The 115,343-nt window shown below is 37.7% G+C and carries 115 protein-coding genes and 1 pseudogene (2 of these 116 cut by a window edge); 41 read left to right on the top strand and 75 right to left on the bottom strand.

Annotated elements, in window-relative coordinates; genetic code table 11:
- Positions 1 to 985: the 3' portion of a DegT/DnrJ/EryC1/StrS family aminotransferase gene (locus AA0017_RS03895; RefSeq protein WP_413379726.1), read on the top strand. Its footprint begins 92 nt before the window's first position; only the last 985 of its 1,077 coding nucleotides appear in the window; its start codon lies off the left edge, out of view; its stop codon occupies positions 983 to 985.
- 333 nt (positions 986 to 1,318) lie between these two features.
- Here AA0017_RS03895 and AA0017_RS03890 read toward each other — a convergent pair whose 3' ends face one another.
- The 7 genes from AA0017_RS03890 to AA0017_RS03860 all read right to left on the bottom strand — a co-directional run bounded on the left by AA0017_RS03890 (position 1,319) and on the right by AA0017_RS03860 (position 12,363).
- On the bottom strand, positions 1,319 to 5,986 hold the full coding sequence (locus tag AA0017_RS03890) for a beta strand repeat-containing protein (RefSeq protein WP_413379724.1): 4,668 nt from the start codon (positions 5,984 to 5,986) through the stop codon (positions 1,319 to 1,321).
- A 341-nt stretch (positions 5,987 to 6,327) separates the two neighbouring features.
- On the bottom strand, positions 6,328 to 7,422 hold the full coding sequence (locus AA0017_RS03885; RefSeq protein ID WP_413379722.1) for a DegT/DnrJ/EryC1/StrS family aminotransferase: 1,095 nt from the start codon (positions 7,420 to 7,422) through the stop codon (positions 6,328 to 6,330).
- Positions 7,423 to 7,466: 44 nt separating this feature from the next.
- Entirely contained in the window at positions 7,467 to 8,645 is a 1,179-nt protein-coding gene (locus AA0017_RS03880; protein WP_413379720.1) for a glycosyltransferase, read from the bottom strand.
- Between the two features lie 12 nt (positions 8,646 to 8,657).
- The gene (locus tag AA0017_RS03875) at positions 8,658 to 9,356 is read right to left on the bottom strand and encodes a DapH/DapD/GlmU-related protein (protein WP_413379719.1); all 699 of its coding nucleotides are present in this window, start codon (positions 9,354 to 9,356) and stop codon (positions 8,658 to 8,660) included.
- 4 nt (positions 9,357 to 9,360) lie between these two features.
- A complete protein-coding gene (locus AA0017_RS03870; RefSeq protein ID WP_413379717.1) occupies positions 9,361 to 10,428 on the bottom strand; it encodes a Gfo/Idh/MocA family protein in 1,068 nt (355 codons plus the stop codon).
- A 190-nt stretch (positions 10,429 to 10,618) separates the two neighbouring features.
- Positions 10,619 to 10,813, bottom strand: coding sequence for a hypothetical protein (locus AA0017_RS03865; protein WP_413379716.1), 195 nt, complete (start codon positions 10,811 to 10,813; stop codon positions 10,619 to 10,621).
- 284 nt (positions 10,814 to 11,097) lie between these two features.
- Entirely contained in the window at positions 11,098 to 12,363 is a 1,266-nt protein-coding gene (locus AA0017_RS03860) for an exosporium glycoprotein BclB-related protein (protein ID WP_413379714.1), read from the bottom strand.
- Positions 12,364 to 12,527: 164 nt separating this feature from the next.
- Here AA0017_RS03860 and AA0017_RS03855 point away from each other — a divergent pair, with 164 nt between their 5' ends.
- Positions 12,528 to 13,046, top strand: coding sequence for a hypothetical protein (locus AA0017_RS03855; RefSeq protein ID WP_413379712.1), 519 nt, complete (start codon positions 12,528 to 12,530; stop codon positions 13,044 to 13,046).
- Positions 13,047 to 13,086: 40 nt separating this feature from the next.
- Here AA0017_RS03855 and AA0017_RS03850 read toward each other — a convergent pair whose 3' ends face one another.
- Both AA0017_RS03850 and AA0017_RS03845 read right to left on the bottom strand, forming a co-directional pair.
- Positions 13,087 to 13,623, bottom strand: a complete 537-nt coding sequence (locus AA0017_RS03850) for a hypothetical protein (protein ID WP_413379710.1) — start codon at positions 13,621 to 13,623, stop codon at positions 13,087 to 13,089.
- A 194-nt stretch (positions 13,624 to 13,817) separates the two neighbouring features.
- A complete protein-coding gene (locus tag AA0017_RS03845; RefSeq protein WP_413379708.1) occupies positions 13,818 to 13,979 on the bottom strand; it encodes a hypothetical protein in 162 nt (53 codons plus the stop codon).
- A gap of 204 nt (positions 13,980 to 14,183) precedes the next feature.
- On the opposite strand from AA0017_RS03845, the gene AA0017_RS03840 reads away from it, so the two are divergent.
- A complete protein-coding gene (locus AA0017_RS03840) occupies positions 14,184 to 14,861 on the top strand; it encodes a hypothetical protein (RefSeq protein ID WP_413379706.1) in 678 nt (225 codons plus the stop codon).
- Positions 14,862 to 14,970: 109 nt separating this feature from the next.
- Complete coding sequence (locus AA0017_RS03835) at positions 14,971 to 15,663, top strand: hypothetical protein (protein ID WP_413379704.1); 693 nt, start codon at positions 14,971 to 14,973, stop codon at positions 15,661 to 15,663.
- A 45-nt stretch (positions 15,664 to 15,708) separates the two neighbouring features.
- Here AA0017_RS03835 and AA0017_RS03830 read toward each other — a convergent pair whose 3' ends face one another.
- The 3 genes from AA0017_RS03830 to AA0017_RS03820 all read right to left on the bottom strand — a co-directional run bounded on the left by AA0017_RS03830 (position 15,709) and on the right by AA0017_RS03820 (position 19,334).
- Positions 15,709 to 16,053 carry a DUF1360 domain-containing protein gene (locus AA0017_RS03830; RefSeq protein ID WP_413379702.1) on the bottom strand — a complete coding sequence of 115 codons (345 nt, stop codon included), beginning with the start codon at positions 16,051 to 16,053 and terminating at the stop codon, positions 15,709 to 15,711.
- A gap of 186 nt (positions 16,054 to 16,239) precedes the next feature.
- Positions 16,240 to 17,016, bottom strand: coding sequence for an enoyl-ACP reductase FabI (gene fabI, locus AA0017_RS03825; RefSeq protein WP_168771615.1), 777 nt, complete (start codon positions 17,014 to 17,016; stop codon positions 16,240 to 16,242).
- A gap of 260 nt (positions 17,017 to 17,276) precedes the next feature.
- Complete coding sequence (locus tag AA0017_RS03820) at positions 17,277 to 19,334, bottom strand: cation:proton antiporter (RefSeq protein ID WP_413379700.1); 2,058 nt, start codon at positions 19,332 to 19,334, stop codon at positions 17,277 to 17,279.
- 1,174 nt (positions 19,335 to 20,508) lie between these two features.
- Between AA0017_RS03820 and AA0017_RS03815 the strand changes: the two genes are divergently transcribed.
- Both AA0017_RS03815 and AA0017_RS03810 read left to right on the top strand, forming a co-directional pair.
- Positions 20,509 to 20,856: a DUF5665 domain-containing protein gene (locus AA0017_RS03815; protein ID WP_413379698.1), complete on the top strand. Its 348-nt coding sequence runs from the start codon at positions 20,509 to 20,511 to the stop codon at positions 20,854 to 20,856.
- 30 nt (positions 20,857 to 20,886) lie between these two features.
- The gene (locus AA0017_RS03810; protein WP_413379696.1) at positions 20,887 to 21,348 is read left to right on the top strand and encodes a DUF948 domain-containing protein; all 462 of its coding nucleotides are present in this window, start codon (positions 20,887 to 20,889) and stop codon (positions 21,346 to 21,348) included.
- 523 nt (positions 21,349 to 21,871) lie between these two features.
- On the opposite strand, the gene AA0017_RS03805 is transcribed toward AA0017_RS03810, so the two are convergent.
- The 4 genes from AA0017_RS03805 to AA0017_RS03790 are packed head-to-tail and all read right to left on the bottom strand — an operon-like array spanning position 21,872 to position 24,630.
- The gene (locus AA0017_RS03805; RefSeq protein ID WP_413379694.1) at positions 21,872 to 22,783 is read right to left on the bottom strand and encodes an RluA family pseudouridine synthase; all 912 of its coding nucleotides are present in this window, start codon (positions 22,781 to 22,783) and stop codon (positions 21,872 to 21,874) included.
- Entirely contained in the window at positions 22,776 to 23,567 is a 792-nt protein-coding gene (locus tag AA0017_RS03800) for an NAD kinase (protein ID WP_413379693.1), read from the bottom strand. The genes AA0017_RS03805 and AA0017_RS03800 overlap by 8 nt, the downstream gene beginning before the upstream one ends.
- Before the next feature lie 22 nt (positions 23,568 to 23,589).
- A complete protein-coding gene (locus tag AA0017_RS03795) occupies positions 23,590 to 24,222 on the bottom strand; it encodes a GTP pyrophosphokinase family protein (protein WP_413379691.1) in 633 nt (210 codons plus the stop codon).
- Between the two features lie 27 nt (positions 24,223 to 24,249).
- On the bottom strand, positions 24,250 to 24,630 hold the full coding sequence (locus AA0017_RS03790; protein WP_413379689.1) for a hypothetical protein: 381 nt from the start codon (positions 24,628 to 24,630) through the stop codon (positions 24,250 to 24,252).
- 136 nt (positions 24,631 to 24,766) lie between these two features.
- Between AA0017_RS03790 and AA0017_RS03785 the strand changes: the two are divergent.
- From AA0017_RS03785 to AA0017_RS03765, 5 genes and pseudogenes are all read left to right on the top strand, one after another.
- Positions 24,767 to 24,910, top strand: a pseudogene (locus AA0017_RS03785) (hypothetical protein); the annotation flags it as partial.
- Positions 24,911 to 25,010: 100 nt separating this feature from the next.
- Positions 25,011 to 25,397, top strand: coding sequence for a CYTH domain-containing protein (locus AA0017_RS03780; RefSeq protein WP_413382374.1), 387 nt, complete (start codon positions 25,011 to 25,013; stop codon positions 25,395 to 25,397).
- Positions 25,398 to 25,486: 89 nt separating this feature from the next.
- Entirely contained in the window at positions 25,487 to 26,185 is a 699-nt protein-coding gene (locus AA0017_RS03775; RefSeq protein WP_413379687.1) for a lytic transglycosylase domain-containing protein, read from the top strand.
- A 356-nt stretch (positions 26,186 to 26,541) separates the two neighbouring features.
- Positions 26,542 to 26,925: a globin gene (locus tag AA0017_RS03770; protein WP_413379685.1), complete on the top strand. Its 384-nt coding sequence runs from the start codon at positions 26,542 to 26,544 to the stop codon at positions 26,923 to 26,925.
- Positions 26,926 to 26,950: 25 nt separating this feature from the next.
- Complete coding sequence (locus AA0017_RS03765; RefSeq protein ID WP_413379683.1) at positions 26,951 to 27,868, top strand: ClpXP adapter SpxH family protein; 918 nt, start codon at positions 26,951 to 26,953, stop codon at positions 27,866 to 27,868.
- A gap of 1,336 nt (positions 27,869 to 29,204) precedes the next feature.
- Here the strand turns inward: AA0017_RS03765 and pepF are convergent.
- The 3 genes from pepF to mecA all read right to left on the bottom strand — a co-directional run bounded on the left by pepF (position 29,205) and on the right by mecA (position 33,061).
- Positions 29,205 to 31,013 carry an oligoendopeptidase F gene (pepF, locus tag AA0017_RS03760; protein WP_413379681.1) on the bottom strand — a complete coding sequence of 603 codons (1,809 nt, stop codon included), beginning with the start codon at positions 31,011 to 31,013 and terminating at the stop codon, positions 29,205 to 29,207.
- A gap of 102 nt (positions 31,014 to 31,115) precedes the next feature.
- The gene (locus tag AA0017_RS03755) at positions 31,116 to 32,333 is read right to left on the bottom strand and encodes a competence protein CoiA (protein ID WP_413382371.1); all 1,218 of its coding nucleotides are present in this window, start codon (positions 32,331 to 32,333) and stop codon (positions 31,116 to 31,118) included.
- Between the two features lie 89 nt (positions 32,334 to 32,422).
- Positions 32,423 to 33,061, bottom strand: coding sequence for an adaptor protein MecA (mecA, locus tag AA0017_RS03750; protein ID WP_413379679.1), 639 nt, complete (start codon positions 33,059 to 33,061; stop codon positions 32,423 to 32,425).
- 402 nt (positions 33,062 to 33,463) lie between these two features.
- Between mecA and AA0017_RS03745 the strand changes: the two genes are divergently transcribed.
- Complete coding sequence (locus AA0017_RS03745; protein ID WP_413379677.1) at positions 33,464 to 34,132, top strand: TerC family protein; 669 nt, start codon at positions 33,464 to 33,466, stop codon at positions 34,130 to 34,132.
- Between the two features lie 207 nt (positions 34,133 to 34,339).
- Here the strand turns inward: AA0017_RS03745 and spxA are convergent, their stop codons facing one another.
- The 6 genes from spxA to trhA form a co-directional block, all read right to left on the bottom strand.
- The gene (gene spxA, locus AA0017_RS03740) at positions 34,340 to 34,735 is read right to left on the bottom strand and encodes a transcriptional regulator SpxA (protein ID WP_413379675.1); all 396 of its coding nucleotides are present in this window, start codon (positions 34,733 to 34,735) and stop codon (positions 34,340 to 34,342) included.
- Positions 34,736 to 35,270: 535 nt separating this feature from the next.
- Positions 35,271 to 35,414 (bottom strand): hypothetical protein, encoded by a 144-nt coding sequence (locus tag AA0017_RS03735; protein WP_413379673.1) that lies wholly within the window; start codon positions 35,412 to 35,414, stop codon positions 35,271 to 35,273.
- A gap of 28 nt (positions 35,415 to 35,442) precedes the next feature.
- Complete coding sequence (locus tag AA0017_RS03730; protein WP_413379671.1) at positions 35,443 to 36,027, bottom strand: GNAT family N-acetyltransferase; 585 nt, start codon at positions 36,025 to 36,027, stop codon at positions 35,443 to 35,445.
- Between the two features lie 269 nt (positions 36,028 to 36,296).
- Positions 36,297 to 37,514, bottom strand: a complete 1,218-nt coding sequence (locus tag AA0017_RS03725; protein ID WP_413382368.1) for a putative glycoside hydrolase — start codon at positions 37,512 to 37,514, stop codon at positions 36,297 to 36,299.
- Positions 37,515 to 37,562: 48 nt separating this feature from the next.
- Entirely contained in the window at positions 37,563 to 37,793 is a 231-nt protein-coding gene (locus AA0017_RS03720; protein ID WP_413379669.1) for an excisionase family DNA-binding protein, read from the bottom strand.
- Between the two features lie 134 nt (positions 37,794 to 37,927).
- The gene (trhA, locus tag AA0017_RS03715) at positions 37,928 to 38,572 is read right to left on the bottom strand and encodes a PAQR family membrane homeostasis protein TrhA (protein ID WP_413379667.1); all 645 of its coding nucleotides are present in this window, start codon (positions 38,570 to 38,572) and stop codon (positions 37,928 to 37,930) included.
- 205 nt (positions 38,573 to 38,777) lie between these two features.
- Between trhA and AA0017_RS03710 the strand changes: the two genes are divergently transcribed.
- Positions 38,778 to 39,314: an HD domain-containing protein gene (locus AA0017_RS03710; protein ID WP_413379665.1), complete on the top strand. Its 537-nt coding sequence runs from the start codon at positions 38,778 to 38,780 to the stop codon at positions 39,312 to 39,314.
- A 197-nt stretch (positions 39,315 to 39,511) separates the two neighbouring features.
- Here the strand turns inward: AA0017_RS03710 and AA0017_RS03705 are convergent, their stop codons facing one another.
- Both AA0017_RS03705 and AA0017_RS03700 read right to left on the bottom strand, forming a co-directional pair.
- A complete protein-coding gene (locus AA0017_RS03705) occupies positions 39,512 to 40,069 on the bottom strand; it encodes a TlpA disulfide reductase family protein (protein ID WP_413379664.1) in 558 nt (185 codons plus the stop codon).
- A gap of 219 nt (positions 40,070 to 40,288) precedes the next feature.
- Positions 40,289 to 41,461: an MGDG synthase family glycosyltransferase gene (locus tag AA0017_RS03700; protein WP_413379662.1), complete on the bottom strand. Its 1,173-nt coding sequence runs from the start codon at positions 41,459 to 41,461 to the stop codon at positions 40,289 to 40,291.
- A 201-nt stretch (positions 41,462 to 41,662) separates the two neighbouring features.
- Between AA0017_RS03700 and trpS the strand changes: the two genes are divergently transcribed.
- A complete protein-coding gene (gene trpS, locus AA0017_RS03695; protein WP_413382365.1) occupies positions 41,663 to 42,655 on the top strand; it encodes a tryptophan--tRNA ligase in 993 nt (330 codons plus the stop codon).
- A gap of 176 nt (positions 42,656 to 42,831) precedes the next feature.
- Here the strand turns inward: trpS and AA0017_RS03690 are convergent, their stop codons facing one another.
- From AA0017_RS03690 to AA0017_RS03665, 6 genes are all read right to left on the bottom strand, one after another.
- Positions 42,832 to 42,954, bottom strand: coding sequence for a hypothetical protein (locus tag AA0017_RS03690; protein ID WP_413379660.1), 123 nt, complete (start codon positions 42,952 to 42,954; stop codon positions 42,832 to 42,834).
- A gap of 162 nt (positions 42,955 to 43,116) precedes the next feature.
- Positions 43,117 to 43,863 carry a DUF3603 family protein gene (locus AA0017_RS03685; protein ID WP_413379658.1) on the bottom strand — a complete coding sequence of 249 codons (747 nt, stop codon included), beginning with the start codon at positions 43,861 to 43,863 and terminating at the stop codon, positions 43,117 to 43,119.
- A gap of 117 nt (positions 43,864 to 43,980) precedes the next feature.
- Positions 43,981 to 44,823, bottom strand: a complete 843-nt coding sequence (locus tag AA0017_RS03680; protein WP_413379656.1) for a DUF2268 domain-containing protein — start codon at positions 44,821 to 44,823, stop codon at positions 43,981 to 43,983.
- A gap of 752 nt (positions 44,824 to 45,575) precedes the next feature.
- Positions 45,576 to 45,911 carry a hypothetical protein gene (locus AA0017_RS03675; protein WP_413379654.1) on the bottom strand — a complete coding sequence of 112 codons (336 nt, stop codon included), beginning with the start codon at positions 45,909 to 45,911 and terminating at the stop codon, positions 45,576 to 45,578.
- 40 nt (positions 45,912 to 45,951) lie between these two features.
- A complete protein-coding gene (locus AA0017_RS03670; protein WP_413379652.1) occupies positions 45,952 to 46,236 on the bottom strand; it encodes a hypothetical protein in 285 nt (94 codons plus the stop codon).
- 182 nt (positions 46,237 to 46,418) lie between these two features.
- Positions 46,419 to 46,709, bottom strand: coding sequence for a hypothetical protein (locus tag AA0017_RS03665; protein WP_413379650.1), 291 nt, complete (start codon positions 46,707 to 46,709; stop codon positions 46,419 to 46,421).
- Positions 46,710 to 46,942: 233 nt separating this feature from the next.
- Between AA0017_RS03665 and AA0017_RS03660 the strand changes: the two genes are divergently transcribed.
- Positions 46,943 to 47,074: a hypothetical protein gene (locus AA0017_RS03660; RefSeq protein ID WP_413379648.1), complete on the top strand. Its 132-nt coding sequence runs from the start codon at positions 46,943 to 46,945 to the stop codon at positions 47,072 to 47,074.
- Positions 47,075 to 47,091: 17 nt separating this feature from the next.
- Positions 47,092 to 47,382, top strand: coding sequence for a hypothetical protein (locus tag AA0017_RS03655; RefSeq protein ID WP_413379646.1), 291 nt, complete (start codon positions 47,092 to 47,094; stop codon positions 47,380 to 47,382).
- 44 nt (positions 47,383 to 47,426) lie between these two features.
- Here the strand turns inward: AA0017_RS03655 and AA0017_RS03650 are convergent, their stop codons facing one another.
- Positions 47,427 to 49,571, bottom strand: coding sequence for a DNA topoisomerase (locus tag AA0017_RS03650; RefSeq protein WP_413379644.1), 2,145 nt, complete (start codon positions 49,569 to 49,571; stop codon positions 47,427 to 47,429).
- 648 nt (positions 49,572 to 50,219) lie between these two features.
- On the opposite strand from AA0017_RS03650, the gene coaA reads away from it, so the two are divergent.
- On the top strand, positions 50,220 to 51,173 hold the full coding sequence (gene coaA, locus AA0017_RS03645) for a type I pantothenate kinase (RefSeq protein WP_413379642.1): 954 nt from the start codon (positions 50,220 to 50,222) through the stop codon (positions 51,171 to 51,173).
- A gap of 133 nt (positions 51,174 to 51,306) precedes the next feature.
- Here coaA and tnpA read toward each other — a convergent pair whose 3' ends face one another.
- Complete coding sequence (gene tnpA, locus AA0017_RS03640; protein ID WP_413382362.1) at positions 51,307 to 51,768, bottom strand: IS200/IS605 family transposase; 462 nt, start codon at positions 51,766 to 51,768, stop codon at positions 51,307 to 51,309.
- A gap of 700 nt (positions 51,769 to 52,468) precedes the next feature.
- Here tnpA and AA0017_RS03635 point away from each other — a divergent pair.
- The gene (locus tag AA0017_RS03635) at positions 52,469 to 52,789 is read left to right on the top strand and encodes a hypothetical protein (protein WP_413379640.1); all 321 of its coding nucleotides are present in this window, start codon (positions 52,469 to 52,471) and stop codon (positions 52,787 to 52,789) included.
- A 288-nt stretch (positions 52,790 to 53,077) separates the two neighbouring features.
- Here the strand turns inward: AA0017_RS03635 and AA0017_RS03630 are convergent, their stop codons facing one another.
- On the bottom strand, positions 53,078 to 54,202 hold the full coding sequence (locus AA0017_RS03630) for a D-alanyl-D-alanine carboxypeptidase family protein (RefSeq protein ID WP_413379638.1): 1,125 nt from the start codon (positions 54,200 to 54,202) through the stop codon (positions 53,078 to 53,080).
- Positions 54,203 to 54,654: 452 nt separating this feature from the next.
- Here AA0017_RS03630 and AA0017_RS03625 point away from each other — a divergent pair, with 452 nt between their 5' ends.
- On the top strand, positions 54,655 to 55,134 hold the full coding sequence (locus tag AA0017_RS03625) for an SRPBCC domain-containing protein (RefSeq protein ID WP_413379636.1): 480 nt from the start codon (positions 54,655 to 54,657) through the stop codon (positions 55,132 to 55,134).
- Positions 55,135 to 55,336: 202 nt separating this feature from the next.
- Here the strand turns inward: AA0017_RS03625 and AA0017_RS03620 are convergent, their stop codons facing one another.
- Positions 55,337 to 56,263 carry a CAP domain-containing protein gene (locus AA0017_RS03620; RefSeq protein ID WP_413379634.1) on the bottom strand — a complete coding sequence of 309 codons (927 nt, stop codon included), beginning with the start codon at positions 56,261 to 56,263 and terminating at the stop codon, positions 55,337 to 55,339.
- A 425-nt stretch (positions 56,264 to 56,688) separates the two neighbouring features.
- Here AA0017_RS03620 and AA0017_RS03615 point away from each other — a divergent pair, with 425 nt between their 5' ends.
- A complete protein-coding gene (locus AA0017_RS03615) occupies positions 56,689 to 57,276 on the top strand; it encodes a cell wall hydrolase (protein ID WP_413379632.1) in 588 nt (195 codons plus the stop codon).
- 33 nt (positions 57,277 to 57,309) lie between these two features.
- Here AA0017_RS03615 and AA0017_RS03610 read toward each other — a convergent pair whose 3' ends face one another.
- Positions 57,310 to 57,816, bottom strand: a complete 507-nt coding sequence (locus AA0017_RS03610; RefSeq protein WP_413379631.1) for an N-acetyltransferase family protein — start codon at positions 57,814 to 57,816, stop codon at positions 57,310 to 57,312.
- Positions 57,817 to 57,922: 106 nt separating this feature from the next.
- Here AA0017_RS03610 and AA0017_RS03605 point away from each other — a divergent pair, with 106 nt between their 5' ends.
- Both AA0017_RS03605 and AA0017_RS03600 read left to right on the top strand, forming a co-directional pair.
- Positions 57,923 to 58,534 (top strand): hypothetical protein, encoded by a 612-nt coding sequence (locus AA0017_RS03605; RefSeq protein WP_413379629.1) that lies wholly within the window; start codon positions 57,923 to 57,925, stop codon positions 58,532 to 58,534.
- Positions 58,535 to 58,915: 381 nt separating this feature from the next.
- A complete protein-coding gene (locus AA0017_RS03600) occupies positions 58,916 to 61,453 on the top strand; it encodes a CBS domain-containing protein (protein WP_413379627.1) in 2,538 nt (845 codons plus the stop codon).
- A gap of 247 nt (positions 61,454 to 61,700) precedes the next feature.
- Here the strand turns inward: AA0017_RS03600 and fabF are convergent, their stop codons facing one another.
- Both fabF and AA0017_RS03590 read right to left on the bottom strand, forming a co-directional pair.
- Positions 61,701 to 62,942, bottom strand: coding sequence for a beta-ketoacyl-ACP synthase II (gene fabF, locus AA0017_RS03595; RefSeq protein WP_413379625.1), 1,242 nt, complete (start codon positions 62,940 to 62,942; stop codon positions 61,701 to 61,703).
- Between the two features lie 33 nt (positions 62,943 to 62,975).
- A complete protein-coding gene (locus tag AA0017_RS03590) occupies positions 62,976 to 63,914 on the bottom strand; it encodes a beta-ketoacyl-ACP synthase III (protein WP_413379623.1) in 939 nt (312 codons plus the stop codon).
- 251 nt (positions 63,915 to 64,165) lie between these two features.
- Here AA0017_RS03590 and AA0017_RS03585 point away from each other — a divergent pair, with 251 nt between their 5' ends.
- Positions 64,166 to 64,405, top strand: coding sequence for a hypothetical protein (locus tag AA0017_RS03585; protein ID WP_413379621.1), 240 nt, complete (start codon positions 64,166 to 64,168; stop codon positions 64,403 to 64,405).
- Positions 64,406 to 64,575: 170 nt separating this feature from the next.
- Here AA0017_RS03585 and AA0017_RS03580 read toward each other — a convergent pair whose 3' ends face one another.
- The 3 genes from AA0017_RS03580 to AA0017_RS03570 form a co-directional block, all read right to left on the bottom strand.
- Positions 64,576 to 64,857 (bottom strand): penicillin-binding protein, encoded by a 282-nt coding sequence (locus tag AA0017_RS03580; RefSeq protein ID WP_413379619.1) that lies wholly within the window; start codon positions 64,855 to 64,857, stop codon positions 64,576 to 64,578.
- Between the two features lie 84 nt (positions 64,858 to 64,941).
- Complete coding sequence (locus AA0017_RS03575; RefSeq protein ID WP_413379617.1) at positions 64,942 to 65,262, bottom strand: hypothetical protein; 321 nt, start codon at positions 65,260 to 65,262, stop codon at positions 64,942 to 64,944.
- A 307-nt stretch (positions 65,263 to 65,569) separates the two neighbouring features.
- Positions 65,570 to 66,547, bottom strand: a complete 978-nt coding sequence (locus AA0017_RS03570; protein WP_413379615.1) for a BMP family ABC transporter substrate-binding protein — start codon at positions 66,545 to 66,547, stop codon at positions 65,570 to 65,572.
- 223 nt (positions 66,548 to 66,770) lie between these two features.
- Between AA0017_RS03570 and AA0017_RS03565 the strand changes: the two genes are divergently transcribed.
- The gene (locus tag AA0017_RS03565) at positions 66,771 to 68,366 is read left to right on the top strand and encodes a peptide chain release factor 3 (protein ID WP_413379613.1); all 1,596 of its coding nucleotides are present in this window, start codon (positions 66,771 to 66,773) and stop codon (positions 68,364 to 68,366) included.
- 121 nt (positions 68,367 to 68,487) lie between these two features.
- On the opposite strand, the gene AA0017_RS03560 is transcribed toward AA0017_RS03565, so the two are convergent.
- The 14 genes from AA0017_RS03560 to ctaG all read right to left on the bottom strand — a co-directional run bounded on the left by AA0017_RS03560 (position 68,488) and on the right by ctaG (position 86,479).
- Positions 68,488 to 68,952: an NUDIX hydrolase gene (locus tag AA0017_RS03560; protein WP_413379611.1), complete on the bottom strand. Its 465-nt coding sequence runs from the start codon at positions 68,950 to 68,952 to the stop codon at positions 68,488 to 68,490.
- 37 nt (positions 68,953 to 68,989) lie between these two features.
- A complete protein-coding gene (locus tag AA0017_RS03555) occupies positions 68,990 to 69,838 on the bottom strand; it encodes a D-alanyl-D-alanine carboxypeptidase family protein (RefSeq protein ID WP_413379609.1) in 849 nt (282 codons plus the stop codon).
- Between the two features lie 426 nt (positions 69,839 to 70,264).
- Entirely contained in the window at positions 70,265 to 71,176 is a 912-nt protein-coding gene (locus AA0017_RS03550) for an NAD-dependent epimerase/dehydratase family protein (RefSeq protein ID WP_413379607.1), read from the bottom strand.
- 875 nt (positions 71,177 to 72,051) lie between these two features.
- Positions 72,052 to 72,798 carry an alpha/beta hydrolase gene (locus AA0017_RS03545; RefSeq protein ID WP_413379604.1) on the bottom strand — a complete coding sequence of 249 codons (747 nt, stop codon included), beginning with the start codon at positions 72,796 to 72,798 and terminating at the stop codon, positions 72,052 to 72,054.
- Positions 72,799 to 73,233: 435 nt separating this feature from the next.
- Positions 73,234 to 73,413, bottom strand: a complete 180-nt coding sequence (locus AA0017_RS03540) for a YjzC family protein (RefSeq protein WP_003324862.1) — start codon at positions 73,411 to 73,413, stop codon at positions 73,234 to 73,236.
- Between the two features lie 1,082 nt (positions 73,414 to 74,495).
- The gene (gene argF / locus AA0017_RS03535; protein WP_413379602.1) at positions 74,496 to 75,449 is read right to left on the bottom strand and encodes an ornithine carbamoyltransferase; all 954 of its coding nucleotides are present in this window, start codon (positions 75,447 to 75,449) and stop codon (positions 74,496 to 74,498) included.
- A 28-nt stretch (positions 75,450 to 75,477) separates the two neighbouring features.
- Positions 75,478 to 78,636: a carbamoyl phosphate synthase large subunit gene (locus AA0017_RS03530; protein ID WP_413379600.1), complete on the bottom strand. Its 3,159-nt coding sequence runs from the start codon at positions 78,634 to 78,636 to the stop codon at positions 75,478 to 75,480.
- Positions 78,629 to 79,711: a carbamoyl phosphate synthase small subunit gene (locus AA0017_RS03525; RefSeq protein ID WP_413379598.1), complete on the bottom strand. Its 1,083-nt coding sequence runs from the start codon at positions 79,709 to 79,711 to the stop codon at positions 78,629 to 78,631. Before AA0017_RS03525 ends, AA0017_RS03530 begins: the two co-directional genes overlap by 8 nt.
- A 102-nt stretch (positions 79,712 to 79,813) precedes the next feature.
- Positions 79,814 to 80,980 carry an acetylornithine transaminase gene (locus AA0017_RS03520; RefSeq protein ID WP_413379596.1) on the bottom strand — a complete coding sequence of 389 codons (1,167 nt, stop codon included), beginning with the start codon at positions 80,978 to 80,980 and terminating at the stop codon, positions 79,814 to 79,816.
- A 16-nt stretch (positions 80,981 to 80,996) separates the two neighbouring features.
- Entirely contained in the window at positions 80,997 to 81,782 is a 786-nt protein-coding gene (gene argB / locus AA0017_RS03515) for an acetylglutamate kinase (protein WP_413379594.1), read from the bottom strand.
- Positions 81,783 to 81,800: 18 nt separating this feature from the next.
- Positions 81,801 to 83,033, bottom strand: a complete 1,233-nt coding sequence (gene argJ / locus AA0017_RS03510; RefSeq protein ID WP_413382359.1) for a bifunctional ornithine acetyltransferase/N-acetylglutamate synthase — start codon at positions 83,031 to 83,033, stop codon at positions 81,801 to 81,803.
- Between the two features lie 14 nt (positions 83,034 to 83,047).
- Complete coding sequence (gene argC / locus AA0017_RS03505) at positions 83,048 to 84,085, bottom strand: N-acetyl-gamma-glutamyl-phosphate reductase (RefSeq protein WP_413379592.1); 1,038 nt, start codon at positions 84,083 to 84,085, stop codon at positions 83,048 to 83,050.
- An 851-nt stretch (positions 84,086 to 84,936) separates the two neighbouring features.
- Complete coding sequence (locus AA0017_RS03500) at positions 84,937 to 85,542, bottom strand: SCO family protein (protein WP_413379590.1); 606 nt, start codon at positions 85,540 to 85,542, stop codon at positions 84,937 to 84,939.
- Between the two features lie 13 nt (positions 85,543 to 85,555).
- Positions 85,556 to 86,479 (bottom strand): cytochrome c oxidase assembly factor CtaG, encoded by a 924-nt coding sequence (ctaG, locus tag AA0017_RS03495; protein WP_413379588.1) that lies wholly within the window; start codon positions 86,477 to 86,479, stop codon positions 85,556 to 85,558.
- A 141-nt stretch (positions 86,480 to 86,620) separates the two neighbouring features.
- Here ctaG and AA0017_RS03490 point away from each other — a divergent pair, with 141 nt between their 5' ends.
- The 6 genes from AA0017_RS03490 to AA0017_RS03465 all read left to right on the top strand — a co-directional run bounded on the left by AA0017_RS03490 (position 86,621) and on the right by AA0017_RS03465 (position 89,935).
- Positions 86,621 to 87,433 (top strand): Cof-type HAD-IIB family hydrolase, encoded by an 813-nt coding sequence (locus AA0017_RS03490; protein WP_413379586.1) that lies wholly within the window; start codon positions 86,621 to 86,623, stop codon positions 87,431 to 87,433.
- Between the two features lie 32 nt (positions 87,434 to 87,465).
- Positions 87,466 to 87,645, top strand: a complete 180-nt coding sequence (locus AA0017_RS03485) for a hypothetical protein (protein WP_413379585.1) — start codon at positions 87,466 to 87,468, stop codon at positions 87,643 to 87,645.
- Complete coding sequence (locus AA0017_RS03480) at positions 87,638 to 87,793, top strand: hypothetical protein (protein WP_413379583.1); 156 nt, start codon at positions 87,638 to 87,640, stop codon at positions 87,791 to 87,793. The genes AA0017_RS03485 and AA0017_RS03480 overlap by 8 nt, the downstream gene beginning before the upstream one ends.
- Complete coding sequence (locus tag AA0017_RS03475) at positions 87,786 to 87,998, top strand: DUF3813 family protein (protein ID WP_413379581.1); 213 nt, start codon at positions 87,786 to 87,788, stop codon at positions 87,996 to 87,998. The genes AA0017_RS03480 and AA0017_RS03475 overlap by 8 nt, the downstream gene beginning before the upstream one ends.
- Before the next feature lie 545 nt (positions 87,999 to 88,543).
- On the top strand, positions 88,544 to 89,014 hold the full coding sequence (locus AA0017_RS03470) for a GNAT family N-acetyltransferase (RefSeq protein WP_413379579.1): 471 nt from the start codon (positions 88,544 to 88,546) through the stop codon (positions 89,012 to 89,014).
- 315 nt (positions 89,015 to 89,329) lie between these two features.
- Positions 89,330 to 89,935: a hypothetical protein gene (locus tag AA0017_RS03465; RefSeq protein ID WP_413379577.1), complete on the top strand. Its 606-nt coding sequence runs from the start codon at positions 89,330 to 89,332 to the stop codon at positions 89,933 to 89,935.
- A 137-nt stretch (positions 89,936 to 90,072) separates the two neighbouring features.
- Here AA0017_RS03465 and AA0017_RS03460 read toward each other — a convergent pair whose 3' ends face one another.
- Entirely contained in the window at positions 90,073 to 90,639 is a 567-nt protein-coding gene (locus tag AA0017_RS03460) for a helix-turn-helix domain-containing protein (protein WP_413379575.1), read from the bottom strand.
- A 378-nt stretch (positions 90,640 to 91,017) separates the two neighbouring features.
- Between AA0017_RS03460 and AA0017_RS03455 the strand changes: the two genes are divergently transcribed.
- The 7 genes from AA0017_RS03455 (at position 91,018) to AA0017_RS03425 (ending at position 99,737) form a co-directional block, all read left to right on the top strand.
- On the top strand, positions 91,018 to 92,148 hold the full coding sequence (locus tag AA0017_RS03455) for an IS110 family transposase (RefSeq protein ID WP_413374642.1): 1,131 nt from the start codon (positions 91,018 to 91,020) through the stop codon (positions 92,146 to 92,148).
- A gap of 629 nt (positions 92,149 to 92,777) precedes the next feature.
- Positions 92,778 to 93,485: an AzlC family ABC transporter permease gene (locus AA0017_RS03450; protein ID WP_413379573.1), complete on the top strand. Its 708-nt coding sequence runs from the start codon at positions 92,778 to 92,780 to the stop codon at positions 93,483 to 93,485.
- Positions 93,482 to 93,778, top strand: coding sequence for an AzlD domain-containing protein (locus AA0017_RS03445; RefSeq protein WP_413379571.1), 297 nt, complete (start codon positions 93,482 to 93,484; stop codon positions 93,776 to 93,778). Before AA0017_RS03450 ends, AA0017_RS03445 begins: the two co-directional genes overlap by 4 nt.
- A gap of 671 nt (positions 93,779 to 94,449) precedes the next feature.
- Positions 94,450 to 95,703, top strand: coding sequence for a hypothetical protein (locus AA0017_RS03440; protein WP_413379569.1), 1,254 nt, complete (start codon positions 94,450 to 94,452; stop codon positions 95,701 to 95,703).
- Complete coding sequence (locus AA0017_RS03435; protein ID WP_413379567.1) at positions 95,696 to 98,686, top strand: DEAD/DEAH box helicase; 2,991 nt, start codon at positions 95,696 to 95,698, stop codon at positions 98,684 to 98,686. Before AA0017_RS03440 ends, AA0017_RS03435 begins: the two co-directional genes overlap by 8 nt.
- Before the next feature lie 15 nt (positions 98,687 to 98,701).
- Positions 98,702 to 98,872, top strand: a complete 171-nt coding sequence (locus AA0017_RS03430) for a hypothetical protein (protein WP_413379566.1) — start codon at positions 98,702 to 98,704, stop codon at positions 98,870 to 98,872.
- Between the two features lie 538 nt (positions 98,873 to 99,410).
- Entirely contained in the window at positions 99,411 to 99,737 is a 327-nt protein-coding gene (locus tag AA0017_RS03425; protein WP_413379564.1) for a hypothetical protein, read from the top strand.
- 34 nt (positions 99,738 to 99,771) lie between these two features.
- On the opposite strand, the gene AA0017_RS03420 is transcribed toward AA0017_RS03425, so the two are convergent.
- From AA0017_RS03420 to AA0017_RS03405, 4 genes are all read right to left on the bottom strand, one after another.
- A complete protein-coding gene (locus AA0017_RS03420) occupies positions 99,772 to 100,308 on the bottom strand; it encodes a BsuPI-related putative proteinase inhibitor (RefSeq protein WP_413379562.1) in 537 nt (178 codons plus the stop codon).
- A gap of 11 nt (positions 100,309 to 100,319) precedes the next feature.
- Positions 100,320 to 101,153, bottom strand: a complete 834-nt coding sequence (locus AA0017_RS03415; RefSeq protein ID WP_413379560.1) for a YitT family protein — start codon at positions 101,151 to 101,153, stop codon at positions 100,320 to 100,322.
- A 2-nt stretch (positions 101,154 to 101,155) separates the two neighbouring features.
- Positions 101,156 to 101,950 (bottom strand): esterase, encoded by a 795-nt coding sequence (gene yjfP / locus AA0017_RS03410; protein WP_413379558.1) that lies wholly within the window; start codon positions 101,948 to 101,950, stop codon positions 101,156 to 101,158.
- 164 nt (positions 101,951 to 102,114) lie between these two features.
- On the bottom strand, positions 102,115 to 102,381 hold the full coding sequence (locus AA0017_RS03405; RefSeq protein ID WP_413379557.1) for a hypothetical protein: 267 nt from the start codon (positions 102,379 to 102,381) through the stop codon (positions 102,115 to 102,117).
- Between the two features lie 138 nt (positions 102,382 to 102,519).
- Here AA0017_RS03405 and AA0017_RS03400 point away from each other — a divergent pair, with 138 nt between their 5' ends.
- Positions 102,520 to 102,651, top strand: coding sequence for a DUF3941 domain-containing protein (locus AA0017_RS03400; protein ID WP_413379555.1), 132 nt, complete (start codon positions 102,520 to 102,522; stop codon positions 102,649 to 102,651).
- A 367-nt stretch (positions 102,652 to 103,018) separates the two neighbouring features.
- On the opposite strand, the gene AA0017_RS03395 is transcribed toward AA0017_RS03400, so the two are convergent.
- From AA0017_RS03395 to AA0017_RS03370, 6 genes are all read right to left on the bottom strand, one after another.
- Positions 103,019 to 103,387, bottom strand: coding sequence for a rhodanese-like domain-containing protein (locus AA0017_RS03395; RefSeq protein ID WP_413379553.1), 369 nt, complete (start codon positions 103,385 to 103,387; stop codon positions 103,019 to 103,021).
- A 27-nt stretch (positions 103,388 to 103,414) separates the two neighbouring features.
- A complete protein-coding gene (locus AA0017_RS03390; protein ID WP_413379551.1) occupies positions 103,415 to 104,500 on the bottom strand; it encodes an AI-2E family transporter in 1,086 nt (361 codons plus the stop codon).
- Between the two features lie 280 nt (positions 104,501 to 104,780).
- On the bottom strand, positions 104,781 to 105,809 hold the full coding sequence (locus AA0017_RS03385) for a LacI family DNA-binding transcriptional regulator (RefSeq protein ID WP_413379549.1): 1,029 nt from the start codon (positions 105,807 to 105,809) through the stop codon (positions 104,781 to 104,783).
- 144 nt (positions 105,810 to 105,953) lie between these two features.
- Positions 105,954 to 106,796: a sugar ABC transporter permease gene (locus tag AA0017_RS03380; RefSeq protein ID WP_413379547.1), complete on the bottom strand. Its 843-nt coding sequence runs from the start codon at positions 106,794 to 106,796 to the stop codon at positions 105,954 to 105,956.
- Positions 106,796 to 108,088 (bottom strand): carbohydrate ABC transporter permease, encoded by a 1,293-nt coding sequence (locus AA0017_RS03375; protein WP_413379545.1) that lies wholly within the window; start codon positions 108,086 to 108,088, stop codon positions 106,796 to 106,798. The genes AA0017_RS03380 and AA0017_RS03375 overlap by 1 nt, the downstream gene beginning before the upstream one ends.
- A 147-nt stretch (positions 108,089 to 108,235) precedes the next feature.
- Entirely contained in the window at positions 108,236 to 109,528 is a 1,293-nt protein-coding gene (locus tag AA0017_RS03370; RefSeq protein WP_413379543.1) for an extracellular solute-binding protein, read from the bottom strand.
- Between the two features lie 605 nt (positions 109,529 to 110,133).
- Between AA0017_RS03370 and AA0017_RS03365 the strand changes: the two genes are divergently transcribed.
- The gene (locus tag AA0017_RS03365; protein WP_413379541.1) at positions 110,134 to 110,880 is read left to right on the top strand and encodes a hypothetical protein; all 747 of its coding nucleotides are present in this window, start codon (positions 110,134 to 110,136) and stop codon (positions 110,878 to 110,880) included.
- Positions 110,881 to 110,960: 80 nt separating this feature from the next.
- Here AA0017_RS03365 and AA0017_RS03360 read toward each other — a convergent pair whose 3' ends face one another.
- Both AA0017_RS03360 and AA0017_RS03355 read right to left on the bottom strand, forming a co-directional pair.
- Positions 110,961 to 111,575 carry a hypothetical protein gene (locus tag AA0017_RS03360; RefSeq protein WP_413379539.1) on the bottom strand — a complete coding sequence of 205 codons (615 nt, stop codon included), beginning with the start codon at positions 111,573 to 111,575 and terminating at the stop codon, positions 110,961 to 110,963.
- Between the two features lie 191 nt (positions 111,576 to 111,766).
- Positions 111,767 to 112,600 (bottom strand): dimethylarginine dimethylaminohydrolase family protein, encoded by an 834-nt coding sequence (locus AA0017_RS03355; protein WP_413379538.1) that lies wholly within the window; start codon positions 112,598 to 112,600, stop codon positions 111,767 to 111,769.
- Between the two features lie 125 nt (positions 112,601 to 112,725).
- On the opposite strand from AA0017_RS03355, the gene AA0017_RS03350 reads away from it, so the two are divergent.
- A complete protein-coding gene (locus tag AA0017_RS03350; RefSeq protein WP_413379536.1) occupies positions 112,726 to 112,911 on the top strand; it encodes a hypothetical protein in 186 nt (61 codons plus the stop codon).
- A gap of 10 nt (positions 112,912 to 112,921) precedes the next feature.
- Here the strand turns inward: AA0017_RS03350 and AA0017_RS03345 are convergent, their stop codons facing one another.
- The 3 genes from AA0017_RS03345 to AA0017_RS03335 all read right to left on the bottom strand — a co-directional run bounded on the left by AA0017_RS03345 (position 112,922) and on the right by AA0017_RS03335 (position 114,020).
- On the bottom strand, positions 112,922 to 113,056 hold the full coding sequence (locus AA0017_RS03345; protein ID WP_413379534.1) for a lmo0937 family membrane protein: 135 nt from the start codon (positions 113,054 to 113,056) through the stop codon (positions 112,922 to 112,924).
- Between the two features lie 199 nt (positions 113,057 to 113,255).
- Positions 113,256 to 113,552 (bottom strand): IDEAL domain-containing protein, encoded by a 297-nt coding sequence (locus tag AA0017_RS03340; RefSeq protein WP_413379532.1) that lies wholly within the window; start codon positions 113,550 to 113,552, stop codon positions 113,256 to 113,258.
- Positions 113,553 to 113,801: 249 nt separating this feature from the next.
- Positions 113,802 to 114,020 carry a hypothetical protein gene (locus AA0017_RS03335; RefSeq protein WP_413379530.1) on the bottom strand — a complete coding sequence of 73 codons (219 nt, stop codon included), beginning with the start codon at positions 114,018 to 114,020 and terminating at the stop codon, positions 113,802 to 113,804.
- A gap of 149 nt (positions 114,021 to 114,169) precedes the next feature.
- On the opposite strand from AA0017_RS03335, the gene AA0017_RS03330 reads away from it, so the two are divergent.
- Complete coding sequence (locus AA0017_RS03330) at positions 114,170 to 114,547, top strand: hypothetical protein (RefSeq protein WP_413379528.1); 378 nt, start codon at positions 114,170 to 114,172, stop codon at positions 114,545 to 114,547.
- A gap of 279 nt (positions 114,548 to 114,826) precedes the next feature.
- Here AA0017_RS03330 and AA0017_RS03325 read toward each other — a convergent pair whose 3' ends face one another.
- Together AA0017_RS03325 and AA0017_RS03320 are read right to left on the bottom strand one after the other, a co-directional pair.
- A complete protein-coding gene (locus AA0017_RS03325) occupies positions 114,827 to 115,186 on the bottom strand; it encodes a response regulator (protein WP_413379526.1) in 360 nt (119 codons plus the stop codon).
- Positions 115,187 to 115,207: 21 nt separating this feature from the next.
- Positions 115,208 to 115,343: the end of a chemotaxis protein CheW gene (locus AA0017_RS03320; protein WP_413379524.1), read on the bottom strand. 320 nt of this gene lie beyond the right edge of the window; only the last 136 of its 456 coding nucleotides appear in the window; the start codon falls outside the window, past its right edge; its stop codon occupies positions 115,208 to 115,210.

Here is a 115,343-nt window from a genome sequence, read left to right as displayed (position 1 = left end):
ATTTGTTAACCAATTTTCAAATGCTTTAGCTGAATATACAAAAGTAAAATATGTTCACTTAACAACATCAGCAACAACTGCTCTTAGTACTTGTCTTGCACTAATAAACGTCAAAAAAGGGGATGAAGTCATCATTTCTGATTTTTCCTTCCCTGCGACTGCTAATGTTGTCGAAAATACCGGAGCTAAACCTGTATTTGTAGATGTTGATTTAGCCACTTATAATATGGAAGCAGCGAACTTAGAATCTGCCATTACTCCAAAGACAAAGGCCATTATTTTTGTTGATGCTCTAGGTAACCCATCTAACCTATTAGATATTAAAGCAATTTGTCAAAAACATCATATTGTGCTTATAGAAGATGCGGCTTGTTCCATAGGTAGTTCAATAAATAATACAAAAGTTGGAACTATCGCTGATCTAACTTGTTTTAGTTTTCATCCTCGTAAACTTTTAACAACAGGCGAAGGCGGAGCGATTTTAACAAATAATTCTGAATGGAACGAACAACTGAAAATCTTATTAAACCATGGAGCAACTATCACCAATAACCAGCCCTTATTCATTTCATCTGGATACAATTATAGATTACCTGACATTTCATGCGTTATTGGTATTCATCAATTAAAAAAACTTGATTCTATTATTGAAAAACGTCAAAAAATGAAAGATGAATACGTCAAAGCATTAGCACCACTAGGTTATCAAATACAAAAAGTCAACAATGATACTAAACACAATCTCCAATCCATCGTATTTACCACCCCTAAATATGTAGATAGAGATCGATTAATTCAATATTTATTCGCTAAAAAAATTGAAACAACAATTGGTACGTATAGTTTAAGCCAAACACCCTATTATCTAGAAAAGTATCAATCCCCTCAGTCTAACTCAAAACACTTACAAAACATTACCATTACTTTACCGTGTCACGATGATGTTCCTATCGACTATATAACAGAGATAATAAAAAAGTATTAAAAATAATATAGATAAACTAACAAAGAGGGTGGGACACAACTCACTTCTAACTAAAAAAAGCAAGCCGATGAGATTTTGATTAAAAATCTCATCGGCTTGCTTTATGTTAGGGATCAAAAATAAGGACCACTTCTGGAGCATTTCCTGGTCTTCTTTTAAAAGGACATCATCCACATCTAATACAATATATACTCCCGTTTTTACCGTTGACACTATCCCTTGTTGAATTGCTGTCTGCAACCACAAGAAAAAGGAACTTCTCTCATTAATCTCAATTTTATGAGATTAATAATTGAAATTCCTAAGGTTAATATATTGGATATTCGTATCTTTTTATATATCGTCAGTCAATCTGTGGACTGACCAAACATTCGCTCGTGCATTTCCTGCACCTATATTAAGGTTAAGAGTAAGTCCATCCGCCACATAAAAAATTGCGATAACATCTCCTGCATTTAAATCTAAATCTCCTCCAAGTGTCACTGTCCCTTGCCCGAGAATCGCTCTAATATTTACTAAAGCAAGGTTTATGTTTACGACAGGAAAGTATCCTAATATTAAATCTTCCGGACCTGGCGACGTTCTTCTAATTACAAACTGTGGATTTGCCGAGCTTCCTACTGTTAAAGCTACAGTCGTACTGTACGATAGAACTGCTTTAAATGAATACCTTCCACTCTCAGGAACTGTAAACGTACCCGCAGCTGCATTAAATCCAGGATCTGTATAGAAAGGAGGTGTCGTCGTCCAGTTCGTCAGTTGAATAGGAGCATTTGTAGTAGACGGTGATCTAAATGCCGAGAATCCCGTTTCTAATATATTGGGACCTGTTGCTCCCGTGGCCCCCGTTACTCCTGTTACCCCGGTTGCTCCTGTTACTCCGGTTGGACCTGTTACCCCTGTTGCTCCTGTTACCCCTGTTACTCCGGTTACTCCTGTGGCTCCTGTTACTCCTGTTGCCCCTGTTACTCCCGTTGCTCCTGTTGCCCCTGTTACTCCCGTTGCTCCTGTTACCCCGGTCGGACCTGTTACTCCCGTTACTCCTGTTGTTCCGGTGACTCCGGTTGGACCTGTTACCCCGGTTGCTCCGGTTACTCCTGTGGCCCCTGTTACTCCGGTTGCTCCTGTTACTCCCGTCGCTCCTGTTACTCCGGTTGGACCTGTTACCCCTGTTGCTCCCGTTGCCCCTGTTACTCCTGTTGCTCCGGTTACTCCTGTTGCTCCGGTTGCTCCGGTTGCTCCGGTTACTCCGGTTGGACCTGTTACTCCTGTTGCTCCCGTTGCCCCTGTTACTCCTGTTGCTCCGGTTGCTCCGGTTACTCCGGTTACTCCCGTTGCCCCTGTTACTCCTGTTGCTCCGGTTGCTCCGGTTACTCCCGTTGCTCCGGTTACTCCCGTTGCTCCGGTTGCCCCTGTTACTCCTGTTGGGCCGGTTGCCCCAGTTACTCCCGTCGCTCCGGTTACTCCGGTTGCCCCGGTTACTCCTGTGGCTCCCGTTGGGCCAGTTACTCCGGTTACTCCGGTTGCTCCTGTTACCCCGGTTGCTCCCGTTACTCCTGTTGCCCCTGTTACTCCCGTCGCTCCGGTTACTCCTGTGGCTCCGGTTACTCCTATGGCTCCAGTTACTCCCGTTGCCCCTGTTACCCCAGTTACTCCTGTTGGGCCGGTTGCCCCAGTTACTCCCGTCGCTCCGGTTACTCCTGTTGCCCCGGTTACTCCGGTTGCTCCCGTTGGGCCAGTTACTCCGGTTGCTCCTGTTACCCCGGTTGCTCCCGTTACTCCGGTTGCCCCTGTGGCTCCCGTTGGGCCAGTTACTCCGGTTACTCCCGTTGCTCCGGTTACTCCCGTTGCTCCGGTTGCTCCCGTTGCTCCTGTTACCCCTGTTACTCCCGTCGCTCCGGTTGGACCTGTTACTCCCGTTGCCCCTGTTACTCCGGTTGCTCCCGTTACTCCCGTTGCTCCTGTTACTCCTGTTACTCCTGTTACTCCGGTTGCTCCGGTTACTCCTATGGCTCCGGTTGCTCCCGTTGCCCCTGTTGCCCCGGTTGCTCCGGTTACTCCCGTTGCTCCGGTTGCCCCTGTTACTCCTGTTGGGCCGGTTGCCCCTGTTACTCCTGTTGGGCCGGTTGCCCCAGTTACTCCCGTCGCTCCGGTTACTCCTGTTGCCCCGGTTACTCCTGTGGCTCCCGTTGGGCCAGTTACTCCGGTTACTCCGGTTACTCCCGTTGCTCCTGTTACTCCTGTTACTCCTGTTACTCCGGTTGCTCCGGTTACTCCTATGGCTCCAGTTACTCCCGTTGCCCCTGTTACCCCAGTTACTCCTGTTGGGCCGGTTGCCCCAGTTACTCCCGTCGCTCCGGTTACTCCTGTTGCCCCGGTTACTCCTGTGGCTCCCGTTGGGCCAGTTACTCCGGTTACTCCGGTTGCTCCTGTTACCCCGGTTGCTCCCGTTACTCCTGTTGCCCCTGTTACTCCCGTCGCTCCTGTTACTCCCGTCGCTCCTGTTACTCCCGTCGCTCCTGTTACTCCTGTGGCTCCGGTTACTCCTATGGCTCCGGTTGCTCCCGTTGCCCCTGTTACCCCTGTTACTCCTGTTGGGCCGGTTGCTCCTGTTACCCCTGTTACTCCCGTCGCTCCGGTGACTCCGGTTGCCCCGGTGACTCCTGTGGCTCCCGTTGGGCCAGTTACTCCGGTTGCTCCGGTTACTCCCGTTGCTCCGGTTGCTCCCGTTGCTCCTGTTACCCCTGTTGCTCCTGTTGCCCCTGTTACTCCCGTTGCTCCGGTTACTCCCGTTGCTCCGGTTGCTCCCGTTGCTCCGGTTGCCCCTGTTACTCCCGTCGCTCCTGTTACTCCTGTGGCTCCGGTTACTCCTATGGCTCCAGTTACTCCAGTTGCCCCAGTTACTCCGGTGGCTCCGGTTACCCCGGTTGCTCCCGTTGCTCCCGTTACTCCTGTTGCCCCTGTTACTCCTGTTGGGCCTGTTACCCCGGTTGCTCCTGTTACCCCTGTTACTCCCGTCGCTCCGGTGACTCCGGTTGAACCTGTTACTCCTGTTGCTCCCGTTGCCCCGGTGACTCCTGTGGCTCCCGTTGGGCCAGTTACTCCGGTTGCTCCTGTTACTCCCGTTGCTCCTGTTACCCCTGTTACTCCTGTTACTCCCGTTGCCCCTGTTGCTCCGGTGGCTCCGGTTACTCCGGTCGGACCCGTTGGGCCGGTTGCTCCAGTTACCCCTGTTACTCCCGTTACCCCGGTTGGACCTGTTACTCCGGTTGCCCCAGTTACTCCCGTCGCTCCTGTTACTCCTGTTGCTCCAGTTGCTCCTGTTACCCCGGTTGCTCCCGTTACTCCTATTGCCCCAGTTACTCCGGTTACTCCGGTCGGACCTGTTGCCCCGGTTGCTCCCGTTACTCCTGTTGCCCCAGTTACTCCCGTGGCTCCCGTTGGCCCTGTTACTCCTGTCGCTCCGGTTACTCCCGTTGCCCCGGTTACTCCTGTTACTCCGGTTGCTCCTGTTGCCCCGGTTGCTCCCGTCGCTCCGGTTACTCCTGTTACCCCGGTTGCTCCTGTTACCCCGGTTGCTCCCGTTACTCCCATTACTCCCGTGGCTCCCGTTACTCCTGTTGCCCCAGTTACTCCCGTCGCTCCGGTTGCCCCGGTTGCTCCTGTTACCCCTGTTATTCCGGTTGCCCCTGTTACTCCCGTGGCTCCTGTTACCCCGGTCGGACCTGTTACTCCCGTTACTCCTGTTGTTCCGGTGACTCCGGTTAGACCTGTTACCCCGGTTGCTCCCGTTGCCCCTGTTACTCCTGTGGCTCCGGTTACTCCTGTTACTCCGGTTACTCCCGTTGCCCCTGTTACTCCTGTTGCTCCGGTTACTCCGGTTACTCCGGTTGGACCTGTTACCCCTGTTGCTCCCGTTGCCCCTGTTACTCCTGTTGCTCCGGTTACTCCGGTTGCTCCGGTTGCTCCGGTTGCTCCTGTTACTCCCGTTGCTCCTGTTACCCCTGTTACTCCTGTTACTCCCGTTGCCCCAGTTGCTCCGGTGGCTCCGGTTACTCCGGTCGGACCCGTTGGGCCGGTTGCTCCAGTTCCCCCTGTTACTCCCGCCGCTCCTGTTACTCCCGTTACCCCGGTTGCTCCTGTTACTCCTGTCGGACCAGTTACTCCGGTTGCTCCCGTTACTCCTGTCGGACCAGTTACTCCGGTTGCCCCTGTTACTCCCGTTACCCCTGTTGCTCCCGTTACTCCCATTACTCCCGTGGCTCCCGTTACTCCGGTGACTCCTGTTACCCCGGTTGCTCCGGTTACTCCCGTTGCTCCGATTGCTCCCGTTGCTCCGGTTACCCCAGTTACTCCTGTTGCCCCAGTTGCTCCGGTGACTCCTGTTACCCCGGTGGCTCCGGTTACTCCCGTGGCTCCTGTTGCCCCAGTTGCTCCGGTTACTCCCGTCGCTCCTGTTACTCCTGTTACCCCGGTTGCTCCCGTGGCTCCCATTACTCCGGTTGCCCCAGTTACTCCCGTCGCTCCTGTTACTCCGGTTACTCCTATGGCTCCAGTTACTCCCGTTGCCCCAGTTACTCCTGTGGCTCCGGTTACTCCCGTTACCCCGGTTGCTCCCGTGGCTCCTGTGGCTCCGGTTACTCCCGTTACCCCGGTTGCTCCCGTGGCTCCTGTGGCTCCGGTTACTCCTGTTGCTCCCGTGGCTCCGGTTACTCCTGTTGCTCCCGTGGCTCCCGTTACCCCAGTTACTCCCGTGGCTCCCGTTACCCCGGTCGCTCCCGTTGCCCCGGTTACTCCTGTGGCTCCGGTTGAGCCCGTTGCTCCTATTACTCCGGTGACTCCTGTCGCTCCGGTTGGACCCGTCGCTCCACTTGGCCCTCTAGGTCCAGGTGGTCCTTGTGGGCCCCTTCTAGATGGCCCAAATCCATCTGGAAAACCACTCGGAATAATAACTGGTGGTTTCGCTCCACAACAATTCCTTTTATTATTTTTAAAATACAACTTGACCACCTCTAAATGAATAATCTCCACACCATTTACTATGATAGTTATCAGTGTATTCGAATAAACAAATTATGAGTAGGCAAGTATCTAAAACTAATATCACAAAAAAAACACTCTCAGAAAATGAAGAGTGTAAAAAAAAATTAAATTATCATAAACTTATTAGAATATCTAAAATCAAAGCTTAAAAAATACCCTTATATTTACAAAAATCCACCTCCAAGTAACACCAGATTAACAGTAACTTATAGGTGATTTTATTTATCTAATTCTTTAAGAACAACCAACCCTAAACAGTTGTGACGTTCTATATCAATTTTAAATTCCATTCCCTACTATTATTTAAACTCCTGCAAAACTCTAATAACTTCATCTTGTTCGTTGTCTGTCATAAACGGATGTAATGGAATTGCTAAAATCACCTTTGCTGCTTCTTCTGCTCTAGGAAAGTCTCCAACATGATACCCTAATATACGATAAACACTCTGCAAATGTAATGGAACCGGATAATATATCCCGCAACCAATTCCTTTATCATCTAAAAATTCTTTTAACTCATTTCTTTTAGAATGTTCGATACAGTATAAATGATAACCATGTGATAAATTTGTAACACCATTCGGTATTTTGACACCTTTTAGCTCTTTCAAACATTGATAACGCTGTGCAAGTACATTTCTTCTTTGATTCCATTCATCAATCTTACCTAAACAAATACGTAAAAATGCAGCATGAATTTCGTCAAGTCTACTATTATAACCCACCTCACTATGATGGTATTTTTTCTCACTTCCATGATGGCGTAATTTCTTTATTCGCTCAGCGATCTTTTTATTTTTAGTTACAACTAATCCTCCATCACCAATTGTTGACAAGTTTTTTGTTGGAAAAAAAGAAAAGCACCCTATATCTCCAATTGTCCCAAGTTTTTTATCCCCTAATTCAATCCCAAAAGCCTGACATGCATCTTCTATAATAAATAATTGATATTCTTTTGCAATTTCTTGTATCTTCTTCATTTCACAACCTTGCCCAAACAAATGAACTGGAATAATGGCTTTCGTTTTACTTGTCACTTTTTCCTCAATTAAATTTACATTCAAATTGTAGGTTGTCGGATCTATATCAACAAAAACAGGAATCGCCCCTACCCTTGATATCGCCTCAGCTGTTGCAAAAAATGTAAAAGGAGTTGTAATGACTTCATCTCCTTCTCCTATGTTCAATGCATGTAATGCTAATATTAATGCATCCGTACCGTTCCCAACCGATACAGCATACTCAATATCCAAATAATGACAAACCTCTTCCTCAAACCTCTTCACTTCATGACCCACTATAAAATGGCCACTATCTATCACTCTTTCCATCGCCGATAAGAACTCTTTTTTTAAGCTTTGAAATTGTCTATCTAATTGGTTAATTGCAATCATCTATACCACTCCTTCATTTCAGACAATTAAAGGATTAAGGTTTATCATTCATTTACACCCTTTTCCTTATCATCAATTATCTCAACTTCCATTTCCCCCTCTTCTTCCACCACTTCAGCATCAGTCACAATCTTCTCTTCCTTTTTCCCAAAACCATAAGCTTTCTCAAAGTACTTTTTATTATGCAAAACTGAAGGGTCCTTCGGTCGATACCCTCGTGCTTTTTCATTATGTTCATATGCTTTTTGTGGTTCACCAATTCGATCATAACAAACACATAATTGGAGATGCGGATACCAAGTAGAATAGGCGAGATAACTAAAACTCCATTGATTCTCGTCAGGTTTTAATTCAATAGCCTGTTTATACCAATAAATAGCATGATTATATTCTTTTTTTGACTGAAGATTATAGCCAATCCGACTACATGCTTCAGGTCTTGGAGTTTTTGAAAAAAGAAAAGATTGAAATAAAGACTCTAATTCTTTATCTGGCTGTTCTAGATGTCTATAACAATCTCCCTTATTAATACAAGCGTAAAATTTATCTTCAATCCATCCGTCTTTCATCTCAATATTTTTATCATAAGCTTCAATTGCTTCTTTTAGATGCTCGTTTTCTCTTAATTCATTTCCATAATAAAAATAATCCCTGGCAGAAAATACATCGCCTCTCTCAATTTTCTTTTCATAGATTGAAAGATTTCTACTAACAGCATGCTTTATTTTTTTATGTGTCACTGCCACATCAGAATTAATGATTTTGCCATAGACATTTAGATAATTATGAACATCTCCACCCCATTTAAAATTTTTCTCCCTTTTTACTAAACGATTGCGCCGATACCTTAACGTAACATTTCCATAACTATCTATCCCAGCATTATAAAACATCGAGACTGAATCAACAGAAGGGTCTAATGTTTCCTTTAAAGCTTTTAACTTTTTCTGATCCTCCTCTAATAAAACATCATCAGCATCTAAATAAAGAATGTAGTCTTTTGTTGCATATTTAAATGATTCATTCCTCGCCGCCGCAAAGTTTCCTGTCCATTCGTAAAAAAACACTCTATCTGTATACTCTTTTGCAATTTCGACTGTTTTATCAGTTGAGCCTGTATCGACAATATTTATTTCATCTACAATGTCCTTAACTGTTTCTAATCCTCTTGCAAGAACAGCTTCTTCATTTTTTACGATCATACATAAACTTATCGTGACCATATCCTCACCTCATCATTGTTTAATCTTCCTGGCCGGATTACCAACAACAGTCGTTTTTGGCAGCACATCTTTCGTTACGACTGCTCCTGCTCCTACTGTAGCTCCTTCTCCAATTTCTATATTCGGTAATAATGTTGCGTGATTGCCTATTTTTGCTCCTTTTCTTATCGTAGGGCCTTTATGCTTTCCCTTTCCAGAAGCCATATATTTATCATTAGACATCGAACAGCACGGGCCGATAAAAACATCGTCTTCTATTACCGTGTCGGCCGTTACATAAGTGCCTGTTTGAATTGTAACGCCTTCTCCAATCGTCGTATTAGGTTCAATCATCGCATGACGTCCAATTATTGTATTCTTTCCAATCATTACTTGTTCTCTAATACTTACATGGTCAGCAATAAAAGCCGATTTTTCAATTTTAGTTCCTTTATACAAAGTAACATGACTTCCAATCGTAGTATGAGCCTGAATCATTAATGAACTAAGTTGCTCTTCTGGTTTACGAGCCATTTTTTTATTAGAAGATGGAGTCTTCCCTATTAGACTTAAATCCCCAATATTAACAGAATCTCCAATGATAGTCCCTGCTTTGATAACACATTGATGCCCAATATGAACATCATTTCCAATTTTTACATTTGATTCAATCACGACATTTTTTCCAACCGAAACGTTTTCTCCATATTCAATCCCCTCTAAAGCACTCAATCGATCATCTCTCCTTCTCCCAAGCTGTCATCTCTTTACTAGAAAAATTGTGTAAAGGTAATTGAACCTCTGTTTTATTTAGAGCTGATTGATAAATGGCATAGATAGCTTCTAGTGCTTTTTCAGATTCAGCCCCATCAACGATAACAGGTTCATTGCCTGTTTGAATCTCTTTCAAATAAGCTTCATACATTCGAATATGTTCAGAACGATCATTTAAAAATGTATCTAAATCAACTTTTTGTTTGCCTTGAATTTCAAATCTTTCTATATGATCCAGTTGTTTACCTCTTATTATGATGGTTCCTTTTTCCGCAAATAGTTTAATGGAATACCCTACATTGTCGGGCAAAGATACCGTATTGGCTTCTATTAGTCCTTTGGCACCATTTTTAAAGTTAAGTAAAGCAAGGGCAATATCTTCCGTTTCCTTCTGTTCATTTACTCTCATTAACTCTCCGTACACTCGTTCTAAATCACCAATAAGCCATAGGAGCAAATCAATGACATGAATCCCTTGATTAATAAGCATTCCTCCATCATTTTGCCAAGAACCTCTCCAACTAGCCTGTTGGTAATATTGCTGAGGACGAGTAATTTGAATTGAACCAACTCCATAAAAAACCTTCCCTAACAAACCTTGTTCAATACAATCTTTCACCGCCAACATTAATTTACGATAACGGAGCTGATAACAAACAAATAATTTACGATTTTGTTTATGAGCTAATTTTGTTAAATACTTTGTTTCCATTAATGAGAGCGTTAATGGTTTTTCAACTAAGACATGCTTATTTGATTTCAAAGCTTTCTCTGCCATTTCACAATGAAAACCCGAACTTGTTGCAATTAAAACGAGATCGATTTCTGAATGTGAAAGTAACTTCTCATAATCCTTATATAGTACGATTTTTTTCAATTCATCTTGCTGTAATAATCCCTTTATAATTTTCATTCTTTCATCTGACAAATCACTTAATGCCACAACTTCGATATCGTCTATCTGATTTATCGTTTGACAATGCTTTTCTGTGATCCGTCCACAACCAATAATTCCTAATTTTATTTTCAATCGCTCACCTCCACAGCAAATAAATCATTCATAGTTAGAATATGCATGAACTTAAAGCTGTTCACTACAATAATCAAATTTATCAAAAAAATATAAAGTCCATGTTTAAAATAAAAAAGCAAACCATAAACATAGTTTGCTTTTTTATATTTAGCTAATTTCAATAGTTCAGTATATCTGAAATCATTAATTATGAGATTTCCACACCTGCATTGGCATTACCAGTTACCGTAAGAATTAAATCTAAACCAACTACAGTTGCAGAAAATACCATTAGTAATTGTTGCCCTGCTACAACAGGTATATTTGATAATAAATGATTCGTTTGACAGTGTTTTTCGGTCAGGTATCCACAATCAATGTTCCTCACATTAAAGTTCTCCATACTCCTACTCTTAGACCTAACTTTTGATAATGTCAGCACATTCAGTCACTCACATTTATCACCAGTTTCCCCCTTCTTTTTTTGTAAATAACCTGTCAAGTAGGTTTGAGTTCAAACAACGCGCTCCCATAATACAAACTAAAGGTATCTTAGGATGTACTTCATCTCCTAAGATACCACTTGACTCGTCGAGTAAGATTTATGGGTTGTATAAATTTAGAAGAAATATGCTTTATCTTAACTTGACAACTGAAACCTTCTTAATCTATTCAACTAGTTTTCTTTTATTCAATCTCAATACCAGCACTCGCATATCCAGTAGCTACTCCAACAAGTGTGCCTGATGCACTAAATACGATTAAAACACGATCATCCGTTGTAACAGGTATACTAGTTGCAGCTGAATCAGAGACAGTCGCTCCAAGTATAGCTAAAGGCGGTAGCGTTCCGAGATCAAGAGCAAATTGTTCCACAAACGTATTTGAACCAGCAGGTGCTACATATATATGAGCGGATATGGTTGGTGATAATAACGGTACGGCAAGCGCTACCGCTACACTAAAGAATCCAGAAATGGATGTAATCGTACCATCTCTTGGCACCACAAATGCATGGTTAATCGCTAATCCAGCACCACCGGTAAGATCAATATTTGCACCTAAAACAGTCGTGATAAGCCCAGAATTACCAAATCCAATTGTACCTTGTGCTTGTGCAACAGGACCAATAACTGTCGCTAAAGCTACTGGCAACCCTGATGCAAATGGAATAATCGCACCTCCACCTGCTCCTGTTGGGCCCGGTGCTCCTGTTGGACCTGCTGCTCCCGTTGGACCCGCTGCTCCTGTTGGACCTGCCGCTCCTGTTGGACCCGCTGCTCCTGTTGGGCCTGCTGCTCCTGTTGGGCCTGCTGCTCCTGTTGGACCCGCTGCTCCTGTTGGACCTGCTGCTCCTGTTGGACCCGCTGCTCCTGTTGGACCCGCTGCTCCTGTTGGACCCGCTGCTCCTGTTGGACCCGCTGCTCCTGTTGGGCCTGCTGCTCCTGTTGGGCCTGCTGCTCCTGTTGGGCCTGCTGCTCCTGTTGGACCCGCTGCTCCTGTTGGACCCGCTGCTCCTGTTGGACCTGCTGCTCCTGTTGGACCTGCTGCTCCTGTTGGACCTGCTGCTCCTGTTGGACCCGCTGCTCCTGTTGGACCCGCTGCTCCTGTTGGACCCGCTGCTCCTGTTAGACCCGCTGCTCCTGTTAGACCCGCTGCTCCTGTTGGACCTGCTGCTCCTGTTGGACCTGCTGCTCCTGTTGGACCTGCTGCTCCCGTTGGACCTGCTGCTCCCGTTGGACCTGCTGCTCCTGTTGGGCCCGGCGCTCCTGTTGGGCCCGGCGCTCCTGTTGGACCAGTCGAACCACCCGCTGGACCTGTTGGACCTGTTGGACCTTGTGGGCCTTGCGGACCTGGTGGGCCTGTTGGACCACGCTCAAACGGATCACGACGACCAACAAAGTTAAGCGGTCTTTGACTACCACAACAACTTCTGTTATTTTTAAATTTCATATTTTCACTCCTTTCATTGTTTGCTTCATATTATGTGAACTGCCATTAACTGGCTTGTATTTACAACCATTTATGAATAAATGATTCAAACACCTAATAAAAAACATAAGAAATGCACTCTCTACATACTTATAAATAAAGACATCATATGTGGAGGTATACTGATGACTAATCAAATAAGTAAAGATTCTTTATCAAAGCTTACGGCCACTCAATTACAACAACGTATTATTCATTTACAATCAGAGTTAAAGAAATATAAATATTTGGTCGAGCAATATCAAAATAACTACCACTATAATTTGATAGATTCACTTAAAGAAGAAAACGAGCTAAAAAATCAAGAAATTAACGAAATAAACGAAGCACTCCAAAACGAGAAAAAAAATTCAAAAAATATCTTCAAAGAAGTATCGCGCTTAAAAGAAAATTACGAACAAGACCTTCAAACACTCAATCAATTAAATGAATCATTAAAACAAGAATTACAACAAATGAAACAAGAAGAGGACGTAACAAATGTTTCAACAGAAATAACAGACACGGTTACAAAAGATGAAGAAATTTTTCCATTTTTACAAAAAAATTATAGTGATTATCCAACTAAGAAAACTCAATCCAATGAAGAGAAAAGCAACAGCTGGTTTTATAGAAATTTTCAAAAGAAAAATGATGACGATTAAAAAAGGTGAACCACTTAAGGTCCACCTTTTTATTTTCTAATTAACTTCCTCCTAAATTTGCAATCCGATTCAAATAGAGCGAAGCATTCGTAATGTCTAAAGTGATTGGGAGTACAGCTCCAATTACAGGTGTAACTGCTAAACTATAAACTTGCCCACTAAAAACACTAACTGGGAAGTTTGGTAATGTTACACGTTGAGGTGTTGCTGCAAGTACAATTGTTTGTTCTGTTCCTACTATTGGCTCGCCATTCCTTAAAATACTTACTACTACAGACTGCCCAGCTCCCACTGCAGCTGCAATGGTCAGATCATAAGTCGCATTATAAATACCAGAATTTTGTGAAGCGAATTGGGTAAAATCTGGTGATGCAACAAAGCCTCTTAATGTAACATTTTCATCCAGAACAAGTGGAACTGGTAGCTCTGGTGTATCAAGAGTTATAGATTGAAAGGCATTGGATGCAAATAAAAAACTCGGTGTAACAATCTGACAAAAACTTTTACGCTTTCGTTTTGGACATGCTTGTAAAAAACCAGTGTCATTTATAAAATAACGTGGTGAACAACAATCCATATTAATCTCTCCTTTCATTTGTATGGTTCATTCTATTAGCCAATCAACTATCTAGCTTGTATGAATTACCTATTTATTAGAAAATTCCACAAAAGCCTTAACCCAAATAATAAGGAATGAAAGGTTTTCTATAAATGAAAAAATGACAAACCTTATTTATAGAAGATTTGTCATCTATATCATCTAATTGAGAATTATTCACCTTGGCCGCAGCAATTTTTTGTCGCTTTTAAATTGGAATCTGACGATGTCATTTTTTTTACTTCTTTTCTAATTACTTCCGTTCTCGTAATCTGATTAGAGCTCCCTCTTTTAACATTTCGAACGGATTTTCTATTTTGATAAAACTTTCTCATAAGTGCACCCCTCCTCCTTCATACATACAATATGTATAGAGCTTCCCCAACTTTTATCTTTTTCTTAAAAATGTGCATTCGCCCGTTTTTACCGAATCGCCTTATCACAATACACAATCTTGGGGAATTATCATAATATACAGTAGTCTGAATACCTACTTTCGTTCATTCGAAAAGCAGGTGAAAAAAATAGGAGGTTAAATGATGAAATCCAAAAAACATAATATTTGCATTAATGCAGAAAAAGTTTATGACTGGGTTATGCGTCCTGTTGAAGTGCAACCAATCAGCATCACAAATGCTGATTTAGCAGAATTAACAGCAGGATTATACGACGCGACTGAGTACGACAATTTCTGTCAATTCTTAACGGCTAATCATCCTTGCTACACAACAAAATGCCGCGTGTTAGAGGATACACTTTATACGCAAGAAATTACTCAATCTCACGGTCGTCAAAAGGTTGAAGTCACATTACCAAATGGCGAAACGGTTACTTTATACCGGGTTAAAATTTTAGCGAAGGGTCAAATGGAAATTGCCGTTATGGATGAGGATGATTGCTTCACTTTAAATGAGCCAGTTGAGTTCTTCACGATTCAAACGTTGTATTTATGTGCTCCAAAAGGAACATGTGTAGAAGCGTGTATCGTTGAAGGAGAATGTGACGCTGAGTTTGTTTGTACAGAAAACTTCCAGCAATTAGATATTTCTGTAAGCTTATGCTTAGATGTATTTGTAACTGATTTCGTAAAGATTGAAGTCGAAGCAGCTTACTGCCACCCTCGTAATGAATTACCGATTAATGATGTCGTATGTGGAACTAAAAAGCGTCCACCAAACTGTGATGTCATCTTCCCAGGAATGACCAAGGATTATTAGAAAGAATGGCATAACGAGGAGAGGGTAACCCCCCTCCTCGTTTTTTTCTTCTTAAATCCCTTCATCATACATAGATATATAATAACCATCGATAAATAGGAGGGAGTATATGTCTAAAACACCTTCAACTACATCATTTCACGATAAAGAAATTCAATATAAACAAAAGCTTCTCCATTATCGTTCTGAAGTGAATAAACTAACGAATGAGGGACGAAAAAAAGACCAACTACTTAAAGAACAGCAAGATACGATCCTTTCGCTTAAGGATAAAATAAAGCAGATTCCTCAAGAAATAATGGCAGTCGATCCCGATCTGTACGAAGATACCTTTATTATCCAAAGTTATTTTGCTTATTCAATGATGATCCCTAAAGAAGATGAAGCAGTTACTATTAAAGGTCATTTTATTATGAAAAATCTTGGTACAACACCATTACATGAACCGATCATTTGTTTTGTTTTCAATCAGCCTAAAATTTCTAATTTGGCAGGAAAAATAAGTCATCCAAAACAGAGAGACTTAAATATGTATTTAATGGATGATCAAAACCTCGAACAATCTTGGTCCTTCACCGAAAATCAGTCAAGGAAAGAAGCAAAAAAAACAGGTCAATATTGGCTTCGTCCTAATAATATTGAGAAGTTAGAACCAAATGAAACACTCAGTTTTTCTGATTTTGAAATTGAAATTCCAAAAGGGGTAGATAATCCATCCTTTGTCGTCGATGCTTATATATATGGAAGAGAAATTTCGGAAGGTAAAAGTGCTGATAATCAAATCATGTGCAATATATTTTAATAAGTAAAAGCTATCGACTCAATTCTCGATAGCTTTTACTTATTATTAACCTTTTAATAACGCTTCTAAAAAGGATGCCATCCCAGCAATAGCAAGTACAATAAAAATTGGCCACATAATGGTAGGTACCCACCAAAATAATACAACAAATAATATCGCCACCCATAACCCAGAGCACCAATAACAACTAATAAGTTCCCCTATAAACTTCCGAATCCCTTTCCCTCTAGGTGAAACAAACTCAAATACTTCCCCATCATTCATTTTTTCTTCACGAACAGTTTGAAATGGTTTCCGCAAAAAATCCATAATTTTATCAAACACAATTAAATGGGTAAACCGAAAAGTAGCCAAGGCAATAATAACAAATTCCATCCATGACAATTCCATTTTATCAACCCTCTTAATAAATTGAATTCACTTCCTATATATATACGTTGCTTTTTTAAGATTGATATTGTATTTGCGAAAAAGATAAGTATTTTTTACACACCACCCCTAGCCAACGCACTCTCCCCAACATAAAAAAACAGGCCAACAAAGTTAATCCTTTGCTAGACTGTTCTTCTTTCGTTACTATAGCGATAAAATATTGTAGCCACCATCTACGTGTAGCAGCTCTCCTGTAATCCCACGAGCTAAATCACTCATTAAGAATAAAGCTGTATCACCGACTTCTTCCTGAGTAGTCGTTTTACGTAAAGGAGCTCTTTCTTCAATTTCTTTTAAGACATCGTTAAATCCGCCAATTCCTTTGGCAGCTAATGTACGAATCGGACCTGCTGAAATCGCGTTAACACGAATGCCATCTTTTCCTAGGTCATTCGCTAAATATTTAACACTAGCATCAAGTGAAGCTTTAGCAACACCCATGACATTGTAGTTACGCACTACTTTTTCTCCACCTAGGTATGTCAATGTAACAACGCTTCCACCTTCTGTCATTAATGGGCGAGCTGCTTTCATAACTGCCGTTAATGAGTAAGCACTCACGTTATGAGCTAATAAAAAGCCATCTCTTGTTGTGTTTAAATATTCACCTTCAAGCTCTTCTTTATTAGCAAATGCGATACAATGAGCAATCCCGTGGATAACGCCTACTTCTGCTTTAATTTCAGCAAACGTTTTTTCAATTTCTGCATCATCTGTCACATCACATGGTAAAATTAAATGACCTTCGTTATCTAATGTTTCAGCTAAACTACGGACATTCTTTTCTAAACGTTCTCCTGCAAAAGTAAAAATTAAGCGAGCTCCTGCTTTTGATAACGATTGAGCGATTCCCCATGCAATACTTCTTTTATTAGCCACACCCATTACCACATATGTACGGCCCGTTAACGACAATTCAATCATTGAATTCCCTCCATTTGATTAATAGTAGTTATTAGTATCAAGTACTAATTTTTATTTTACCATAATTCCTTTTCACTGAATAGCCTTTCATTAAGATGCTTCCCTTTATTCACATTTGCTGCTTATTAATTAAACTTTTTTCACAAAATACAACGCAAGTTCTATCTCATCCACACTTCCACTCGACCTAATAATAACTAAAAACAACCTGAAAAAAAACATCAGATGAATCCACCCACCTGATGTTTTACTCTTTTTTAAGAATGATAAGCTTTAGGATTTAAAACACTTTTTGGTGCTTCAATCCCTTTTGTTCCTCTTGAATCAACATGCTTTTCTTCTGGAGAATAGAGGACAATAAAACTTTCGGATGCCGTTTTTGATAGGTTTCTTGGTAAATTCTCAAGTTGCGGGTCCCAACCGAGGGTCCCTTTCCTTGTACTTAAAGCGATGACGAGATCATCTTTTTTCAGCTTATCCAATCGTTCGTAAAATAGATCCCATTCTTCTAATTTTTCAAACGTTATATTTAAACTAGAACTAGAAGTGGCATAAGCTTCCTTATAATAAGCGATTTCATCGTTAATGATTATACAATGAATCGACATTCCAAGTTCAGTAGCGAAAGTTCTGATCACATCCATAGCCGCATAAAACCCAGCTTTATGAGTATAACCTGTTGGTACAACGACAACTAACCGTTTCATTGTATTTATCGGATATTCAATCTTGGTCACAAGAATCGTTTGGGTTGAACGCTCAAGCAGTTGATCCAATACACTACCAAAAATTCGTTGTGGGGTCGACAACTTCCCGTTCCAACCAATAACAGCCGTCGTAATTCGACTTTCCTCCATCGCTCGAATCATACCGGTTGCGATATTTCGATCAACACGGGTGAGCGTTTGAACAGGCACTTCTGCACCCGCTCCATAACTAACGGCTTCATTTAAGACTTTCTCTGCTTTCACTAATGTCTCGGACGAATTTTCACCACTTTGGGCAACACTCAACGCATATAATGGTTCCTTTGAATTCCCTCGAACAATAAAAGCTAAATCTAATAAGGATTGTAACGTATGCGGATTTGCCACAGGAATCATCACACGCTCTGGCGCTTGATTTGATTCATATGGCCTTTTTTCTTCAAGTAACGCAAGGACTTTTGAGTATTTCTCTACTAAGAACGGTCCAATTAAACATGTGATTAATATTTTTATGATCATGGCGTTTACGACCGCTTCACCTAATAAACCTAATTCATATCCTACCATCGTAGCTGCTAAAGTCGCTGCAGCTTGTGGAACAGATAAACCAAACATTAAAATCTGTTCCGCTTTCGAATAGTTATAAATTTTTCCGGTAATGATCGCCGCTAATAATTTTCCAAGGATAACAAACACGACGACGATTCCTGCCATTATCCATGTATCAGGATCTGTTAAGATGACCCTTAAATCAACTAACATTCCAACTGATAAGAGGAAGAACGGGATAAAAATCGAATTCCCAACAAATTTAATCCGATTCATTAATGTTCCTTGCTCAACGATAAAGCGATTAAGGGCGAGACCGGCGAGAAAGGCACCAATAATCGCTTCTATTCCTGCTAAAGTGGCTCCATAAGCCGTTACAAATAAAACAGACATAACAAAGACAAACTCTGAATTGCCTTCACTTCCTAAAGTGCGGAAGAAAAATTTAGAAACTCTAGGTATAATTAAAAAGACAGCAAGAACAAAAATAAGCAAGGAGATGACCATTGTCACCCAAAACTCAGCGTTAAGCACTCCATGCGAGGCACCAGCAACAACTGCTAAAATTAAAAAGGCGGTTGTATCCGTTATAATCGTTCCGCTAATCGTTGTCGTTACGGCTTTATTTTTGGATACACCTAACCGGCTTGCAATTGGATAGGCTAACAACGTATGTGAGCCAATAATAGAACCTATTAAAATCGCTGCGAGTAAAGAATAACCTATTAGTAATGTCGAGACAGTTCCCAAAATAAAAGGAATTAGAAAAGACAATGTTCCAAATGTTAAACTTCGATTTCGATACTTTTTAAAACCATCTAAATCAATTTCTAATCCGGCGATAAAAAAGATAAAATGAAGGCCTACTGCACCTAATAACAATATCGTCGAGTCTCTTGCTAACAAACCTAAGCCATTCGGTCCAATAATAAGACCTGCTAGAATTAAACCAATTATTCCCGTCACTTTAAATTTGGCCATAATTAGCGGAGCAATTAAGAAAATAACCATGGCAATGGCAAATATTAAGACAGGATCTGTTACAGGTTGATCAAACACTTCGTTCACACCTTCCGTTCATTCTTCTCATTCATTTATATTATTATAATTTTTCACTACTAGATTCAAATATCTTCTAATCATAAAAATGGTCCGAAGAAAAGTCAATCATTTTTTAACAGTCTATTGTATCCGTTTACTCTTAACTCAACTTTCGCATCGAGAAAATCCGTTCAACGAGTTGGCCGAGCGAAAGGGAAGCTCTTAAACAAATGCCCTTGACACGTTTGAAAAGCGAGAACGTACTATCACACCAAACGGATAAACTGCGCAGTAAGAAAATAATAATAGGCCCTCCGGCGGTCGCTCCCAAACAGACACTCCGCGTCCTTGCCGAGAACCTCATGAGCCTCCTCAGCGTTTCACGCTTGCGGGGTCTCATTGGACGGTTTATTCCTGCGGGAGTCTCCGTGTCTGTTTGTCCGCTAGATAATGGAATCGAATCTAGGTTCGGTTTTCTCCTTGAATAAAAAAAACAGTCATTACTTCAAAGGACATTAGCTTGAGAATGATTTTTCTCCTTCCATGACTCATTCCGTTACAGTCGTAAACAAATCAGTGTTGATGCTCTGTACGTTAGCTAGATGATCGAGCTGGTTTCGATTTGAATCATGTCTTTTCATGACGGCAGACTTAGGAAAAAAATAGGTGGCAACGACCTATTTAGTTCCATAACCAACAAAGTGAAGAAGAAGGTCCTTCTGCGTTAGAAATAGCTGATTGAGAATGGCCCTATCATCAAGCCTCTCCCCTACACTTAGCGGACAAAACCATACGGAGACTCCCTCAGGAATAAACCGTGGAGCGAGACCCCACAGGTGTGCCGAGGAGGCTCGCCAGGTTCTCGGCAAGGACGCGGAGTATGGTTTTGGTAGCGACAGCCGAAGTGCTTCATTTTAGTGAACAGATTCCTTCAACAGCCTACGAAGAGAGGTGTTCAGACTGTCAACGATTGAACCGTTCATGTAAAGTCAATTTGAGTCTTGTATCGCCCTTAAGTTAATCTCTATCAACGGTTAAGGGTCAATCATACGCGCCGAAAGTTGAGCTCTTAAGTGAATCTCTTTTTTAAAAGCACACATTAAACTTATCGATATTTTCGTTTCACTCTAGCAAAAATAGGGTATCGTACACTATCAAAGGTTTGCTTTTTATTTTAAAAGAGGTGATAATATTGGGGTTAAGTCCAGAACAAGAGAGGCGAAAAGTTCCTCCTACATATCGCGAAGACGAAAAAAGAAATGAACAAAATGAACGCTTTGAAAAAATCGTTGATAAGCTAGATGAAATAACGACTAAAGGTCTTTTAAAAGACATGGCCTATCATTTTTCTGATAAAAAAGAAGTGATCAAGGTTAATTTTATTGCCGGTCTTTCACGTGGAGTTGGGTTAACATTAGGAACCGCGATATTTATTGGGTTGTTCATTTTCCTTCTTATCCAAATGAGTTCATTACCAGTTATTGGTCAATGGGTAGCCGAGTTTTTAGAGATGGTGGAAAATTACAGAACACAAATTTAATGTGTCTAAATAAAATTAGAGGTGATCAAAATGGAATGGCTAGGTATTGGCGTACTCATCTTAGCAATTGCCATCGCAGTTGGTATTGGTTTCTTAATTCCTGTTTTAAATAAGCTAACAAAAACACTTGATAACACAGCTCAAGTAATCGGACAAGCCGAAAAAAGCTTAGAAGATATTACAGGAGAAGTCAAGCTTGTTCTTTATAATACAAATGAAACGTTATTAGATGTTAATCAAAAGGTTCGAAAATTGGATCCTATTTTTGATACAATCGAAGACGCAGGGAATGCTAGCCATCATCTAACCGCAACATTAGCTCAATTTACAGATGAAAAAATGAAAAATGTCAAAGAGGGTATCGACGTCACAAAGCAAAAAAACATAAAAGGGCTCGTCCGTGCAGCAGCATTCGTTTATTACTTACGAAAAAAGAAAAAAACAACTCAACAAGAGCCTGTAGTCAAAATGGCGGTCAAAGATGAAGTGTAAATAAATAGGATGAAGAAAAACAGTCTGGTAAAGGTCTAAAAAAGAGCTTTGCCAGACTGTTTTTTGTATAAATTTCAACGTTTACGACGTGAATTAACAAAGAGAGTCCAGTCATCGCGTCGTATCCTGAACTTTACGACGCTAATTATGGAATACTTCCGAGTTTTCGCGTCGTATCCCCATCTTTACGACGCTAATTATGGAACACCGCCGTGTTTTCGCGTCGTATCCCCATCTTTACGACACGAATTATGGAACACCGACAAGTTTTCGCGTCGTATCCCTATCTTTACGACGCTAATTATCGAACACCGCCGTGTTTTCGTGTCGTATCCCGCTCTTTACGACGCTAATTATGGAATACTGCCGTGTTTTCGCGTCGTATCCCTATCTTTACGACTCAAATTACGAAAAACCGCCGTGTTTTCGCGTCACAAACTATAAATTTATGCTGCCGAACCAATCATTAACTGCTCCACCACCAAAGTCCTTCTATAAACCTATGCGAAGAACCCCTTTGCCACTATGACAAATCCAACTTCTGCTTTAACTGACACATATCTTCTGGCATCTCTGCTTCAATAAGGATCTGTTCATTTGTAAAAGGATGCACGAGCTCAAGCTTATAACAATGAAGGGCTTGTCTTGTGATTAAATTTAAATGACCACCATATAAATCATCCCCACATAACGGATAACCTAGTGAAGAAAAATGAACCCGGATTTGATGAGTTCGTCCGGTTTCTAGTTCAATCCGAATATAAGAATACTGCTCATTTTGTGCCATCACTTCATAATGTGTTCGCGCCCTTTGCCCAGCTGGATGAACTTCTCTTTCGATTATGCTCTCTGGTTTCCTAGCAATTGGAGCATCAATGGTTCCTTGCCCTGGTGTTACACACCCTTCGACAATGGCTTCATAATAGCGTTTAAGCCTTTTGTTCTGCTGTAGTTTGGATAATTTGTCGTGAGCGAGTCGGTGTTTGGCCACGACTAATAAACCTGAAGTGTCCTTATCAAGACGATTCACGGCATGAAACGTTGCCGCAATTCCCTTTTGCTCATAATATCCGAGCACTGCATTTGCGAGAGTACCCGTCGGATGTTCTTTAGATGGAATCGTCAACATTTGAACGTCTTTATTAATAATTAATAAATGCTCATCTTCATAACAAATATCCAATTTTTTATTTTCAGGAGACAAATTAGTACTCGGTGTTTCACTCGGTAAGATAATCATCACTTTATCCCCTTCATATAAAACCGACCTCACCGTTTTCTCCTGCTCATTCACAACAATTTTTCCATCTTGATGCTTAATTTTTGCCAGGGTTCGACGTGATATTTGTTGTTTTTCTAATAAAAATTCTCTTAATAACTTGCCTTCATCTTCTATTGTTACGGTCCATGCTAATTGAACTTGCTCTTTATTCACCGATAAAGGACTCCTTCACCCTTTTCCAAAATGGGAATGGACGAAAACGAGCAAATCGAATTTTTTCATCCGCGACCCGACATTGAATGGAGACAATGTCTTCAAAAATAGGGTTATAATGATCGATCGAAACTTGAACATGGACTTTATTTAAAGGTTTTAATAAACATGTGTGATGCTGTGGTAAAACAAGGGGTGAACCAACCGTACGATAGACGCGGTTATTAATCGAAGCCATCTCTGCAATTTGAATAGACGCGAGCGATGGATGTAAAATCGCTCCACCTAATGCTTTATTATAAGCTGTACTTCCAGAAGGAGTCGAAATACATAAGCCATCGCCTCGGAAAATTTCAAAGGCCTCGCCTTTAATTTCAACACTGCTAACAAGCGAACCTTCTATACTTTTAACCGTACATTCATTTAAGGCCAAGTGACGTGTCTCTTTATTACCTTTAGACAAAATAATCACTTCAAGCAATGGATACTCGACAACATGATAAGGTGTTTTCGCAATATGAATGACAAGCTTTTCCACTTCTTCTGGCATCCAATCCGCATAAAAGCCTAAATGGCCCGTATGTATCCCAACGAATGCCGTATCTTCAAGACGATGACTATAATCATGGAAAGCTTGTAAGAGCGTACCATCCCCACCAACTGTAATAACTAAATCAGGCTCATCCTCATTTAAATATAAGCCAAAGTCGAGAAGATACGTTTCAATTCGTTGCTTAAGTGTATTCGAAATGTCGTCTCCTCGAGAAGTAACTGCAAATTTCATCGTTTTACCTCCATCTAAAAAGCTACAGCTTACGCCCTTGTTCTTGTTTTGTCGTAATTATTTTTTGAGCTTCCCTAACCTCTTCACGTATAATCGACATTTCTTCGTCTAAAAGAAAAGCCGCTTCAGCTGAACGTTGTAGCTTCATTTTGACATCAGCTGGAATTTCACCGCTATATTTATAGTTTAATGAATGCTCTATTGTGGCCCAAAAATTCATTGCCATCGTTCTTATTTGTAATTCAACCAATACTTTTTTCTCCCCTTCAATTGTTTGAACAGGATAATTTAAAATCATATGATAGGAACGATAACCACTCGATTTTTTCTCGCTAACATAATCAATTTCTTCGATAATTTCAAAATCTTTTCTAGAACGAATTAACTCCACAACGGTTTCAATATCCTCAACAAACTGTGTTACAATTCTCAAACCAGCTATATCATGCAACTCTACTTCTAAACGATCAAGCGGAATATTTTTTCGACTCGCTTTATCAATAATACTAGAAATCGGCTTCACACGCCCAGTAACAAATTCAATTGGTGTATGCTTGGAAGACTTTTGATATTGTTCACGTATCCCTCTAAATTTCACTTTTAATTCATCAACAGCTTGTTTATAAGGAGTTAAAAGGATTTCCCATTTTCTCATTTAACCACCGTCCGTTAACATTCTCACTTATAACTCAAATTCACTCACTACTACTTTTTCTAACTCTTCCCCGTAATTGCCATTCCCTGCTATGTTTTCTAATAAATAGCTCAACTCATGATGCAGTGCCGTTAACTCAACCGTTACTTTATCAGTTAATTTCACATCTACTCTTTGTTCTTGCCTATGTATACCCGCTAAATCCTTCCAAAGTTCCTGTTGGATTGTCGCATAATAAAATTGCGTCGAACCTTCTAAAATGTATATAAAAGCAAGTTGGTCAGAATCAACAAGCATTCGTTCCCCGTCCTTTAATTCAGCAGCTAATTGTTCGTCTATAGCCTCTTCCAAAATTAAAGTCACTGTTTCATTATTTTTTTCAAACCTTTTTGCGATTAACTTTTTCATTAAAAACAACACGACCTCTCAATACAATAATCACTTTGATCTCTATTTTAACACATTTTCCCGATTCGATATATGAAACCATCTTGTAGCCATACACTGTCGGCATTGAGCTTCCAATCTGGCTATGACATAATAAATGAAGGAATTAAAAAGGACGATTCAGAAAGGAATGAAAAGTGAAATGGCGAAAGAAATTGAAATTGAAGTAAAGTCGATGCTCAGTAAAGAAGGGTATCAAACACTTATCAAACAATTTAACCTTAGTGAAAATAAAGCTTTTGAACAAGAGAACCATTACTTTGATACAAATCATTTTCAGTTAAGGGAGAAAAGAATCAGCTTTAAGAGTACGCGAAAAAAGTCAGACATATACATTAACACTGAAACAACCTCACAAAGTCGGATTATTAGAAACACACCAATCACTGACCGAGCAACAATTCCAAACCTTTCGTTCACAAGCAAAGCTCCCTCCAGGAGATGTGGTCAACCAACTCGAGGAGCTTGACATCAAGATCGAGGACCTTCATTTCTTAGGAACTCTTCAAACGAAAAGGTTGGAAATCACTTATAACGAAGGGTCTTTGTGCCTAGACCAAAGCTTTTATTTAGGGGTAACCGATTATGAGGTGGAATTTGAAGGACAAACACTTGAACATGCAAATGAGACACTAGAGATGATTCTCCAATCAGTCCAATTACAACCATTACCCGCCAAAAATAAAGTACAACGCTTTTTTGAACGAAAACAACTACTGAAAAAATGAACGCAACAGTAAAAAAGTCGGATTCCTTTCTATAGAAATCATTGATACTATTTTACTAATAACTAAGAAAATAGGAGGGAATTAAAAAAGTGAATGTCTCTTTTTTTACTCCTTTTAACATATTACCAACTAATTCGACAACGAATCAAAGCGAGTCCCAGACCCCCAATCTTTCATCTGAGACTAACCGCTTATTTCGTGCTTACTTAAATCAAGAACTTCAAGGAAGCCCTTTTTCAGGAGCTTCTTATGGTCATAACCAAATATCACGTCTTCTGAGTATGGAACGGTTGGATAGACAGCCTCCCTTTTTCCAGACAATTAATGGAATGAGTACACCTGCTACTCAAACGACTATGCCATTCACTTCTCAAGTAAAAAATCAATCAAAGATGTATACAAATGCAAAAGAAGCTGTATACCAACCATATATAGAGGAAGCAGCCCAAAAGTATAATCTTGATCCAAAACTGCTCTACTCTGTTATTAAGCACGAATCTAATTTTAATCCACATGCGATAAGCCCAGCAGGTGCAGCCGGTTTAATGCAACTCATGCCCGCAACCGCAAGAGGTTTACAAGTAACAAATGTATTTGATCCTGAGCAAAATATTCATGGTGGTGCAAAGTATTTGCGTCAAATGCTTAACAAATACGACAACAATATGGAATTAGCCCTTGCCGCTTATAATGCCGGTCCGGGAAATGTCGATAAATACGGCGGGATCCCACCATTCAAAGAAACACAAAATTATGTTCCAAAAGTGATGAGCACATATTTAGCCTAACATAACACATCCCATTAGCCATTTTGAGGCTTGATGGGATTTTTTAGTATCATTTTATCTATGATCTCAGCTCTTGGTCATAGATGCTACCTCTTTCCTCTCCAGTTTACGTAAACTCATCAAACATCAACTCCAACCTTATAATTAAACAAACATATGCCTCCTATTTTGTTTGATATGTTTTCCAACTCTTCTAATTTTGAGTCAGATTATTTGCCCGATCGAGCTTCCCTTGCTACAATGTGTGTTAGAACAAGAGCATTTTATGGGACAGTTTAATAAAAATAAGGTAAAATGACAAATCGATAGGATTTTTGATCCACTCGCAAACATATATTGGACTAGGAGGAATGAGAATGCCTGAAAAGGGTCAAACTCCATATGAAGCACTCGGAGGTGAAGCCGTATTGACGAAACTAATTGATACGTTCTACGGCTATGTTTCTGAGCACCCTGATATTGCTCCTTTGTTTCCAAAAGATTTAACGGAAACAAAACGCAAACAAATACAATTTTTAACACAATTTCTCGGGGGACCGACTTTCTACTCCGATGAACATGGACATCCAATGCTTAGAGCCCGTCACATGCCATTTGTTATTAGAGAAACTCAAGCAAAAGCTTGGCTAGATTGTATGGAAAAAGCAATGGAACAAACAAATATTACCGGACCGATTCGAGAATATATGTTAGAACGCCTTAGGATGACCGCTTATCATATGGTTAACAGCCAGGATTAAACGATATGAGAAAGGAGAATGACCATTGAATCCTAGAAAGAAAACCGACACTTGCAACAACATAACAGGCGTTTGTGGTCTAGATCCAAAAGAATCCAATCAACCTAAAGCTGGAAAACCAATCGAAATTTATGCTTTTATTGACCCATTTAGTGCAGAGTGTTGGTCATTTGAACCGCTCATGAAGAAGCTTCTCGTTGAATACGGAGATTATTTTCGAATTAGAGTTTTATTAGCTGGTCGTTTAAAAGCATGGAATATATGCCCAGATAAACGAAGTAGTAACGAAAAAAAGTTGGATTTAGCCCATACTTGGGACCGGATTGCCACCCAAACAGGTATGTCTTGTGATGGTGATTACTGGTTAGAAAATAATCGAATTTCTCCTTATGTAGCCGCACTAGCCATTAAAGCGGCTGAGCTTCAAGGCCCTCATTTAGGCGCTCGCTTTTTAAGAAAGCTCAGAGAAAAGTTATTTTTAGAAAAACAAGATATTTCCGATCTAACCATATTAAAAGCTTGTAGTGATGAAATTGGGATGGATGTTGAAGAGTTTTTACAAGATCTTCATTCATCTGCAGCAAAACAAGCTCTTGATTGTGATATTAAAACAACAAGTGAAATGGAAGTAGAATGTGTTCCTAGCTTCGTTTTTTTCAATGATGATATTGAACAAGACGGGATTAAAGTACAAGGGGTTTATAAATACGAGGTTTATTTACAATTGATTTCTGAAATGCTTGGTTATGTTCCAAAAAAGAGAGAAAAAATATCGATTGAACAATTTTTAATGAAATTCGGATTCGTCGCTTCCATCGAAATCGCCGTTGTATTTGATTTAACGATTGAAGAAGTAGAAAAAGAATTAAAGCCACTTATCCTTCAACAAAAGATTGAGCAAGTACCTGTTAAGTACGGTACTTTTTGGAAGTATTTAGCTTGAGATCAGATTAATTAAAGAGCCAACTAAGTTCCCTTTTAACAAACGGACTTAGTTGGTTTTTTATGTTCACAAAGGGCTCAACAAGCAGTAGTTTGACCTACTACACCTAAAAATAATAAAAAAAAGAGCAAACTCAGTCTGTTCGCTCTTTATTCTCTATGGGGGAGAGAATGTGATGTGCTTCACATATTTAGAATACCATCATCGCTTTTTGCTGACAATACATCTAATGAAACGTTCAGTTTTTTGACACAAAGCAAACTTTCCATGAGGCTAATTCGAACTTTTTTAACCGGTGAATAGAAAAACAGACCACTGAAAAACGGTCTACTCGTTAAAATATAGTTACATGAGTTAGCTATACTCCGCCAGCTCCATCCCCTACGCGTTCCGCGGGTGAACCGGGAGCCTCCTCAGCAAAGCTTGCGGGGTCTCCCGTGTTTCACTTCTCCCGCAGGAGTCTCCGGGTATTGCGCTGGCTCCGTTTTGGTTCATGGAAAAACAGTTGATGCCATGATCAAACACTCTATTAAATAATCTAATTGACTAGAATTCTTTCTCGTCAAAGTTGAACACGGGACTTTTTCAGTGACTCTTTTGGACGCGGAGCGACATTTCTGGAGCGGCAGCCGAAGCTCCCTATTTAAGCCTCAACTCCATTTTACTTTTAGACAAAATTCACATCATAAAGTAAAGCACACCAACACTAAGCTTATGTTGATACAACTATACCTCCAGCGCAAGAAATGTCGCGGAGACTCCCGCGGGATTTAGGAGCAGGGCTGAGAACCCCGCAGGCCTAGCCGAGGAGGCTCAGCGCTCCCCCGCAGGACGCGGAGCGACATTTCTGGAGCGACAGCCGAAGCACCTCTATTCAAGTAGTCCCCGAGCATTCCTCTGGTTACGTTTTGTCACACCAACAACTGGAAAACACCGGAATTTAATACGAAGCTGTCCTAAAAAAACGGGATCATGCATAGAAATTAGAAATAGAACACTTTTGTTTGTAGGGGTGGTTTTGTTGACATGGTTAAAGAATTTATTAGGAGTCTGTTTTATTGTAGGGAGTTTTTATTTAATCATTCTTTCATTTATTAATATTTTTCCAAAATGGATTGCTATGCCGCTTTTGTTTTTTTCCATTTTATTTACACTCACACCAAGTTCCCCATTCAAAAAAAAATTTAGAGGGTTTTAACATAAAACACAGTATTAAGTATTCAGAAGGTTGAGGCATAAAAAAAGTGACCAGGATAATACTTCCTGGTCACTTTTCCTTTAATGTATCTTTTAGGTCATCCTACTTCATTTCTTTACCAAGATACACTAAAAGCCACTACTCAACCTTATCAATTAACTTTTCCATTTCCGTTAATGTTTCTTCAAAAACAGCTAGTGCTTGTTCGATTGGCTCAGATGAAGTCATATCGACTCCTGCTTGTTTTAAAACCTCGATAGGATAATTAGAGCTTCCTGCTTTTAAGAAGCCTAAATAACGCTCAACAGCTGGTTCTCCTTCGTCCAAAATCTGTTTGGATAAAGCCGCTGCTGCACTGTAACCTGTCGCATATTGATACACATAAAAATTGTAATAGAAATGAGGAATTCTTGACCACTCTAATCCAATCTCCTCATCGATAACGAGATCTTCTCCAAAATATTTTTTATTGAGCTCATAGTATGATTTTGTTAATAATTCAGGAGTAAGCGCCTCTCCTGCCGCTGATTTTTCATGGATCATCTGCTCAAATTCAGCAAACATCGTTTGACGGAAAACCGTCCCTCTAAACCCTTCTAAGAAGTAATTTAATAAGTAGAGCTTTTTCTTCTCATCATCTGTATTTTTTACTAAATAATCATTCAATAAGGCTTCGTTAAGAGTTGACGCTACTTCAGCGACAAATATCGTATAGTTTCCATAGACATATGGTTGATGTTTTCTTGTATAGTAGCTGTGTAAGCTATGTCCAAATTCATGTGCTAATGTAAAAAGGTTTGAGACATTATCTTGCCAGTTCATCAGAATGTAAGGCATGGTTCCGTATGCCCCAGAAGAATAGGCACCACTTCTTTTTCCTACATTTTCTTCTACATCGACCCAGCGCTTTTCAAAACCTTCTTTAAGTGTCTGAACATAATCCTCACCAAGTGGAGCAACTCCTTTTAAAACAAGCTCCTTAGCCTCTTCATAAGGGATGTCCATTTTTACGTCTTTTACTAACGGTGTATAAAGATCGTATATATGAAGCTCATCGACACCAAGTACCTTTTTACGAAGTTTAATATAACGGTGAAGCAAGTGTAAGTTCTTATTTACTGTTTCAACTAACTGATCATAGACCACTTCTGGGATATGGTTATTACTTAAAGCTGCTTGGCGAGCAGATTCATATTTGCGAACCTTCGCATAAAAAAGATTACGCTTCACTTGTCCACTAAGAGTTGAAGCAAATGTATTTTGATAAGAACCGTATGTTTGATAGACGGCTTTGAAGGCATCTTCACGCACTTGACGATTGCTGCTTTCTAAAAAGCGTATGTAGCGACCGTGCGTAATCTCTACCTCTTCCCCATCTTCATCTGTGATGGATGGAAACTTTAAGTCTGCATTGTTTAACATTCCAAATGTATTACTAGCCGTCCCCATCACTTCACTCGCTTGAGCAAGAATCGCCTCTTCCGCTTCAGAAAGAACATGCTCACGTTGTTCGTTTAATTCATTAAACATTTGGCGATATACTTGAAGCCCACTATGCTCATTAAGAAAAGCTTCTACTTTCTCTTTTTCAATCGATAATACTTCAGGGACGATATAAGACACAGCTTGTCCAAATTGAGAAGCTAAACTTTTAGCCCGATCATTTAGCCCTTGATAAAAAGAATTGGTTGTATCTTGATCGTAACGCATGTGGGCGTATGTATATAATTTGCCTAATCGCTCTGAAAGCTCATGCTCATTTTTTAATGCTTCAAATAATATATCAGCTGACTCAGAAAGTTTTCCTTGATATTGTTTTAAAGTAGGAACAAGTTGAGATACTGCCTTAAATTCTTCTTCCCATTTTTCGTCTGTTTCAAAAATCGCTGCTAAATCCCATGTTTTTTCTTCAGGAATTTCATGACGTTTCGCTAATTGTTTTGCCATTAAAAACGCACCTCCGTAGTTTTGTTACTATTGTTCACCAAAAAAAGAAAATTAATAGACTTCCACTTTTTTTACATTCGCTTTCCTATCTGCAAATCCTTTTTAAAATAGAACTTTCTTAGGATTTCTCTGTTGATAATTCGTGAAATTTTCAGTTAATTCATTATCTAAGAATAGTGCATCTTGAAGAGTCGCGAAGCTTATCGATTTATGAAGTCTAAGGAAGATTTTATCAGAACTTTCCATTTGACTCAACAAATCAAGCTCACACAACCAAAGTAAATAATGATAAAAAGCGTCTTCTGTTAATTCTAAATTCTCAAAGCGAACAGATATATGGGAAGAATGAAGAAACGTTAAAAACCATTGAAAAAGCATACGAAAATCGAGTGGTTTCATAAAAGGTTGGTATTCCAAACATTCGAGTATAAAGGAGGTTTGCCAAATAAGGGGAGAAACTTCAATCTGATAAAAATATTTTGTGGGCCAACCAGCTTCTACTGGGAAAAAAGAAGGAGGAAGTTGATTACGATATAACAACATTTGAAATTTTTTTAATGTTTTAGTAGGGTATGGTGCTGGAGGATTCATCCGCCATTGTTTGCGAATAGAACACCATTTTTGATAAGAGGAAGTCCGAAGATTTGTTTCTTTTAACAAAGTGTAAAAAGTACAATCATTAAGTGGTTGTTCCAATAGCTTGGCTTGACATAATGTCTTTGAGTATGGAAGTATTTCATTTAGAAAAGTCCACTTATTAGCTTGCGGACAATAATACAGCAACTTAAGGTTCTTTTCTCCTTGATCTTGTTGCATCATCTCCCATTCAAATGCTTGAACAGTAAAAGATGAGCTCTTTTTTCTTTTTAAACGATTGCCACCCATAATCCAAATCGGAATGACCCCCATTTGTTGATAACCTGCATTTCTTTTTCGAATATGCTCGATGGAAATCGGAGAGCATTGAAATTCAATGGCATACAGTTGCTGGGATGTTCTGACGAGAAGATCGGGACGTTGACGAATAATAGGTAAATAAACTTCTAAAGCTACATCTAGCCTTTGAGATTTCAACCATTGGAATAGTTGTTTTTTTCCTTTTAAGTGGTATTCCGTTTCCGGTTCAATGTCGAGTTTACACGCATGATTTGCTTTATGGGCAAAATGCCAAACCCGCTTCTCTCCTAGTTTTAACAAAACCTCTTTTTGACAAGCTGGACAGAGAAAAGTCGTCTTTTTTCTTAAAGCATCTAATTCCCCTTTCTTCCAAGCATCTGCCATCGATATTTGAATTCCTGTTTTTATTTTAGCATTTAGCAGAATCTCCCACCTCCAACATAAATTGAATATTCAAATAATTAAAAACTTAAAGCTAACCCCTTTTTGCAAGGGGGCTAGCTTAAAATCCCTTATTTAGATAAAAAAGCCTCTCTTAATTGCTTAAGAGCTTGCTTAGTCATAATTTCCTTCCCGTATTCTTTTACACGGTAAATAGAAATATCTGATTCATAACCAAATTCAAGCATCTGACTTAACATATCATCCTGCTCGTCTTCCGAAAAGCGTTCGTAATGAAAGATGGTGTGCAAATAATAAGTTCCTTCAAAGAAATATAGATCATTTTCAACTTCTTCATTGTTAAAGCTTTGACTTAACGAAATGACATCCTCAATATCAGAAAATCCAATCATTAATTCAATAAATTCTGGATCGTCCATTTCAAGAACTTGTTTTCCATCATCGATTAAATCATCCTCATCAAGTTCTTCTTGCGTCACAGGAATTTCTAATTTAACATGACCGTCTGAAACTTGACCACGAGTCACAACGATTTCTAAACCTTTATCTAAGGCGTGAACTTGAATCCATAAAGGGCCATCTAAAACAAATTCATCACGCTCATTAACTTCATTCATCATTTCAAAGAAGAGCTCTTCTCCACGTTCGCGATTATACCAAATTTCATCCCGATCAAAACCTCGGTCTTCCATATCGTTATAAGTAATAAAAAATTTAATCGTTGAGTCATTTACGCGTTCAATATCCATGTTCGCTCCCCCTCCTATCATTAAGGTGAACCAAAATTATCACGCTCTTTTTACTTATTAGGAATCTTTATTTAGATAAAAGGTTGTAAAAAAGATACGAGCGAAAATAATTTAATTCCATACTACATTACGGTACCTTACCCTTTTTATCGATTTTATAATCCTAACAAAATCATAACCTTTTTTTGGATGATACCAAAAGGATTGCTTCCTTCTATTTTATGATAAAACGAGAACAAAAGAAAAGCAAATTACAGAAAAAGATGACTTGAAAAAAAGATATTATTAGTATTGTTATCATATTCTAATCGATCTTTCAATATATGTTTATAATAGACAAGCTAAAAATGACCCTCAAGCTAAAAAGAAACGACAATTCTTTTGAAAAAGGATGAACAAAACATGGACATGGAATTTATCATATCGTTATTAACGATTATCGGCATCGATATTATTTTAGGCGGTGATAATGCCATTGTTGTTGCCTTGGCCTGCCGAAATTTACCACATGAACTAAGAAATCGAGCGATGATTATCGGGATCTCTTTAGCCATTTTTATGCGAATGGGCCTAACAGTCATAGCCGTACAACTTTTATCCATTCCATTTTTATTAGCGATCGGTGGAGGTCTCCTTGCTTATATCGCTTATCAATTACTTACGAATAATGACCATGATGCCTCAATTAACGGCGGTTCAACAACACTATTTGCCGCCATTAAAGCCATCTTAATCGCAGACTTTATTATGGGATTTGATAATGTCATTGCGGTTGCTGGAGCTGCACATGGCAATCAATTATTAGTTATTCTCGGTCTCATTATTTCAGTTCCGATTATTTTATGGGGTAGTAAATTAATTTTATTAGCATTTGATAAATTTCCACAAGTCATTTATATCGGTGCAGCGATTCTCGCCTACACCTCATCTAAAATGATTACACATGAGCCCATGCTTTCCCCACTTTTTGTCAATTGGCCATCATTTAAAGTAGCTTTTCAAGTTATTTTAATTGTCGGGATCTTATTCATAGGTTGGTATACAAAAAATAGAACGGTTTATACAGTGTAAAGCAAACTTATCATCCACTTCTATATTCCTTTTCTCTTCGTTCTATTGTCAAAAAAATAAAACCTTCCAATCATAACGATTGGAAGGTTCAAACTGTAGACATATGCTCTCATGCTATAAATCGTCTTCTTCATGTTCAACTTTCGTTATTCCATGACTTCACGACTGGCTTGATAAGCGTTAAAAGTCTACGGATGTATAAAATCATTAATTAACAAGCTTTTGAGCTTCTTGTAAGTGAAATGTGCGAACTTTCCTTGGTAGAAAACGACGAATTTCGGCTTCATTATAACCAACTTGTAAACGTTTTTCATCAAAAATAATGGGTCTTCTTAATAGCCCAGGGTTATCGCTAATAATCTTAAATAACGTTTGTAATGGTAACGATTCAACTTCCACATCTAAGTCTTGAAATACTTTTGAGCGGGTTGAAATAATTTCATCTGTTCCATCTTCCGTCATTCTCACTACTTGCTTAACCTCTTCAACCGTTAAAGGTGATGAGAATATATTTCTTTCTTCAAAAGGAATATCGTTTTCTTCTAACCAAGCTTTTGCTTTCCGACAAGAAGTACAACTAGGGGATGTTAATAAAGTAACCATATGGCGGACCTCTCCTTCCAAAATTTGAGATCTATATTGTGAAGCTTACTTATATTATTTGGGTTAAATATAAATAAACAGTTAATATATGTATAGGTCTCCTATCACAAATTGTCTATTCGACCTACCACTTATTTACCCAAAGTTTTTTCTCTCTAAACCTATTATACTAAAAAAAGCTTTTCTATACATATATGTTTAGAAAGTTTTTTTCTTTATGTGAGAATTTACTTATTTTAGCCACAAGTTTTTCATAATTAAACCTGTTTATTATCACATCTTATCTATATACGTAATAGCTTCAAAAAGGTTTCAGAAAGATTATGAATTTTTCTTTATTCTTATAAATGAGCTTCTTGAATGGACCAGTGGATCCCCACTAAAATATGGTTACATTAGTTAGTATCCTACGCGTTCCCTTGGTGAATCGGGAGCATCCGTAGCGAATCTGACTCAAAAATAAGCAAAGCCTATGTATTTTACACCGAGTAAAATACATAGGCTTTTCTATTTAAGGACTCTGAACTGAGCCCTTTTACGCAATGATTTTATTCGAAGATTGGGTGATCGGGCCTTGATTGCCTGCCTTTTCTTTCCAACCTTTTAAATTCTTTTTCCACAATTCTTTTAGTACTTCATTCTTTTGCTTTCTTTTTTTATCCTTTTCCTTCTTTTTCATAAATAATCACCTCCTAGTTAGGAGCTATTTACGGTTGAACAGTGTTTTCCTCATCGGGTTGATTTTCTGATTCTTTGTTATAAGTCAAGACTTCATCTGCACTTTCATAAGCCGTTCCATACAACTCTTCGTCTTTATACGTATGGATGTTTTCATACGTATGCTTCATTTGTTCATAAATCACTTCTTCAGACTCACTATTCGGAGCCCAATACAGGATTTCTAATTCATTTACTTCATTTGTAGCCAAAGATCTTCTTTTATAACCAATTGATTTTGCATGGGTAAAACCTTCACGATTATAAAAACGTTGTCGCTTTTCGGTATCTGTATCATCATAATCAATCGGTTCCACTTCAAGAATAATCGGTTTTTGTTTAGCCTTTAACTTATTTAATAATTTTTTCCCTAACCCTTGACCACGAGCATCTTTTGACACAAATAAATAATCAACAAAGACAAAATCATCTGTCTCTACATACATCATAACATGATTTGGTCCATCATCCTTATAATAAATTTCAGATTTTTCTTTCAACAATACATCTAAGTGCTCTTTTGATTTCATTTCTTCAATTGGAAAATATTTTTTTAATTTTTCATACCAATCCATTATTATATTTGCCTCCATTTATATACTTCATATTATTTATATTCCTCATGTTTGGTGAGAATAAACCTCTTTTTTGTTGGAAAATGAAAACGCATTAGAAGGGGCGGAAGGACTACAAACGCTATACTTAAGTATTACATCAAAAAAATAAGCTGTCTCAAGGTCAACAACAAATGACCTTATGAGACAACTTTTCAGTACTTTCTTTCATATAGAAAGTGACGTCTTCGTCAAATACCCACTCGATTTATAACTGCTCCCCGTTCATCTTATGGTTTATAATTGACGCCTTCTGTGTAACGGTTGCTTGCATTCCATAGTAGGAATTCATCGATTCCTGCTTCATTTAATGCCCGAATTTGAGCTTCCACTTCTTCTTTTCCATATTGGATATAATTCCCGGAACCAAGCCAACTTGCTGTAAAATCTTGAATCCAAGGTCTAGAAACAGGAGGATTATCTAATGCACCTAACACTTCGTTTTCCACTTCAGCATATGCTTTTGTTAACTCATAAGGCTGCGTATCTGGTTTATCAATCCCAAAATATGGAGTCCAATGACTTGGATAAATCATTGATGAAATGACATCGACATTTTCTGAGATTTTCGAGAAATTTTGACCAATACCAGGTGCTTCACTAATCGTTGCTGCATATCCAAAAATATCAACGGATACATCAACATCATATGAAGACAACTGTTCCCGTGCATAAGCTACAAAATCAGTCACAGCCGTAACACGTTTTTGAATGTTATCGCTATCTCCACCACTATATTTACCGACCTCATATTGTAAATCTTCATCACGTCGTTCAAAACCTTCAGGAAAACGAACATAGTCAAATTGAATTTCTTTAAACCCTAGTTTCGCTGCCTTTTCTGCAAGCTCTACATTATACTCCCACACTTCTTCTAAAAAAGGATTGACAAAAGCTTCTCCTCGACCATTTTTCCACACTTCACCATTATCCTGAAAAGACCACTCCGGCTTTTTTTCAGCTAAAACCGTATCTTTAAAAACAACAATTCGGGCAATTGGATAAACCTCTTCTTCTTCAAGACGTTCCATAAAACCCTCGATATCGTTTATGTAGCTTTGGGAAATATCATAGTATTTCGATTCAGGTTCTGGTCGGAATGTTAAATAACCATGATCGTCTTTAATATCAATGACCATCGAATTTAAATCCGTTTTATTTATAAGTTCTACTAACGAATCAAAACGTGCCCCTCCTGCTGAATGACCTGTCACATAAATCCCTCGAACCCCATCTTCAGGATATTCAAAGTTGTAATCGGGTTGGTACGAAAATCTTGCTAACGACTCTGGAACCGTAAATAATTGCTTTTCAACGACCATCAACGGATGATCATCACCTCTTGTTTCTGTTTCTCCATCTTCTGTTTGCTCATCTGCCAACATAATTGTAGGTACTGCCAATACACACAGTAGTGCAAACATAATACCAAATAACTTTTTCCCCATAATTATCACTGCCTTTTTAGAAATTAAATTCTTCTTTTTATCTTGCACTTAATCCTCATCTTTAGCATCCCAATCTTCTGGTAATTCCTCTTCCTGACCGGCGATGATTTGTTTTCTTTTTAAATCTAATTGCTCTTTATGCCACTTAAACTGCTCTTTATTTAATAAATAATGTGAACCATCAAAAATAGCGGTAATTTTCCCACTTTGAATTCTTTTAAAAAGATACTGTTCACTCACACCTAAATAATCGGCAAGTTCTGATATCGTTATGTACATATATCCGCTCCCTCCAATTAAAGTATAACCGCTCTATTTCTTTGTGCCAATTAAGTATGTCCTTTTTTACAAAAGCCTCATTTCAAAAAGAAAAACCTAAATCATCAAGCAACGATTTAGGTTTTTCTTAAAGGTTAAAGCGGTAATACAAAGAAGAAGATAAGTAAAAAATGCATAATGCTTCCAGCTAAAACGAATAGATGCCAAATGGCGTGATGAAATTTAAAGCCTCTCCACATATAAAAAACTGTACCGATTGTATAAGAGAGTCCTCCTCCAACTAATAAATAAAGCCCCATTGTCGGCAAACCTTCGATAATTGGGTTAATCGCAATAATCACTAACCAACCCATTGCAATATAGAATAACGTTGAAACAAACAGATAACGTTTCACAAAATAAGCTTTAAAAACGATACCCGTAATCGCTAAGCCCCAAACAATTCCAAATATCGTCCAACCAAGACTGCCTTGTACGACAATAAACATGAGTGGCGTATAAGTCCCCGCGATAAATAAGTAAATAGAGGCATGATCTAATATTTCAAAAACATCTTTACCCTTTCCTTTAGGTAAGCTGTGTAACATGGTTGAAGAGATATAAAGCAATAACATGGTGACTCCGTAGATCGTAAAACTGACGATATGCCAAGCCGTTCCATATAAACTTGAAAAAACGATTAATAACACAAGTGCTGCTACACTTAAGATAGCACCAATTCCATGTGTGATCGCATTAGCAATTTCCTCTGACTTAGAGAAGGTATGGGTTGTGGCCATTTTATTCACTCCTTCATTAACTTCAGTTATAGTATAACAGAAAAAAACTTTTCATTTTAAAATAAAATATGCAAAAAAGGTGTTTATCCGTTGCATCAGTAACTGTACACCTATATAATAGATAAAATATATTTTTTTATGTCAGAAAATGAAACGAATAATTTTCTGATTATTTATGGAAAATGACCGAAAAGGAGTAGAGCTTATGAGATATGTAACGTTAATGGACTTATTTAACCATAGAATTACGCAAAAATATGTTAATCGTTCAGGGATGGCACATGCAATCTCATGTGCTTACCATGCTTTTCGTCTTGCCAAACAATCTGACGTTAATCCCGATTTAGCTACAAAAGCAGCCTTTTTACACGATATCGGCCATTACACATGGTATAGGGATGGAAAATGGGATTACGAACTATATCGAACAAATGATATACATGCGATAAAAGGAGCCGAACGTGCTCATAAACTTTTGATTCGATTAGGAGAGCACCCTGTTGCTGCTAAAGAAATTGCCTTAGCGGTTTTATTACACACCGACTCTTATTTACCAACAGGCTCATTAGAGTTGACTCCTTTGCAGCGTATCGTTGCTTTAGCTGATGAACAAGACGAAGAACCAAAAGGCGGTCACCATTATCGGGGCATTTCTGATAAAAGAGCCCGTCGAATGCTAACACAATTAGACAACCTCGTAAACGAAGCATTGGAGCCCCTTCCATTACAAAAGGATTCTTAGATAAACTCATGATAGAATAGATTTTCCAACAAAGTTTAAGCTAGAGCAGTCATGACAGCTCTAGCTTAAATTTTTTCCTAAACTCATCCATACTTTTTAAGACTCTTAAATAAAATCCCCATCTTTAAGAAGTCTTGCTATTCACCTACAACTACAATTCGCTTTCCTTTACTTAGAAAAACCCCCGCCATCCATTGTCAATCTTTCCGTAACGGAATCAAGTCCTCAATAATTTCTGGAGTTAACATCCCATCAATACGTTGCACGATAAGACCATTCTGATCGATAACAAGGGTCGTTGGAATCCCGATAATTTGATAATCTTGCATGATTTTCCCATTAGAATCCAATATCGGGTCAAAACTCGCTTGATAGTTATCCAAAAATGGTTTTACATCTAACAAGCTTCGTTCTTGGCTCGTCAAATTTATGGCCACAAATTCTGAACTATTTACTTTTAACTTTCTTTCCAAATCAACAATTAACGGCATCTCTTCCTGACATGGGTGGCACCAAGAAGCAAAAAAATTAACGACAACAAGCTTCCCTTGTAATTCTTCCAATAAAAAGTCATGACCTTTTAACGTTTTCCCTTCAATCGGCAATGCTTGATTCCCAATTCTCACTCCATCTTTCACTTCTTCTGCCAATGCCTCGTCCACATGTTGAAAAATCGTTTCAAATTGATAATAGAACGCTCCTACAACTAAGACAGAACCAAGTAAAAGGAATCGTTTTATCAATAGTAATTTCATTTTGTAACCTCCTAGCTACAGCAGTTTCTGTTGAATAAAAGTCGCTAATACATCAAGTCTCCTTTATAATAAAAGTTAGATTAATTTATGAAAGGATTTATAAAATGACTAAAATACAAATCTTACAAATTATCGCTCTCATTCCATTACTTTTGTATATTTTTATCGCTTATTCAAGCGATCAAGTAAACCAAGTTATTTTTACCATTTTAGCACTCATTAACCTTGCTCTTTGGATTTGGCGACAGGTAGAACGTCGTAACTCTCGTAAGAATGCTGACTCTCAAGAGGGTATTGAATAAGTAAATGAAGAATATGTGTCGTAATCTCCTTTGCCGCTTCTGGCTTACGGTACTTTCTCGCTCGGGTTAAAAGCTCGTTTCTTGTTTCTTGATTGGCAATCACCGAATAAATGTCTTTGATGAGCTCACTCGAATCTTTGGCGAATAAAGCAGCGCCCCACTTTTCTAAAATAAGTGCGTTTTCTTCTTCATGACCGACAATCGGTTCATAGAGAACAATCGGTGTTTCACACGCCAATGCTTCACTAACTGTCAAACCGCCTGCTTTTGTAACAATTAAATCACATGACTGAATATATTCTAAAAAAAGGGAAGTAAATGGTCGAATGAGAATTCGATGTTTGCTTTTTTTTGTTTGCAGTTTCTTCATCATGGTTTGGTTATGTCCGACCATACATAATACCGTCACTTCAAGAGGCAACTCTTCTAGATTATCAATAATGGTTAAAAAATCCATTAAACCATCACTACCACTTGCTAACATAATCGCTGGTTGTTCACAATTAATTTCAAACTGTTCTCTTAATGTTTTTTGATCATAAGAGGACGGAGAGCAAGGGAAAGGAATCCCCGTTTGAAAAACACGTTGCCCGTTGAAACCTAATTGCCTTAACACCAGATCCGCGGTTTCATCAATTGTAAAATAACCATCCACTTGCTCAGAGATATACGCAGGATGAAAACGAAAATCTGTAATCACACTAAATAACGGGAATCTTTTTCTTCTTTCCTCCTTCGCCATACTTAACAACCACGTCGCAAGTGGGTGAGTGGAAATGACAAAAGGCACTTCTCTTTTTGAAATAAATTGTTCAAGCTGAGAAGCGAGCCACTTCATTGCTTTTCTTTCAAAAAAATTAAAACTATTTAACCGCGAATAAAAACGCCCCCACATTTGAGGCTTTTTCTTTAACATCCACAAGTAAGAGCTACGTATCCCAAAGTGAAGCATCGGGTGAATCCATTTAAAAATATCAATAATCTCTGGTTTATATGAACTACTTCTCATTAACTCTTTTTGCAGAGATAGAGCAGCTTGCTGATGACCTTGTCCAATTGAAGCTGAAAAAATAAGTGGCTGACTTTTCATTTGCTCCCTACTCTCTCAAAAGTCTTCTTTCTTATTAATATACAAATTTAATTTGTTTTTATTCTTAAAATCTGGATAAGTTAAGCGAAGTCGTTTACCTTTTGAGAAGATTTGGTTAAGATAAATAAGTAATGATATTAATTGGAGTCGCTTCTCCTTAAGCTAAAGAGAAGATTGTGAACTTATATTGAAAGGATGAACATTTTGAAAACAGTATTTTCAGGTATACAACCTAGTGGAACATTAACACTCGGAAATTATTTAGGAGCAATGAAAAACTTTGTGGCCATGCAAGAGGAAGCGAACTGTTATTTTTGTATCGTCGATCAACATGCGATTACCGTACCGCAAGATCGTTTAAAGCTTCGAGAAAATATCCGTAGCCTTGCTGCCCTTTATTTAGCAGTCGGCATCGATCCGGAGAAATCAACTTTATTTATTCAATCTGAAGTAGCGGCTCATGCACAATTAGGTTGGATTATGCAATGTGTTTCATACATTGGCGAATTAGAGCGCATGACTCAGTTTAAAGATAAGTCAGATGGTAAAGAAGCTGTATCTGCTGCTCTCCTTACATATCCTCCGTTAATGGCCGCCGATATACTTTTATATAAAACAGACATCGTGCCTGTCGGAGAAGATCAAAAACAACATCTTGAGTTAACGAGAGATTTAGCAGAACGTTTTAACAAAAAATATAATGAAATCTTTACGGTTCCAGAAGTTAAAATTCCTAAAGTTGGTGCTCGGATTATGTCTTTAAATGATCCTTCTAAAAAAATGAGTAAATCCAACCCTAATGTAAAAAGTTTCATTTCTATGTTAGACGAACCAGCGACCATTCGTAAAAAGATTAAAAGTGCTGTTACCGATACTGATGGTGAAATTCGTTTTGATCGTGAAAACAAAGCAGCCGTTTCAAACCTTTTAACGATCTATTCATTATGTTCAGGCTTATCGATTGATGAAATCGTAGCAAAGTATGAAGGAAAAGGCTACGGTGACTTTAAAGCCGAATTAGCAGAAGTCGTCATTCAAGAACTTGAACCCGTTCAAGCTCGTTATCATGAACTACTACAATCTGATGAACTCGATCAAATTTTAGACCGCGGAGTCGAAAAGGCAAACCGTGTTGCAAATAAAATGATTGAAAAAGCCGAACGTGCCATGGGACTTGGACGTAAAAGAAGATAATGGATTGCAGTACCTCATAAAGTCAAAAAATAGGCTTTGTGAGGTCTTTTTTTATTACGAAAATCAGCGGAAAACAAGATGGTTGCAGATTAGTCATGCACCTCTTTTCCAACAGAAAATCTCCAAAATAAAAACGTTCCTCCGTTGATATTCTCAACTAAGAAACGTTTTTTGGCTTAATAGCCGTTCGTTTTTCTCCAAACTTTTCCTACGAAAAACGAAAGTCCTAAAGTTCCAACAAGTAAAACTACGGCAAGAATCTGCATAATTAGATAAGCAAATGAATCCCAATTTTCCATGTTAAAGACTCCCCTCCTTATACTTATTCTTATCTATTATAGGAGAGTTCATCCAACATGTAAACGATCCACTGAAACAACTAAGTCGATTTCACATAATTGCCTTGAGTTGCTATTTAGCTAACCCCTCTAATTTACTTAAACCTTCATCCTCAAAGTTACTTATTTTACACTTTCTCCTTGCTCTAAATCCCATAATTTCTCAAAAAACGCTTGTCCCTTTACTAATGATTGGCAAATTTGATGATGTTTATCTGTCCAACCTTCTTTTATTTCGGCATACATTCTTGCTGTCACTTCTTCTTTATCCATCTTTTGGATTGCCCGATAGTTTTCAGGTGCCCATTCCGTATACCAATAACGAATTTCTGCTTCTTCACTTGATGTAAATAACTGATCCAATGCCATATATAATATTTGTTTCAATTGACGTTCTTTTCTTGTTAGCCCTTGCATATCGGCTGGATCGGGAGATAATAAATGATAGTGCTTCTCTTCAATAGACACTTCTAGTTCAAAATGTTCACATTCATTTTGCTCAAGCAATTCAAAGACCAATTGCTCCTGCCTCGGTGAAAGTCGACTTTTACGAATCGGTGTTTTATACCCCATTGTGTCGATAGCAATGATTCGTTCTCCATCAGTTGCAATAAAACAATAGTCAAGTTGAACACGGGACATGTTTTTTCTTAAGAAACTCTGATTATGAACAGTTTTCAAAAGATAATCTGGCAAATCGGCTAGGTCATTTTCAATGAAGTTAAATAATTCCTTTGTCACCCTAATCACAATCACTTGATCCAACACTTCTACACGGTCCTCGCTTCTCCACTCATAAAAATGACAAACATTGTAGCCATTTTCTTCACCTTCAAACCAATTTACCCAAACATCTCGCATTTGGACCATTGATACTCCTCCTAACATCGAAAAGAATTGTACCCTCAGTATGGTCAAGCGTTAACCAATTTATTCCACGCACCCTTTTTTAAAGTCAACAAATTTTATTAAAAAGACAGTCCCTACTTAATTCAATCCTTCATAAAAAATGGATTTTTTGAAAATAGTCCAAGAATTCATCCCTAACAAATCCAATGTAGTGAACTTAGAATTCTCTATAACTGATTCGACCATATAAAAACCAATCGAATACCCTAACATTCGAGGGATCCCTTCTCTTATATCTCCATTCAACAAATGACGATAGTGATTTCTCCCCTTCTGTTTTAAGTGTTCACGATAGTGGTTGTTAAACAAGGACAAACAATCAGACAATTGGTATTGCTCAACCCACGGGGCTAAAGCCTCTTTTCCCAGTTCCTCCTTCACCGCTGCTTCCGCGAGCCCTTCCATTAAAATAGACTCTAATAAGGAGACTTCCTCTTCTTTATTGTTCGTAACTGCCAAACGACAAACATGGTGATATTCATGCACAACTAAAGCTAATAATTGGTCTTCCGTAATGTTCGGATCAATAAATAAACAAATGATCATGTCCGTTGAAAGTCCTGTTTTCCCACCTACTTCTCGCCATAAATGCTCTTTTGCACGTTCAATTGGAAAAATAAAAATAGGTACATCCGGTCCGGTCCATTCTTTCCTTAATTGTAGAAATTTATTTTGTGTTAAACTCCACCACTTTTTATTTAATAAATCTTTCTCCATTAACGTTAAATCAGCTTCTGGATTTGATAACCCTAAATCTAAAAAATAGCGATGAATTTCTTCTAATTTATGGTTTTTAAAATAATCAATAATCGGTGTAATGAACATCCTTTGTTGCCATTCATACCTTTCTTTTGCATTCTTTTTTTCCTTCCAGTATTTAAGGTAATAATGGAGCCATTTATCTGTTCGAACAACTCCCACAAAAGACACCTCCAATCCTTAACCTCTACATTCTATGCGACTATTAAATGGGAATGAACCGCATTCCTCATTCTCCCAAAGATAAAAATCACCTTTTTCGACAAATATCATTCCCCATATCCGGACTACAGGGATTTGTCGAATTATAGAGCTCTTTAATTCCCTTTGCAGCTCTTATTCACTCGCTTTTGGATTCATTGGCCTTCTTTGATTCCCTTCGCAGCTCTTATTCGATCGCTTTCGGATTCATTAGCCTTCTTTGATTCCCTTTGCAGCTCTTATTCGATCGCTTTCGGATTCATTAGCCTCCTTTGATTCCCTTTGCGGCTCTTATTCGCTCGCTTTTGGATTCATTGGCCTTCTTTGATTCCCTTCGCAGCTCTTATTCACTCGCTTTCGGATTCATTGGCCTTCTTTGATTCCCTTCGCAGCTCTTATTCGCTCGCTTTTGCATTCATTGACCTCCTTTGATTCCCTTTGTGGCTCTTATTCACTCGCTTTTGGATTCATTGACCTTCTTTGATTCCCTTTGTGGCTCTTATTCACTCGCTTTCGGATTCATTGGCCTTCTTTGATTCCCTTTGCAGCTCTTATTCGATCGCTTTCGGATTCATTGTCCTCCTTTGATTCCCTTTGCGGCTCTTATTCCACACTTCATACAAAAAAAGACCACTCAATAGTGAATGGCCTTTGAATTAGTCTTTTAAACTTGGAGGATGTTCTTAAATATTGCCTCCCAAAATGAGAGGGCTCTAAATGAACAATAATGGGGAATGAACCTTTTTCTGCCCTTTTGGAATCCGTCCCTTTTTAGACACTCTGTTCTGGTCTGTTACTTTAACAGCAATGACAGAATGAGCACAAACCGTAATGATAGAATGGGCATTTTGATTAAAATCATAAAGGAGAACTTCTCCATTTTTTACCTCAACAAAATAACCATCAATAGTTGTTGAAGACTTCAAAAAGACTTCCACCAACGAATTTCTAGCAATATTACGAAAAAGAGAGGTGCCTCTACAGTTTTTTAATGTTACTCCTTCGCAACTTTCTTTATGATTTCCCCACATTAATTCATTCCAGCTCATTTTTATCCCCCCTCAACTAACCCAACATAGAGGTTATTTCTTAATATTTTTTACAGCCTTTATCAAATTTACATCTTACATTTTCATCACTTACTGCTACTGCTACGATGTCCTCACAACAAATCGTAATTAAAGTATGACACTCTTTATCAAAATCAAATAATGTGGCCTCATTACCATTGCTTTCGATATAATAACCTTCTACCGCTTTAGACGCCTTTAAGAAAACTTTCACATATTGATTACGTGATACATGTCTAAAGAAAGTCTCACAATCACAAGCTTGGTTAAAGCTCGCTCCTCTTGTATTTCCCCATCCGTACATACTATTCCCTCCTTTCTGATAGTACATCTTATGCCAAGCTAATAACGCTTGTATAGACGACTCCCTTAAATCTGAAAACTTTTAATAGAAAAATCGAATTTGATATTAAAAAAGGAGCTCCCTAAAATAAAGCGCATGTTCCACTTTACTAGATAGCTCCTAGTCATCATCTTAAAAGACTATTATTTATAGCCTTTTTTACAGCTGTCATATTTACATCTTACATTTTCTTGACTTACTGCCACTGATACGATATCGTCACAGCAAATTGTAATCACTGTATGACAATCTTCGTCAAAATCAAACAATGTTACTTCATTGCCATTAGATTCAACGTAATATCCTTTTACCGCTTTACTAGCTTTTAAATAGACTTTTACATATTGATTTCTTGCTACATGTCTAAAGAACGTATCACAATCACAACCACTTCTAGCACCTCTTACATCTCCATATCCGTAACCACAGCTCATTTACATGACCTCCTTTCAAAGTATAATACATCTTATGCGTCACTCTATTTGATGTATAGACAAATCTATCAGTAACAAATTCATCAATTCTCTGTATCCCTTTTTCTACTAGAACTTTCCTGGCTAAATGTCTCTATATCGAACCTCAATTTCCTCATTCCTAGACGAATGCACATAGGCAAGCAAGCTGGAATACAATAAAATAAATGTTTAAAGCAAAAGTAGGTGTTGACATGGAAAGTGAATTAACATACGGAATATTGATCGGAGTTGCTGTTCTTATTGTTTTTAGCTTTTTACTTGGAATTTGGACTGAAGGTGGCGATACAACTCCGCCAAATCCAATTTTTTCTTTTAATGTCTAACAGGGGGAGGTCTTCTCATGTATGGCCAAGACCCATTTGGTTCCAACCCTTTTTTTAATCAAAACCAAAAAAAGAAGGAGTCTTTTGATAAAAATAAGTATAAGCTTTCTCCTAATGAAATTGCTGTGATTACAGCCTTATTAACAAAAGCGTTAACGGTGCAATCGATCTTAATTGATCGTGAACAAACCGTTCAAATTTTATTAGAAGGTTCCTTAAAAAAACGTTCGGAGCTTGATAAATTAATCGACGAAATTCGCGATGTACCGATCGGAGATTTTATTGCATCGCTTTTAAATCAAAAATAAAGTGGAATGAACGACTAATGAGTTCACTCCACTTTATTTTTGTGTTAAAAATCGATTTTCCAACTAAAATAATCATTTGCTTGATTTTTTTCATAGCTTAATTTCGCATTGAATTTATTTCCATTTTTACTTGTTAATCCTTTAACATAAACAACCTGATCTTTTAATAAACTTTTGACCATCGTTTTCGTCGGTTTCTTTTTCATCGTTTGTAAGAACTTATCATTTTTCCATATGACAAACTTACAACCATTCTTCCAATTGCTGCATCCAAATCCTTTTTTCCCTTCAATAACGGGATGCTGACAAATCGGACATTTCCCTAATACGTCAGTGGAACTTGAAGATTTAGCTTCAACTTGTTGGATAATTTGGTCTTGACCAGCTTTAATTTTTTCAACTGACTCTTTGGTAAATTTATAAATAAACGAAAGAAATTGTTGTTTTGTTACTTGTTGTTTTTCCATATCATACAGGGCTTTCTCAAGCTTCCCTGTAAAGGTTAAGTTAAACAACTGTGGTATCGGAAACGTTTCTACGAGTTCCTTCCCAAGAGGAGTACAAGTTAACGTTTTTTTATTTGTTTGAATGTAGCCAACATCTTTTAGTTTTTTGATTGTATCAGCTCGTGTCGCAGGGGTCCCTATACTAAATCCAGACAACACTTCTTCTACTTCTTCTTCATCTTCTTTTAGATGCCTTCCACACGTCTCCATGACTTTGAGTAATGTTTTTTCTGTATGTGGTTTTGGTGGCATTGTTTGGTGTGTTGTTACATCGCCTTTAACGACCGATACGATTTCATCAAGTTGAACATTCGGGAGCAAGGATTCTTTTGTTTCCATCTTCTCAACTTTTTTCCAACCTTCTTTTAAAACCACTTTTCCTTTTGATAAAAAGTGTCCCTTTAATTCCACTTCCAAGACTTTTGTTTCAATAATCGTTTCTTCATATTCAAAAAGAGGCATAAATTGCATCACAAAACGATTTTTTATCGCAATATAAATCTTTTGTTCATCTGGTGATAATGATTTGGGTTTGACATACGTCGGTATGATCGCACTATGACTTTCAACTTTTTGATTGTTGAATACTCTTTTGGATTTTTTAAATTGGATTTCTTCTTGGAAAGGATAATCTGGTTTTACTTTTGTTAAGACATGAGCTGCTTTGCTAACGAGGCTTTCATCCAAGGCAATACTTGACGTTCGAGGATAGGTGATATATTTTTTTTCATACAATGATTGAGCGACCTTTAAGACTTTATCAGAAGTCCATCCTGAATATTTACTCGTTATATACCCTTGTAAATTCGTTAAATTAAATAAAAATGGGGGATATTCACGTTTATGGTTTTTTTCCTTGTTGATTACTTTAGCCTTCTTTTCAGCAAGTCTGCTTTGAATTTCAGCTAAATAATCTTTTTGCTCAAATTGTTCTTTTTGTTTTTCCTTATATATCCCACTATATTTTTCAGCATTAGTCGTTTCAAAAGTAGCTTGTAGCTTAAAATAATCTTCCGGTTTAAAACGTTCTATTTCTTTATCCCGGTCGTAGATAATTTTCAGAGTAGGCATAATAACTCGTCCAATATTAAGAGCTTTGCCACGTCCTTTTTGATATTTTAATGTCGCAACAGAAGTTAAATTAATACCTATCAACCAATCGGCCCATTGCCTACTAACTCCTGCATCTTGAAGAGGCCTGAGATTATCATTTGATTCTAACTTTTGTAAACCATTTAGAACTTCTTCTTCTGTCCATTCATTTAATAATAAGCGTTTGACTGATTTATTTGTTCCTTTGTGATAAATGATACTATCGCCAATAATTTGTCCCTCGCGGTCATAGTCACAAGCAGAGATAATCTCTGTTACATCTCGCCTATTCATTAATCGTTGAATCGTTTTAAATTGTTTCGCTGCTCCAGGATCTGATTTATCCCTATTCTTTGGATTGGATTTAACCTTGTATTGAAAGGATGTCGGTAAAAATGGGAAGTTCTCCATTTTCCATATTTTCATTGTTTCGTCATAATCCTTAGCATCATACAACTGTAATAAATGACCGAAAGCCCACGTAATGACATAATCTTGTCCTTCAAAATAACCATCTTGTTTTGTCCTAATCTTAAGTGCATCCGCAATATTTTTAGCTACAGACGGTTTCTCCGTGAGGATTAATTTCAAATTTATCACATCCTTTCATCTACCTATGATCATACGTTTAGATTAAGCAAACATCAAGAATAATTATGAAAAAAAGAGAACTCCTCCTTCTTTGCTTAGCATATAAAAAAGAAGCTGCTCAAAAATAGCTCAGCTTCCCCAATGATATTCATTTTATCTATATTTACGAAAGTTTCCACTTTCATTTTGGAATCGTTTAAATACCAGCAATAAAAATTAAACTTACCGTTCCTACTATAAATAAGACAGAAAGAGTTTTTACCATTTTCCCTTGTGCCATTACCTTTTCCCCCTAATGCATGATCAAAGACTATTATATAAACTTATTTATAAAAAATGAATCCTTTATTTTAATTTTTTTATGAAAAATTGTTTAATTATAAACCCAACAAAGGAATAATAAGGAGAATCTAGTCTTACCACCTGTTATTTCACAGTGAGCACTGAAAAAAAGTGGCTCATCTGTTCAATCTTATAAAAAAGAGTGTTTCACTAGGTTAAATATATGAAAATATATAGTTGTTCAATTTTATATCCTTTGATATGATGACGATATTAAAAAAAATCTTTACGATCCATTAAATAAGCTGAATTAATTCACTTTTGAGTGTAGCGAAGTCTTTTCCCATTTAAAGGAGTCCTAATAAGATGACAATAAATTTGACTATGAAATCAACCGAAGCCTATAGCCACTTTAATCGTCAAGAGTGGTCTGCATTAGCTAAACCAAAACAGGCTGCGTTATCCAAACAAGAAATCGAACTCATGCAAGGGATCGATCAAATCATTTCCCCAGATGAAGTTACCGATATTTATTTGCCCTTATCTCATATGCTCTATATTCAAATGACTCATTCGATGAATCTTCATCGTGAACTGAACTTATTTTTAAATCGAACAACTAAAAAAGTTCCTTTTGTCATTGGAATTGCTGGAAGCGTTTCAGTTGGGAAGAGTACAACCGCCCGTTTGATCCAGGCGTTAATTTCACAATGGCCGACAAAACCGAAAGTGGACTTAGTTACGACCGATGGGTTTTTATTACCAAATGCAACGCTAAATGATCGTAATTTGATGAAAAGAAAAGGATTTCCTGAGAGCTATGACATCGAAAGTTTAATACATTTTTTAACCGATTTAAAATCTGGCTCCGCTTACATGGAAGTTCCAATGTATTCCCATTTAACCTATGATCGGTTACAAAACAAAGTACAAAAAGTTGAAGAACCAGATGTGGTCATTGTAGAAGGGATTAACGTTCTTCAAGTGAATAAAAAGAAATCGAATATTCCAGAGGTATTCGTCTCCGATTTCTTTGACTACTCGATTTACGTGGATGCCGATGAAATGAATATTAAACAATGGTATATTGAACGCTTTAAATTATTACAAAACACAGCATTCCAAGATCCCTCTTCCTATTTCCATCGTTACCGTGACTTATCACCAACAGAAGCGGTAGCCTTTGCAACAGACATTTGGAATACGGTTAATAAAGTTAACTTAGAAAAAAACATTAAACCGACCAAATATCGAGCGAATATGATTTTGAAAAAAGGACCTGGCCATCGTGTTAGTGATATTCAAATAAAGAAGACTTAAAATCAAAACCACCAGTGTGAACTGGTGGTTTACTCTGCGGCTGAAAGCCTTTCTTACCGGCCTAGGCCTTAAAGGCCCACTGAACCGGTTTCCCTTTTGCACCACATTCACCCACTAATTCTAAAGAATTTCTTTATCTCTTCTTATTTTTCTCTCCGGTAAACGGGTCATAGTCTTCGAACAATGATAACTGATCACCCATATAGTCTTCTTTTAGCTGATTCCTAATGTATTCTTGTATCTGCTTCTTGTTTCTTCCCACTGTATCAACATAGAAGCCTCTACACCAAAACTTCCTGTTCCCGTAGCGATACTTCAAATTGGCATGTCGATCAAATATCATGAGACTACTTTTCCCTTTTAAGTACCCCATGAATTGTGACACACTTAACTTCGGCGGAATACTTACTAACATATGGATGTGATCCGGACAAGCATTTGCTTCATGAATCACGACCCCTTTTCTTTCACATAAATCTCTTATGATCTGTCCGATACTTTTTTTGTATTTTCCATAGATGATTTGTCTTCTGTATTTTGGTGCAAACACGATGTGATACTTACAATTCCATGTTGTGTGTGCTAAACTATTCATGTCCTTCACAGGGCATACCTCCTTCTTTGGTGCGATGAAGCGGTCGGGAAACCAACTTTATCCTACCATGAAGTGAGGTTTTTTTTTAATACCACGCTTGAAGCTTTTTAGAACCCCCGGCATAGCCAGGGGTTTTCGAAACCACTAATAAAAAAGACCGTCTAGAGGCGGTCTTTTTTTATTGTTATTTCATTACAAATAACCTCGTTTTTATAATAACTTTTCCTAAAATTTGATTTGTTAATTATATAAACACAACAGCTCCTAGTCTTCGCTTATATACACATCATTTCTAAATATATTAATGTACTTATACTTTATTGACATAAGATCCCTTGGTGTTACACTTTTAGATGTAAAAAATCAAACTACAAAAAGGGAAATAAATTACAGGAACAACCGTAGATATACAAAGACAGCTTGCTGAGTGGAGCGAGTATGTTGACACAATTATGGAAGAATATAAAAAGAATGCACCTCAAGAATTAAAGGAACTAATTGATAAAACAAATAATTAATTTATAGAATGGAGTGTTATTCAATCAGGCACATTCAATTTTTTCTATTAGTAATAACAACTCTATTTTTAGTTGCTTGTAATCAAGCAGAATCCGAAATTGATAGTACAAGTACTATCCCTGAAATAGTAAATTTAGAAAACTTTGATAGTATGTATATTCAACAAACAAAAGAGAATCAAATGCTTGACGACAATACTGTTTATGAAGTTAAAGCCGAAAATGAAATACGTTTTATTAAACAATTATTAAATGGAATAGAGTTAACCAAAGCAAATCTAGAGGATATTGAACATACGTTTAATGAGGCAGGGAACACCTACTTAAATATATTACACGACGATACTGGAGACGTTTTCAAAGATATAGGTACAACCATATTCGTTTCAGAAGAAGGAGATGTAATTATTTGGTCTGAGTTTTCTAGTGGAAATGAACCAGAAATCTATCAAAGCAATAACCAAGTTGAATTATATCAGGAGTTAAATAATATTAAAAATTAGTTTTACACTTAGATAAAGTAGTAATTCCACGAGATAAGTCCTTACTTTCAATCGTCAAAAGATTTATCAAATCATTGTTAGTTATACCGACAATGATGCAGCTAACCAATTAACAAAAGATCCTCTGTATTTACTCAAATCATTGGTACGGATGTGTTAGCTGCTCAAACTCCTCCCCATTACTGTTTGAAAAACAAAGTACAAAAAAGCTTGTCGATAAAATCTCATATAAACGAGACTTTATCGACAAGCAGTTATCAACACTAGATTCCTCTCCAAATTTACTTCCTATTTAAATGAAAATAATTGACCAAAAAAATCAATCATGCGGGCCAAAAAGCCTTTTGATTCTGCCTTTTCTTGTTCGATTCCGGCTTTAGTCTGAACAGGTTCAACATCTACTGTCTTTAAATCGACTCTTTTAATCGTACGATCTTCTTGTCCTTTTATTTCTAATTGATTCCGTTGATTCACTTCATAATCTACACTTTCATCTAGTAGCTGAGTAAAATAAAGGTCGTTCTCTAAAAAGAGCTCTTCGCCATCCTCTGCCTGAAAACGTTTATCTTCTGGTAGCATCTTTGTATGATAGTTTTCAAACCCATAATTTAATAATTTCATCGTATCTTGATAGGCCATTTTGGCATTCGGTGCATTTAAAGTAACCGCAATAAATTCTTGGCTATCACGCTCAGCTGAAGTGACTAACGTATATCCAGACTGATTAACAAAGCCATTTTTCACACCGGTCGTCCCTTCATAATCCCATAATAAACGATGATGGTTATAAAGAGTCGTTTCCCACCCTTCCCCTAACCACTCTAATTCTTTTGTGCTGACAATCTCACGAAAGGTCTCATTTTTCATTGCATATTGTGTAATTCGAGCCATATCAAGAGCCGTTGTATAATGTTCTTCATCAAATAGACCATGTGGATTTGTAAAGTTAGTGTTTACAGTCCCAATTTCTTCAGTCACAAATTCATTCATCCGTTTGGCGAACGCTTCCTCACTGCCATCAAAATGCTCAGCAATCGCCGTTCCTGCATCATTGCCTGAATTAATAAGCAACCCTTGAACAAGCTTTTTTAACGATACTTCCTCATCTTCTAATAAATACACCCTTGTTCCAATTACTTCTGTTGCTTCCTTACTAATCGTCACTATGTCATCTAGATTCCCTTGCTCAATCGCAATAATACCTGTAATGATTTTTGTAATACTAGCGGGATACATTTTTTGTGTAGAAAATTGCTCATATACAAGATCACCGCTTGTTTGGTCGATTAATAATGCAACTTCACTATTTAACTGAAATGATTTCCTCGATTCTGCCTTTACATCATCCCCAAATATAAAGAAAATGGAAAAGCAAGCTACTATCATCAATTGTTTCATTATCCGAGTAAACAACAGAAGTCCCCCTAAAAAAAGATCTATCAATTAACTAGGTTAAAAGATAGAAATTACACAGCGATAACATTAAAATTACAATCTGATTACATATCAGTCAAAAAGAACTAATCCTTTAGGAGTGCACCAATCAAAAATCCCACTGAATCGAGGTTTTTTGATTATTTAATTATCCTTTAAGTGATTTAATATGGTTATAATTACTAGTTTTTGAGAGTATTTTGTAGGCTATTAAAATCATAAAAAAAGATCCAGAGATTTAAAATCACTATTGAACTAATGGATCATGATTATGGAAGAACACAAAATGATTTTATTATAGTTTTTAGTTATACTTTAAATACATGAAAACAAATATGAGTATTGTTGAAGTTATTTCTGCTCCTAATTTATTTGAATTTGTGATACAAAGCAAGACTTCAATGATATAAAAAAGAAGCGAGGAAAATATGATGAATGAATTTGGAACATTGCATGATGCAAATGGTCGTTATGCTCTAAGGTTTGAACGCTATTTCTCTTATAAACCCGAAGTTGTTTTCCGTGTCATGACAAATCCTAGTTACTTCTCACAATGGTATCCGTTCTCGACAGGCGAGATTGACCTCAGAATAGGAGGTAAAATTGCCTTCGATGACGGTGAAGGCTCGACATATGAAGGCATCATAACTGAATTAAAAACTCCCCATACCTTTGAATTTCGTGAAGTAGATGATTTGATACAAATCTCGTTCCTAGAAAAGAATCGAGGATGCCAAATGATCTTCACTCACACTTTCGACGATAAGGAAATGGCCATGTATACGGCTGCAGGCTGGCATAGATGTTTGGATGTATTCCACCAAATAGTCAACGAACATCCAATTGAATGGAAAGATAATTCAGCGGAGCTAAGGGAATTTTATCGGGAAGCATTTAATAGAATTGGTTAATTATTATTAATTCGTACCAAGAGGCTACTTTCCAAAAGTATAAGATGAACCAACGCTATTTTTCTATGGATTATTCTAATTTAATTCATGAGAATCTTATCGTTCATGCGGTGAATAAGAAAATTTACCCGATTCCAAACCTCTTCATAAAAAATAACCCCTTTAACCTTAAATGGCTAAAGGGGTTGAAGTTATTGAAGTATTATCCTTTAAATAATTGAACGAACATTTTTCCATAAGGACCGCCATCAACGATTCCAATTCCGACTTCTGTGTAGTTAGAGTTTAAAATGTTTTCACGGTGACCTTGTGAGTTCATAAGAGCTTGATGTGCTGCTCCAACTGTTTGGTTACCTGCAAGGTTCTCACCAGCAGTACGATAAGACACACCAAAATGTTGTAGCATATCAAATGGTGAACCATATGTTGGTGATTGGTGAGCAAAGTAATTGTTATCAATCATGTCCTTAGCTTTAACACGAGCTACTTTTGTTAACTCTTCATTAATTTTTAATGGAGCTAGTCCTCTTTGTTGACGCTCTTGGTTAACTAAATCAACCATTTGTTGCTCTTCGGCAGAAACAGAAGCCTTTTGCTCTTGCTCCTCTGGTTGTTCTTCAATTGTTGGTTGTTCTTCTTTAGGTTGCTCTACTTCTGGTTGTGGTGCTGGTTGTTTCTCTTCTTCTGGTTTAGGTGCTACTTCTTGCTCTGGTTGTTTTTCTTCTTCTGGTTGAACTTCTTCTTTTGGCTCTTCCACTTCTGGTTTAGGTTCAGGTTGTGGAGTTGCTTCTTCTTTTTCAGGTTGTGGAGCTTCTTCTTTAGGCTGTTCTTGCTCTGGTTTGGGTTGTGGCTTTTCTTCTTGAACTGGTGCATTTGGTTTTTCAAATCCATCAATGAAGAAGAATTTTTTCCAAGCAAATGATTCTACTTGATAACCGTTAAGAATCTCAGCAATTTTGGACTCAGCCCATTTTGATACTTCTTCACTATTAAGGTTAAGAGAGTTAACATAAGTAACTTCCTTTTTTACATCTGTAGTGAATGGTTTATAATGAGCATCTGCTTGTGCAGAAAACCCTGAGACAGCAATCGTAGCTGCCAAAAATGTCGTTGCTATAACTTTTTTCATTTCTGAAAACCTCCTGAATTTTGTTTCGTTTGTCTTGCATGAGTTGAATGTTAGCATAGTTTTTTAGAAGTTGACTATGGAAAAAGATTCATATTTTCAGAGGTTTTTTTAGAAATATTTCAAGGTCACTTTTCTTAGAAATGCTTTCACCACACAGCTTAAACATTTATTTGACTAAAGAAAATATCAGAAAACTTTGTTGCTCGTTAACGTTATGTTACAAAAACGTAATAATCGGTATAAAACTGTAAAAAAGTGTACTGAGAAGGATCATGACCTATAAAAGCCCTCTTTTTAGGAGGGATTGGAAATTATTACGTCAGTTTTTTTGCTGTTTTTTATGGTAGGCTTGATTTTGATTGTCATAGTTTTGTTTTAAATCATGACAACTACTCTACTATTTAAATATTAGGAGGATTTATTTTATGAAGAAATTAATGATTACTTTAACAGCCGCTTTTTCATTTGCTTTATTGTATTCAAATGATGTTGAGGCAGCTGGAACACACCAAGTGAAAGCTGGCGAAAGTTTATACCTTATCGGCCAACAGTATGGTGTTTCCGTACAAGCTTTAAGAGAAGCGAATGAAAAAACGGGTGACATGATTTATACTGGGGAGACATTGTCTATTCCTAGTTCCATTAGTGCAGCTGAAAAAGATTTGCTTGCTAGATTAGTCCGTGCAGAGGCTGAAGGTGAGCCTTATGCCGGAAAAGTTGCCGTAGCAACTGTTGTTTTAAATCGTGTCGCTCATCAAGATTTCCCTAATACGGTAACAGGCGTTATCCAAGAAGTGACTCCTTCTGGACATTATGCCTTCACTCCTTATATGAACGGAGAAATCAATAAATCAGCTGATGCTGATTCCATTAGAGCGGTTAACGAAGCACTCGCTTTTAATGGTAAAGGACAAGGTTCGATCTTCTTCTATAACCCAACAACAGCAACAAATCACTGGAATGCAACAAGAACGGAAACAATCCGTATCGGCAATCATGTATTCTCAAAATAATTCACTAAAAAATCCAGCCTAGGCTGGATTTTTTTATTTTTCTTCTGTTAAATTTAGAACAAAATATTCTTCATCAATATATTTCCCGTTATATTTCATCGCTTTTTCTTCATACGCAAAACGTTTAAATCCTTGCTTTTTATACACACTAATAGCTGTTTCGTTAATTGATGCAACAACTAATTGAAGCTGCTCAACCCCTAGTTCTCTCGCCCTGTCAATTCCTGCTTGGAACAATTTTTTGCCTAAAGACTTGCCTCTAGCATCTTCCATTACATAAAAGCGACCTAACATTGCTTTATGATCCATCTTTTTTAATGTATAAAGCTTTAACGAGATAATCCCTTTTAACTCACCTTCAATAAATCCACCTAAAACAATATGGGACGGTGTTGTTAATTCTGACTGAAAATGGGCTGAGTTTTTTTCTTTTTGTTCTTCATAAGAGTCTGCAAATAAAAAAGGCTCTTTTTTTAATGCCTCTAATCTTATCTGACGGTATGGAACCCAGTCAGCGTCTTGTAAAATTCGAATTTCCATCTGTTTCTCCCTCTCCTAAGCTCTAAAAATACTTTTAAGATTTTAAAATGTTTCATTTTTTTGAATAAAAGGAATAGAAATTGTAATAGAATAGGTGGTGATTATCATGAGCAGGCTAACCAAAGTCTCTTCAATCCGGGCAAGTCGAGTCCATGAGATGTATGTTCAACGATTTTCAAACAGTCAAACGATTGCCGAAGTCGAAAGCATTTCTCCTGTAAGACGAACAGAAAATGAAACGACACCCGTTTCTGAAAATAAACTTATGGCCTACGATTTGTATTATGACAAAATAGAGAATCAATCACCTAAAGCACTCAAACCGATTACACACACTTCACCTAGTCAAAAGAAGGATTTATACACTTCTCTCACACATTTTATTACTAAATACAATCTAATTTTAGCTCATTTTAAAGAGCATGATCACCTTTATGGGACGGATTACACGAAAGACTTGATTGAATTATATAAAAAATTTAGACCGAAAATCAAACCTTTCCATTTAAATAATAAAGGTGACTTTTTAAAACTAGAGTATCCTAAGACGTTTCAATCGGAACAATGGCCCAAAGCATTCGCTCAATTAAATCATTTCCAAATCGAGAGTTTACAAATCATCCAACGATTTGTCAAAGAAGCTAAACACTCCACGTATCCCTCACAATTAATTGCAGCCCATCAAGCAAAAGGAATGATCATTGAAGCTTATATTTAATTTAAAAGTGAACCATTCGAAAGGACTACTTGATTTGGAGTAGTCTTTTGTTTTGTTTACAAGAATGTTAATAGTATGTGGGTGGGCATCAAAACTACTTTATGGAGCAAATTTATCGAATGTGAGTTCTTTTGACTTATTTGGTGAATCGTTACTTGATTACATGCCGAATTCTCCTTTGTTCGGCGTATAACGCGACTCGGTTTTGAATAATAAGACGAGCTCTTCGCTTTAAGGACAACTTCCGCTCTGCCTTCACCTTTGGCTCACCACTCGACGAGTTTTCTTTATCTTTCGGAGGGACAACTTTATAATGGAGAAGACCATGAGTAATTCGTGTATATTATGAATTTGTTTGTTTACATAACAGGAGGAATTAATTTGATTATCATTCATTCCCATATACAGCTTGATTTTGATGGCTTTGCCTCGATGATAGCAGCAAAAAAACTTTTTCCAGAAGCCAAACTCGTTTTACCTGAAAAACAAAAGCCTGAATTAAAGCAATTTTTAGCGATTCATCGTGACTCTTTTTCTTTTTTTGCTTCTAAAGAAATCGATTGGGGTAAAGTAGATACTTGTGTCGTCGTTGATACGGCAAACCCTAAAAGAGTGGAAATTCCAATGGAGAAGCTCAAAGAAGATGTGCAATTTATCGTTTACGATCACCATCCACCTCAAGCCCACTCTTTTAAAACGGCGAAGGAGCACATTGTTCAAGTTGGAGCAGCTGTTACGCTGTTAATAGAAGAAATCATCCAAAATCAACTACCGATTACTTCATTTGAAGCTACCGTTTTTGGATTAGGACTATATTCGGATACAGGTTCCTTCACTCATGATATAACGACAGCTCGCGACTTAGAAGCAGCTGCTTATTTATTTCATAATGGGCTTGATTTATCAATCATTACCCAGTTTGTGCAACAGAATTTCTCAAGGGATGAACAAGAGTTATTTGAGGTGCTTTTAAATAACGGAGAAAAGGGCCAAATTGATGGAACAAGCTATTATATAACGAGTCATGAGCAAACAGAATATATCAATAACCTTTCTTTTTTAACGGGTAAAATAATGGATACGATAGATGTTGATGTTGTTTTTTCAGTTGTCAAAATGGGCAAACATGTGTATGTAGTCGGTCGAGCTGAAGGAGAGAGGGTCAATATTCGGCCACTTATTCAAAAACTTGGGGGAAATGGGCATGAAAAAGCGGCTTCCGCAACAATTAAAAATGGTGAAACTACTCATATTATGGAAGACATCCAACAGCAGTTACCATCGATTTTAAAAGCGGCCATTACCGCTAAACAAATCATGTCACAACCTGTCAAAACGATTATAGAATCTGAAACAATTGAACAAGCCTCTCTATTAATGCAACAATATGGGCATAGTGGTTTACCTGTTGTAAAAGAAGACCGAAGCTTAGCTGGCGTAATCTCTCGAAAAGATGTTGATAAAGCATTAAGACATCAATTAGGACATGCTCCAACTAAAGCATACATGACAACAAAACCAATCACCATTTCAGAAGATGATACACTTGAGACGATACAGGAAATGATGATTGAACATAATATTGGCCGTCTTCTCGTATTAGCTGAAAAACAACTCAAAGGGATTATTTCCCGCTCAGATATTATAGAAATTCTTTATAATCACAATTATCGCACCAACTTGCAAGAGCGTGCTGAAATTCATTCCATCAAAAACGTATCAGAACATCTGCATCATTTGTTACCTTCTGAATTATATAGCCTTTTACGTTTAATTGGTGAAGAAGCGGATAAAGAAGGACTTGATGCTTATTTAATCGGTGGTTTTGTGAGAGACTTATTATTAAAAAAAGAGAACCAAGATATTGATATCGTTGTCGAAGGGGATGCGATTGCTTTTTGTCAAAAAATTGCTTTGATGATGGATGGTCACGTTCAAGAGCATCCACAGTTTGGTACCGCCACACTAATTTTACCATCCCAAATTAAAATTGATTTTGTCTCAAGTCGGACTGAATTTTATACAGGCCCAGCCGTACTGCCAACGGTTACGTACTCAAATATTAAAGAAGATTTAGCAAGAAGAGATTTTACGATTAATGCCATGGCGGTGAAGTTGAATGCCTCATCCTTTGGAGAATTATTAGATTATTTTCAAGGGAAAGATGATTTAGTGAAAGGTAAAATCCGAATCCTTCATACTCTCAGTTTTATCGAAGATCCAACCCGAATTTTTCGTGCCATTCGTTTTGCTCATCGTTTTCAGTATCAATTAGCAACACAAACGAAGGAATTAGCAAAAGCGGCAGGTTCTTCATTAAGGAAACTCAGTAAAACAAGATTGAAATCGGAGCTGAAATTAATTACAAAAGAAAAAGATTGGCCGATAATGTTCCGAGAACTTGATGATTTATTCGTTTGGTCTCATTTATTTGAATGCCCACCGACTATAGAGAATTGGCAGATTTTCAATCAATTAATTGAGCAAGAAGAGCAAAACGTTTTTATTCTATTAACTTCTTTAATCTTTGGGCAAAGCAATTGGGCAGAAAAACTCCAAGACTTAGCTCAAGCAAATGAGGAGGTTAAATTTCTTCATGCTTTAAAAGACATTGAAAACTGGCCTAAATGCTTATCAACTGAGGAACTTCATAAACGAGCTTTTTTTATGCCTGATCAAGCTCTATTGTTTTACGCTCTTGCCGATCATGAACGAAAGAATGAGCTTAAAAGCTATGTAAATAAAAGAAATGAGCTGGACAAATTGATTTCTGGTCATGATCTTATGAAACTCGGCTTAAAACCAAGTCCCCTCTTCACTGAGATTTTAAACGAATTAGAAATCCAGCAACTATTAAATAACATCACAACCTCTGATGATGCGATTGAATGGGTGAAAAACAATTATCTCAAAGTATAACGTAAGAAAATAATAAAAAACTTTCTACTTTGATAGAACTCTAAACCTTACATCTTATTTAAAGATGACCGTTTAGAGTTTTTTATTTTGAAAGTAACTAGGTTGGCGGGGATTCTTCGCTTTTTTTACATATCATCCCCTGTCACCATTAAACACCCCCAAGCAAATCACCCTTAAAAACAGAAAAAAAGCTGCTTAGAATCCTCCAAACAGAGGTCCTTATAGCAGCTTATATTTAACTTGCCTTTTATTTTACATATTCTTTAAAAACAACAGTTGCGTTATGTCCGCCGAAACCTAAACTATTGCTCATCGCGGCACGTACTTTTTGTTTTCTTGCTTCGTTTGGTACATAATCTAAATCACAATCTTCATCAGGTGTTTCATAATTAATGGTTGGTGGGATGATCCCTTCACTAATGGCTTTAACCGTAAAGATCGCTTCCACTCCACCAGCAGCTCCTAATAAGTGACCTGTCATAGATTTGGTTGAGCTAATCGCTAATTTATAGGCGTGCTCTCCAAAGACCGTTTTGGCTGCTAATGTTTCGAACTTATCATTATAGCCTGTACTCGTACCGTGGGCATTCAAATAGTCAACTTCAGTCGGATCAATTCCTGCATCCTCAATCGCCATTTGCATTGACCGTGCTGCACCTTCGCCTTCAGGGGCTGGTGCCGTTAAGTGATGGGCATCACCAGTTGCTCCGTAACCAACGATTTCAGCATAAATTTTTGCTCCACGTTTTAAAGCACTATCTAAACTTTCTAAAATGACAATTCCTGCTCCTTCACCCATAACAAAGCCATCACGGTTTTTGTCAAATGGGCGTGAAGCCGTTTTAGGGTCCTCATTCGTTGAGACCGCTTTTGCGGCACAGAAACCAGCTACAGCCATATTCGTAATCGGCGCTTCTGCTCCACCCGTAATCATCGCATCTGCATCACCACGTTGGATTACTTTGAACGCATCCCCAATCGAGTTCGTACCAGATGCACAGGCCGTTACCGAACATGAGTTAATTCCTTTTGCACCTGTTGTAATCGACACTTGACCTGAAGCCATATCAGGAATCATCATCGGAACAAAAAATGGACTCACACGACGGTAGCCTTTCTCTAGGAAATTATGGAAATTCTGTTCATACGTTTCCATTCCACCGATACCTGAACCAATCCAGACACCAACACGTCCAGCATTCTCTTCTGTAATTTCAAGTCCTGAATCCTTCAATGCCATAAGGGAAGAAGCGACCGCAAATTGGGTAAAACGATCCATTTTACGAGCATCTTTTTTATCAACAAAAATGGTTGGATCAAAATCTTTCACTTCTCCTGAAACACTGATTGGAAAATTCTCAGCTGGAACTCTTGTGATTGGCCCAATCCCAGAAACGCCCGCAATGGCCTGGCTCCATGTCGTTTCCGCATCATTACCAAGTGGGGTAACGGCTCCTAATCCTGTAATTACTACTCGCTTTTTTTCCACTATGCTCTCTCCTTTATTTTCATTCAATATCTATTATTTTCCCCAAACGAGAGCGATTGCTCCCCAAACTAATCCACCGCCAAAACCAACTAAAACGACAGTATCTCCATCTTTTACTTTACCATTTTTTAATTCATCAACGAAAGCCATAGGTATGGAGGCGGATGAAGTATTTCCATATTTATGAACCGTTTTCGCCATCTTTTCAACTGGTAAACCGAGACGTTCCCTCGAGGCTTCCATGATTCGAATATTAGCTTGGTGAGGAATGAGAAAATCGACATCCTCTTTATTTAATCCTGCTTTTTCAATGACATTTAAACATGACTCACCCATTTGTCTGACGGCGAATTTAAACACTTCGCGACCATTCATTTCGATGTAATCATTTTGTAAATTAATATGCATAGCCCCAGAACCGTCAGCTCCTAGTTCAAATGCGAGAATCCCTTTATCATCAGCTACTGGACCAAGTACGGCTGCACCTGCACCGTCGCCAAATAAGACAGCTGTATTTCGGTCAGTCATATCGGTTACAGTAGAAAGTTTTTCTACTCCGACGACTAAAACATGTTTATAAGCTCCTGTTTCAATAAATTGCTGGCCAGTAATAATCCCGTACATAAATCCCGCACAAGCGGCTGAAACATCCATGGCTGCCGCCTTTTTTGCACCTAAACGATCTTGGATGAGGGCTGCTGTTGATGGGAATGGCATATCAGGTGTTACCGTAGCCACAATGATCAAATCCACATCCTCAGCTTTTATCTCTGCCGCCTTTAATGCCTCTACAGCCGCATCATAGGCCATATCAGATGTTTTGACCTCTTCTGGAGCAAAACGACGTTCTTCAATTCCCGTTCTCGTTTTAATCCATTCATCTGATGTATCTATTTTTTGCTCAAAATCCGCATTTGTCACAACGTTTTCTGGAACATAACTTCCTAACCCTAAAATCCCAGCTTTTGGCATCCTTTAATTCCCCTTCCAAGTTGTACTTGTCTTTTCCAACCAATAATTTAGTACCTGCTACTAATAGTATATCAAAACTTTATTGATGTCTAGTAAAAATCCTTCAACCTCACCTTATTTTAGGCATTCAATCATTTTTTTATCACTCCATTAAAGAATAGGCATATGCCTTCACACAGGAATGGTTTTATGCCCATACACTAATGTGTGAAGATTAAAATTAGACATTTTCTAAGTGAGGAGGGGTAAAAATGTCTAAAAAGAAACATGAGCCAGTCAAAAGAGATTTATTTTCAGATTTAATGTTTGGACGCCCACCAGAACCAGAACCCGAGAAAAAATCATCTTTTTTTCATACGGTGGAGCAATTAATTGTATTGGTCGACAAAATTGGGCCAGCTTTAGATAAATTTGTGCCTATTATCCTAATTGCACAGGCATTATTAGAAGATAAAGCAAGTGAAAAAGAGGAGAAAAAGGAAAAAGAGTAAGTAGAAAAACTCATATTAATGAAAGAAGATTTATCGTGGAGGGGGAGCTTGTAGTAGATTTGGACTTTGCAAAATGAGGAGATTAACTACTCCCTCTCCTTATTCTTCTCTTTCTTCATAAACAAAAAGATGGCTCATGTACGTACCATGAACCATCTTTTTATTTATTATCATTGCGGTCTGAAATGCGGACCGAATTGGGGACCAAACTGAGGACCAAACCCTGGTCCGTAACCCGGGCCAAATTGGGGACCATAATTCGGACCGAAATTCGGTCCATAGTTTGGAGCTGGATAATACGTATTGCCGCCAAAGCTATTAAAAAGCAAAGGACCGATAGCAAGCCCGGCAACAAAAGGTAAAAGAGGAAAAAAACGTTCTTCTTGCCCCGCGTGACGATACAACGGTGGCTGATAAGAACGAGTCATAGGTTGATAAGGATGATAGGACATAACGAACACTCTCCTTCATTTCGCTTTCTTCATTATGTTATGTCCCTGACCTAAAATTTGCGCTTGTCTAATTAGTTAATTGTCCTAATTCTTGTTTAATTCATCAAATACGGAATGAAATAAGCCTTCTAATTTGCTCTGCATATCTTCTTCTTCTTTTGTTGCAGCCGGCATTTCCTTAACAGCCAAATAACTTTCAACAAAACCATCTATATCGCCTGTTCGTAGCTCAGCAATGGCATAATAAGAAAATAAACGAATATGGTTTGTCCCACTTTCTTTCATTAAATGAACAAAAGGGGCTAAGATTTGAAGGGCTTTTTGTTCTTGCTTATTTTTTACTAATTCAATACCTTTCGTTATTTGTTTAGCAAAATGAGTTAACTCTTCTTTAGGATTGGTCATTTCAATATCCCCTTTTTTATTTAGCTCATCCTCCATCAGCTGTACAGCCTATGCATTCAACAGAGGTGCACTGAAAAAGTCCTGTTCATTATAGAATCAGTTTGGATGATTTGGCTTACTCCGCCAGCTTCATCCCTTACGCGTTCCGCGGATGAACCGGAAACCTACTCACAACTAAGTCGCTGCGGGGTCTCCCGTGTTTCACTTCTCCCACAGGAGTCTCCGGGTATTCCGAATGTCAAACCCCATTTGAGCTTCACTTCTTTTTATGTACATGATTATCGATAAAGGTACTATGTTTTGATTCTTAATGCAAGTATGGCATCTTAACCTTTTCACCCGTCTGCATATAATATTGAATAGCTTCGAGCAAATAGAACGTTACTTCTTCAGGGACTTGAGAGCTAAACTGACCTAAACTAATCACCTCTTCTTGAAAATCGAGGGTGTAGTTTCCAGCCTGTAGTTGTCCCGTCATAAATTGCTCGACCACTTTTACGTATAAATCCTCAACATGCTGAATCGTGCTCGTTAACACAGATGCTTCTCCTAAATCAGATTGATCCGAAATATAACCAATCACATAAAGACCATCTTTTTTACTTTTTTCAATAATATCAATATGAAAGCCATCTCCAATTGGATAAATAATATCGACGTTTTGTCCTTTCATTTGTTCGTAGTAAGAAAGGGCTTGGGCTTGATCCTGCCAACTTAGCACATGTTCTACCGATACGGCTACCTGATCATTTTGAAATCGAACACCATCTACAAACCCTTGGATTTCTGGCTGCCAAGGAAAAGCTGCAATCACACCGACCTCATCATTTTGAGTCATAATCGCGGATAAAATACCAGCAAAATACCCCATCGCATAACCGTCAAAGGAAAAGCTGGTAATATTCTCTCCTTCTACCTCACCATTAAACACAACAAAATGAATCTCCGGGTAACTTTTCGCTAATTCCGGAAAAGCATCCGCAAACCTTTTTCCATGCCCAAAAATAAGCGAAACATTATTTTGATTAAATTCCTCAATAGCGTACCTCATTTGTTCGATAGTTTGAATTTCCTCTTTATAAAACACTTCTAAATTAAATTGAGAATGGACTCGAAGTAGACCTTCATACCCTTGCCGATTCCAGCCTTGATCATTAATCGTATCTTCTAGCATTAACCCTACATTATTTGAATCAGCCGTACTAATTGTTTGAATACACCCGATAAATAAAATAGGAAAGATAAAAAGAGGAATAAATAATAACCACTTTTTCTGCTTTAACATGTTGCCTTCCTCCTCTTTAGCTATTTATCCCTTCGAGAAACAAAAAAGCGGATAAAAAGAATGATGTTAACGATTTCTTTTATTCGTTAAACTTATGTCCAAATCCTGTCTACATTGTGTAAATTCGACATTTGTAATGAAACTGTAATTTATTTTCGAACGTGCTTCCTCCCATAAACATTGGTATAATGAATCGTAGCATTTTGTAGAAATGAGGATCGATATGACTAAATTGAATGAAATAGAATCGCGACGAACATTCGCCATTATCTCTCACCCAGATGCAGGGAAGACGACATTAACAGAAAAGCTTCTGTTATTTGGAGGGGCGATACGTGAAGCCGGGACAGTTAAAGGAAGAAAAAATAGCAAGCATGCGATGAGTGACTGGATGGAAATTGAAAAGCAACGTGGGATTTCCGTTACGAGCTCCGTCCTTGAATTTTTATATGATGGGTACCATGTCAATATTTTAGATACCCCAGGACACCAAGATTTTAGTGAGGATACTTACCGTACATTAACAGCAGCTGATTCAGCTACAATGTTAATTGATGTTGCTAAAGGGGTCGAAGCCCAAACAAAAAAATTATTTAAAGTTTGTAAAATGCGTGGTATCCCGATTTTTACTTTTATCAATAAATTAGACAGGCAAGGGCGAGATCCTTTTGAATTAATGGAAGAACTCGAAAACCTTCTCGGAATTCGTTCCTATCCAATGGGTTGGCCAATTGGGATGGGGCAATCTTTTTCAGGTGTTTACGATCGAATGGAAAAGAAACTTGAATTATACAACCCAGACAACCCAAAAGACATTGACATCATTCAATTAACAGGCCCTGATGATCCAAAACTTGACGAAGCCATTAATGACGAAGGGCTTGTCGCACAGTTCCGTGAAGAACTTGAATTATTGGATGTTGCTGGCGATGATTATGACGTTGAGAAAGTGAAAAACGGTGAATTAACACCTATCTTTTTCGGAAGCGCGGTTTCTAGTTTCGGTGTTCAAACCTTCTTAGAACATATGCTAAAACTAGCTCCAGCCCCAACACCTCGGATGAGCACAAAAGGAATCGTTAATCCATTTGACCATCAAGGTTTTTCTGGTTTTATTTTTAAAATTCAAGCGAATATGAACCCAGCACACCGTGATCGAATTGCTTTTCTGCGAATCACCTCTGGAAAGTTTGAAAGAGGTATGACGGTCAAACACGTGCGAATCGGCAAAAATTTAAAACTGGCTCAACCGACCCAGTTTTTGGCTCAAAGTCGTAGCCTAGTAGAAGAAGCATATGCAGGAGACATTATTGGACTTTTTGATCCAGGTAATCTTCGTATAGGTGATACCCTTGTAACAGGAGAAGCGTTTGAATTTGATGAAATGCCTCACTTCTCTCCCGAACATTTTTGTGCCATTACGGTCAAAGAAGCTTTAAAACATAAGTCATATGAAAAAGGCCTTCATCAGCTAACAGAAGAAGGAGCAATTCAACTATTTAAAACATTTAATAGCTACGTCGAAAAACAAATTGTTGGAGTTGTTGGGGTATTACAATTTGAAGTACTCGAGCACCGTCTCAAAAATGAATACCATGTCGATATTCAATTAGAGCGACTCCCCTACTCATTTGCTCGTTGGGTAAATGGACCCGTAAAAGAGATGGAAAAGTTTAAAAAGGCACAAAGAAATTTAGTAACGGATCGCGATGAGCGAATCGTTGTCTTATTTGAAAATGAGTTCCAAATGCGAACAGCGATGGACAAATATCCAGAGCTACGCTTTTATGAAAACTCCTTTGTTAAAGAGGAAAAGTAAGCGAATATTAATAGACCCCCTTGGAGCTGAGCACAATTTTTTTCCAAGGGGCTTTTATTTGGCAAGTTTTTCGGCGCTCTTCACACAATCTTATCGTCTCAATTCCCTATTGATAAATCATTTACCACCTCTGCCCTTGAAACACATAACTCGCGGTGCTTTGTAATTTATCTTCTAAATTCCCTTCATAATAAGGCATCCAGTCATTGGCCGTTTTGAAGTCAACCCACTTTACATCAAGAATCCACTCTTTATCAATGATATCAATTTCTCCATGAACCTCCGTAGCTAGAAAGGTAAAAAAGATCGCATGCTCTTCAAAATTCATCATATAAGCCTCATTCACTGATACAATCTGTCCAACCTCGACTTGTAACCCAGTTTCTTCCCAAACTTCTCTTTTAGCTGCTTCCTCAAGTGACTCTCCTTCTTCAACCGCTCCACCTGGCAACGACCAATTCTGATGTTTCTTATTATGGACAACTAATACCTCATTTTTTTCATTTAATATAATGGAATACACGACATCAACTCTCTTCATCTTCGTTTCCCCATTTCCCTTCATTATTTTTTGTTTTTTAAGCATAATAAAACCCTCTTATTTTCACAAGAGGGCTTCGTCATTAGATTGGAGTAACTTCACCTAAATATTCTTCCAACGTCCAGTCATTTTCAAATAAAATTTCGGCAATTTCTGTTCCGATATAACGAAGATGCCATGGTTCAAAATCATAACCCGTTATTTCCTCTTTGCCTTTTGGATAGCGGATAATAAATCCATATTCATGGGCATGAGCCGCTAACCATTGTCCTTCATCCGTTTCTTCAAAAGCCGCTGATAATGCAAACCCATTGCTTCGACTTGAAACATCCATAGCAAGCCCAGTTTGATGCTCACTTTGCCCAGGCATTGCCACCACTTCTTGGTCGGCACCGTGATTTGCTAATGCATTTTCATAAAGAACTTCCTGTCTTTCATATGAACGATAGCCTGAAATCGCAAATAGTTCAATATCTGCTTCTTCTGCTGCCATAAATAATTCTTCAAGTGCAAACGCTGCTTCTTCTCTTAAATAACGTTTCTCCAAATTTTCCTCAAAAGAAAAACGAACATTTGGAGCGACCAAATCATCCGGTTTATAATCACTAGGTAGTAAAAATTCTCGATTAATATTAGCAAATATATTATCAGGATTTTGAATAACGGCTTGTCCATCAACAGTGATCACTTCGTTGATTTTATCAGCTGAAATCAGGTACCCATCCACTTCTTCTGATTCATCTTCATTTGAACTGGCTGAAATCTCCTCAGAAGTGCCTTCATAGTTTACATCTTTTTCTCGTTCTTGCTCTTCTTGTTTCGCCTCTTCTTGTAACCTATCATCAGCTTGTTCATTGTTTAAAAATGAACAGCCGATAACCACCGTCATTAAAAGGAAAAGCATAAATATTTGAACGGTTTTTTTTAGCATTACTTCCTAACCTACCTTATGACAAATTTCTACTTCTCTATTACTAACCGTTATTTACATAAACGATAGACCTCATACTAATTACTTAAGGTTAAATTATAAATGAAATAATAGAATCAGTAAATGATCCAGATAGAAATCAATCTTTAGTTATAGAAGGATTCATTCCATTAATCATATTCTACCAAAAGTATGATTGTATTGACCTATAAATTTACAAAGCTTTCAATATAAAAAAGCATAACCAGAAATGGTACGCTTTTTGGTTGATTATGTTACGTTTCAATCAATGATTGATGCTAAACTTAAATAATTTTCTTTGTATTCTATCCAAATTACCCCTTGAAATAAATGCTTATGATTCAAATCTTAAAATGAGCCAAACATGATAAATGACTTCGGCAAGGGCCGTAGTCATTTTGTCATTTATTCATTTTCACCCGAAACCTCAGTTTGGTTCTTCAGCATTTCATAATGCTCTTTTTGTTGTTTCAATCCTTTTGAAACAGGCGTTTTAGCTTCAAAACCTAAGAGCTGCTTTGATTTTTCAGTTGATAATGTAGTCTTAATCTTACTTTTATTAATGCGCTCCTCATCCATTTTTAAAACTTTTATCCCTTCAAACCATTCTTCTAATTTTCCAGTTGCAAGCTGATACACTTCATTGACATGTTCTGTATCTAAAGCCAACATAAAAGCTTCAATCACATCATCGATATAAAGAATATCAATTTGAGAACGATCCATTTTAGGATAATCCACCCCTTCAAGAATTTGCTGATAGGTCATATCACTGCGTTGAAAAGGACCATAAACACTAGGCAATCGAAAAATGACATATTCAACTTTTTGTTCTGGTGCGAGTTTTCTAATCAATGTTTCACTTGCAAGCTTTGTGATACCATAAGCAGAAGTTGGATTTGTCGGCGTTTTTTCCGTTATGAGCCCAGGTCTTTCTCCATAAACCTGTACAGTGGATGGAAAAATAAAGCGGGATTGTGGTGGTGCATTCAGTAGAATTTTTTTCGTTAAAGCAACATTATGGGCAATAACTTCCTGAAGTCTCGGCCACTTGCTATCATATTTTGTTAATGCCGCTAAATGATAAATGGCATCAATATCTTTTAACTCGGATTCTAAATCTAACTCTTCAACTTTCTTTTCGATTAAGTGAAATAGAGCATTTCGTCCAAGTCTCATTCTCATTTCCTCTAATTCATTTTGACGTTCTTTTACCATTTCATCTATCGCTACTACCTCATAGCCCGATTCAATCAGTTTTTTGCATAAATGAAAACCAATGAATCCGAGTGCACCTGTCACAACAATTTTTTTCATAATGCCCTCCTATTTATAAAACGAAGCCTGTTTGCTCAGAAGTGAGAAAAAATTAGGGACGGCTTCTGAAGACGCTTTTTGTCTTCATAAGACGAACCGATTTTTCTCGAGCTTCTAACAGGCTTCGCTAGATTGATTATAAAGCGAAGTCCGTTTGCCCAGAAGCGAGAAAAAATAAGAACAGCTGATGAAGACGCTTTTTGTCTTCATTCAGATGGGCGATTTTTCTCGAGCTTCTAACGGACGTAGCTAGATTGATTCTAAAGCGAAGCCTGTTTGCCCAGAAGCGAGAAAAAATAAGAACAGCTGATGAAGACGCTTTTTGTCTTCATTCAGATGGGCGATTTTTCTCGAGCTTCTAACGGACGTAGCTAGATTGATTATAAAGCGAAGTCCGTTTGCCCAGAAGCGAGAAAAAATAAGAACAGCTGATGAAGACGCTTTTTGTCTTCATTCAGATGGGCGATTTTTCTCGAGCTTCTAACGGACGTAGCTAGATTGATTATAAAGCGAAGTCCGTTTGCCCAGAAGCGAGAAAAAATAAGAACAGCTGATGAAGACGCTTTTTGTCTTCATTCAGATGGGCGATTTTTCTCGAGCTTCTAACGGACGTAGCTAGATTGATTCTAAAGCGAAGTCCGTTTGCCCAGAAGCGAGAAAAAATAAGAACAGCTGATGAAGACGCTTTTTGTCTTCATTCAGATGGGCGATTTTTCTCGAGCTTCTAACGGACGTAGCTAGATTGATTATAAAGCGAAGCCTGTTTGCCAAGAAGTGAGAATACTAAGGGGATCAATGCTAATTCGCGACCCCAATTACCACGCCCTGTCGGCAAGAAATCGAAACCCTCTCCGCCGTCACTTACAGAGAGGGTTTTATAACTTTTTTTCATGTTTTTTGTAAAACGAACGAACGGGTTGTAAAAAGGATGAAAAACTTTTCCCTAAACCATATATACTTAATGATATCGGAAGCTCATTCGCGACACAAAATTGCTCAAACCTTCTACTGTGCTGGGCAACCGGATATTTTTTATCAGCCATTAAATGATAAATATGAATGGGCAAACTTCCTTGCCAATTTTCCAAATTAATTAACTGACTGCAAAAGTGTTCTGTTATTTTATCCTCCGGTATTTGATGAGCCAGTGAAAATTCTTGCAAAAAGCGTTTAAAAAACAATTTATTTTTTTTCTCTTCGTTATAGACCGTCTCAACATAAATACATGGATTTAAAAGAAAGACAGATCGGATTAAATCTTTTCTTTTTTCTATTAATCGCAAAGCAACTAACGCCCCAATACCTTCCGCAAACAGATGGAATTTTTTATTTAAAATTTGCTTTTTTATTAAAAAGTGATGTAATTGCTCAATATATTGACAAGCCCTATCACTCCCCCAATGTTTTCCAAACAATTGAGAAGTAATCACCGTATACCCTTCTTCAACTAAAGCCTTTAAAAACGAATATCTTTCCGGATGTTGCTGCCATATACTTGTATCCGCTCCAACCGTACGCTCATTATCCGATAACAGGATGACTGCGAAGCCATTAGGACGATAAGGCATATAAACAACATTCGCTTGTTCTTCTATATAAAAATAGTGCGTATAGATAGTCATGTCCTCGCCTCTTTATCATTTTCTACTCCAATTATGTTTCATCCTTATATTACCGTATGCATAAAAGAGGAAATAGGAGACAGCAACGTACAAAATAGACAAGATGACATAATTGAAATATTTTCTAGACGTGCTTTATGTATATGACGGAAAGCCATAAAAAATGTAGAGAGGTTAATGAAATTTTTAACTAGTTGAAACCAAAGCTTAAGCATTCGTTCTGGATTCGATTGATTGTGATTAATGTATAAACTTTGGTGCCCTTTTGCCCTCTTTATCCTTATGACTTTCACACGCAAAGTCTAAATCAACTGCCTACCTCTACACACACTTTTCACTCTCACATCCCATCACTTCAAACTTTTTCACCTCAAAAAAAAGCCTCGCACTTTGTCTTTAATTTCACAGACATAGAGCGAGCCTTTTTTAATCACATTATGGTTTTCTTTTTGGTGTCCATTTACGATTATCATTTGTCGTTTCTGGGAACTCGTCACCAGCGTGCAGCTTAACTGACTTTGGTTTTGTTACTGGATCGCCTGTTTCACCTATTTCAACATAAATCCCATTATTGGGAGCCTTTTGACCAGGCACAAACTGTCGGTTTTGACCCATAATATCTCCCTCCTTTATCGATATCATTTCCTAAAGGAAAAAAATCATGAATCCAATTTCCCGACTCTCTCTAAATTCCAAAAATTCTCTGTTCAGAAAAACTTATATTATTTACTCAACTTTCGCATCGAAAAAATCCGTTCAACTAGTTGGCAGAGCGAAAGGGAAGCTCTTAAACAAATGCCCTTGACACGTTTGAAAAGCGAGAACGCACTATCACACCAAACGGATAAACTGTGCATTAAGAAAAAAATAATAGGCTGCCCTCCGGCGGTCGCTCCCAAAACCATACTCCGCGTCCTTGCCGAGAACCTGGCGAGCCTCCTCGGTACACCTGTGGGGTCTCGCTCCACGGTTTATTCCTGCTGGAGTCTCCGTATGGTTTTGTCCGCTAAGTGTAGGGGAGATGCTTGATGATAGGGCCATTCTCAATCAGCTATTTCTAACGCAGAAGGACCTTCTTCTTCCCTTTGTTGGTTATGGAACTAAATAGGGAGTTGCCCCCTATTTTTTTCCTAAGTCTGCCGTCATGAAAAGACATGATTTAAATCGAAACCAGCTCGATCATCTAGCTAACGTATAGAGCATCAACACTGATTTTTTTACAACTGTAACGGATTTAGTCATGAAAGGAGAAAAATCATTCTCAAGCTACTGTACGTTGAAGTCATGACTGTTTTTTTATTCGATGAGAAAACTGAACCTAGATTCGATTCCATGATCTAGCGGACAAACAGACACGGAGACTCCCGCCGGAATAAACCGTCCAATGAGACCCCGCAAGCGTGAAACGCTGAGGAGGCTCATGAGGTTCCGGCAGGACGCGGAGTGTCTGTTTGGGAGCGACCGCCGGAGGGCATGAAACAAGTAGAGCATAAATCACTCCCATGTCTGGTGTCTGTTTGGGAGCGACTGCCGAAGCGCTTCATTTTAGTGAACAGTTTCCTTCAACAGTCTACGAAGAGATGTGTTCAGACTGTCAACGATTGAACCGTTCATGTAAAATCAATTTGAGTATTGTATTGCCCTAAAGTCAATCTCTATCAACGGTTAAGGGTCAATCATACGTTGCGAAAGTTGAGTTATTTAATTAATGAAGCTAAAATTGCTTTTTGAGCGTGTAAACGATTTTCTGCTTGATCATAAATGACGGAATGCTCACCGTCGATAACGCCTTCTGAAACTTCCTCGCCACGATGAGCTGGTAAGCAATGCAAAAAGAGATAGTCCTCTTTTGCACCACTTACTAATTGTTCATTCACTTGAAAAGGAGCAAATGCTTTTTCACGTTCTGATTGCTCTTGTTCAAACCCCATACTTGCCCATACATCTGTATAAATGACATCGGCATCTTGGATGGCTTCTACTGGGTCATGAGAAAGAGACACCTTTGCTCCTGTTTCTTTAGCCGCTTCTTTAATTTTTTCAAAAATAACGGGATCAACTTCATATTTTTCAGGTGTGGCCACCACTACATCCATGCCTACTTTTGCTCCGGCCGCTAATAATGAGTGGGCCACATTATTGCCGTCACCGACGTATACAAGCTTTAAACCGGCAAATGTTTGTTTATGCTCATAAATCGTCAGTAAATCAGCCATCGCTTGACAAGGATGATAATAATCGGTTAAAGCGTTGATAACAGGAACATCCGAATGTTTGGCAAATTCCTCAACACTTTCGTGAGAATTAGTCCGAATCATAATCGCATCGACATAACGCGATAGAACATTCGCTGTATCCATAATCGGTTCGCCACGGCCAATTTGTAAGTCCCTTGGGCTTAAAAATAGGGCATGCCCACCTAATTGGGTCATTCCAACCTCAAAGGAAACACGTGTTCTTGTCGAAGCATTCTCAAAAATCATTCCTAAAGACTTGCCAGCAAGCAGATTGGTTGAGACTCCACGCTTCTGCTTACTCTTCAACTCCACTGCCAAATCCAATAATTGCTTTATCTCTTCTGGCTGATAATCCAATAATGTTAAAAAGTCACGACCTTTTAAATTTACCTTTTCAACGATTGTTTGTTCCATTTCATTCTCCCCTTTTCCAACTTACTTATTACTGATTCGATAAAGCTAAATTTTCTTCTTCTGCAGCGAGCCACTCTTGCAAAGAAACACAAGCATACTCTCCCATCCCAGCTCCTTTTAACATCACTTCAAGAGTTGATAATTCCGTAATCACTGTAACTCTTTGTTTTAACGCTTCTTTACGCTTTTTAGCTCCATTTTTAAATCCTGGTTTTGGCAAAGATATAAAGGCAGTCGCGTCGTCCTGCTGAATCCATGTATCAAAATCATTTGTTGTCATAACAAAACCATGTGATTCTAGTTTTTCTGTATAAAATAAAACTTCATCTTTATATAATGGATCGGCTTCAATATAAATCGTCCCTTTTTGACGATACAATGCTGGAATTTGATCTTGTGTCCAAGCAAATGCTTTATGGAAAGCTTCATTCAAATCATAACTAAGGCTAATTAATTCCCCCGTCGATTTCATTTCCGCCTCTAAAATTGGATCAAGACCTGCCAACTTTTGATAAGAAAAAATCGGTGCTTTGACCGTATAGAAGGATGTTGGCTTAACCATTTTCTCTTTAAACCCTAACTGTACTAATGATTTTCCTAATAATAGTTGAACTGTATAGTTAATCAATGGTTTGCCATAAACTTTGCTTAAAATTGGTACCGTTCGTGAAGCTCTGGGATTAATTTCAATCACATACACTTGGTTGTTATATAAAACAAATTGAATATTAAAAATCCCTTTAAAATCAATTCCTTTAGCTATTTTTTCTGTATAATCAATAACCGTTTCTTTTACTTCATCACTTAAAGAGAACGAAGGAGTTACAGCGATACTGTCACCTGAGTGGACACCCGCTTTTTCAATATGCTCAAACACCCCCGCGATATAAATGTCATCTCCATCCGATAAGGCATCTATTTCAAATTCAACTCCTGGATAATAAGCATCAATTAATAGTGGAAAAGTGAGCTCATGATTTTGATCTTCAAAATAAGCAAGAAGCTCTTGTTCTTCGGTAAAAATCATCATTCCTTGCCCGCCAATCACATAAGAAGGACGAATGAGCACAGGATAACCAATCTCTCTAGCTTTCTTGATTGCCCCTGTTTTGTCATTAGCGGTTACACCTGGAATATGTGGAACCTCCACTGCTTTCATAAAGTCATAAAATAAACCACGGTCCTCAAGCTGATCCATTGTTTTTTGATTCGTTCCAAATAATTGAACCCCTGCTTTTTCAAGTCCTTCCACTAAAGAAATAGCAGTTTGTCCACCGAGTTGCACGATAACGCCTTCTACTTGCTCGAGCTCTACTACAGATAAAACATCTTCTACCGTTAACGGCTCAAAGTATAAGCGATCGGCCGTTGCATAGTCGGTACTGACCGTTTCTGGGTTATTATTCATAATAATCGCTTCGTAACCGAGTTCCCGTAAACTCATCGCTCCATGAACTGAACTATAATCAAATTCAATTCCTTGCCCGATTCGAATTGGACCAGACCCAATGATTAAGATTTTTTTATTTTCACTTGGAATCACATCATTTTCCCCTGACCAGCTTGAATAAAAATAAGCCGTTGAGGCGGTAAATTCTCCTGCACAAGTGTCAACCATTTTATAAGATGGATAAATGCTAAATTCTTTTCTTTTTTGACGGACATCAACTTCTTCCACTCGCCATACTTCGGCTAACCACTGATCAGCAAAACCATATTTTTTAAAAGCAGACAATGCCTCAAAATCAACCTTAGCAAAAGAGGTCCTTCGAATTTGACCTTCCATCTCTATTAACCGTTCATAAGCCGCTAAATAAAAATGATTAATCGCCGTTCTCTCATGAAGCTCCTTTACCGAAACGCCTCTTCTAATGAGTTCAAGCATCGCAAAAAAACGACGATCATCCGCTTGTTTGACAACACTCCATAACTTTTCAGTCGTCCAGTCATTTAAAATCGTCAATGAAAGTCCATTCGTTTTAATTCCTAAAGAACGAACTGCTTTTTGCAAGCCCGCTTCAAGGTTCCGCTCAATCGCCATTACTTCTCCTGTTGCTTTCATTTGCGTTCCTAGTGTCCGATCGGCATGAACGAATTTATCAAAAGGCCATCTTGGAAATTTGACGACTATATAATCTAAAGCTGGTTCAAAACTAGCATACGTATGACCAGTAACAGGATTTAATAATTCATGTAAGTGATAACCGAGGCTTAATTTGGCCGCCATACGAGCAATTGGATATCCAGTCGCTTTTGATGCTAAAGCCGATGAACGACTGACACGCGGATTGACCTCAATTAAATAATATTGTTTACTATTCGGATCAAGAGCAAATTGAATATTACAACCGCCAACAATTCCTAACGCACGGATGATTTTTAAAGAAACCGAACGGAGCATTTGATATTCAACATCTGTTAATGTTTGTGAAGGGGCCACGACGATTGAATCACCGGTATGGACACCGACTGGGTCAATGTTTTCCATATTACAAACGGTGATACATGTATCATTACTATCACGCATCACTTCATATTCAATTTCCTTAAACCCCGCAATGCTTTTTTCAATTAGACACTGATGAATTGGACTTAAATCCAGACCACCTTTGATTGTTTGAATTAAAGTTTGTTCATCATCGGCAATCCCTCCACCTGCTCCCCCAAGTGTATAAGCAGGGCGAACAATAATTGGATATCCAACTGAACGGGCAAAAGAAATTGCGTCTTCAACCGTCGTGACAATTTCACTATCGGGAACAGGCTCCTCTAATTGACTCATTAATTCACGAAATAATTCCCGGTCTTCTCCTTTTTTAATCGAATCAATCGGTGTTCCAAGTAATTGGATTTGATGTTTTTCTAGTACACCTTGATCATGTAGTGCTAACGCTAAGTTCAAGCCCGTTTGACCACCTAATGTCGCTAAAATGCCATCTGGCTTTTCTTTTATGATTATTTTTTCAATATTTTCAACGGTTAAAGGTTCGAAATAAACCACATCTGCACATGATTCATCCGTCATGACGGTCGCAGGATTGTTGTTAATTAAAATAACCTTTACTCCCTCTTCTCTCAAAGCTAAACAAGCTTGTGTACCCGCATAGTCAAACTCTGCGGCCTGACCGATAACGATCGGACCAGATCCGATGACTAAGACTGTTTTTATCTCTATTTGTTTAGGCATACACTTTCTCTCTCCCTTTTGACTTCACCATACTAACAAACATCTCAAACATTTTTTCACTATCACTCGGTCCAGGGTGTGCTTCTGGATGAAATTGAATCGATAATATCGGGAAGTTTTTATGCTGTAGTCCTTCAATTGAACCATCATTAATATTATAAAACCTTGGTTCCAAACCCGTTTCAGTTAAACTTAATTCATTCACAACATAACTATGATTTTGCGAAGTCATATACACTTTATTCGTCACTTTATCTAAAACAGGTTGATTCGCTCCACGATGTCCGAAGCGTAATTTTTCAGTATCTGCTCCAAAAGCTAAGGCGAGAAGCTGATGACCTAAACAAATGCCAAGGGTTGGATACTTTTCAGCAATTCCTTTAATCGTTTTCAAATAAGGAGCTAATTGTTTTGGGTTTCCCGGACCATTTGATAACAGAATGCCATCTGGTTTCAATTGCTCAATCTGTTCCTTCATTTTTGTAAAAGGAACGACCGTCACTTGACACCCAAGCTTTACGAGTACATCAACCATCGATTTTTTATAACCAAAATCAACTAAGACGATATGCTCTTTTCCATCACCAAAGGAAAGAATCTCATTTGTGACAACATCTGAAACAACATCTAATTGATCCAAAGGAATACTTTTAGAGAAATCCACTTTTTCGGGATTTGTGGTCATAACCGCACGCATATCACCATGTTCACGAATTCTTTTCACAATCGCTCGTGTATCCACATTAGTTATTAAGGGAATGTTGGAATTTCCACAGCCGTTTTCTAACGAATGATTCGCTTCATAATGATAAGCACCTTTTGATAATTCACTTACAATTAAAGCAGATGCTTGTGGTTTAATACTTTCATAATCTCCTTCATTCAAACCGTAATTTCCAATAAGCGGATACGTAAACACGACCATTTGTCCCTTAAAAGAAGGATCACTTAACACCTCTTGATACCCTGTCATCCCTGTAAAGAAAACGATTTCCGCATGAATGTCTTTATCTAACTCTCCTTGAATATCCCCTTTAAAAACCTCTCCTGTTTCCAGTACAATATATCCGTTCATTACAACTCCTCCATCCAAACGAATCTTTATTCTTTTACAAGTATGTTTATTCATTCTTCTTCATAATAATAGGCTTCTTTATTTAAAAGCCGTGTTTACTATCTATAAACTTACCGAAGATGTCTCATACACTTCTTTTATCGAGTCAGCTAAAATGTGCACCGCCTCATCCATTTGTTCATAAGTAACATTTAATGGCGGTAATAAACGGATGACATTCGCCCCTGCTGGTAACACGAGCAAACCCTTTTCACGGGTTTTTATTAAAATATGCTCAATTGGTTCGGCACACTCCACTCCAATAAGAAACCCTAATCCCCTTACTTCTTTAACGATTGAAAAATTAGTTAATTCCTTTTGTAGAGCAGCTCTTAAATAGCTCGCCTTTTCTTTTGTCTCATTATAAAAATCTTCATGAAAAATTTCTTCTAAAACCGCTTTTGCTGCTGTCATCGCTAGTGGATTACCACCAAATGTTGAACCATGTGAACCAGCTTGGAAATAAGGTTTTAAATGACCTTTCCCTAGCATCGCTCCAACTGGGAATCCATTTCCGAGTCCTTTGGCTAATGTGATAATATCTGGTGATAAACCAAATTGCTGATAAGCAAAAGCCGACCCTGTCCGTCCTATACCCGTTTGGACTTCATCAATGATAAGCAAGATTTGGTGAGCCTGTGCAAGTCGTGTAAGTTCATTTGCATAAGATGGTTCCATAACTCGAACTCCACCTTCACCTTGGACAACCTCAACCATAACCGCTGCCACATCATTATCTATTAATTCTTTTAAAGCTTCGATATCATTTAATGGGGCGTAAACAAAACTTGAAACGAGCGGACCAAAGCCATTGTGAATTTTTTCTTGGCCAGTCGCTGACATCGTTGCGAACGTACGTCCGTGAAACGAGTTTTGTAACGTAATGATTTTATGTTTTCCTGTTGCTTTACGAGCTAGTTTTATCGCTGCTTCATTGGCTTCAGCTCCACTGTTACAAAAGAAAGCACAATCGGCGACACTGTTTTCAACTAAAATTTTGGCTACTTCTTCCTGCTTCTCAATTTGAAAAAGATTGGAGCTATGCCATAATGTATCTAATTGGCTTTTCACAGCCTCTGTCACTTTTGGATGGCAATGACCAAGATTACTTACGGCAATTCCTTGCACAAAATCGATATATTGTTTTCCATTTTTATCAAATAAATAAGTTCCTTGCCCTTTTTCTGCTTCCACTTCCCACTTTGCATAGGTTGGAAATAATGAACTCATTTCGATTCCTTCCTTCTTATGTCGCAGTTGTTGCGACTTGTTTTTTGGTTATTTTTGTCCCATAAATCGTTCCGTTTGCAAACAAGGACGTTCCTTTCCCATTCATAATCCAAACAGATTGTAACGAACCGGTTAAACTTTTGAGGGCTGCCTTCACCTTTGGAATCATCCCACCATAAATCGTTCCATCCTTTATATACGAAGCAATTTCTTCTGCCGTTATCGCTGGCAGTAGCTTTTTATCTTTTAATATCCCATCAACATCTGTGACAAAAACAAGCTCTTCCGCCTTTAATTCAGCTGCAATGATAGCAGCAGCACTATCTGCATTGATGTTATAATGTTGGCCATTTTGATCGACACCAATTGGAGCAATAACCGGGATAAAATCACTATCTAATAAACTTAAAAGCAATTGTTCATTTATTTGAACCGGTTCTCCAACAAAACCTAACTTCTCCTTATCAATCGCTTCAGCTACGATTAATTTCCCATCTGTACCAGATAAACCAATCGCCTTTGCTCCAACTGATTGCAACTTACGCGTTAACTGTTTATTCATCTTTCCGCATAAAACCATCTCAGCTGTCTCAAGAACTTCTTCCGTTGTTTTTCTTAATCCATCGATAAAGGTCGATGGAATTTGTAATTGAGTAAGCATTTTATTAATAGCAGGCCCACCACCATGAACAATGATTGGGTGTTTGCCTGCACTTTTTAGTTGAACGATACTTTCAAAAAACGCTTCCGTTAGTTCTGTAATCGTACTTCCTCCACATTTCACGACCACAATATGATTCATGAAGTCTTCCTCCTCTTATTAAGTCCGATAACCGGCATTGATTCTAACGTAATCGTATGTTAAATCACAGCCCCACGCTTTTCCGAAACCTTCTCCAATATGCAAATCAACAAAAATTTGAACAACTTCATTTTTTAAATAGTTGGTTGCTTCTTCTTCTGAAAAGTGGACAGGCTGACTATTTTTTAATGTATCAATAGAACCTAAACGAATATCAATTTCTTCTGGGTTAATCTCACATCCGCTGTATCCAATGGCACAAATGATTCGACCCCAGTTTGCATCTGTTCCATAAACCGCTGTTTTCACTAAATCAGAACCGACGATTTGTTTGGCAACCATCCCCGCCTCTTGATCATTTAAAGCTCCACTTACTTGAACCTCAATTAACTTCGTTGCCCCTTCACCATCTCTTGCTATTTGTTTCGATAAAGATTCACAAGTTAGTTTTAAAGCTTGATAGAAATTCTCCCAATCTGGATGAGCTGGAGTTAAAGAATCATGAGCTGCTAACCCTGATGCCATAACGACAGCCATATCATTTGTGGATGTATCTCCGTCAACCGTAATCCGATTAAATGTTTGATTCGTAATCGATGATAGAGCTAGTTGCAGCACATCTGATTCAATGTTGGCATCTGTTGTCACAAATGAAAGCATCGTCGCCATATTCGGATGAATCATTCCCGATCCTTTTGCCACTCCACCAATCGACACCGTCACCCCATCGATCGTTGTTTGATAACAAGCTCGTTTATTCAGTGTATCTGTTGTTAATATTGCTTGATTAAAGTTTTCTGCCGCTTCAAACGATGAATCTAGTTCAAAAAGGGCAATTCCGTTTTTAATTTTTTCCATTTGTAAATATTCGCCGATTACTCCTGTAGATGTAACAGCAACTAAATGCTCATCACAATTGAACTTTGCTGCACTTAATGCTCTCATCTCATAAGCATCTTTTAAACCTTGTTCACCCGTACACGCATTGGCATTGCCACTATTGACGACTAATGCCTTAATTTTCCCCTCTTTGGCAATGCTCTCCTTGGTTACTTTTAATGGAGCAGCTTGAATTTTATTTAATGTATAAACGGCTGCAGTGTTGGCTGGCACCTCACAAACGATTGCTCCTAAATCTAGGCGCTTCCGTTTCACTCCAGAATATACGCCAGAAGCTTTAAACCCTTCAGGTGTTAAAATACTTCCCTCTATTTTTTCAACTATTTGTTTTTCTTTATTTAGTGTTCTCACCACTCGACACTCTCCTATGGGTAAACCGGTACAAAAGCAAGACCTGTTTGCTCTTCCCAGCCATTCATAATATTTAAATTTTGGATTGCTTGACCTGAGGCCCCTTTAACAACATTATCGATAACAGATATGACCGATATCCGTCCCGTTCTTTTATCATAAGTAACTCCGATATCACAAAAATTACTTCCGTACACTTCCTTCGTAGCTGGGAAAACTCCCTCTGGTCGAACCCGAACAAATGGGGCTTGTTGATAATTTTCCTCATAAAGTTTCCTTAAATCTGATTCTGTTATTGCAGTTTTCGCTTTTGCATAAATCGTTGCCATAATCCCTCGAACCATCGGAACTAAATGTGGTTGGAATGTAATCATTTCTACGCCCTCATCCCACAGCTGTAAGACTTGCTCAATTTCTGGTGTATGTTTATGCTGATTGATTTGATAGGCTTTAAAATTCTCATTCATTTCACTAAAGTGAGTTATTGCACTTGGACTTCTTCCCGCTCCTGAAGTTCCTGACTTTGCGTCCACAATAATCGAATCCAATTCAATTAATTTTGCTTTAATTAATGGAGCTAACCCAAGCAATGTCGCCGTTGGATAACAACCAGGATTAGCGATGACTTTCGCTTTTTTTATCTCTTCTTTATTCCACTCTGGTAATCCGTAAACTGCTTGCTCAATAATCGTTGAACTCGCAGACTCTCTTTTATACCAAGATTGATAGATTTCTGTGTCTTTAATCCTTAAATCTCCAGATAAATCAATCACTTGTACACCAAGATTGACAAGTGACTCTGACAATTCAGCCGAAACACCTGGTGGAGTAGCAAGAAAAACGGTATCAACACTTTGAGCAATTTCGGTCACGTTTATCTTATTTAATGACTGTTCATAAATAGTTGATAGATGTGGGTACGATTCATGAATATGCACCCCTTCTTGTGATGATGAATAAAGGATGATTTCATTCACCTTTGGATGCTGATGAAGCAACCTAAGCAAATCCGATCCACCATATCCTGTTGCTCCAACAATTCCTATCTTCATCTAAATTTCTCTCCCATTCATACCTTAGCTTTTTTTGATCTTGGTAACATTATAAATATGAATAAAAATAAATTCAACTGTATTTTTATTTTATTTCTAATAAATTTGAAAATACTTTTTTTTATAAAAAGATTAGGGGAGCTCTATCGCTGATTCTAAAGTGCTTTAACGCGTTTTTTCATTGAATCCGTCAAGTGACAATTAATGGGTACATGGGGAGGATAAAACTTATGTATAAAAACAGATCCATACAAAACTGAGGGTAGTGAAAATGGTCTACCCGTTAAAATACGGTTACATTAATTAGTATACTCCGTTCGCTGCATGCCCTACGCGTTCCGCGGGTGAGTCGGGAGCCTCCTCTCTTCGCTGCGGGGTCTCCCGTCCTTCACTATTCCCGTAGGAGTCTCCGGGCATTCCGCTCGCTCCGTTTTGGGGCATGAAAAAACAGTTTGAACCAAAGTGCGACCATCTACTTGGAAACCAAATTATCTTAAAATTTTTCTGAAATAATGGTGTTGTTAAGACTTTTTTAGTCATCTCTACATAACCAACATGGTAAAGCAAAAATATGATCCGACACCAACTACAATAATAGCTTGAGAAGTTACAGCTATTTTCCAGCGAAAGAAATGTCGCGGAGACTCCCGCGGGATTTAGGAGCTGGGCTGAGACCCACAGGTCAGGCCGTGGAGGCTCAGCGCTCCCCGCAGGACGCGGAGCGACATTTCTGCAGCAGCAGCCGAAGCTCCCTATTTTATACCTCAGCCGCATCTTACTTTTAGATAAAAAAAGACCCAAAAGCTCCTAAACTAGCCTTTGGGTCTCTACTTACTTATTTATATATACACTCACATTTCTTGTTCAATTGCCGCTTTAATATCTTCTATAATCGGCTCCTGTTGTGGCTGCATTCCATTATAGCTACGAATTACTTGACCTTCCTTATTCACTAGATAAAAAGCTGTGCTATGGGCAATATCATCATCCAGCGGCTGAACAGCTGCTTTAAACGCTTCTCTAGAAAAATCAGCAATCTCATCTTGTTCATAACCTGAAAGGAAATGCCACGTCTCTAAGTTAGCCCCAACATTTGTGCCATACCCTTTTAAATGCTCGGGGGTATCTCGTTCTGGATCAACCGTAAAAGTGACAAACTGAATATCAATGCCATCACCTTCTAACTCCGCTTGCAAGTTTTGCATATTCGGTGTCATCGTTGGACAAACCGTCGTACAGTACGTAAAAATCATATTCGCTAAATAATAATGACCTTCTAATTCATTCGTGCCAAATGATTCTTCATTTTGATTTACAAATGAAAAGCTAGGTACATGAGCATCATATCGAACATAATCATATTGCTCGTCCATATTCGAGCCACCTAATTCATACAACCAACCACATCCCGAAAGCACAAACAGGAGGATAAAACCACTAATTACCTGTTTCATCATCTTAAATTCCCCTTTATTCCGTTCTTATTTGTGATGGAATATCACTAATCGATAACTCTCCATCATGTTGCTTTTCTTTCTTTAACCATTGCTTAAATACATAAGCAATCGTGATGCCGTAAATGATCTCTTGCATAATTTTCATTTGCACGCCAGCCAGCTGTTGATCCATTCTCGTTTCCAAAAGGGAAAACGACTGTGGACCAGCAAACATATCATATGGAATCGACGCACCTGTCGGTAAACAATAAGCCATCGCATTGGCCCATATCGCTGGATTTGTATACATTTCATACATTGCTTCTGGTGCAAATATAATTAAGGCACAGGCTGGTGTAATTAATAGTCCATTCAAAAAGATATACAAGATTCGTTTCAAATCAGACAAATAAGCATGACTTGGAACAGGTTGAATCATAAACCACCACATTAAAAAGGCCGCAAAAAATAATCCATATTGATACAAACTATGCAAAGTCGGATTTTGCATAAGAGTATCAAACATAAACGGGACATGATAAAATGAAAACAACCCATTAAATAAAAATAAAGCCATAATCGGATTCCAAATAAAATACAACGGTTTAGAAATACGATATTTTGTGATTTTAAGAATAATCGCTTCATAAACCCATGTTGGAATCGATAAAATTAGGAATGGGACGGCAACAATATAAGCTAGTACCATTTGTGTCATATGTAAAGAGAGCATCAAATGTCCAGCAATATATAATGGGCTCCCCCAACCTAAATAAAGGGCGACCAAAAATAAAACAAAATAAACTTTTTTCCTTAAAGGTACGGGCTCTGAATGACTGAAACGTTTGCTCCATTTTGTTACAAGCATCCAATAGAGAAAACCTAATATGAGTAACCCGATAATAAGCTCTGGTGTCCAGAGAGCTCGCCATGTAAAGGTAGAAAATAATGACTGCATCTTTTGAACCTCCTAAAATGGGAGAATAAATTCATCGAAAGCAATTTCTCCAATCATAACTATAACATAATCAATTGTGATTTTTTAAAGCGAAAAAAGGAGAATTTGTTACCTATTTATGAAACTTGAAAGGAATAGACTATGTCAAACCAACATTTAATTGCGCTCGATCTCGATGGAACTTTACTTAAGGACGATAAAACGATTTCTGAAAACACATTAGCAACGATCGAAAAAGCGAAAGCCGCCGGTCATAAAGTGGTTATTTCAACGGGAAGACCATATCGTGCTAGTCTTCAGTATTATCAACAAATGAAACTTAATACAGCAATCGTCAATTTTAATGGTGCCTTTGTTCATCATCCTTTTGATAGAAGCTTTCAAACTTCTCATTCCCCCCTTGATTTAAAAACAGCTCAAACAGTGATCGAAACATGTGAAGCCTTTAAAGTCAGCAATATTATGGTTGAAGTAATTGATGATTTTTATTTACGACATTTTGATCAATTATTAGTTGACACATTTGTAGCTGGTGAAAGTCCGGTCGAATATGGTGATCTTCTAAAAATCTTAAGTGATGATCCAACTTGTATTTTGATTCACCCTCATGAACATCATATAACTGAGTTAAAAGGATTGTTAAAAGATACACATGCCGAAGTGATTGATCAGCGTTCATGGGGGGCTCCTTGGAATGTACTAGAGCTCGTTAAAACGGGCATTAATAAAGCCGTCGGACTAAAAAAAGTCGCTGATTTTTACCAAATCCCACAAGAACGTATCATTGCATTCGGAGATGAAGATAATGACTTTGAAATGATCGAATATGCCGGACAAGGTGTTGCTATGAAAAATGCGATCCCAGAGCTCAAGTCACTCGCTAACGAAATTACTCTTACTAATGAAGAAGACGGCATTGCGGTTTATTTGGAAGAAGCATTAAACCTCAAATAATTTAAAGTAGCAATGATAGAAATTCCTTATGTATGAATAAAAAAATTGCGGTTATGCTAATGGGCGTAGCTGCATTTTTTTATGAAAATAAAAGGCTATTGATGTACCGTACAGTGCTAACGGAACTCGCGTTATTAGGGGGAAATCACAAAAAGTCAACACCTCTTAAGATAGCCAATATAAAAGAAAAAGAAGGTGAACATATTGAGTAAAAAATCTCGTTCTAAACGTGCCATTCAAGAAGGAAAAGATGCCGTTCAACCGGCAAATGAAACAGAGGGTTTAAAAGAAGAAACTCTTTATACAGCTGAAAAAAGAGAGAAAAAACATTCAGGCTCGGAGCGACCAGACCATGGTTAATTCCTATCAACAAGCAAGAGAGGCTGTCGCTCGTGCTGAATTATTAACAATTGCTGCTGAAACCGATATTCAAAGAGAAGCAGCGAACAATCATTTAGAAAAAGCAAAATCCGCTTTACAAAAAGCAGCATTATACGCAACTGAACAAGAACAAAAACAACTCACACTCATGAAAAGCCACATAAGCACAATAATGGAAAATTGAGCGACATAGCTGAGCTCGTTTTTGTATATAAGTAGAGTGAGAGATCAGACACCGCTCCCGAGATAGCTACAAAAGAGACTTTAAAATTTATGAATGTCAATCATGACTTGACCCCTGTATCCCAGCGAGCAAGTCATGCGAAGACCCTCGTGGGCTAAATCCACTGGCCTAGCCGGTTAATTCGGCGCTGGCTATTGACGCGGATCATGATTTTCGGGAGCGGTGAACATCACTCAATGTTCGCCCAACCTCTTTGTTAAGATGTAACTATTACCATATGCTATCGCAATTAAAGCAGCTATATTTTTGTAGCGTAATTGTTGCAATTCGCTTTTTTATTACCAATTCTACTTTATTCTCACCCTGATATCGCCTTTTCTATTTTTCCATTACCTATTCCGCCTTATCCATACACTAATTTCGCTTATTCACTTTTTCATTACTTATTCCTTTTTAATCGAATCATTCCTAGACTACTCTCTTTATCTCTTTTATGTTAAGCTATCATTAATTAATTAGAATCGTAGTTTAGGGGGATTTAGCGGATGGTAAATGTGTATCAAATTAGAAAGGATGCCGATGAACAAACACTGATTAAACTTGCTGATTTGCTATTGGAACAACAGGGTCCATTAGCCAGTAGTGAACCATATGCAACCGATATGCACTCTCAAATACTTAACACGATAAAGCTGACTCAAGAGGATAGTTCTCATGCTTTTATTTTTGTGGCAGAGAAGAATGAAACTTTTGTAGGAGCAGCTTTTTTAAACGTGGCAATTAGTATTGATAAAGGTGGACATTATATTTGGTTAAATGATTTGTTTGTTCATAAAGAGCACCGGAATCAAGGAATAGCCAAGAAAATTCTTTTAAAAGTTATTTATTGGGCAGAACAGAAGAAAATTAAAGGAATTGAATTAGAAACGGGAATTAATAATGAAGCAACAAAAGCTCTTTATAATTCCCTAGGCTTTCACGATATTGTTTCAAAGCGCTACGGTTTTCGTTTTTAACATTTGCCTAATCTAAATAAGTATTTTATAAAAAGTTACCTTACAGGAGCATTGCTGGCCTTTAAGGTTTTTTTTTGGAAAGACACAATGTCCCCCTGATTGTCATCCCTCACCCGTAGTTCACCATCGCACCTTTATATAGTTAAAATTTCTCGCCCATTTCTTTAGTGTTCTGGGCTTTTTGCTTCTTTTTTCTGAATTTTCAACATATGATGTAGCAAACTCATTAAACTTCACGATATTTTCGCGGGAACGTTTTAGGTTGAGATTCTCTTATTGTAGGTGAGGCAAACGAATAAAGGGGTGTGCTTAAAAATGAATGATGCATATATAGAAGTTGAATTTTCTGAACTCTATATAGAATTAACCAAGACGGCACTCCATCAATTCATCAAAAGAATGATGAGCAAACACTATTCTCTTTATTGGCGTTATGATGCGAAAACGATTTATTTAATGATCGAATTAGAAGAGTCTGTCCATGAATTACCTTTCGTTCGAAATCCTGAATTTCTTACCTTATCAGTCACAAGTCTCCATATTTATGATGAAGTCCTTGCAGAAGCGATCGAGAAGTTACTTCAAGCAGAAAAAGGAAATGGAATTGTGAAACGGGTGACGGAAGGACCCCACTATATTACTTCGTATCGGGCCGGTGACATTGAATCAATGATTGAAATCGATGGGAGTGAAAAAGTAATGATGAATCGAAATGGGTCAATGATCCAATATCGTGATGATGGAAAGTCGCTTGAACCACAAACCTTATATAACATGATGAATTTAGAAATTGATTATGTTTTGATGGAATTACATGAAGCTATATTAGATTCGGATCAATCTTCTATTAATAATCATAAGAAAAAATTAAAAAAATTACTTTCACGTAGAGAGCAAGTACAACATTTATTGGCAAAATAAACACTTCACCAATAAATCCTTCGCTATTAAAGCGAAAAAAGCAAGCACCGACCAATCGTGCTTGCATTTTTTCGGGAACATTTAACCCTTTAAATTTACCCTCGCTCATTTTCCATACATCCCTATAAACCTAATAATTAAACGGCTGGATAATAAATAATCATCGTCATCTGACAATCTTCCACACCACTAATGTTTTCATAAATATGATCCGTTTCTGCTTTAAAATGTAGGGCATCTCCTGCTTTTAAAACATATTCATTTTCGAAAACGGTAACCTTTACTTCTCCTTTTTCCACAACGATATATTCCTCGACTCCTTTAGTATGTCCTTCTGCCACATGAACACAGCCACTTTTAATTAGAACAGAATAGATTTCAAATGGTTTAAAAGACTGCTTCGGAAAAAGTGGGTAGACATCATAACCACCACTTTGATCCGATAACGATTTGACTGATTCTCGTCGTACGATCGTCACATCCTCCTGCTCTTCTTCTATAAAAAAACTAAATGGAATGTTAATACCTTTTGCTATCTTCCACAACGTCGTTACGGTTGGGTTCGATTCTCCCCGTTCAATTTTTCCGAGCATTGGTTTGCTGACCCCGGTTAAATCTGCAAGCTCCTCCAATGATAACTCCTTTAAATGCCTTATTTTCCTTAAGCGACTTCCAATCATTTGAGACATTTGTCCATTTTCCATACGAATCTCCTTGTCAACCTAATAAGTATACTATATTATATAATAATATCATATATGATACAAAACAACCGTACTTTTCTTTATTTTACCTTAATGGATCTGAATCTAGCTACGTCCGTTAGAAGCTCGAGAAAATCCCATCAAAATGTTTTCTACTAAGTTGAAACGGATTGTTTTTAGTTACTCAAAACGGAGACTGCGGAATGCCTGGAGACTCCTGCGGAATTAGTGAGGGACGGGAGACCCCACAGCTTAGCGAGTTATCATGAACGAAACTAGCCCCTTACTCGTAACAGCGTAGGTTAATTTGGTTAGAATGATTAACAGAAGAATTAACCAAACCAAATCAGAGCTACATTACGAAAGGAGCTAGTTATTATGAAGGATACCATAAAATACGTTGGTTTAGACGTATCAAAAGAAAAAATTGCGGTAGCGGTGGCGGAAGAAGGTCGGGATGCCCCTCGTTATATGGGGATGATTCCGCATACACCAGAGGCGATTAAAAAGCTTATCAAAAAATTAGGAGAGGTCGACACGCTCCGTTTTTGTTACGAAGCGGGACCGACTGGATATGGGCTGTATCGCTTATGTGTATCTTTAGGGGTCTATTGTGAGGTGATCGCTCCCTCCTTGATCCCCCAAAAAGCAGGAGACCGAGTCAAAACGGACAAAAGGGATTCTTTAAGGCTCGCCCAACTTTATCGTGCGGGAGAACTAACGAACATCTACATTCCGACGCCTGAAGATGAAGCGTTACGTGATTTAGTTCGAGCACGTGAAGATGCCAAAGAAGATGAATTACGTTCCAAACATCGCTTAACAAAGTTTCTCTTGCGTAATGAAAAGCGTCCACCTGAAGGGGTGAAAAAGTGGACGAAGAAGTATTACGCTTGGTTAGATGCTTTGACATTTGAGCACCCAAACTTAAATCTCGTTTTTCAAGAGTATTACCATCAGTTAAAAGAGTTGGAACAAAGATTGAAACGATATGAGGAAGGAATCGAACAAGAAGCAGAAGAAGGCGTTCATGCATCAGCTATTCAAACGTTACAATCTCTCAGAGGGGTTGCTTTAATCACGGCTGCGAGTCTCGTGGCAGAAATAGGATCTTTTGAACGCTTTGCCACCCCAAGGCAATTCATGTCCTATGTCGGTTTAGTACCGAGTGAATCTTCAAGCGGAGATAGAAGGTACCAAGGGAAGATTACCAAAACGGGAAATCGTCATGTCCGTCGCTTATTAGTAGAATCGGCCTGGAGTTATCGTTACCAACCAGCGGTAAAAGGTCGTTTGAAAAAGAGGTTGGAGAAGCTTGATCCGTCCATACAAGCTCTATCGTGGAAAGCACAGAATCGACTGAACCAGCGCTACTATCGTTTATTATCGCGTGGAAAAGAAAGTGGGAAAGTCATAACAGCGGTGGCAAGAGAGTTAGCAGGATTTATTTGGGCTGTTAGCCGACATGTGCCTAGCACCGCCGCTCAAAGCCAACTAAACAAAGTATAAGAAATCAACAAAATAGAGAAATCAATATCAACTAGATAAGAAGGATAGGGCTCGAAGGCAAAGAGTAACACCGGGAAGGAAAATCCACGTGCCTCCTCTGTGCTATCCCGTTTTAGGGAGAACGCACGCCGCGAGTTAGTGGAATGGCCTTTATACGGAAAGATACTATGTGAAAACCCACGGATATCAGGATGAAAATCGTCGTTAACGTTTTTGCCTTCGTGCCGTGTCCTTTTCTTCACAAAGATCCGACTTTTAGGAGGGAATAAAAGACGATTATCTTTAGCTAACCTTAAGTGTCTCAACTACTTAGAAGGCCAGTCAAGGAACCCGCTTGACAGACCTCCTAAGAGTTGAAGTGGAGTAGTTAGGCTAAAGAAAGGACATTGAAAGCCTAAAAGGCTCCAAGCCATCCATTTTTAAGAAGCAAATACCGCTTCTCTAGTTAAGATTGGCCAAAAACGGATAAAACCTTGGTTATGAGGAGGGCCCTTGACAGTTTCGTTCATATCAGGAGGCTCCCAACTCACCCGCGGAACGCGTAGGGCATGCAGCTGGCGGAGTATGCCAACTGCTCTTTTCTTGCTTCTGAGCAAACAGGCTCCGCTTTTTAAATAAGGAGTGTAAACATGATTACGATTAGTGAACCGCTTAAAAATTCTCAATTTTCAAAAGGTATTACATACGGAATGACAATCGCCCTCGGTTATATACCTGCCGCTCTTGCGTTTGGTTTATTAGCAAAGGGGACTGGACTTTCGCTTTTAGAGACTCTCTCGATGAGTATGTTCGTATTTGCTGGAGCAGCTCAATACATGTCCTTAAATTTGATCGCCCTTGGCACAGGTGCCTTTGAAATTATTTTCACAACCTTTATTGTCAACATTAGACACTTATTATTAACCGCTTCTTTAAGCGAAAAAGCGGAAGAAGATCGACCTTTTATTAAAGCATTTTATGCCTTTTTTATTACAGATGAAGCCTTTGCGGTCATTGCGACCAAAGAAGGAACTCCAACATCAAAGTTTATTTTAGGCGTTGGATTGAGCGGTTATACGAGTTGGGTTAGTATGTCCGTCGTTGGGTATGTTATCGGTGCAGCCCTACCAACGATTTTACAAGAGAGTATGGGAATTGCTTTATATGCCCTCTTTATTGCCTTGCTCGTTCCGGCCATGAAAAAAAACATAAAAATTATCACCCTGGCTTTAACAGCAGCTTTATTAAATGGTTTGTTCAGCCAAATCATGGCCGATGGCTGGGCTATTGTCTGTGCAACACTTCTAGCTTCTGTCGGAATTGAAGTACTTTTTAGTAGGAAGGAGATTCGATCATGAGTTTATTTTTAATTATTCTCGGTATGGCGATTGTGACTTATATTCCAAGAATGCTTCCGCTTGTTTTTATTGATGCCAAAAAGCTCCCTGAATGGTTACAAGCGATCTTACGTAATGTTCCTTATGCAGCATTAGGAGCCCTCATTTTTCCGGGTATTTTACTCGCCCATGATAATCTATGGTTTGCGATTAGCGGAGGAATTGTTGCTATTATAGTCGCTTGGTTTGGAGCTTCTCTTTTACTCGTCGTATTAGCGAGTATCGGAACCTTATTATTATTATCGATTTTTTAAGCGTCAAATTTCTAATTACATATTATTATAAACGACAATCAGTAAGATGTACCTTAAGATAATAAGTTTACATTCGCTTTTGACTTCATTGATGCTCTTTGATTCCTTTTGCGGCTTTTATTCATGTGCTTTTGCAATCATTGGCTTCCTTTGATTCCTTTTGAACTGAAATTTTAAAGGCGAAGGGAATCACTGCTGGCCTTTGATTCCCTTTGAACTGCCTTTTTAGAGGCTAAGGGGATCGTTGCTGGCCTTTGATTCCCTTTGCCTGCCATTTTGGGCGCTAAGGCAATCATTGGCCCCCTTTGATTCCCTTTCCAGCTCTTATTCATGTGCTTTTGCAATCATTGGCTCCCTTTGATTCCCTTTCCAGCTTTTATTCATGTGCTTTTGCAATCATTGGGGCTCTTTTCACGTCCTACTACCTCAACCCCAAACGTTTAACCTCCTCCCCTTTCTTTCTCCCTTTAGAAAAGGTACAATAAAGGAATGGATTATTTTATTTTCTGACCAAACGGACTTCGCTTTATAATCAATCTAGCTACGTCCGTTAGAACCTCGAGAAAAATCGGCCCATCTATAAAGTCAAAGAGCGACTTTTTAGCTGGTCCTGTATTTTTTCTCACTTCTGACCAAACGGACTTCGCTTTATAATCAATGGAGGGGATTCAATGTATTCATACAAAGCGGAAAGGGATTTCATTTATTCGATTCTAGAAAACGAAATCACAGCGACGTATCGAAAGTTGATCGCCTCACGCTATTTTACAAAAGGACAGCTTGAGTGGATTACAGCTGACGTTTTAAAAATGCTACAGGAACGATTTCAAAACGACCTCGTTACGGCGACATTTATTTATTTAGATGAGGTTGCTTTTCTTGCAACCTCACAGGACACTTTTAACGAGCATGAGCGTAGATTTCTACACTTTTATCGGGCTTGCATCGATACTCTACTCATTCTTTTTAATAAAACAACAAATGAAGAACAACAACAAGTGATTGAGCTCACGCTTGAATACTTTAAGACGAAAGACCGTCAGCAATCAAAACCTTGGTCATTACTATTAATGGATATTTATCAAGCAGCTTCAGCCGAACAACGTTCATTTATCTTTCATGCTGTTTCAATCAGAAAATTGGCCCTTCATCAACTCGATCGCAAATCAAAAGCGATTTTAAGTTATATTTATTTGGATCAAAAAGAAAATGAGCAAGCTCTTTATTTGTTAGAATTAATCGATGATCTTCAAGAAATTGAAATGACAGCTCATTTTCAACTATTAAAGGATCGTGAAGAGTGGAAGACACTTAGCCATTGGTTTCAAACGTTAATGAATCTAAACGAAAGAATGTACTTTGGTTCTTTACAAACCTTATATGATGAAATGCTGATGAAACTAGATGATGATCCAAAAAAGCAACAAGAAATATGGGATAGGTGGTTACTTGCCCCTCATTATCGCCGATTTGAATCATTAACCGCCTATACAGAACCAGAAAAGAAACAAAAAGTGGCTGAATATTTATTACCAAAACTAAGAGAAAGGCTTCATCAACCTGAAACAGTTATTACGTATGCACGTTTGTTAATAGACTTTCAGAAATATGAAGAGGCCGCTCGTTTTTTCCTAACTTTTGAAAAAGACCCGTTTCGCCTTAAGCAAGAAAAACTTGAATTACTTGATATTTTATCTGAGAAAAAGCCCGATTTAGCCAAAGCGATTTATCACCAATTTTCTGTAAGGCTTGTCGAGAAAAAGACTCGAGCTCATTATGAACAGGCCGTTATGTATATTAAACAATTAAAAAAATTGTATCAAAAAACAAATGATCTAGACCGTTTTGGCAAATATATTCAAATGCTAAAAAAGAAGTATCGTACGTACCGTGCTTTTGTTGAGGAGTTGAAAACGATTGAATGAACCAATTATCGTACATGGTGGATGGTTTGGTGATTATTTTTTTATTTGGGGTGAACAAAAGCCTAAATCACGTTATGACCAAATCGTCAATTTTCAGTATCCATTTTTATATGACCCATTCGAGTTAAAGCTTGCCTTATTTCGTCATGACAAGCTTTCTTTTTATGGGACTTTTATTGAAATTGAAAAAGCAGTCATTGACGTTCCATTGGTCAATCGAACGTTTCAATCTTTAGCAGGTGAAGCGACCATTTATCAAGCACAAGACCAAATGAAAAACTACTCATTTCCAATCCAAGGTATTCGCTTTTCAACGGAGGAAGTGGTTGATTATTGGCTAGTGTTTGAACAATGGAAAGAAGAAAATGATCTTTTTATCGCTCCTGACCTTCTTTTTTGGTTAGACTTATTCAAGGAAGTAAGAGAACAAATTTACCTTGGACACTTTGCGCCTACCTCTTTTGCAAAATGGCAGCTTCGACCATTTCCATTTGAGAGCTGGGTCGAAGCGGTTCCTCCCTCTAGTGTTCAATTACGAACATCGTCAAGTTTTGTGAAACGTGATCAGGAAGAGTTAACCATTCGAGAACAAATTCAATTGGCGGTCGATAACCTTGCCGACACGGCCATTCGATTTTTAATGAAGGAAGAACATGTAACCTCCTATTACCAATCATGGAAAGAAGCACTCTCACCTAAATGGAATCAACTCGTTGATACGTTAATAGAAAATAAACAGCTAGAACCTACTATCTCAACAAAAAGTTTACAAGAGCAAATGGGAACAATTGAACGACCTCCATTTAAATCCGGTTTAATACTAAAAGAACCAACTGATATACATTCATCATGGCAAGTCCACTTGTGTGTAGTCGATCGAAAGCAGTCTAATCTAATTGTCGAAATGGAAGCTCTATCATTGGGCGAACACCCTTGGATTAGTAACCCGATTCCTTTATTAAAACAAGACTTACAAGAATTAAAAAGGAAAATACCGTTATTAACCGAGCTCAGCTTAGCCTCACCAAGTATACTAATTGAATCAGAACAAGCCTATGCACTTTACACCGAATACGACCAAGAAGTAGAAGATATTGGTTTTCAATTAATCGTACCGAGTTCACTTCAACAAAAGAAATCACTAAAAGTAGCGCTACAATTTGATGCTGAAATTGGGCAAAAATCAAATAGTGATCCGTTTGTCGATTGGCAAAGCCTGGCTCAATTTTCGTTTGAAGTGGCCATTGGAGACGTCACATTAACGGAGCAAGAATTCAAACAATATGTTCATAATGAAGACCCTTTTATTTATGCAAACGGACAGTGGATTGCTTGGGACCGCTCCTTAGCTAAAAAACTCCGAACTTACTTAGACCAAGTATCCAAAAACTCCTCTTACCTAGATACCTGGCTATTAAGCGAGCAAAAAGAACGTTTACCGGATGATTTAAGTGATGTAAATTTTGAAGTGAATTGGGACGAAAGAATGACGGAAACGTTGGTTCAACTTTATCAACAAAAACCAAAGAACATTGAGCTTCCTTCTACTTTTCATGGCTCTCTTCGCTCCTATCAACTTGAAGGAGCATCATGGCTGTTCCAATTACGAAGAGCTGGTTTCGGTGGTTGTTTAGCCGATGATATGGGGTTAGGTAAGTCCATTCAAACGATCGTCTACCTCCTGTATGTTCTTGAACAAAACGAAAAAGACAATCAAAAAAAGCGACCATTCTTACTAATTTGTCCAACATCCTTAATTTACAATTGGATCAAGGAATGTGAAACATTTGCTCCTAGTTTAAAAATCTTTACTCATCATGGTTCAGCACGACTAGAAGATGATTCCTCGAACTGGGATCAATATGACTTAATCATTACTTCTTATCAAATGGCAGTACGTGATCAAGTTTTGCTTTCTCAATATGAATGGAACAGTCTCATCCTTGATGAAGCCCAACATATTAAGAACATTGAAACGAAACAGCGTCGAACGATGAAATCGATTCAAGCGAAACACCGTATTGCTTTAACTGGAACACCTATTGAAAATAAACTACGTGAGCTCTGGTCATTAATGGATGTTCTCATCCCAGGCTACTTAGGAAATCACCAACGTTTTCAACGAAATTATATTCAACCTATCGAAAAAAACAGAGATGAAAAAAAGTTAAAACAGCTTCAGCATTTAATTTTTCCATTTATTTTAAGACGGAAAAAATCAGATGAGCATTTGCAATTAGGACTACCGGAAAAATCAGAAAAGGTTCATCAAGTACCTCTTTCTGTCGAGCAGGCGATTTTATATCAAATGATTGTGGACCAGCTAATTGGAAAATTAGATGAAATCAATTCTTTTGAAAGAAGAGCTCTTATTTTAAAAAGCTTAACGAAACTCAAACAAATTTGTAATCACCCTGCCCACTTTTTAAAGGATCGAAATTATAAGGAACATGATTCAGAGAAATGGAATCACTTTTTATCATTAGTGAAAGAAATCGCCCATAAAAAGGAAAAGGTTTTAATTTTCACTCAATATAAAGAGATGGGCATGATTATGTCAGATGCTCTCAATGAGCTTTTTAATCAAGAAATCCCTTTTTTACATGGAAGTTTATCACGAGCGAAAAGACAGGATGCCATTAAGTATTTCCAAGAAAATGATCAGGTTCCCGCTTTTATTCTCTCCTTAAAAGCAGGAGGGGTTGGCTTAAACTTAACGGCTGCGACACATGTCATTCATTATGATCGCTGGTGGAATCCAGCGGTTGAAAATCAAGCAACCGATCGGGCCTTTCGGATCGGGCAAACATCTGACGTGACCGTGCATAAATTTATTACAAAAGGTACTCTTGAGGAACGAATCGATAAATTAATTATGCAAAAGCAAGGTTTAGCTGAACAAATTCTTTCCGTTTCTGAGCAACGTGTTACTGAATTAACAAATGATGAAATTACCAAGTTGATTCAATTAACAACCATTTAAAAGGAGGAAGAGCCGTTGAACCCAAATTTAAGTCACACTTTTTCTACCTACTGGAAAACCGATTATGAACGACCTCTTCCAGCCACATTACCCGAAGAAAAAGAAACAAACCAGTCCGATGCTTGGCTTGAATTACAAAAGGTGATTAAGCAAAAAGCAAAAGAAAAATGGAATCTTAGTGAGTGATTAAATAGAACTTTGGCAAATGTCTCGATAGCTTCGTTCCTAAAAGCACGCTCTCGATTATTAGTGATAATGATTGAGCGTGTTTTTTGATGCTTGAGGCCTTATGAGCACATCTGACGCTCTTTGATTCCCTTTGCGGCTCTGATTCGAGCGCTTCCGGCTTCATTGGGGCTCTTTGATTCCCTTTGCGGCTCTGATTCGAGCGCTTTTGGCTTCATTGGGGCTCTTTGATTCCTTTTGCGGCTCTGATTCGATCACTTTTGACTTCATTGGAGCTCTTTGATTCCCTTTGCGGCTCTGATTCGAGCGCTTCCGGCTTCATTGGGGCTCTTTGATTCCTTTTGCGGCTCTGATTCGAGCGCTTCCGGCTTCATTGGGGCTCTTTGATTCCCTTTGCGGCTCTGATTCGATCGCTTTTGACTTCATTGGGCTCTTTGATTCCCTTTGCGGCTCTGATTCGATCACTTTTGACTTCATTGGGGCTCTTTGATTCCCTTTGCGGCTCTGATTCGAGCGCTTCCGGCTTCATTGGGGCTCTTTGATTCCTTTTGCGGCTCTGATTCGAGCGCTTCCGGCTTCATTGGGGCTCTTTGATTCCCTTTGCGGCTCTGATTCGATCGCTTTTGACTTCATTGGGCTCTTTGATTCCCTTTGCGGCTTTTATTCATGTGCTTTTGAAATCATTGAATATCCTATGATTCCTTTTACGGCTTTTATCCGATCGCTTCCGGCTTCATTGACTCCCTATGATTCCCTTCCCCGCTCGCTTTTGATTTCATTGACGCTCTTTGATGGCATTTCGGCCTCTGCCTTCATCTCTTTGGCCTTCACTGACGGTTCCCAAATCAAAAAACAAGCTGCCTAAAGCGATTGATTAGCTTTTAAGACAGCTTGTTTTTTTATGAACCAATTTGAATCGTGACTGTTTCTTCAAATGGACTTTGCGTAATTTCTGTGTCGTTAATCGTATACACGATAATCGTTGCCGTTAATTCGTATTCGCCCGAATCAAATTCATCCAGTTCAATTGTCTCCGATAACATTAATTCTTCTCCAGCACGAATGACTTCTTGAATAATAGCCATCGTAAACATTTTATCTGCAGAATAACGATAAACTTCTTCTCCATCAACATTTGTTAAAGTAATTTCATATTTTTGACCAGATGAAAAACTTAGAACAGCATCCTCAGTACCCGTGTTCGTTAAGCTCATTTCGACGATTAACTCTGAATCGGATTGATTTGTCTCCACTTTATATTCCAATTCGTCAAAAACACCCTCCCCATTTAAGTCTTCATTGTTTTCTTCCTCATTATTAACTTCTTCTTCATTTATTTCATCTTCTTCCGGACTGCTTCCTGTTTGAGTATCCCCTAAACCACAAGCCGCTAAAAAACAGACTGTCAGAATAAATACCGACGCTAATTTTTTCATTGCTCTCTCCTTTAATCTTTTCGAAACAAACCAAATACTTCCGTTGTTTCGATGATATTCGTAAAGGCATCTGGATCGGCCTGTCTAAGCACTTCTTTTAAGTCATATAATTCATACCTTGTAAGCACAATCATTAATACTTCCCTATCTTCAGATGTGAAACCACCTTTTGCAGGCACTCTTGTAATTCCACGTGTAAAATGATTATGAATCTCACTTCGAACAAGGTCTGGATTTTTAGTGACAATAAACGCTGTTAATTTTACATGGCGAGTATGGATCGCATCGATTAACCTCGAAGTAACATACAAGGTAACAAGTGTATAAAGAGCTTTTTCCGGGTCAAACAATAAACCAGACATGATGACAATGATCCCATTCAATAGAAAAAAGTAAATGCCAATGGGTCTATCACTATGCCTTGATAATAATAAAGCTATAATGTCTAAACCACCTGAGGAAGCGCCTACTTTTAACGTTATCCCAGCTCCAACAGCCGTAATAACTCCACCAAATACCGCATTTAAAATAATATCAGGTGAAAATTGAATGATCGGAATAATCTCTAAAAACAATGTTGTACAAACGACATTTAAGAAGCTATAAACGGTAAAACTTTTCCCTACTTTTAGCCAACCAATAATGGCAACAGGTATATTTAAAAGAAAGAGAATAATCCCTGTTGATAATGGAACGACCGTTGCAATTAATTGGGAAACTCCTGTAAACCCACTCGCAAAAACATTAGCCGGAATTAAAAAGAAATTAAGCGAAATCGCAATGAATAAGGCTCCTAAAATGACAACAATGACCTTCTGAGCTTCTCTTAAAATAGACGTTTTCATATTTACGATACTTCAGATGTTTTCTTTAGTAAGTGATACGTAAACCAATCAACTGACTTTAAAACAGCTCGCCTGGAAACTTTATGACTCGCTTGTTCCTCCGAAATAAAACGGAGATTTTCAGGCTGTTCTTCATAATAACCTAATAACGATTGATGAATTTGCTCTGAAAATAAATAAGGTACTACTTGGTCTTGTTTGCCGTGCCAAATTAATAAAGGACGGTGATCAATTTTATCGAGTTGCTTTGATAAGTCAAATGGTTTTAATTTAGCTAAAACCATCTCTTTCATCGCTTCATCAATGGTTACCCCTTTTTGCTCCATCATTTTAATTTGAGCTTCGGCAAAACTTTGGAAGTGTGCGACCCCCATTAATGACACAGCCGATTGAATCCATGAAAATTGTGTTAAAGCACCATAAGTGGTAATCGCCCCCATCGATGTTCCAATTACACCGATTCGCTCCTCATCTACTAAGCCTTTTTCCGTTAATGTTTTTTTGATAAGCTCTAATTCTTTTATAGAAGTTAAAACAATTTCCCAAAAAGACATTGCCAGCTTACGTTCGTCTTTTGATAATTCATCCTCTCGTTCACCATGATGAATCGCATCAGGTAAGATGACCCGAAAACCTTGTTCTGCCATTAAATAGGCTACATGTAGGTTATGCTCCTTTGCACTTGTAAAGCCATGTAAAAAGAAGACAGTTGGTATACTGCTTTGATCCTTTAAAGCTGCCTTTACAACATGTAACGTTGGAATAGTGACAATAGTTTCTTTTTCTACAATAATCATATTCCTTCCCTCCATCCTATTTATTTTCCTTATTATAGCATTCCCCATCCTTCACTTCATCTTTCATAACTTCTTTACTTTTCCTTCCTAAACACACTAAAAGAGATAGCTATACAAAAAAATATCCAACCAAGTTTTATGACATCTTGATTGGATAGTCTTCATTATTGTTTGCCATTATAACGTTGCACACTATATAACGCACCTTCATCCACCATTTTTTGATCCTCGATATCATATGGATCTGGGTGACCTAATCTTAATTGTTTAGGCGTTGGTTTTTCTTTACTAGTTACAGAACATACTTTTTGATACATTTCTTTCGTTTTATTTTTCAGTTCCGTTCGACGTTTTTTATTGCCCAAATAAAAAGTTGTAGCAGCACTTGCTCCAGCGACTAATGTTGCGTAAATTGCTTTTTTATACCCCATACATTAAACCACCTTTCGTCTCTTTAGTATACTGTTCCCCTTCGAAAGACTACCTTAAACATATCATTCATAAATAGCTAAACTTGAGTCATACTAAAGTGAATCCAGCATTTTGAAATGAGGAAAGGAGTGATTTCTATGTCTCATACAGGAGATTCAAACAAAAAAGCAAAAGATAATAACGCCAAAAACAAAGTGAAAAATCAAGAAGAAAAAATCAACGCTCAACACGGAAAACATGATTACTCTAAAAAAACCGACCATCTTTAAAAATGTCAGGCGTCTTCTCATAACGAGTCAAGACCACTGAAAAACAGGCTACTCGTTAAAATATGGTTACACTTGTTAGCTATACTCCGCCAGCTCCATACCCTACGCGTTCCGCGGGTGAACCGGGAGCCTCCTCGCTAAACGCTGCGGGGTCTCCCGTGTTTCACTTTTCCCGCAGGAGTCTTCGGGCATTCCACTCGCTCCGCTTTGGTTAATGAAAAAACAGTTTGATGCTTTGACGGACGCTCTAAGAAATAACCTAATTGCCTAGAATTCTTCTCTGTCAAGGTTGAGCATAAGACTTTTTAAATAGCCTTATTCAAAAAAGCAGTTGAGGAACTCCTCAACTGCCTTTTTTCTGCTTTATTTATTTGTATAATTCCTCAGCCTTTTCAACAACCCATTCTTGCCCCTCTTTTGTTTCCCCTGTCCAAGAGAGCATACCGCCATTAAAGTTGGCCACTTTGTCGAACCCTTGCTCTTTTAAGTATAAAGCGACATTTTGACTGCGACCACCACTGCGACAAATCAAAACATATTCTTTATCTTTATTTAAATCTTGTACATGATTAGGAATCGTATTCATTGGAATTAACGGCACACCAGGAATATGGAACTCATCGTATTCCTCTACTTCACGAACATCGATAAAAACTCGCTCTTTATTACTTTCACCTAGGAGTTCCTTTAACTCAGCTTCTTTAATTTGTTTTACACCATCTTGTTCAACACTCATCTTAGTCACCTCATTGATCTTTTCGTTTTAAACGGTCTTAGGCTTTTTTAAACGCCATAGACGGTACATATGATAGACAATTACTTTACCGACCGCATACGTTGGAACAGCTAGCAGTAACCCTAATAAACCAGCAAATCGGCTTGCTACTAACAACAATAATATAATTGTTAGTGGGTGAATAGCAAGTTTCTTACCCATTACAAGTGGAGAGATTAAGTTACTTTCAATTTGTTGAACAACCACGATAATGGCTGCAACAACTAGTGCGGTTGGAAATGACACAAACAACGCGACAATAATACCAGGAAATGCTCCTATCCACGGCCCAACAAATGGAATCACATTCGTAAACATCGCAATTAACGCAAGGACTAACGAATATTCCAAACCAACGATGAGATAGCCAATATACATCATGACACCGACACAGAAACTAACTATAATTTGCCCTTGTATATAGGAACTTAATGCCTCATCCATATCTGATAAAATTTTACGTCCTTCATTTTGTTGCTTTTTCGGTAAAATCTTCAAAGCGTTTTGTGGAGCCTTTTTACCGTCTTTTAACATAAAGAACAGAACAAAAGGAATAATCGCAAGAACAATCAAAACGTTCGCAATAATACCGATCACGTTTGTAATGTTCGAGCCTACAGAACTCATAATATCAATCATATACGTTTCTAAAGTAGCAACAATATCCTCAAAAGAGACAATATCTCCTTCCTGGAAACGAGCAAACCAATCACTTTCTTGAATGGAAACAACCCATTCCCTAATCCCATTAACAATCATTGGCCAGTTTTCAACTAATTGATTAAATTGACGTTGGATTTCTGGACCTACTAACAAGATCACAAGCACAAATAAAGCAATAGCCGTTAAGAATATAATGAGAATCGAGATCGTTCTTGGAATCCATCTTGATAAAAAATTGACAAACGGCCTTAACAAATAATACAAAACCCCACCAAGTAATATCGGGGCAAATAAGGTTTGTACAAGAATAATAATTGGTTGGAAAACCCAATCAACTAATGAAGCTAAATAAATAATCAGAAAAACAAGGGCCAACCAAATCCCAAAACGAAAATATTTACTATCTGGCATATTTGTCTAAATCCTTCCTTTTTTTATAGTAATTAAATTATAGCACCGTTTATTTCTTTTTCCTATTTTAAACAGCAATTCATGATTGTCATATCAAGCTTTTTTCCATTTTTATTCGCACCGTAATTTTGTGATTCTGTGCGTTTCATTACCAATTCTAAAATGATCCCAGTTCCTCAGTTACTCACTCTACTTTAACTAACCATTATCGTTCCTAAAAAGCCTTTTCCACCATCCGCAAAAATTCAAACAAAAAAATAGCCCATCATAGGATGAGCCACTACTTCGTTCTTTTAATACAGGTTTGCCTCTTAATAAAACGATAAGGAATAATTGTCTTTTTCTCTTCATAATTCGCATCATTAATAAGATGAACAAGTTTGTCAGTCCCTTGAAAACCAAGCTCATAAATATTAATATCGACCGTTGTTAATGGAGGAGATGATAACTCTGATAACATAACGTTATTAAAACTGACAAGAGACATTTCTTCAGGCACTGAAATCTCCATCTCATCAAGCATTCTTAATACACCGAGTGCCATTAAGTCATCTGCCACAACAAGTGCGGTTGGGCGTTCTTCCAAAGACATAAACTCAATGACCGCTTCTTGTCCACCTTCCAACACTTCATCATAATAAACGATGTATTCATCTCTTAATGGAAGGTTCGCATTTTCTAGAGCCTTCTGATATCCTAATTTATGATCAAGTGTGACTACATGATCCAAATTACCACCGATAAATCCAATGCGTTCATGCCCTAAAAGCAATAAATATTCGGTTACCGTTTTTGCCGCTCTAACATTGTCATTATTCACATAATAAATAGCCTCATCCTCTATACCATGAGGTCTTCCAATTAAAACAAATGGGAAGTTTTGTTCAGTCAAAAACGGGAGGACGAGATCGTTTACTTTTGAATATAATAAAATGATTCCATCAACTCTCCGACTATAGACCATTTGTTTCACTTCTTCTAAAATTTCCTGATCAGTCTGACCTGTTGATAAATAAAGGCCATACTTCTCTAAATAAGCCTTTGCCGTAATCCCTCTTAATACTTCAGGGAAAAAAGGGTTTTGAAAAGCTATTTTTGCAGAGCTTGGAATAATGACGCCAAGCGTTTTAGTAGATTGGTTAACTAAACTTCTTGCATTATAGTTAGGGTGATAGCCGAGTTCCGCCATTGCTTCCCTTACTTTCTCTTTCGTTTGCTGGCTAATCCGAGGACTATCTGCAATAACACGTGATACCGTAGACGGGGCAACATTTGCTCGTTTGGCCACATCTTTTATCGTAATTGACATCCGGTACCCTCCTTTTCCTATGCACTTTCAACTGGGAACATTTATCTATCTTATTGTAATTCGCTTTCCATCATTCAACAACATTAAATTTATGTTAAGCAAGAATAAGGCGATAGAAACGTATCCATCGCCTACCTTCCTTGTTTATCCTTTTGTAGCTCCAGATGTTAAGCCTGTTAATAAATAACGTTGTAACAGGAGGAAGACTGTCGCAATTGGAATAGCAATCAAAATAGCTCCTGCCGCAAATCGAGTAAAGTTATTAGCAAATTGGTCATTAACAAAGTTAAATAATCCAAGGGCTAACGTAAAGTTCTCTGGGCTTCTTAAAAGGATTCTTGGTAAGATAAAATCCATAAACGGTGCCATAAAATTAAATAGAGCAACAACCGCTAAAATCGGTTTCGCTAACGGTAGCATAATCGTAAAGAATATCCGGAAATGTCCCGCCCCATCTAACTTGGCTGATTCATCCAATTCTCTTGGAATCGTATCAAAATACCCTTTCACTAAAAAGGCATTCATCGGAATCGAGGTACCCACATAGATGATGATTAAACCTGCTAACGTATCTAATAAATCAACTGTGTTTAATAAAATATATAACGCAACCATCGCCATTAATACAGGGAACATTTGTAGGAGTAAGAAAGCATATAACCCATATGTTCGACCAGTAAAACGATATCTTGAGAATGCATAAGCAACTAATGCAATCAACGTTGTTGCACAAACAGTCGTGATCGTCGCCACTAATAGTGTATTTTTATACCAGATTAAATAATTACTCCGTGGGTCAGTGAACAACCATTTATAATGCGTAAAGGACCAACCCTCCGAAAAGATTCCCGTACTATATAAGCTTGTTCCTGGCTTTAATGAAAGCCCCACTGTCCACAATAAAGGATATAGAATAATAGCTATCATAAAAATGAGAAATCCATATATTCCAAATAATTCTAAATTTGATTTCGTCTTAGGACTCATTAGACGCTTCCCTCCTCTTTAAACGAACGACTACGACGGAATTGGAAGAAAGCAAAACTCGCTACTAACAATCCGATAATAATGGAAATAGCCGCTGCCATACTATACTGAGAGCTTTCAAAGGTTAGGCTATAAACCCACGAAATCAATATATCTGTTCCTCCGGCATTTTGCCCCCTAACAGGAGGTCCACCTTGGTTAAACAAATAAATAATATTAAAGTTATTAAAGTTAAATGAATACTGCATAATCAACAATGGTGCTGTTGCAAATAGAACATGCGGCAATGTTATCCAACGGAATTTCTGAGTTTTTGTCGCACCATCAATATCTGCCGCCTCATACCAGTCACTAGAAATACTCGTTAGCACCCCTGAGAATAAAGCAAATACGAATGGGAAGCCTAGCCAAACTTGAATCCCAATTAACGCAACCTTCGTCCAAAACGGATCAGTTAACCACGGGATTCCTGAACCAAATAATGGAATAATAAAGTCACGGTTAATGACCCCAAAATTGTCATTAAACATCGCTGCAAAAATTAGAATGGTTACAAAGCCTGGGACCGCCCAAGGTAAGATAAGCATCGTTCTAAAAAACTTCTTAAATCGAACCCGTTTATCATTAATAAGCACCGCTAAAAATAGGGCTAAGGCAATTTGTAACGTCGTCGCTACAAAAGTCCAGATTAGTGTCCATGATAAAACACTAAAGAAAGTCGTACGCCAAATATCGACGGTTACCAGGTTAATAAAGTTTTGGAACCCTATCCAATCTAACAGGTTTCTTGGTGGTGCGTTGTAAAGACTATAATTCGTAAAAGCCATTCCAACCATATACATTAACGGAAAAACAACCGTAAAGATTAAAAGAAGGAGGCCAGGTACTGTTAATAAATAAGGAAAGCTTTTGTCATACGCATGTCGAAATCCTTCACGAACACTTAAAGCTTTAAAACCTTGTTGAATTCTCTTTGCATCCTTTCTTGCATCAACTAAATTTAACCAATAAAAAAGAAGTGCAATCGCCATGATAATAAGCGAAATAATTCCTTGTGCTAATAAAACCCTTGAATCATCCGTTCTTGGAATCGTACCTAATGTGAACAATCCCCAGAACCCGATATTTAAAAAATCATAAAATACAACAATAAAGGCTGCAAAAAGAATTAAAAAAGCACTTCCCTTAATAAACCGGCGATTATAAAATTGCCCAAGACCAGGGATAATTGATAAAATCGTCGCTAAGCCTACGCGATGTTTATTAGATTGCATATTCGTCTGCTCGCTCATTTTCCTTCCTCCTCATAATGCTTGACTTCGAAAATATGATGATGAGGAAATGATTTTCCATTACATTCGAAATCGATGTTATCCATTTAGATTGGAGGCTTCCAATCATAAAGATTGAAAGCCAACTAATTCATAAATAATTGTGCTTTAATTCGTTCCTTTTTGTAAATCGATATCCGCGTGAATTTGCTCAACAGCTTCTTCTAACACTTCTTGAACATCCTCACCTTGAGTAATATGAATAAACGCTTCTTCCATCGGAGTCCAAACTTGAGACATCGCTGGAATATTCGGCATTGGAACAGCATGCTCTGCTTGCTCTGAAAACGCCGCTAAAATTTCGTCCTCAATCTCTACATCTGTACGAGCCGGTAACTCACCAGCATATTCAAAGTATGTTAAAGAATTTTCTGCATTTGTAATAAATAGTGCTAATTCTACAGCCCACTCTTCATGCTCTGTATATTCATTAACTAACCAACCTTTAACTCCAGAGAAAGAAGCTAATGGCTCCCCATTAATTGTTGGCAATGGAGCAACAGCTAAGCTATCTCCTAAAGCACTTGAATACGTAGGAATATTCCACGGACCAGAAATAACGGCCCCCACTTTTCCATCTTCAAACAAACCACTCATAATGTCTCCGTTAATTCCAACAGGTAAATAGCCTTCGTCAAACCAGCTTTTAATACGCTCTGCTCCTGCAACTGCACCAGCATTCGCTAAACCAACATCTGAATCATCATAAGCACCATCAGCATCTTGGTTAAATACATAACCACCATCTGCTGCTAAGAACGGATATAAATAATAGAAGTTCGTCGCTTCCATTAAGAAACCATACTCATCATTTGCCGCATTCGTTAAGTCAGCAGCAATTTGCTCGATATCTTCAAATGTTTGTGGAGCTTCTGAAACTAAGTCAGTATTATAATAAAGTGCATATGTTTCTGTCACTGCTGGGATACCTAATTGTACACCTTCATAAGAAAAAGCTTGAACAGCCCCTTCAGGGTAACCAGCTAACTGCTCTTCTGTAAGAGTAATTTCTCTTGCAAGTCCTTCTAAGTATGCTTGACCTACTCTATCATTAGCTTGGAAAAATAAATCCGGTCCTCTACCTGCTGGCCCATCTAATGAAATAGCATCCAACTGATCTAACATAGAAAATTCTGTGATTTTGACAGGAATTCCATATTCCTCTTCAAACTTTGCCACAATCGCTTCATAAGCATCTAATTGGTCTTCTTCATCATTTACCCACATTGTTAATTCATCAGGCTTTTCTGCTTCTACATCACCAGTTGTTCCTTCTTCTGTATTCCCATTTCCACCTGAACCATTACTATCTGTGCCACCCGTTTCATCTCTATCCGGTCCACACGCTGCTAAAAGTAACACTAATAACAAAGTAACAGCTATTCCTAAAACCTTCTTCATCTTACATTCCCCCTAAAATAATTTCTTTAAGAATATTAGTATGACTCACAAACACTTACGACTAAGCGGTGTGGCCTCACCTCCTTAAACTGCTTAACTAAAATGAGAACCTTTTCATTCAATGACTACAAAAGACCGAAAACCAATTTTGAACTCATTCCTAAATAACTTTATCAAATTCATTCTAGACATCATAAAAACGATATGCCTTATCTTTTCATATAACCATTCTCTTTATGCACTTTAAAGAAATCGTTTGCACAATCAAAGAAATAAAAGAAAACGATTTCATTGATTGATTTATTCATAGTATACATTTAAGGCTCAATTATTTCAACTTAAATTTAAGAAATATTTTTAAATTCCAACAAAGTTCTACAAACGTTTGCACAATTCGTATTCAAATGGCCCTTTTTGACAAATCCTTCGTTTCATTTAAAATAACTCTCCCCCCTCCTTTGCTTAAAACTAACATTTAAAAACAAAAACTTTAGCTCCTTATTAAATAAGACCTATTTTTTGATTTCCAAGGATTCTCCATTGGTCTTTTTGACCTATTATGCTAAGATTATCGTATCTTCCTATCTTTTTCGAGGTGAAATTCAATGCGATTTTTATTCATACTAGGACTTATCACCCTCTTAATTAGTTGTGGTGGTGAGCATGCACCAATTGATATTTCTTCAAGCTCTCCAATAATCGCAGAGAACCGTCACTTGCAAGTTAAATTAACTGAATACTCCATGACCACTTATGAAGAAGAGCTTGTCATTAAAACCATTTTGGAAGTGACAGCCTTAGGAAACGAATTCGATTTAAATCAAGAGTTTTTTTATGATTTAACACTTATATCAGCAGAAGTAGAACCACTTGACTTTGAGCTACACCACGAAGATAAGGAAATAACAGACAATAGCGTAATTCTAACAGCTATTTATACAATCGATTATGATGCCGATCTACTCAACCAAATGTTCGTATCACAAGTCCATATTAAACCAAACTACTATACATATAACATTCAATTTCCAAATATCAGTCATTACGAAAACAATCTTAGCGAGAACGACTTTCTTATAGCAGAATTAAATGTAGACAAACAAATGCTAGAGTTTACCGCAACCGATATCCACCCTATAAAAGGCTTAGATGTTTCTATTAAAATAAATGATGAAAAAATATATCCTGCTTTTTCATCAACAGAATATGATACAAGTGGACATGTAGTCGCAGGTCAATATGAGTTTTTTCAAAATATACCAGAAACATTCGATCTCTTAATTAGTCGCAATCAATTGACCGAACCAGTCTGGACATTCTCATTACCATTTGAACCTTATCCACAACAATAACTCTTGCTCTCTCCAAAAAAAGACTGCTCAAAAAGTCATTCGACCTTTTGAGCAGTCTTTTACCATTTCTAAACTAATATTTACCTTGCTAATTCGAAATTATGCTGTGGAAAATCTAAATCCATTAACTCGTTAAACCTTTGTTGCAACTCGTCACCTTCATATCCCATTTCTATTAATTCTAAGAGAACTTCTTCAGCTTTTGGGATAAGAATCTTTTCATAATACTGGGCAAAGTGAAAAGACCCATCATTTAAATCAAACGATTCGTTTAGGTAATACGGATAAAGTTTCTCAAAATCGGTCGTCAAAACCGAGACTTCAACCTCATATTCACTATCACTCGCGATTGTAAGTGTATCAAAAAAACCGAGCGTATATAAATGATAAATGATCATAGGATTTTCAGTCGAGATGACTTTAGCACTCGTTTGGTCGATCTTTTGAACTTCCTCTTCCGTAACGACTAAATCTCCTTCATACACATTTAAGGTTAGCTTATCCTCAAAAATAAAATAAATCGTCACTAATACTATCGTTAGGCTGACAGAAATAAGCATTTCTATTCGTTTACTAACCTTCCATGCTTTTAACTTAATTAAATAATTTATAGCTAAACTAAACAAAAACACAAAAAATACTATGATTAAAGCAATTAAAATCCAATAAGTCATTTCACTTAATATATATGTCAAAATGTATCCACACTCTCTATTTATACTCAATAAACATCCCAAAAATTTCTTCTAAAAAACACTCTTAACAGTTTATCATACTTTTGCTCTTTTCTAAAATGAATTGTTCTTGTTATTTTTAAAATAAGCCTTTATTTGAACAAAAAGAAAAAACGACAATTTCCTAGGAAATAATCGCTTTTTCTTTAAAGTTACATTCTTTCGATAGGCAGTGTCACACAACGAAAAGAGCCCCCTGATTTAATAATTTCCGAAAAATCAACTTCAATAATGTCGTAGCCCCTTTGTCTTAATTTATCATTAGTCTCCCTATTTTTAGGTAAAGCGATCACCTTTTTTTGACCAATTGAAAGAACATTGACAGCTAATGTAAATTGTTCCTGTGTTGTGACTTCAATTAAATCGAATTGTTTCTTTAATATAACAAGGGATTCCGCTGATATTGCCTTTGGATAAATAAGTGCTTCCTTTTCCGATATTGGGTTAAAAACACAATCTAAATGAAGAAATCTATCATCAAAATCAATCAAATGAAACGTATGTTCAGGATGACCTTTGGCTAATGCATCCACCGTAGCTTTAGCCGTTCGGCTACTATCGCCAATGAATACTTGGTTTTTATGAACGATCACATCTCCACCCTCGATCGTTCCAACCTCGATTTTAGTATAAGGTATCTTTTCTTTCTGTAAAAAATCAATTAAACAATCGCTTTCCTTTTTTCTTATTTCTCTTTTTAAGTTTCCAACATACAAGGTTTCTTCTATCACAAATCCGATGTCTCTTGTAAAAACTTGTTCAGGGCAGTTTTTATCTAAAGGGATGAACTTGACCTCAATCTTTTGTTCTTCTAACACTTGCGTTAATTGCCCATGTTCAACTATGGCTAATTTCTGATTAATATTTTCCTTTTCATAATGAGCTTGTATGTCATTAATCGTATCTTTAATTGACATATTAGTTGGCTGACAAAGAATGACGGTTTTTAAAGGGGCGAATTCTGATCGACAATTGATTAACGACATTATAAACTTCCTTTCTAAAAACGATGGGCTATGCATTTCTTTTGTTTATCAAGCCCTATTTTTGAACAAAATAGGGGAATACACATATAGTAAAAATGAAATCGCTACCTAAGGAGGTTATCTCTTTGGATTACCATTCAATCAGAATGCGTCAACTTCTTAAACAGGATCCTTTTCTTTCTTCTGTTTTTAACGATATTGCCAAACATATCACAAATGAAGAAGCAGCATTGTACTACGTATTTGAACATTATGTGCAACGGGAACCGATTTTAAAAAATGCTTATTTATATTTAACATCTCATTCGTAAAATTTTCCCACTATTTTCTTTTAATTAAACGAATTATCAATAGAACCAATGCGATTACGAGTAATATATGAACTAAGTTTCCCGCAATTCTAAAACTAAAACCTAAAATCCATAAGACAAACAAAATGATTAAAATTGTCCACATAAAGCGTCACCTCCATTAAATTAATTGTTACGAGTAGTTTTGACTAAATTGAACTGGTTCATGCAAATTGAAAGTATGAGCTCTTGTGATTACTTTCCACCAAATACAAAAATTGAAACATACCAACAAAAAAAAGCTGTCTCATTCGGTTTCTCCTAATGAGACAGCTTCATTCTTTTTTATTTTTTTACTCTGACTCTTATTCAAAAGTTAATAACAATTCATACCCGTTTTCAGAAATGACTTTTCCATCTTTATGATTCTCCATTAATTGCAAGTAAGCATTTGATGATTTTATAAACTCGTCACGATTATATTCGGCTAAAGATTTATCAATTGCAGCGTCAATTCTTTCTTTTTGGTAATGGTATAGAGAATATTCCAAAATGGCTTGGGCATATAACGATTGAACAGTAGTTTCTGAACGATTCTGTAAATTTTTTATCACATGTAACTGTTTTAAAACATTTTTATCCATCGCAAATTGATTATTCATCTCGCATCCCTCCATTATTTCTTTCCAAAAATATTCCCATTTTCATAAGAATTTAAACCAAGTTTCTTTGAAAGCGTTATCATTTGATTATATTTTATCATTTTATATCAAAATATTCAATTAATTAGTCAGAAAAACGATCAGCCATTTTTCTACATGATTTACGAATAATTATAAATACGGTCAGTCTGTTATCAGAACTAGATCAATTTGAACGTAAAAAAGTCCCTGAAATACTCTTTAGGGACGCTAGGTTTTTACAGGTTCAATTAACTCCACCTCTGTAAGACTAAAATGAAATACTTCCTTATGGTCGTCTTCATAAAAAATAATCGTTTGTTTTAAAACATCATATTTTATCAATCGTCCAATAAATTGTTTCTTTCCTTGGACATATTGATGCGTCTTTATTTTCAATAAATGATTTCCGTCTATCCACTTATATAAAAGAGAATGATATTCGCTCATCTTCTTCACCTCTTTCGATAACTCTAATAACCAAACTATATTTTTTTATTTTTCTCTAAATGTGAACGTCCTTATTAGCAAACTTGTCAAATACAATAATTCAGCTATAATAAGAACTAACGTTCGCATTTTAGATTGGAGGATCATTTATGTTAACCGAACAAGAGTTAAAACTCACCCAACGCTATATTGTTCTTACGACTGTCCGAAAAGCATTAGAACTTGACTATTATAAAACCGAACAGACAAAATATAAATTTCAACCACTTTATTTGGAGTGGCAAACACATATACTCGATCAAATCAGTAAAGAACTTGGTCAAATAAAAAAAATAATGCAGCTCAAACAAATTAAAATAAGTCAACCTATTAATGATGGGCTTTTTAGCGAATATCATTTTTCATATCGAGGATTTAATCATTCAAATAAGATTTTAAATGTACATTTACGAAACCAATCATATGAATACCTTAAACCATTTTTCTCTAAATATGCCTATAATAATGACAACACTAATGAAAAATAAAATGTTTTGCGATATGCTATTAAATCTCTATTATGCCCGAACATTACCAACATAATGCCTTTTGCTAATTGAAGTGGAAAATTGCCTGTTCATTCTCTTTTTAACCCTACATAACACCAAATAATTTTGTCTTTTTTTGTACTAGAGCTAGATGATACAATTACCCAAAAGGATTGAGTCTCCATTTTAAATCAATTGAAGGAGAGTAACAAGACGCATCGTTGCTTCTCCAAAAGAAAAATGTCACCCTATATTCATTAGAGTGACAATCACTAGTTATTATGATAATACTTTTTGTATGGCTTCAATCACCCGGTCAGCTTGAAATGGTTTAACAATAAAATCTTTAGCCCCACCTTGAATCGCTTCGATAACCATTGATTGTTGCCCCATTGCAGAACACATAATCACTTTTGCATTTATATCAACTTCTTTAATCTTCTTTAAAGCTTCAATTCCATCCATATCAGGCATCGTAATATCCATCGTTACTAAGTCAGGCTTAACTTCATTATATTTCGAAATTGCCTCAACTCCATTTGCAGCCTCGCCTGCAATCTCAAAGCCATTTTTCGTCAAAATATCTTTTATCATCATTCTCATAAAAGCAGCATCATCAACAATAAGAATAGAAGCCATTATATTTATCCACCTTTCACCCTATATAATCAATTCATTATCAATTATTTTTTCTAATTTTAATAAGGTGAACAGTTTATCACCTAGTTTGATAACCCCATTTAAATATTCAGCCTCTACACTACCAATCACTTCTGGAATCGGTTCAATCTTATGT

The sequence above is a fragment of the Alkalihalobacillus phoenicis genome (assembly GCF_047302405.1).
Classification (GTDB): domain Bacteria; phylum Bacillota; class Bacilli; order Bacillales; family Bacillaceae_D; genus Alkalihalobacillus.
This window is presented reverse-complemented; position numbering and strand designations above follow the sequence as displayed.

What these genes read in the sequence shown, in the direction of transcription:
- AA0017_RS03885 (WP_413379722.1), bottom strand. Translation starts at nt 7,422, where the DNA reads ATGATTGCAATTAACCAATTAGATAGACAATTTCAAAGCTTAAAAAAA.
- AA0017_RS03880 (WP_413379720.1), bottom strand. Translation starts at nt 8,645, where the DNA reads ATGGTCACGATAAGTTTATGTATGATCGTAAAAAATGAAGAAGCTGTT.
- AA0017_RS03865 (WP_413379716.1), bottom strand. Translation starts at nt 10,813, where the DNA reads ATGGAGAACTTTAATGTGAGGAACATTGATTGTGGATACCTGACCGAA.
- AA0017_RS03860 (WP_413379714.1), bottom strand. Translation starts at nt 12,363, where the DNA reads ATGAAATTTAAAAATAACAGAAGTTGTTGTGGTAGTCAAAGACCGCTT.
- AA0017_RS03855 (WP_413379712.1), top strand. Translation starts at nt 12,528, where the DNA reads ATGACTAATCAAATAAGTAAAGATTCTTTATCAAAGCTTACGGCCACT.
- AA0017_RS03850 (WP_413379710.1), bottom strand. Translation starts at nt 13,623, where the DNA reads ATGGATTGTTGTTCACCACGTTATTTTATAAATGACACTGGTTTTTTA.
- AA0017_RS03845 (WP_413379708.1), bottom strand. Translation starts at nt 13,979, where the DNA reads ATGAGAAAGTTTTATCAAAATAGAAAATCCGTTCGAAATGTTAAAAGA.
- AA0017_RS03840 (WP_413379706.1), top strand. Translation starts at nt 14,184, where the DNA reads ATGAAATCCAAAAAACATAATATTTGCATTAATGCAGAAAAAGTTTAT.
- AA0017_RS03835 (WP_413379704.1), top strand. Translation starts at nt 14,971, where the DNA reads ATGTCTAAAACACCTTCAACTACATCATTTCACGATAAAGAAATTCAA.
- AA0017_RS03830 (WP_413379702.1), bottom strand. Translation starts at nt 16,053, where the DNA reads ATGGAATTGTCATGGATGGAATTTGTTATTATTGCCTTGGCTACTTTT.
- AA0017_RS03810 (WP_413379696.1), top strand. Translation starts at nt 20,887, where the DNA reads ATGGAATGGCTAGGTATTGGCGTACTCATCTTAGCAATTGCCATCGCA.
- AA0017_RS03800 (WP_413379693.1), bottom strand. Translation starts at nt 23,567, where the DNA reads ATGAAATTTGCAGTTACTTCTCGAGGAGACGACATTTCGAATACACTT.
- AA0017_RS03795 (WP_413379691.1), bottom strand. Translation starts at nt 24,222, where the DNA reads ATGAGAAAATGGGAAATCCTTTTAACTCCTTATAAACAAGCTGTTGAT.
- AA0017_RS03790 (WP_413379689.1), bottom strand. Translation starts at nt 24,630, where the DNA reads ATGAAAAAGTTAATCGCAAAAAGGTTTGAAAAAAATAATGAAACAGTG.
- AA0017_RS03770 (WP_413379685.1), top strand. Translation starts at nt 26,542, where the DNA reads ATGCCTGAAAAGGGTCAAACTCCATATGAAGCACTCGGAGGTGAAGCC.
- pepF (WP_413379681.1), bottom strand. Translation starts at nt 31,013, where the DNA reads ATGGCAAAACAATTAGCGAAACGTCATGAAATTCCTGAAGAAAAAACA.
- mecA (WP_413379679.1), bottom strand. Translation starts at nt 33,061, where the DNA reads ATGGATATTGAACGCGTAAATGACTCAACGATTAAATTTTTTATTACT.
- AA0017_RS03745 (WP_413379677.1), top strand. Translation starts at nt 33,464, where the DNA reads ATGGACATGGAATTTATCATATCGTTATTAACGATTATCGGCATCGAT.
- spxA (WP_413379675.1), bottom strand. Translation starts at nt 34,735, where the DNA reads ATGGTTACTTTATTAACATCCCCTAGTTGTACTTCTTGTCGGAAAGCA.
- AA0017_RS03735 (WP_413379673.1), bottom strand. Translation starts at nt 35,414, where the DNA reads ATGAAAAAGAAGGAAAAGGATAAAAAAAGAAAGCAAAAGAATGAAGTA.
- AA0017_RS03730 (WP_413379671.1), bottom strand. Translation starts at nt 36,027, where the DNA reads ATGGATTGGTATGAAAAATTAAAAAAATATTTTCCAATTGAAGAAATG.
- AA0017_RS03725 (WP_413382368.1), bottom strand. Translation starts at nt 37,514, where the DNA reads ATGGGGAAAAAGTTATTTGGTATTATGTTTGCACTACTGTGTGTATTG.
- AA0017_RS03720 (WP_413379669.1), bottom strand. Translation starts at nt 37,793, where the DNA reads ATGTACATAACGATATCAGAACTTGCCGATTATTTAGGTGTGAGTGAA.
- trhA (WP_413379667.1), bottom strand. Translation starts at nt 38,572, where the DNA reads ATGGCCACAACCCATACCTTCTCTAAGTCAGAGGAAATTGCTAATGCG.
- AA0017_RS03710 (WP_413379665.1), top strand. Translation starts at nt 38,778, where the DNA reads ATGAGATATGTAACGTTAATGGACTTATTTAACCATAGAATTACGCAA.
- AA0017_RS03705 (WP_413379664.1), bottom strand. Translation starts at nt 40,069, where the DNA reads ATGAAATTACTATTGATAAAACGATTCCTTTTACTTGGTTCTGTCTTA.
- AA0017_RS03700 (WP_413379662.1), bottom strand. Translation starts at nt 41,461, where the DNA reads ATGAAAAGTCAGCCACTTATTTTTTCAGCTTCAATTGGACAAGGTCAT.
- AA0017_RS03690 (WP_413379660.1), bottom strand. Translation starts at nt 42,954, where the DNA reads ATGGAAAATTGGGATTCATTTGCTTATCTAATTATGCAGATTCTTGCC.
- AA0017_RS03685 (WP_413379658.1), bottom strand. Translation starts at nt 43,863, where the DNA reads ATGGTCCAAATGCGAGATGTTTGGGTAAATTGGTTTGAAGGTGAAGAA.
- AA0017_RS03675 (WP_413379654.1), bottom strand. Translation starts at nt 45,911, where the DNA reads ATGAGCTGGAATGAATTAATGTGGGGAAATCATAAAGAAAGTTGCGAA.
- AA0017_RS03670 (WP_413379652.1), bottom strand. Translation starts at nt 46,236, where the DNA reads ATGTACGGATGGGGAAATACAAGAGGAGCGAGCTTTAACCAAGCTTGT.
- AA0017_RS03665 (WP_413379650.1), bottom strand. Translation starts at nt 46,709, where the DNA reads ATGAGCTGTGGTTACGGATATGGAGATGTAAGAGGTGCTAGAAGTGGT.
- AA0017_RS03660 (WP_413379648.1), top strand. Translation starts at nt 46,943, where the DNA reads ATGGAAAGTGAATTAACATACGGAATATTGATCGGAGTTGCTGTTCTT.
- AA0017_RS03655 (WP_413379646.1), top strand. Translation starts at nt 47,092, where the DNA reads ATGTATGGCCAAGACCCATTTGGTTCCAACCCTTTTTTTAATCAAAAC.
- coaA (WP_413379642.1), top strand. Translation starts at nt 50,220, where the DNA reads ATGACAATAAATTTGACTATGAAATCAACCGAAGCCTATAGCCACTTT.
- tnpA (WP_413382362.1), bottom strand. Translation starts at nt 51,768, where the DNA reads ATGAATAGTTTAGCACACACAACATGGAATTGTAAGTATCACATCGTG.
- AA0017_RS03635 (WP_413379640.1), top strand. Translation starts at nt 52,469, where the DNA reads ATGCTTGACGACAATACTGTTTATGAAGTTAAAGCCGAAAATGAAATA.
- AA0017_RS03625 (WP_413379636.1), top strand. Translation starts at nt 54,655, where the DNA reads ATGAATGAATTTGGAACATTGCATGATGCAAATGGTCGTTATGCTCTA.
- AA0017_RS03620 (WP_413379634.1), bottom strand. Translation starts at nt 56,263, where the DNA reads ATGAAAAAAGTTATAGCAACGACATTTTTGGCAGCTACGATTGCTGTC.
- AA0017_RS03615 (WP_413379632.1), top strand. Translation starts at nt 56,689, where the DNA reads ATGAAGAAATTAATGATTACTTTAACAGCCGCTTTTTCATTTGCTTTA.
- AA0017_RS03610 (WP_413379631.1), bottom strand. Translation starts at nt 57,816, where the DNA reads ATGGAAATTCGAATTTTACAAGACGCTGACTGGGTTCCATACCGTCAG.
- AA0017_RS03605 (WP_413379629.1), top strand. Translation starts at nt 57,923, where the DNA reads ATGAGCAGGCTAACCAAAGTCTCTTCAATCCGGGCAAGTCGAGTCCAT.
- AA0017_RS03590 (WP_413379623.1), bottom strand. Translation starts at nt 63,914, where the DNA reads ATGCCAAAAGCTGGGATTTTAGGGTTAGGAAGTTATGTTCCAGAAAAC.
- AA0017_RS03585 (WP_413379621.1), top strand. Translation starts at nt 64,166, where the DNA reads ATGTCTAAAAAGAAACATGAGCCAGTCAAAAGAGATTTATTTTCAGAT.
- AA0017_RS03580 (WP_413379619.1), bottom strand. Translation starts at nt 64,857, where the DNA reads ATGTCCTATCATCCTTATCAACCTATGACTCGTTCTTATCAGCCACCG.
- AA0017_RS03575 (WP_413379617.1), bottom strand. Translation starts at nt 65,262, where the DNA reads ATGACCAATCCTAAAGAAGAGTTAACTCATTTTGCTAAACAAATAACG.
- AA0017_RS03570 (WP_413379615.1), bottom strand. Translation starts at nt 66,547, where the DNA reads ATGTTAAAGCAGAAAAAGTGGTTATTATTTATTCCTCTTTTTATCTTT.
- AA0017_RS03565 (WP_413379613.1), top strand. Translation starts at nt 66,771, where the DNA reads ATGACTAAATTGAATGAAATAGAATCGCGACGAACATTCGCCATTATC.
- AA0017_RS03560 (WP_413379611.1), bottom strand. Translation starts at nt 68,952, where the DNA reads ATGCTTAAAAAACAAAAAATAATGAAGGGAAATGGGGAAACGAAGATG.
- AA0017_RS03555 (WP_413379609.1), bottom strand. Translation starts at nt 69,838, where the DNA reads ATGCTAAAAAAAACCGTTCAAATATTTATGCTTTTCCTTTTAATGACG.
- AA0017_RS03550 (WP_413379607.1), bottom strand. Translation starts at nt 71,176, where the DNA reads ATGAAAAAAATTGTTGTGACAGGTGCACTCGGATTCATTGGTTTTCAT.
- AA0017_RS03545 (WP_413379604.1), bottom strand. Translation starts at nt 72,798, where the DNA reads ATGACTATCTATACGCACTATTTTTATATAGAAGAACAAGCGAATGTT.
- AA0017_RS03540 (WP_003324862.1), bottom strand. Translation starts at nt 73,413, where the DNA reads ATGGGTCAAAACCGACAGTTTGTGCCTGGTCAAAAGGCTCCCAATAAT.
- argF (WP_413379602.1), bottom strand. Translation starts at nt 75,449, where the DNA reads ATGGAACAAACAATCGTTGAAAAGGTAAATTTAAAAGGTCGTGACTTT.
- AA0017_RS03530 (WP_413379600.1), bottom strand. Translation starts at nt 78,636, where the DNA reads ATGCCTAAACAAATAGAGATAAAAACAGTCTTAGTCATCGGATCTGGT.
- AA0017_RS03525 (WP_413379598.1), bottom strand. Translation starts at nt 79,711, where the DNA reads ATGAACGGATATATTGTACTGGAAACAGGAGAGGTTTTTAAAGGGGAT.
- AA0017_RS03520 (WP_413379596.1), bottom strand. Translation starts at nt 80,980, where the DNA reads ATGAGTTCATTATTTCCAACCTATGCAAAGTGGGAAGTGGAAGCAGAA.
- argB (WP_413379594.1), bottom strand. Translation starts at nt 81,782, where the DNA reads ATGAATCATATTGTGGTCGTGAAATGTGGAGGAAGTACGATTACAGAA.
- argC (WP_413379592.1), bottom strand. Translation starts at nt 84,085, where the DNA reads ATGAAGATAGGAATTGTTGGAGCAACAGGATATGGTGGATCGGATTTG.
- AA0017_RS03500 (WP_413379590.1), bottom strand. Translation starts at nt 85,542, where the DNA reads ATGATGAAACAGGTAATTAGTGGTTTTATCCTCCTGTTTGTGCTTTCG.
- ctaG (WP_413379588.1), bottom strand. Translation starts at nt 86,479, where the DNA reads ATGCAGTCATTATTTTCTACCTTTACATGGCGAGCTCTCTGGACACCA.
- AA0017_RS03490 (WP_413379586.1), top strand. Translation starts at nt 86,621, where the DNA reads ATGTCAAACCAACATTTAATTGCGCTCGATCTCGATGGAACTTTACTT.
- AA0017_RS03485 (WP_413379585.1), top strand. Translation starts at nt 87,466, where the DNA reads ATGAATAAAAAAATTGCGGTTATGCTAATGGGCGTAGCTGCATTTTTT.
- AA0017_RS03475 (WP_413379581.1), top strand. Translation starts at nt 87,786, where the DNA reads ATGGTTAATTCCTATCAACAAGCAAGAGAGGCTGTCGCTCGTGCTGAA.
- AA0017_RS03470 (WP_413379579.1), top strand. Translation starts at nt 88,544, where the DNA reads ATGGTAAATGTGTATCAAATTAGAAAGGATGCCGATGAACAAACACTG.
- AA0017_RS03465 (WP_413379577.1), top strand. Translation starts at nt 89,330, where the DNA reads ATGAATGATGCATATATAGAAGTTGAATTTTCTGAACTCTATATAGAA.
- AA0017_RS03460 (WP_413379575.1), bottom strand. Translation starts at nt 90,639, where the DNA reads ATGGAAAATGGACAAATGTCTCAAATGATTGGAAGTCGCTTAAGGAAA.
- AA0017_RS03455 (WP_413374642.1), top strand. Translation starts at nt 91,018, where the DNA reads ATGAAGGATACCATAAAATACGTTGGTTTAGACGTATCAAAAGAAAAA.
- AA0017_RS03450 (WP_413379573.1), top strand. Translation starts at nt 92,778, where the DNA reads ATGATTACGATTAGTGAACCGCTTAAAAATTCTCAATTTTCAAAAGGT.
- AA0017_RS03445 (WP_413379571.1), top strand. Translation starts at nt 93,482, where the DNA reads ATGAGTTTATTTTTAATTATTCTCGGTATGGCGATTGTGACTTATATT.
- AA0017_RS03440 (WP_413379569.1), top strand. Translation starts at nt 94,450, where the DNA reads ATGTATTCATACAAAGCGGAAAGGGATTTCATTTATTCGATTCTAGAA.
- AA0017_RS03420 (WP_413379562.1), bottom strand. Translation starts at nt 100,308, where the DNA reads ATGAAAAAATTAGCGTCGGTATTTATTCTGACAGTCTGTTTTTTAGCG.
- AA0017_RS03415 (WP_413379560.1), bottom strand. Translation starts at nt 101,153, where the DNA reads ATGAAAACGTCTATTTTAAGAGAAGCTCAGAAGGTCATTGTTGTCATT.
- yjfP (WP_413379558.1), bottom strand. Translation starts at nt 101,950, where the DNA reads ATGATTATTGTAGAAAAAGAAACTATTGTCACTATTCCAACGTTACAT.
- AA0017_RS03405 (WP_413379557.1), bottom strand. Translation starts at nt 102,381, where the DNA reads ATGGGGTATAAAAAAGCAATTTACGCAACATTAGTCGCTGGAGCAAGT.
- AA0017_RS03400 (WP_413379555.1), top strand. Translation starts at nt 102,520, where the DNA reads ATGTCTCATACAGGAGATTCAAACAAAAAAGCAAAAGATAATAACGCC.
- AA0017_RS03395 (WP_413379553.1), bottom strand. Translation starts at nt 103,387, where the DNA reads ATGAGTGTTGAACAAGATGGTGTAAAACAAATTAAAGAAGCTGAGTTA.
- AA0017_RS03390 (WP_413379551.1), bottom strand. Translation starts at nt 104,500, where the DNA reads ATGCCAGATAGTAAATATTTTCGTTTTGGGATTTGGTTGGCCCTTGTT.
- AA0017_RS03385 (WP_413379549.1), bottom strand. Translation starts at nt 105,809, where the DNA reads ATGTCAATTACGATAAAAGATGTGGCCAAACGAGCAAATGTTGCCCCG.
- AA0017_RS03380 (WP_413379547.1), bottom strand. Translation starts at nt 106,796, where the DNA reads ATGAGTCCTAAGACGAAATCAAATTTAGAATTATTTGGAATATATGGA.
- AA0017_RS03375 (WP_413379545.1), bottom strand. Translation starts at nt 108,088, where the DNA reads ATGAGCGAGCAGACGAATATGCAATCTAATAAACATCGCGTAGGCTTA.
- AA0017_RS03370 (WP_413379543.1), bottom strand. Translation starts at nt 109,528, where the DNA reads ATGAAGAAGGTTTTAGGAATAGCTGTTACTTTGTTATTAGTGTTACTT.
- AA0017_RS03365 (WP_413379541.1), top strand. Translation starts at nt 110,134, where the DNA reads ATGCGATTTTTATTCATACTAGGACTTATCACCCTCTTAATTAGTTGT.
- AA0017_RS03355 (WP_413379538.1), bottom strand. Translation starts at nt 112,600, where the DNA reads ATGTCGTTAATCAATTGTCGATCAGAATTCGCCCCTTTAAAAACCGTC.
- AA0017_RS03345 (WP_413379534.1), bottom strand. Translation starts at nt 113,056, where the DNA reads ATGTGGACAATTTTAATCATTTTGTTTGTCTTATGGATTTTAGGTTTT.
- AA0017_RS03340 (WP_413379532.1), bottom strand. Translation starts at nt 113,552, where the DNA reads ATGAATAATCAATTTGCGATGGATAAAAATGTTTTAAAACAGTTACAT.
- AA0017_RS03335 (WP_413379530.1), bottom strand. Translation starts at nt 114,020, where the DNA reads ATGAGCGAATATCATTCTCTTTTATATAAGTGGATAGACGGAAATCAT.
- AA0017_RS03330 (WP_413379528.1), top strand. Translation starts at nt 114,170, where the DNA reads ATGTTAACCGAACAAGAGTTAAAACTCACCCAACGCTATATTGTTCTT.
- AA0017_RS03325 (WP_413379526.1), bottom strand. Translation starts at nt 115,186, where the DNA reads ATGGCTTCTATTCTTATTGTTGATGATGCTGCTTTTATGAGAATGATG.